Raw genomic sequence first — 115343 nt, forward strand, 5'->3', positions numbered from 1 at the left:
AAGCGGATTGTTTGAGGTACTCAATCGCGTATTTGGTATGACGGTTTTAGAGAAAAAAGGCGTAGATACTTGGCATGAATCAGTTCGGTTTTTTGATATCTTTGATGGAAATAATACGCTACGCGGTAGTTTCTACCTTGATCTCTATGCTCGTGAAAATAAACGAGGTGGGGCATGGATGGACGAATGTCGTGTTAGGCGTACGACCACAAGTGGCGAACTACAAACACCAGTGGCTTATTTGACATGTAATTTTAATAAGCCAGTAGGAGATAAGCCTGCTCTCTTCACCCATGACGAAGTTGTTACATTGTTCCATGAGTTTGGGCATGGTATTCACCATATGCTGACTCAGATTGATGTCTCTGCTGTATCCGGGATAAATGGTGTGCCTTGGGATGCTGTTGAGTTGCCAAGTCAATTTTTGGAAAATTGGTGTTGGGAAGAAGAAGCATTGGAATTTATTTCAGGTCATTATGAGACAGGCGCTTCATTACCGACGGAGATGCTAGAGAAAATGTTAGCCGCGAAAAATTTCCAGTCGGCAATATTTATTCTTCGTCAGCTAGAATTTGGTTTGTTTGATTTTACGTTGCATACTGAATTCGACCCCGAAATAGGCCCGCGAGTTCTCGAAACGTTGGCCCAAGTGAAGAGCAAAGTAGCGGTATTACCAAGCCTAGAATGGAATCGCTTTTCACATGCATTTAGTCATATTTTTGCTGGTGGTTATAGCGCAGGATATTACAGCTATCTTTGGGCTGAGGTGCTTAGTTCTGATGCTTTCTCTCGTTTTGAAGAAGAAGGGATCTTTAATCAAGAAACGGGCAAAAGCTTCCTTAACAATATTCTGGAAATGGGTGGCAGTGAAGAGCCAATGGAATTGTTTAAGCGCTTTAGAGGTCGAGAGCCTAAAATAGATGCATTGTTAAGGCATTCAGGTATCAGCGGGTAAAATAGCCTCGGAAGATTAGGTACTCGCTCTCAATCTCTTCAATATGAGAAATGAGTACCTTTACTTAGGATCGTAATTATCGTTATGGAATCACATTCCGATTGATTGGGTTCTGAAGTGATATTAATGTTTCAGTCGATTGCACTTCGTCTATAGCCTGAAGCTTATCAATCAAAACATATTGTAGTTCTTCAATGGAGTGACACATTAGCTTTACGAAGATATTGTATGCCCCTGTTGTATAATAAGCCTCTACGACTTCATCTAATGCATTCAATTTTTTTAGGGCTGAGTGATAGTCTCGAGCGGCATTTAGATTAATACCAATGAAACAGCACACGTCGTAACCCAGTTTTTTGGGGTTAATAATAACCTCCGTCCCTTCAATAATTTCTGCGGCCTTCATCTTTTCTATTCGTACATGAATCGTTGCAGGGCTTACATCAAATTTCTTTGCCATTTCAGCATATGGTCGCCGTGCATCTTCTAATAATATTTTTAAGATAGCTCGGTCTAAGTCATCGAGGCGAGTGTTAGTGTGCATTGAAGTAGGCAACCAATCTAAGAATGTGGGTAACAAGAGTATATTTTATTCAATTGAGTGTTACTATTGTTTTGATTTTTATTTAAATTATCGCGTGTGTGAAGGACAAAAGTTGCAGTGAGAATTCTTATACTACTGATCTTGATTTTCAGCGTTTCAGCTAACGCTAAAGAGAAAGATGTCCTAGTTATACACTCTTATCATCAAGGGTTTTTATGGTCTGACGATTTTCAAGATGGCCTAGAATACATACTTACCAAAAACAAAATCCCCAATCGGGTTGTTTATCTAGACACAAAACGGCACCAATCAAAAAAATATTTAGATCAACTTGTTCAACTGTATACCGTCAAGCTTCAAAATGAGGAGTTTAAAGCGATTATCGTTGTTGATAATTATGCATTGAATCTGATAAATAGCCTTGGTCATATGTTAGGTGATACCCCAATAATTTTTAGTGGTATTAATGGTTATAAGGCGAAATTACATTCCAATTTAAATGCGACTGGTGTGGTCTCTCGGGTAGAAATACAAGGCAATGTTGAATTAATAAAAAGGTTGCAACCTAACGTAAACAAAATTTATGTCATCACCGGCCTCTCGGTTACAGGGGAGGGGGTTCGAGATACGGTCAATCAATATCTAGACGAATCCCCCAGCCATAGAAAATTGGTCGAACATTATGTTCCAGCAGACTACGAGTCCTTGAAAGCTTTCTTAGCCAAAGCCCCTGAAAATAGCGTGATTCTTTATTGGGGCTTTTTTAAAGGTGAGTTGAACATTCATAACGATCAGGAAATTCGTGAAAAGATTGATGAGTTTTCAGTTGTTCCGGTTTATGTATTTCATGATTCGATATTCGGTTATGGGACCGTTGGCGGTGTTCTTCATAACGGTAACTCTCAGGGGAGATCCGCGGGGCTATTACTCGTCGACATGTTAGATAACATGCCAGGTAATATCCCATCGGTCAGACTGGCGACACCGACTATTGAACTCGATTACGACGCAATCCAAAAGTGGGGGCTTAATATAAGCCAAGAGAACAGTGCTGCGAATTTGATTAACGAGCCTGAAGACGACTACCAATGGGTTCAGGTTGTTATCACCATCTTTTTGTTGATGGCTGCCGTCATAATGGCGCTTCTGTATTATCTTCGCCGTTTAAGTAATAGTGAATCCAAGGCTCGCGAGAGCCAGTATTTACTCGAGTCAGTTATAGAACAAAGCCATCAATATATTGCTATCCTCGATAAATACGGCCGAGTTCTGACCAGTAATAATAAATTTCATGAATTAGTTTTTGATCAAGGATTACCTATTGATAAACCGATATGGTTTTTCAATGGGTGGGAAGATAAAGGCGCTAAAAAGCTTGGCCAGTTCTTTGAACCTAACACGGAACTGAATTCAACTCGATTCGAGATTGAAGCGCTTTGTAAGGGTTCAGGATGTATTTTACTCGATGTCGTTCTTAATCAGTTACCAGAAGAATCTGGTGTCGAATTACAATACCTATTTGAAGCAAACGACATCACAATGGGGAAATTGGCACAGCAGAAATTGATTGAGCGTGAGTCCACCATGCGAACCTATTATGAACAACAACCGGTCATGATGTTGACACTAGATGAAAACTACCGAATTCAGGCACTGAATAAATTTGCACAAGAGTTATTAGGCTATAAAGAGCTAGAAATATTAGGCCATCGTTTGAAGGACTTTTATGCGGATGAAGGCACATTACCAGCGAAACAACTGCTGCTTAATCGAGAACATGAAATTAATGGCGTGTGGCGAAGAGAAGCTCGATATCGACATAAAGATGGCTCGGTATTATGGATTAGAGAAAATATTCGTCCACTCGATCACTTTGGTAAATTGTTGATGGTAGGCGAGGATATTACCGAGATTCATATTTTGACCGAGCAATTGGAGTATCAAGCTCGCTATGACTTGCTCACCGAAACATTCAACAGAAATCATTTCGAATTAGAACTAGAAAAGTCTTTAAAAGAAGTAAGTGACCACTTACGTACACACGCAATGCTCTATTTAGACCTTGATCAATTGAAGGTACTTAATGATACCGCTGGACATGAAGCAGGTGATGCTGCGATCAAGTTCTCTGCAATGGTGGTTGAGTCTGTTTTACCATATAACTCTATATTGTCTAGAATGGGTGGTGATGAATTTGCGGTGCTATTAAGAGACTGCACGCAAACCGATGCTCAGAATATTGCCAAAGCCATTATCAATGAACTCAGCATCAATACATTCCAGTGGGACGACATATCACTCAATATCACGTGCTCTATTGGAATTCGATTGATCGATCATACTGCCGATTCTCCTCAAATGGTTCACGCTCAAGCGGATACGGCGTGTCATGCTGCTAAAGATGAGGGTCGGAATAGATTTCATCTTTATCTTCAAGATGATGAAGAGTTGCGTCGACGCCAACTTGAAATGGAGTGCGTTAATTTGGTTCATGAGGCGTTGGCGAATAATCGATTGGAACTATTTGCACAGACAATTCTAAAGCTTGAAGAATCAAGTGACGCCATGAAGATGCATTTTGAAATATTAGTCCGAATAAAAAGTGCTAATGGGGAGTATATTTCGCCAGGAATCTTCATGCCAGCCTCAGAAAAATACAATGTGGCACACCTTATTGATAAGGCCGTAGTGACCCAAACCCTAGCGTGGTTGGAGTCCAACATAGACGACTATGAACAGTTAGGGCTCTGCTCAATTAATTTGTCGGGGCAGTCGATAGGGAACAGAGAATTTGTACATTTCTTGCTGGAAACGATTGAACATAGTTCGGTACCTAGCCACAAACTTTGTCTCGAAATAACAGAAACAGCCGCAATGGGCAACATGGATCGGGCCATTGATTTGTTTACTCAAATCAAACAACGAGGCTGCTTGATCGCATTGGATGATTTTGGTTCTGGTTTGTCATCTTTTGGGTACCTAAAAAAATTACCAGTGGATATCGTTAAGATAGATGGTTTATTTGTTCGTGATATGGATACGAATGAGACGGATTTTATTATGGTCCGCGCTATCAATGATTTAGCTAAACAAATGGGTAAGAAAACAGTTGCGGAATTTGTAGAAAATACCGCGATTATTGATAGGCTTCTTGAGTTAGGAGTGGACTATGCGCAAGGCTATATTGTTAGTAAACCTAAACCATTAGCCGAATTGGTAGCCGAACTGCAACAGATTCAGTAAAATACCGCCACGAAACCTATCCCTATATGGAGTGCTTTTTGCGCCTGCAACTGATCTGTGAAGAAAACATAGATACCAATCGGCTTGAACGTATTGCTCAAACATGGTCATTGCAACACGATGATCAGAGTAGTTTCGCGTTGGTTTTAAGCTCGGAAAGACTAGAGCTCAGAAAAATAGATGAACCAAAATTAGGTGCGATCTACGTCGATCTGGTGGGCGGTCCCGTTGGACACCGGAGAAAATTTGGTGGCGGTAAAGGTCAGTCTATTGCAAAGGCTGCAGGGTTAAATAAAGGTGTGATACCAAGTGTGTTGGACGCAACTGCAGGGCTAGGTAGAGATGCGTTTGTACTTGCATCTCTTGGCTGTAAAGTACAGATGATAGAGCGAAACCCAGTCGTCGCCGCTCTGCTGGATGATGGCCTAGAGAGAGCAAAACAAGATTCAGAAATAGGCGTATGGGTTTCAGAAAGAATGTCGCTATTGCATGCATCTAGTCATGATGCATTGGAAATACTATCTAATGATCGAAATTTCTTGCGACCAGATGTTGTCTACCTTGATCCTATGTATCCTCACCCTGAGGGAAAAAAGTCGGCATTAGTTAAAAAAGAGATGCGTGTGTTCCAATCGCTCGTCGGGGCCGATCTAGATGCAGATGGCTTATTTGAGCCTGCTATGCTGCTCGCTAAAAAACGCGTAATAGTGAAGAGGCCTGATTATGCCGACTGGCTCAATCAACAAAAACCAAGTATGGCAATTAAAACCAAGAAAAACCGTTTCGATGTATATGTAAAAGAATCAATGACATAATTCATTGGAGGAAATTTTTCATTGCATCAGCAAACAAATGAGGCTATATCTAAGTAATAATCATTCTCAAAAAAGAGTGAGCCGATAGTGTCAGTTGGAGTCATTAAATGACAAAGCGTTTATGCAAGTTGAATCGCAGAGAGATATCCGAAGGGTTAGGTGAGATTTATTCTCTTGTCAGTGATGCTAAATATCTATGCCGTTCGTGTGCTCGTTCTTCTCAAGACAGTTCTCAACTCTGTAAACCGACCGCTATTCCTCCTCAGGCCTGCTTGTCTAAAAGTACGGAAGAGAAGCAGCAATGTGTCGTATTAGCGGATACGTTGCCAATTCCAGTACTCCCTACCCCTATTGATATGCGCAGCGAAGTGACAAAAAAAGAGATCAAAAAGGCTAAAAAACAAACCAAAAAACAGAAGAAATACGTTAAGAAAATGGCGAGTATTTTGGGTAAACAGAATAAATTGTTAAGAAAGCAGAAAAAAATTGAAGAACAGTTTGCAAGATTTAATACTTTTCACAATGAAACGAATCTTAAGTCATCCCTTCACTAAACCTTCTTTTTACTGAATAGATAAGATGTGTCGACCTTGTTTCTTTAAGGCCGACATCGCTTGATGTCGCTTAGGTTAATTTACATCATCTTGAAGCGATTATTAATCATAAGAAAAAGCCACTTTTCGCTTAATGATGGTCTCGTTTATCAGTAGAGAGAACAAGATGATAGCACCACCCAGTAAGAGTCTAAGCATGTCTGCGTCACGATTCCAAATCAGTATGTTTACCACCAATCCTGCGGGCACCAAACCATTATTCATGACCGCAAGCGCACCCGCGTTGACCATGCATGCGCCTTTGTTCCATAAAAAATAACCTAATCCAGAAGCGATTAAACCTAGATAGGTCAGGATACCCCATTGCGTCATGGTCGTTGGCAGCCTGTCTGTGTTGCCAAATAGAGCAAAAGCGATAACGGCCACACAGACAGCCCCTAAATAAAAATAACCGAATACAGTGTGTTGGGAGAGCGTTACCTTTTCCTTTTCCATTATCACCTTATAGCCAACCTGACCAATAGCAAAGCATAGGTTTGCCCCTTGAACGACGAGGAAACCTTGTAAAAAATTCTCGTTAACTCCAGAGAATTTAATGACCACAGCGCCTGCAACCGCGATGATTGCCGTAATAAGATACCAAGGTGAGAAACGGCCTTTTAGCACATCATAAACCAGCGTGACATAAATGGGTGTAAAGACAGTAAAAAGCAATACTTCAGGGACAGAGAGTAGTAGGAAAGACTGATAGTAAAAACAGTACATTAGGCCTAGCTGTATGCCGCCGACTGTCATGAGTTTGAGGATGAGTGATTTTGGAATATTTCGAAATTTTAAAAAAGGAAGAAAAACCAGAGCAGCCAGAACAACGCGCATCAATACAGAGAACCAAGAGTCAACTTGGCCAGCAAGATAAACGCCAATCAAACTAAATGAAAAAGCCCATAATAGGGTCACTGCAGAAAGGTACAACATGTCTTATTTTACCGAATGAATGTTTGAACCTGCAGTGTACCCCAATTTAAGGGCTAAATTAATCGTCATGCAAAGGAACGACCAACATATCAACCGGAACGCTATTTAGTAGCTGCTTAGTTGAAGATAGTATGACACTCCAAAAATCTTGGTGATGTCCGCAAATGACTAAATCGACGTCCTTTTTATCAATCGTTTCCTTTAGTTCATACCCCAAATCGCCACTTCCGACTAAAGTATGTTTAATCGGCATTTTGGCTTGTTCTGCAAGTAATTTAAGCTGCGCTAACGATTCTTCCATGGCGTGATTTTGCGTTTCAGACAAATTTATATCAATGAGACCAGTGTAAATTTCGGCATAATTCACATCAATATGAATAAATGAGACTTCTGCGCCTAACGGTTGGGCTAACGCGACTGCTTTTTCAATCAGAATATGGCTTTCTTTGCTAAGGTCAATCGCGACCAAAATATGCTTATAGCTCATAGTGCTATCTCCATTTAAAGGACTTACCTTTTAAGCCTAGCATCTAATTTCAAAAAAATTTGTCGTTGTGATCTCATATCCTTATCTGTTTTATTCGCCTTATCCCGTAAGGTATTTTGCTTCATGGTATAGTTAAGGGTAACCTAAAGTGATTCTGAGAAAACTTTGTTGTAATACTAAAGTTTTAAAGCGATATAAATGAACCTAAAAGGGAGTCTTCATGCTATCTCAAACAATGATCGAACAATTAAATGAGCAAATTAACCTAGAATTTTTCTCATCCAATCTATACTTACAAATGAGTGCTTGGTGTGAAGATAAAGGTTTTGAAGGTGCAGCAGTATTTCTGAGGCGTCATGCAGTAGAAGAAATGGAACATATGCAGCGCTTATTTACCTATGTTAGCGAAACCGGAGCGATGCCGATTTTAGGGACGATTGAAGCGCCTAAGTATGATTTCAAAAGTCTTGGAGAAGTCTTTCGCGAAACCTATGAACATGAGCAGATGATTACAGAAAGAATCAATAAGTTGGCTCATGGTGCATTTATAGCACAAGATTACTCAACGTTTAATTTCTTACAGTGGTACGTTGCTGAACAGCATGAAGAAGAGAAACTGTTTAAAGGGATTTTGGATAAGCTAGAACTTGTCGGTGAAGATGGTAAGGCTTTGTTCTTCATTGATAAAGACCTAGCTGCAATGGCAAAAGAAGGTTCATCTTCCGTTATGGAAGCCGGTGCAGCGGAGTAATTTGTTGCAAAAGAGAAGATAGACTCAATCATCTTTTTCTTTCGGCTTCTTAGGAGGTGTAGGGAGGAAAAGATGATCAGTGGAGACACTATAATATTCACTCTTATGCTTATTGTGAGCATAAACTTAGCGCGCTATTTGACTGCATTGCGGTCGTTAATCTATGTCATGCGAGAGGCTCATCCGTTACTTTATCAACAAGTAGATGGCGGTGGTTTCTTTACAACTCATGGCAATGTAATGAAACAGGTTCGTCTTTTTCATTACCTAAAAGATAAGGAATTCGTGAACCATCACGACCCTGTTTTTATGAGTAAGTGCGCAAAAGTGAGAGAGTTGTTTATTCTATTTGTTGTTTTGATTGCGGTCACTTTGTTTGCATCGTTCTTGGTTTGATCGGTAAGAATAAGCGAGTAATCGAGGCGAAGGCTTCACTGGTTAAACGCTTATAGATTTGCAAGATCGCAGAGAATAGCTAAAATGTTTCTCAATTTGAGGATGTACGATGTCGTGCATCCTTTTTATTTTTAAAAGGTTAGGGCGTGGTAACTAAGGTAGATGTGGTCATCGTTGGAGCCGGCGCAGCCGGACTTATGTGCGCAATTGAAGCAGGAAAACGAGGACGAAAAGTACTGGTTCTTGATCATGCCAAAAAACCGGGTCGTAAAATCCTCATTTCTGGTGGCGGTAAGTGTAATTTTACTAACTATGATGTGTCATCAAATCACTTTGTGTGTAAAAACCCTCATTTTGTTAAGTCATCATTATCGCAATACACTAACTGGGATTTTATCTCCTTAGTCTCTAAACATGGCATCGAGTTTGAAGAGCGCGAACATGGGCAACTTTTTTGTGTGGATTCTGCCAAGCAGATAGTGACCATGTTGTTAGATGAGTGCAAAGAAGTTGCGGTTAATTATCGATATCAAGTGGATACCCACTCTATCGAAAAAATAGAGAATGGCTTCTCTCTGTATGCCAATACGGAACAGATCGAGTGTGAGTCATTGGTGGTTGCAACAGGAGGGCTTTCAATGCCTAAATTGGGGGCGACGCCATTTGGTTACAAGATTGCAGAGCAGTTTAACCTCTCCGTTGTTCAGACTACGGCTGGTTTAGTGCCATTTACGTTACACAAAGAAGACAAGGAAGACCTAGCTGATTTATCAGGTATTGCTATCCCCGCAGAAATAACAACGACGGACGAAACAGCGTTTAAAGAGGCGCTTTTGTTTACACATAGAGGTTTGTCGGGTCCTGCGGTGTTGCAGGTTTCATCTTATTGGAAAGCCGGACAAGAAATAACAATTAACCTCGTCCCTGAAACGGATGTTGAGGCACTTTTATCTATATCTAAAGAGAAACACCCAAACCAAAGCCTAAAAAACACCTTGGCGAAGGTTCTGCCAAAACGTCTCGTCGAAACCTTGATTGAGAGAAAAGAGTTAGTAGATAAACCGTTAAAACAGATAAACGACAAAGAATTACAAAACACCGTACTGGCGTTAGAGAATTGGCAGATAAAACCAAACGGTACCGAAGGTTATAGAACAGCCGAAGTAACTCTTGGTGGCGTAGATACTGACCATATTTCATCCAAAACGATGCAAACAAAAGAGACCCAAGGTCTTTACTTTATTGGCGAGGTGCTTGATGTGTCCGGTTGGTTAGGAGGTTATAATTTTCAATTCGCGTGGAGCAGTGGGTTTGTTGCAGGGCAGTGGGTGTAATGTACCGAAGGCGATCTTTCGACCAGTATTCTTTATGAATGTACAAGAATACTGGTAATCAACCGATAAAACTCATTTATCTCCGTTGTGAATTAAGGATTTCATCATTAACCCAATGAAGTAACTGCTTAATCGCTTTAGATAATATTTGATTTTGTCTCACGACATATCCAAGGCTAGTGGTGGGGAAATTTGGTAAGGACGTCACCTTAGACATCAGATTTGCCTTTGTCGATATAGCAAATTCCGGAATAATAGCCACACCAAATCCAGCTTCCGCCCAATCTATTTGTGCATCAACACTGCCTACTTCCATCACTCGATAACTAGGAAGGTTCAGTTTAGGTAACGCTTCGTCAATTAAGTCCCGAGTACGCGTATCATGACCAAGTAATATTAGGGTTAGTTCCTCCTGTTGATTTATATCTTGTTGTTTTGACTTTTCCTTATTTTTATCTCGCATCCAAAGCTCAAAACTATCGCCCAGAGCACACCATTTGATCTGTTGTAGCTCAGTAAAATGCAATGGTTGGCTTTCTTTCTGAGAAATTACGAAACCAATATCCGCAACCGCATTTTTCACTAATTCTGAGGCTTGCGACGACGTGGTATTAAATACAGTAAAGTCAATGCCTGGGAACTGAGCCTTAAACAGTTGAAATGGTTCAATTAGTAATAATCGAGAGATAATATCACTGGCAGCAATGGTCAATGTACCTCGGTTGAGCTCATTAAGGGCATTAAGATCGGCTTGACAGATCTGTAATTCTAGTAAGGTTCTTTCGCTGCTCTCTAACAATCGCATTCCAGCTTGAGTCAGGCGAAATGGACTTCTTTCAATGAGTTTCACACAGGTAGTTTGTTCAAGTTGCTTTAGGTGCAAACTGACATTGGGTTGTGTCATATGAAGTGCAATCGCGGCCTTACCAAAGTGTTTATACTCAGCTAATGTGACAAACGTTTTTAACCAATGGATATCCAGCATCTTCGTTTCCCTAACCTTCGTGATCTCAATGATAAGATATATGTAATTCTTATCAAGATGATAATTATAATTTATTTCTCTTATCGTATCGACAGGAATAGCATAGTCTCTTAATCAATTAGGAGAAATACTATGCCATCTGTTGTTGTTGTTGGTGCCAATTGGGGTGATGAAGGCAAGGGCCGAATCGTCGATTTTTTAGCCTCTGATGCTTCTGCAAGCATTCGTTTTCAAGGTGGGAATAATGCTGGTCACACGGTAGTAAATGACTTCGGTACGTTTAAACTACACCAATTACCAAGTGGTATATTTAATCCTGACTGTATTGCCGTTCTTGGTCCCGGAATGGTGATAAGCCCTAGTGCTCTTAGTGAAGAAATTGCAGAAGTAAAAGCAAAAGGTGTTGATGTAAAACTTTGTATCTCTGATCGTGCAACATTGTGTTTACCCTTGCATGCTCTCGAGGATACCTTAGAGGAACAACGTTTGGGCGATGCAGCTTATGGCTCAACTAGGCAAGGTATTGCGCCTGCTTACGGTGATCGCGTCATGAAAAAAGGTATTTTGGTTGGTTGGCTAAACCAACCTGAAGTATTAGAGCAGCGCATTCAATTTATGCTCGACTGGAAAATGCCCCAGCTCAGGGCGCTCTATCCGGATTGTGATTTTACTCAAACCGCAGCAGAAATGACGACGTGGTTGTTAGAAGTAACCAAAGTTTGGCGTCCATTTATTTGTAATGTCACTCTGCCTCTTAAAGCGCTTCAAAAGCAAGATGCGAACCTGCTGTTTGAAGCTCAATTGGGAGCCGGTCGTGATTTAGTTTATGGTGAATACCCTTGGACGACGTCATCTAATGTAACCGCAGCCTATGCAGGTATTGGCAGTGGTTTACCTGCCCTTCACCCTGAGCGCGTTATTGCTGTCGCTAAATCCTTTAGCTCATCCGTGGGAACGGGCACCTTAGTCACGGCGATGGATGAACAAGACAACTTCCGCGAAAGCGCTAATGAGTACGGAGCCGTGACGGGTCGTCCACGTGATATGGGTTATTTTGATGCTGTGGCAACCCGCAACGGTGTCGAACTACAAGCCGCAACAGAAGTGGCATTAACCAAAATTGATTGCCTTTCAGGTATGAAGGATCTCAAAATATGTGTTGCTTATGCTGGTGAACATACCGAGAACCCAATATGGCCACAAACTGCGGCTTTAACACCTGTATATGAGAATATGACAGGATGGAGTGAAGATATTACCGATTGTCGTACTTTTGAAAGTTTACCTCAAGCTGCGCAAGATTATGTTACGCGCATAGAGGAACTCATGGAAGTGCCTGTTAATATGGTATCAGTAGGACCAGAGCGTGAGCAAATGATTATTCGCGCTTAATCTAAGATTATATCGCGAACTAAAAAGTCAAAAAAGCCAAGCGTTCAGCTTGGCTTTTTATTATCTGATGTCTACTCCGCCTAATACCAATGCACTTGTATTGTTTTTAACCTCTTGGATGAACTTGTCCCTAATAGGATTTGGTCTTTCGATGTCCCACAATAGTCCTACATTCCATCTCACATTTAACCCTGATAAAGGAATAAATCGGATTTGTGCCTGACTAATACGTGCAGCACTTGCTGGAACAACAGCGTATCCAAGGCGGGCTGAAACCAGAGCAAGTAGGGTAAGAATATGGTCGGTTTCTTGCACTAGATGTGGCTTTTGTTGTACCTCAAGAAAGTACGTGTCAATTTGTCTGTTTATTGTCGGATTTTTGCTGCGGCTTAGGCCCAGATAATTCAATTGTTGGAGTGAAGACCATAAATTTTCTTCGTCAATAATGTCACTACAATTCACTGCTATAGCTAATTGATCAGAAAATAAAGGAAATGAAGCCAGTGGTGATTCGATAGGAAGTCTATCAAAGCCAAGTTGTATATTACCTAACAGTAACTCATCGATTTGGTTGTGTGAGGGCATATCGTTGAGCGTTACATGCACATCAGGGCATAGTTGTTTAAACATGGCGATATATCTTGGCGCTTCATGGTAAGTGGAAATACCAAAAGCGATGTCTAAATGCCCATAAGTTCCTTCCGCGACGAAATTAGATAGTGTTTGAAACGATTCGAAATTTCTAATCATTCGCCAAGCTTCAGGCAACAATATTTGCCCGACTTGTGTGAGTTCTGCACCGTGACGACCTCGTTCGAACAATACAACTTTTAATTGTTTTTCCAATCTCTTAATTTTTTTTGTAAGCGCAGATTGCGTAACACAAAGGTGTTCTGATGCGACACGATAGTTTCTATCATGAGCTAGCTGACAAAAAGCGTGAAGTTGATCTATATCCATTCTTCTAAGGACTTAAAAGGGGAATTTTTATCATTATACGTAATGAATGATCATTTTTATACTTATCTTGTGGACTATGGATCTCTGGACTTACCTCCTTGATCTCACTTTTACGAAACAACGAATGGATTTCGCTATATGTTGAATGAATACAGTATCCAAGCACTCGGCTTTTTAGCATTTGGTATCAACCTCTTCGCTGTATCAACGGTAAGCGACAATCGAATGCGAGCCTTAATATGCTTATCATGTATTACTTTTTCTGTGCATTACACTTTGATGGGGGCATTTGTTGCAGGATTAAATCTGTTTGTGAACTCTATTCGAGCGTTCGTGTCCTTGAAGTTTAAAGGAGTAAAAATATTTTTTATATTTCTTGTGATTCAGATATCTATGAGTATTTATTTCTACACAGAACCTAGGGACATACTCCCTGCCATCGCTTCCTCGCTCAGTTGTTATGCGTTATTTTGTGCAGAAGGAATGCGAATGAGGATTGCATTCTTGTTCTGCACTCTTTTGTGGATGATAAATGCATTTATTGTTGGTTCATATGGTGGGTTATTGAATGATATTTTTAATGCGATGGTATTGTGCATTACTATTATTAGGTTGTATCGTATTAGTAAATTGCAGGAGTCATCTTAGGGATATATTTAACAATGCCTTGCTAAAGAGTGATACTTTCCAAGTAAAGGTTTAGCTCAAACCTAATCTGGCTACGATACCATATTACTAAACTCTAAAGTGGATATGGCCAGATCAGGCTTGAGAGCGAACTTGTGGATACGCTACTAATTTGCTCTCTGTTGATATAGGGCTTGTAAAAAATGCCTAAATAATAAGAATACAATCAATTATGCGCTTTCTCTTATGACTAATTTATACGGCAACACTTGAGTCGTCTGCTCTAAAGGACGACCTTCTATTAGATCGATTAAAGACGTTACCGCTAATTTTGCCATTTCGACTCTAGGAACTCGGATTGTAGTTAGTCTAGGGCTGATAACTGAAGCGTATTCAAGGTCATTAAATCCAACAATATCGAGATCTCTCCCTACATGTATACTACAACGCTGACTCTCCATAATAGCACCGGCAGCCATATCATCGTTTACAAAAAATATAGCATCTGTATCTGGCCATCTTTGTAATATTTCTACTAATCCATTAGAACCATTTTGAAAAGAGCTATGTTCTTTGATATTAACGAACCTATGGCTTTCCAGTCCATGATTTTGCATGGTAGATTCCCATGCTTTTTTTCGCATTTGAGCTCGTCGGTCTAACCACGTGGAGCAAAAAGCTATGTTTTTTCGGTTCTTTTTTTCAATCAGATAATGGGTTATTTCTTTTGCTGCGCAGTACTGATCTACACCAATGTTGGCATCAAATGTGGGAGAGTCAATTATATCCATAATCTCTATGGTAGGTATATATGACTGTTTTATAAGGTTTTGAGCTTTAGATGAATGCAGAGTTTCTGTCAAAATGAATCCATCGACATTCTGTTGAAGGTATTTCTCAATAACGGCCTCCTCGCCAATAGGGGTATAGGAAGAGTCACCGATTAACAAGTTATAGCCTAATAGTTCACATTCTATTTTTGCCGTCCTTATGATCTCTGAAAAAACAGAGTTGGTAAAACTAGAAACCAACAATACGATAGACTTGCTAGATGCAGATGCGAGTGTTTTCGCGGCATTGTTTGGTATGTAATGTAACTCTCGGCACGTTTCTTTTACTCTGGCGTGAAGCTCGTCGGAAACCCGATCTGGATTATTAAGAGCCCGAGATACAGTAGACTTATTGATATTAAGAACTCTTGCAATATCAGCAATTGTTGTTCTTTTTTTCATTCTTAGACTGACCATCATTGAGGCGCCTAAATATTAGGCGCATGTATTAAAAGGTTTAACTGATTTTATCAGTATAACTCATGGAACCATTGCTCGGATGAGAGGATGTCAACCTAAGCAAGTCAAAGATGTCTTGTGAAGACCAGTCAGATGAGTCCGGTATTACAGGTTGTGAACCTGAAAGCGCAGAACAATGTAATGTGCCTTCAACGCCATTGACTTCAATTAAATCGCCATCTTTAATAAGACCGATTTGACCTGATCTTTTAGCTTCAGGGGTCACATGAACAACGGAAGGTATCTTACCTGACGCACCAGATAGGCGGCCATCTGTCACCAGTGCAACTTGATATCCTCTATCATAAATATTACTCAGAAGGGGTATAAGCTTATGCAGTTCTGGCATACCGTTTGACATGCGGCCCTGATTTTTAACAACCACAACGACATCAGTCCATAAGCTCCCGTTTACATAGGCATTATATACATCTTGTTGGCTAATGAATACTCTTGCTGGTGCCTTCACTATTAAACGACTCTGTTCTACAGAAGAAACCTTCATAATGCCTTCACCTAAATTACCGCTAAGTAATTTTATGCCTCCAGAGAGGTTAAAAGGCGCATTGTAAGCGGCAATTATTTCGTTGTCTGTGATTTCTCGATTTAGTCGATCAAGCTGTTCACTTAATGTTTGACCGTTGAAGCAAATAGCTTCTTCGTGAAGGAGTTTTAGTTTTATTAGTTGCTTCATTACAGATGATACACCACCTGCGGCATGAAATGCATTTACATCAGCCTGACCATTGGGATAGATTCGTGCTAATAAAGGTACTATTTCAGAGAGTGCGTCAATATCTTCCCAACGAAGATCAATACCCGCGGCTCTAGCAATAGCGACCATGTGGATAGTATGATTAGTCGACCCACCGGTAGCCAACCACACGACACATGCGTTAACTATAGATTGTTCGGTAACCACATCATAAAGGGCTGGAGCATCTTCTTTGAGAAGGCTTTTCACTACTGGAGATATTAGCTGTCGTTTGTCGCCACAAACCGGGCTCAGACCTGTATCGATAAGTTGTAATCCGATGGCTTCTAGCATGACTTGATTTGTGTTGGCGGTACCAAAAAAAGTACAGGTACCATGTCCGTGGTAGCATTTACATTCAACGTCTAAAAGACTGTCACTATCAATGGTCCCTTCATGAAATTTTTGCCTAGCTTTTGATTTTTCTGAATTACTTATGCCGGTACTCATAGGTCCTGAAGGTAGAAACGCGACAGGCAAATACCCTCTAGATAATGCACCAATGAGCATTCCGGGGACAATTTTGTCACACGTTCCTAGCAAAACGGCACAATCAGAGACATCACAAGCTAAAGGAACGGCAGTGGACATAGCAATGATGTCTCTACTTATTAGTGAGGCCTCCATACCTGAATACCCTTGAACAATGCCATCGCAGATAGCTGGGACTCCACCAATAAATGCTGCAGAATGACCTTCACGAATGCTCACGTCTTTAATTATATTTGGATATTCACCATATGGAACATGAGCTGAAACCATTTCGTTGTAGGAGCTGATAATACCTAAATTTCGGGATGCTTTTTTTTGAATAATGAGTTTTCGTTGAGGGTCTAAACCGGCAAAAAGATGAGCTGCGTTGCTTGATTCGAACTCAGATATGCTAGGTGAATCATTTTTAATGAGCTTTAGTCTCTCGAGATAGTTAGCTCGGGTATTAGCGCTTCGCTCAACAATTTGCTGAGTAATTGAATCCAATTTTGAGTTACACATCATAACAATATCCCAGTTTACTAATAGAAAGGTTAGTGACTTCTTCTATGGTGTTTTCGTCTATATCAACTTCAAAGAAATTTATATCTTCATGTGAGGTCGGCTCCACTAAAGCTTCAAACTGACTTATAAGCATCGAATTACCAGAGAAATAGTGGCCTTTTCGTTTTTCCATTCTTTCTTGAATGACTTTCAATGAACCTTTTAGGTAAATGAAAACAGTATCTTTAGATATGTTTTTCTGAAGAATCTCCCTATATTCCGGCTTTAAACAAGAACATGCAATCGTGATGGACTTCTCGTTTTCAATGCACTCGGTTGCCATTAAATTTAGAGAATTGAGCCATGGCAACCTGTCTTGATCATTGAGTGGGGTTCCACTGGCCATTTTATCCACGTTTTTTTTAGGGTGATGATCATCTGCGTCTATGTAATTACTTGATATTAAAGCTGAAATATTTTTTGCTACAGTGCTCTTACCTGACCCAGAAACCCCCATAACAAAAATAATTTTTTTCTCATTCATATTGTTCCACCTCACATTTTTATATTTTCCACGTTGAATATATATCAATAAACAATACTATGGCAAGCGGTTGCCAGAAATGATTTAGAATTAAAAGGTGCAAAAATGTTAGTAAAGTCAAAGGCTATTAAAGTTTCAGGGCCAAAAAAATTGAGCATTGACGAAGTGATGTTAGATGACTCAAACGACGGTGTTTTGGTCAAAGTAACACGCGGTGGAATCTGTGGTTCTGATATTCACTATTTCAATGAAGGTGGTATCGGTGATTTTAAATTATTGCACCCAATGACATTAGGGCATGAAGTCATCGGTGTTGAAGTTGAATCAGGTCGACGCGTCGCAATTAACCCAAGTAAGCCTTGTAATAAATGCAAATACTGTTTAGACGGAATATCAAATCAATGTGTTGATATGGAGTTTTTTGGAAGTGCGATGAGAAACCCTCATGTTAATGGTGGTTTTTCTGAGTACGTACAAGTTCGCGCCGATCAGTTGATTTCGTATGATGAGAATATTAGCGATGATGTAATGGCGTTCGCTGAACCTCTGGCAGTTGCAATACATGCAGTCAATCAATCTGGAGGTGTACTTGGAAAAAAAGTATTGGTTACAGGTTGTGGACCTATTGGTTGCCTAATTATAGCGGCGTGTTCTGCAGCTGGCGCGAGTGAAATTGTGGCGACAGATTTGTCTGAGCGCTGTAGAGAAATAGCAACCGTTATAGGCGCGAGTTCTGTTTATGATGCTGGCGATGAAGCACTTAACCAGTATTCTGAAAACAAAGGATATTTTGACGTTTCATTCGAAGCATCAGGTGCTATCCCTGCTATCCATCATTGTATCGATGTGACAAAGGCATACGGGAATTTTGTTCAAGTAGGAATGCGCCCAGGGATGGTAGAGATACCATTAACAAAGATCTTAGCGAAAGAAATTAAATTTTCAGGTTCGTTCCGCTTTACAAGCGAATTTGTTACCGCTGTTGAATGGCTAGAAAAGGGCTTAATTGACCCATTACCACTATTAACAAAAACATTTGATTATAAAGAGATTATTGGCGCAATTGAGTTAGCTAATGACAAAAATAAAGCAATGAAAGTACAGATATCATTTAAGGATTAAAATGAAAAATTTATTCGATTTAACTGGAAAAACGGCATTAATTACAGGTTCAGCTCAAGGTATTGGAAACTTACTAGCCCAGGGGTTAGCTGAGCATGGTGCAACCATCATCATTAATGATATTACGCAAGAAAGAGCTGATAACGCAGCAGAGGTACTAACGAACTTAGGTCATACTGCGCATGCAGTGGCGTTTGATGTAACAAAAAAACAAGAGATTGCTTCTGGGGTTGAAAAAATTGAGAGCCGATTTGGTGAAATAGATATTCTTATCAATAATGCAGGTATTCAACGTAGACACCCGTTTTTGGAGTTCCCAGAAAACGAGTGGGATGATGTCATTAATGTGAATCAAAAAGCCGTCTTCTTAATGATGCAAGAAGTGGGCAAAAATATGGTGGCAAGAAATAGAGGCAAAATCATCAATATTGGTTCAATGCAAAGTGAATTAGGAAGAGACACCATCACCCCTTATGCAGCATCAAAAGGAGCGGTGAAAATGTTGACTCGTGGTGGTTGCGTTGAGTTAGCGAAACACAACATTCAAGTTAATGGTATTGCTCCGGGTTACTTCAAAACTGAACTTACAAAACCGCTTGTAGAAAATGAAGAATTTTCAGCATGGCTTTGCAACAGAACGCCTGCAAATCGCTGGGGTAATCCTGAAGAGTTAATTGGTGCTGCAGTCTTTTTATCATCGCAAGCATCCGATTTCGTTAATGGACATTTATTGTTTGTTGATGGCGGCATGCTAGCGGCAGTCTGATCATTTATTAAAAAATAACGATTTAAATACAATAACTAAATAACTAAATAACAAAAGGTATCTTATGAATATGAATAAAATTGTCGTTGCTTTATCTACTGTTCTGTTCGCTAGCACGGCTTTAGCTGCGGATATTAATATGAAATTTCAAAGTTCAAACTTTACCGGTGAACAAGTTTATACGGTTCAAAAAGCGTGGACTGATAACATTGAAAAAACAACTAATGGCAGAATAAAGATCGATCTTCTACCGTTAAACTCTGTACTGAAATCATCAGATATGCTTACTGGTGTTCGCAACAATATCATTGATGGTGCTATCGCGACTTCTGCTATGTACTCTGGTGAAGATCCTGGTTTTGGACTAATTGGTGATACGATATCTGCGTGGAACAGTGATGAAGATATCCTTAAATTTTATTACTTTGGTGGTGGTTTTGAAGTAGTAGATGAGATTTTCCAGAAGTACGGATCTAAACTTATTGGTGTATCTTTGACTGGAGCAGAATCATTGCCATCAAAGATAAAACTTGAAAAAGTTGAAGACTTCGAAGGTGTGAAAATGAGAGCACCATCTGGGCCAATCCAGAAGTTGTTTGCTCGCATGGGCGCATCACCAGTAGGCCTACCTGGTTCAGAAATCTATACTGCGTTAGAGAAAGGTATTATCGACGCTGCTGATTTCTCAACTTTTGCCAATAACCAAAAGCAAGGTGTTCATGGTATTGCTAAATACCCTATTTACCCAGGTATCCACTCTTCTCCTAGCGTACATATCATTATGAACCTTAAGAAGTGGGATGCATTGTCTGAAAATGATCAAGCGTTTATGGTTTCTTATTTCAAAGGCATGGCTCTAGATTCATTACTACAAGCTCACTACGAAGATCGAATTGCGTATGGCGAAGCAGTTAAACAAGGCGTGACACCAGTAGCTTGGAGTGAAGAAGAAATCGCTAAAGTAAGGGTTCATGCAAAAGAAATATGGAAAGAAATAGCTGACGATTCACCAATAGGTAAAATGTATTACGATACGTTAATTAAATACTTAGATTCTCAAGGTATGATGTAAGTCATAACAAAATAAAATATATATAACAGAATGTTCGGTTCTGTTATATATCGTATCAATAGGTTTATTATGGAAAATAATTTTATCGATAAAGTAGACTCTCTCTATATTAAAATAGGTGAGATCGTGTCAATATTTTTTCTTGTCGTTGTCTTAATTGGTTTTTTTGAAGTTGTCATGAGGTATGTATTTGACTCGCCTACTCTTTGGGTTCATGAAACAACAACATTTATAATAAGTTTGTCATTACTATATGGAGGTGTAGCTTGTTTTGCAGAAAACAAGCATATAGCGATGACATTTATACGTGAAAGGTTTAATGAAAAGATTCAATGGTATATGGCTCTTTTGGTTGAATTTTTGGTGTTTATATTTATGTCGATGTTGACGTACGGTTCTTATTGTGCGACTAGGGATGCATTTATTTCACCTTTTGGAACGTTTAAAATGCAAACATCGGGTTCGGTTTTAGACACCCCTTTCCCTGCGTTAAATAAAGGATTCTTCTTTATAACATGTATTATGATTCTATTTCTATCGGTCTTGCATATATACCGTCATATAAAAACACATAATAATTTATTTGATAATGCCTTAGTTGAGGATAGTAATAATGCTTAGTGTAATCGGAATCGGTGGCGGTACCGGACTCATATTCTTGTTTATGATTTTTCTCCTCTTTGTTGGGATGCCATTAGGGTTCTTGACAGGGATGGTTGCTTTAACTTTTTCATATCTGTGGTTTGATACAACTGCGTTAATGCAGATGGTTGCATCTCGTGTAACTGATTTTACTTCTTCTTATACGTTTGTTGCTGTCCCAATGTTTGTTTTGATGGCAACAATGTTAGATAAAACCGGCATTGCTAGGGATTTATACAATGCAATGCGAGTTATCGCCGGAAGGATAAAAGGTGGTATCGCGGTACAAAGCATGGTTGTTGCGGTTCTTTTAGCGTCTATGTCAGGCATCATTGGAGGAGAAACGGTTTTACTGGGAATGCTTGCACTCCCTCAAATGTTGCGCTTAGGCTACAATAAAAACTTAGCTATCGGAACGGTAGTTTCGGGAGGAGCTTTAGGTACAATGGTTCCGCCGAGTATTGTGCTTATCATCTATGGTATGACAGCGAATGTATCAATCGGTGACCTCTTTCTTGCATCTGTGCCTGCTGCATTGTTGCTTTCTACTTTATATATGGTTTATATAATAGCGCTTTGTCACATCTATCCTCATTATGGTCCAGCGATGGATATAGAGGAGATTTTAAGTCTTACCAAGGAAGATAAAAAACGGATTCTGATCGATATTGCTATCCCTGTTGCTATTGCGGGTTGGATATTAGGGAGCATTTATGGTGGTATTGCGTCTGTTACTGAATCTGCTTGTGTCGGTGTTATGGGTGTTGCCATCGCTGCTTGGCATCGTAAAGAGCTTACAAAAGAAGTTGTTTTTAGTGCTTTAAAACATACGATTAAAACCGTTGGTATGATCATATGGGTTGGTATTGGTGCAACCATGATTATAGGTGTTTATAATTTGATGGGTGGCGATCAATATATTGCAAGCTTATTTGCAAGCTTAGACGCTCCACCAATTTATACCATCCTAATTATGATGGGTATTCTACTTGTTCTTGGTATGTTCCTCGATTGGATTGGTGTTGCTATGCTAACTATGCCAATTTTTGTACCAATAATAACGGCGCTAGGGTATGACCCTATCTGGTTTGGTGTTTTATTCTGTGTGAACATGCAAGTTTCGTTCTTAAGCCCACCATTTGGACCAGCAGCATTCTATCTTAAAAGTGTCGCTCCAGAGGGTATTGAACTAACAGATATATTTAAATCGGTTTGGCCGTTTATTGGAATGCAATTAATAGTATTGGCTGCACTATTGATTTTCCCTGAATTTATAACAGTTTTGCTCTGAGGTTGAAATGACACAATTGATAAATGAATTAAGTGCATTAAAATTAGTGCCAGTAATAGTTATAGATTCTGCAGAAGATATATTACCAATAGGTAAGTTGCTTGTTGATAATGGTTTACCGATTGCTGAAATCACTTATCGGTCATCAGCAGCAGGTGAAGCGATAAGATTATTGAAGGATAATTTTCCAGGTATACTTATTGGTGCTGGTACTGTACTTAATAAAGAACAGGTGATGTCTGCAAAAGAGTCAGGGGCTGATTTTATAGTTTCTCCTGGCGTTAATGTAGAAACTATAGCGACTTGTCGTGAAGAAAATATAACAATAGTACCAGGGGTTAATAGCCCTTCGGATATAGAATTAGCACTAAACAATAATATATCGTTGGTCAAATATTTTCCGGCGGAAGCTTCTGGAGGCGTGACTATGTTGAAAGCTCTCCTTGGGCCTTACAATATGCTTAAAGTGATGCCAACAGGTGGCATCACGGCTGATAACATTCAAAGCTACTTAGATATAGATGCAGTTGTTGCATGCGGCGGCTCATGGATTGTAGATCGAAAGCTAATCCAAGATAAAGACTGGGGCAAATTAGATCAGTTAATTAAGGATGCTTGTGGCCAACTTAATGAGTGTGAATAACGAACTAGGTTGGATGAAGGCATAGTGTAGTTACATCTAAGGCTAGATATAATAATATTTAGCCTTAGATATTCGCAAACTTCTTGTTCTTAATTGTAGTGGTTAGTGGGACTTGACCATTACAATCTTTGCACGCGCCCTCATTTAAGGTTAAGAGTGACTGCTTGTGCTGTTATACAGAGAAGAATCTATTTTGATCACGACTTTATTTATAGGTTGTCCCCCTGACTTAGACACCATTGGGCGGTGCCATTCTCCTGGATAAAAAACGACAAATTCCCCCTCATTAAGTGTTACGGACTGTTCGTTATTTACGCTTTCGACAAATTCCACGTCATTGTCAAATTTTTTCCCATCCATAAAAGCACTCGTAGCTGGCTTTATTGCATAGGTAAGCGTTTCTTGTCCTGCGAGAACCAAATGTACATCAATATATGATCGATGTATTTCGATCTGTGAGTCGTCTAATGCCCTATCGTTATCGTGTACTTTAACAACAAAAAAATGGTCCTCATCGATTTTGGTCACACCGAGTTCTAGGCTTGACAATTCGAGCTTTAATGCACGAGAAATAAACTGATGAATGAGGTTATTGTTGTCTAATGAATGTATGTCAGAACAGTGCATATTAAACCTTTTATATGAGATAAATATTAATTATGTAGCCGGGCAAAACTCTATGATTTTACCATCATTAACTAAATAACAGTCCATGCCTGCTGCAATTGCAGCTTGTTTGCCTATCTTTGTATCTTCAAAGACAACACACTGATTTGCAGGTGTGTTGAGTTGTTGAGCGACGGAGAGAAAAGTGTCTGGAGAGGGCTTGTGGTTAACCACCTCATCAGAGGTAACTAATATCTCTACCATGGTTAGAATATCCGTCGTGTCCAAGATTTCTTTGGCATGCTTGCGTTGTGCGCCGGTGCCTATTCCAATTTTTTTCGTGAGGTAATTATCTTTTAGTATTTGATAAACCCCGGGAATAGTATCGCCTTTAAACGCAATAGATTCGAAGTTGGAAATTTTATCCTGAGTGATCAAATCTGCGTTTAGATCCAAATTGTAACGATTAATGATTTCAATCGTTACTTTTCTAGTTGGCATCCCCCCGAGTTGATTTAACCACTCTTTCTCATAAGGGATATCAAACGTTGTGCAGGTTTTTTCCCAAGCAGCAGCGTGCGCTATCATTGAGTTAATTAAGGTTCCATCTAAGTCAAAGATAATGCATTTATATTTGTCTAAATTCATATAAATAATTTTAGTACGTGTGCGATGGCGGGAAGTGTACATTTTTTATGCGCCATTTTTCCACATAATATTTCTGAAAAGAGACAATTTCTCTCTTCTATCTACCTTTCGACTCACGTTAATTATTCATTCTCATTTAAGAATGTATAGCTAAGCGGTTATCGTGAACATACTGACCAGAAAATTATTTTACAGTTTGTTAACAAATGAATTATTCAGTGATCCTCGTCTAAAAATCATCAAATCAACTTAACCTTACATTTAAATATCCAACTTAGATCTCGTTTTTCGGTTTTTTTTGCTGTTTGTTTAAAAATCAGTAACTTAGGTTTTACAGTGTGTCATTCGTCATAAAACTCCAACGACAATAGTGACAAAATTCGGAATTTGAACCATTATATATTCCGCATTACGGAATTCATCGGAGTAAAAATTATGCCATTGGTAACAACTGAAAAGCTTCAAGAAGAATATGAAAGAATTTTATTAGCTCGCGATATGAAGCCTGAAATGGCAACGAAGCTTGCTGCAGGTTTTGTCGAGATGGCAAACGAAGGTACTTACTCTCACGGTATTAACCGTTTTCCTGTATTCATAGATCAGGTAGATAAAGGCCAAATTAAATTAAATGAAGTACCTGAGTGTGTGAACAGCATGGGTGCTTTAGAGCAGTGGGACTGTAATTTTGGACCGGGTGTTTTAAACGGCCTTATTTGTTCAGAAAGAGCGATGGAACTTGCACGTGAGTTCGGTATTGGTATGGTCGGAATGCGTAATTCTAACCATTGGATGCGTGGTGGTGCCTATGTTCTAAAAATGGCTCGCGAAGGCTTTGCAGGTATAGCTTCAACCAACTCAATAGCAGTAATGCCAGCATGGGGTGGTAAAGACCACCGCGTAGGTTCAAACCCATTAATTATGGCTATCGCTGGTGACCCACCTGTTCTTGTGGATTGCTCTATGAGTCAGTATTCGTATGGTCAGTTACAAAATTATGTATTAGCAGACAAGCAGTTACCTGTAGTTGGTGGTTTTGACGACAATGGTGAATTGACAACCGATCCTCATATTTTGTGGGAAAATAAGCGTTTGCTACCAATGGGGTTCTGGAAAGGGTCGTCTATGGCAATCGTACTGGATATGATGTTGACGGCTATTACTGGCGGTAACTCGGTTCCTGCTTTAACGGAAGATATGGGCGGAGAATTTGGTGTTTCTCAATTTTTGATCGCTATCGACCTGAGTAGAACCATGGACAAAGGACGATATGCTCAAGAGATGAAACGTATTAGAGATTATGTCTTAGCTTCTGAGCCTGCAGAAACGGGTTCAGTAATGATTGCTGGTTCTGAGATTCAAAGTTTCATTGATAAGCATGAACAAGCGGGTGGCATAGAAATACATGATGAGATTTGGAATCAAATTACGTCATTGTAATTTAAGAGAAGTAGGAGAACTTTATGCAAAATAATATGCTAAAGGTATTTATGTGGATCTGGAAAAGCATCGATATTTTGATGGCTGTCATTTTGGCATTCATGGTCGTACTTGTATTTGTTAATGTGGTATTGCGCTATGGATTTTCTTCTGGTCTACGTCCTTCTGTCGAACTCTCTCGATTAGGTTTGGTTTGGGTGGTAATGCTTGGTGCTGCAGTCGTGCTGCGCCGAGGAGATCACTTAGCTGTTGCTGAGTTTTCTGAAAAATTACTTCCTAGAGCCGTCCCATTTTTAAGACGTATATGTTGGGTAATTATTACCGTATCGGTCGGCATGCTCTACATCGGTTCTTATCGACAAATGATGTCGAACTGGTCTGATATTTCACCATTAACGGGTCTTCCTTCATCATTGTTTTATATGGCTGGTGTCGTGTCGGGGCTATTGATGGGAGTGATTGCGGTGGTTCGTATTATTAACCCAAATTGGCTACTAGATAACGTAGACATGGAGAAACAGTAATGACTCTCGCGATATTCTTATCGGTATTAATTATCTCAATCCTATTGGGGCTACCTGTGGCATTTGCGCTGCTGTTGTCTTCAATGGCTTTGATGCTGCATATGGATTTCTTTAGTGCTGATATTCTTGCGCAATCTTTAATAAATGGTGTGGACAGCTTTACGCTCTTGGCCATTCCATTTTTCTTGATTGCTGGTGAGGTGATGTCATCTGGCGGACTGTCTACCCGTATCGTTCGCTTAGCTACAACCTATGTTGGGCATCGTCAAGGTGGCCTTGGATATGTCGCAATTTTGACATCGGTACTTTTGGCGGGATTATCTGGGTCTGCCGTTGCAGATGCTGCCGCGTTAGTTAGTATTCTTTATCCAATGATGAAGGCGGCTAAATACCCAGAAGCATCGTCAATGGGTCTGCTGGCATCCGGCGGTATTATCGCTCCGGTTATTCCACCTTCAATTCCATTGATTTTGGTTGGTGTGGCGGGTGGTATCTCTATCAAAAACTTGTTCCTTGGCGGGATTGTTCCTGGCTTGCTAATGGGCATGACGTTGATGTTCGTATGGAGAATGACCGTTCGTAAAGAGAATTTGGAAGTCTCAGAACGTGCAACGAAGGCTGAGAAACGTGCTGCGCTTAAAGATGGCATTTGGGCATTGTTTTTACCCGTTATCATCATTTTTGGTATTCGTCTTGGTATCTTTACGCCGACGGAAGCTGCGGTTGTTGCGGCGGTATACGCTATCGTTATATCTACGTTTATTTATCGTGAACTTACATTAAAAAGTTTCTACAAAATCTTATTGAATGCTGGCCGCTCTACCGCGATGGTTATGTTCCTTGTTGGTTGTGCAATGGTGGCTGCATGGTTGATTACGGTTGCTCAACTTCCTCAGCAATTAGCCGAGATGTTAGGGCCATTGGTTGACAGTCCACGCTTGTTAATGGCCGTTATCATGTTATTGGTGTTATGCGTTGGTATGGTTATGGATTTGAGTCCAACAATCTTAATCCTAGTACCGCTGTTAATGCCGATTGTCAAAATGGCAGGTATCGACCCAACGTATTTCGGTTTGATGTTTGTTATCAACTGTTCGATTGGTCTAATTACGCCTCCAGTAGGCACTGTTCTTAACGTGGTATGCGGCGTCGCTCGTGTGCCTATGTCTACAGCAGTAAAAGGTGTTTTACCGTTTATTGCTGCATATATGATGCTTTTAACACTATTTGTAATATTCCCAAGCATTATTACTGTGCCAATGTCTTTTGTCATTGGTTAACCCTCTAAGGAGAGAAAAATGAAGTCATTATTTAAAGTCGTAGGAATTGCATCGGCGGTCGCATTTAGCTCAACAGCTATGGCACAAACAACATTAAAGTTAGTGCACGCGGCTCCTGAATCAGATCTTCAACAAGACATGTCTTTGTTCTTTAAGAAAGAAGTTGAAGCTCGTTCAAATGGCGAAATTAAGATCAACATCTACCCACAGGGTCAGCTTGGCAATGACAAGCAGATGATTGACGGTTCACGTTCTGGCATCCTAGATATCGCGATGGTTGGCCTTAATAACTATTCTGGCCTACTACCAGAATCATCCGCTTTCACATTACCTTTTATGTTCCCTAATCGTGAAACGGCTTACAAAGTACTTGATGGTGCTCCAGGACAAGAAATCCTACAGAAAATGGAAAAATTTGGCCTGAAAGGACTTGGTTACCCAGAAAACGGTTACCGCAACATGACGAACAACGACAAGCCAATCCGCGTTCCTGCAGATGTTGAAGGCCTGCAAATGCGAGTCAATGGTTCAAAAGCACTGAATGATATGTTTAAAGAGTTAGGTGCTAACCCATTACAACTTCCTATTGCTGAACTATATACGGCATTGGAAACAGGTGTTGTTGATTCTCAAGACCATCCAATCGGTGTGACTTTGTCATTTAAGTTCTACGAAGTACAAAAGTATTTGAGCTTAACTCAGCACGCATACTCACCTCTTGTTCTTACTATGAATCTTAAGAAATTCAATAAGTTAAGTTCTGATGAGCAAAGTATTATTACTGACGTAGCGGCAGAAGCTGTTGCCATGCAACGTGAGCTTAGCATCGAGAAAGAAGACAAGATGATTGCTGAACTTGAAGCTGGCGGTATGGAAGTTAACCGTGACGTAGATGGTGCTGCATTCCAAAAGGCTATCGCGCCTGTATGGAAAGCATTCATTGAAGTAAACGGTGATGCAATGGTTAAGAAAATTGAAGCAGCAGCAAAATAAGCTGTCGCTAAATTGACATGTTGTCTGGCTGAAAAGCGAGGCAATATGTCAATTTCTAACCTTTATTAGCACCTTCATTTCACTCACAAATTCGGTAAAAATATTATGTACCAACAATTAAAAGAGCGTGTATTGGCGGCAAACCTTCAACTGCCCAAATATGGCCTTGTTACTTTCACTTGGGGTAATGTATCTGAAATTGATAGAGACAAGGGTGTTATTGCCATTAAGCCATCTGGTGTTGAATATGATGTCATGACGGTTGACGACATTGTAATTGTTGATTTAGATGGTCATCGTGTTGAAGGGAAACTTAATCCATCGAGTGATACGGCGACTCATATTGAGCTGTATAAAGCATTTACGTCCATTGGTGGAATTGTACACACCCATTCGCGCAATGCGACAGTTTGGGCGCAAGCAGGTTTGGATATACCCGCATTAGGTACGACTCACGCAGACTACTTTTACGGAGACGTTCCCTGTACTCGTCAACTTACAAGTGAAGAAATCCATACTGATTATGAAAAAAACACTGGTTTGGTGATAGTAGAAGAATTTCAGAAACGCAACATCGATTCAAAAGCGATGCCGGGTGCGATAATCGCAGGCCATGCTCCATTTACATGGGGGAAAGATGGCTTTGATGCGGTGCATAATGCTGTGGTAATGGAAGAAGTGGCAGCAATGGCAACAGCTACTCGCGCACTGAATGTGGATATAAAAATTAATCCTGAATTGTTGGATAAGCACTATAACCGTAAACACGGGAAAAATTCGTATTATGGTCAGAAATAGGGTGTAGAAATATGCACAAATTATTGGCATTAGATCTCGACGGGACAGTACTCAACTCGCAACACAGAATCAGTCCTGTATTAGTCGATACAATCAAAAATATCTCTCAGAAAGTCCCTGTTATTATTGTGACTGGACGACATCATGTTGCCGCTCAGCCTTATTATAAAGAGCTGGGTCTGCGTACGCCGATAATTTGTTGTAATGGTACCTATATGTTTGATTACGCGACTGACAGCGTAATCAGTGAAAACGCAATAGACAAAAATATCGCAGCTGATTTCATCTCAATATCAGATAAGCATGATTTGAAAATGGTGATGTATGTACGAGATGCGATGCTGTATTCGAATAAAAGACCCATTGCTTATATGGAAACGTTATCGCAATGGGCGAAGTCTTTCCCTGAAGGTTCTCAACCAAATATTCGGCGAGTAGATAATTTTTTCGATGAGTTAGACGCAACAGATTTCGTCTGGAAATTTGTTGTCGAGGGGGGCGATATTGATGGTTTCTCGAATATCGAATTTGTGAAAACGAATTTTAATGGAGAGCGTTCTTGGGTTGACCGAGTTGATTTCTCCGCGGCTGGTAACAGCAAAGGTAACGCTTTGTCTGGTTATGTGAAACAGCTTGGCGTGTCTTTAAATGAGTGCGTAGCGGTAGGAGACAATCATAACGATATCTCAATGCTAAAGTTAGTGGGGCTTGGTATCGCGATGCAGAATGCCGACCAAAAAGTAAAAGCTTCTGCGACGTTAGTGACTGAAAAGTCCCATGATGATGAGTTGGGATTATCGACACTTTTAAAAAGTCTATTTTTGTAGAGAATAATTATGTTAGTTGGAAATACACAAAAAAACTTACTTACCAAAACTTACCCTTTGGCGGTGCAAGATATTCTTCAATATTTAAATAGTCTTGACCAATCTTTATTAGAATTAGGGCGTCATGAATTGCCAAACTATGACCCTAAACAAGCGTGGTTTGTGGTTCTTGAGTATGAAAAAGAACCCATCTCCTGTTTTAAGCCAGAGGTCCACAAGCATCACTCTGACCTTCAGATTGTATTGCAAGGTTCTGAGACGATGGCATGGTCAATAGATACTGGTCATCATGTCAATGCAGAAGAATATAATAAAGACCGCGATCTCCAATTTTATCAATTTGAAAATATAAAACTCAATTATATCGAAGCATTACCGGGCTGCTTCTATCTGTTTACTCCCAATATCGTTCATATCACCAACATCCATGATGGGAACTCGCAACCTGTTCGAAAACTCGTCGTTAAAATCCATAATGATCTATTGGGAGCTTGTGAATGAATTTTTATATAGGAATAGACTCTGGTGGCACCTTTATGAAGGCGGCATTATTTGACGCTAAAGGTGTACAACATGGATTAGCAAGAGTGTCAGCCAAGGTGATTAATGACCGACAAGGCTGGGTTGAGAGAGATCTTGATGCACTATGGGAAAACGCCGTATCAGTTATAAAGCAACTTCTTGCAAGCACTCACGTTGACGTAAGTTTGATCAAGGGTATTAGTATTTCGGCGCAAGGGAAAGGTGCGTATTTACTTGATAAGTCTGGAGACAATCTAGGTTATGGCATTATGTCATCGGATTCTCGTTCTCTGCCTATTGTTAAACAATGGTTGGAGCAAGGTTTAGCTCAAGAAACCTACCCCATTACATTGCAGACATTATGGACAGGACACCCGGTCTCTATTATTCGTTGGATTAAAGAAAATGACGCTGAGCGTTATGCGAATATTGGTTCAATTATGATGGCGCATGATTACCTACGTTACCGGCTTACGGGCGAAATTGGTGCTGAGATCACCAATATGTCAGAAAGTAATTTTTTCAATTCTATCAGAGGTTGTTACGACCGAGAACTGCTCAAGAAATTCGGTATTGAGGAAGTTTGGGAAGCGCTTCCTCCCATTGTTAATCCTCAACAACAAGCCGGTATGGTGACCAAGAAAGTAGCGGATGAAACAGGTTTAGCAGCAGGTACGGCAGTATTTGGCGGGCTATTTGACGTGGTTTCAACGGCAATTTGTTCCGGTATTAACTCTTCAGTTGATACGCTTAACTATGTCATGGGTACGTGGTCAGTAACCTCTGGAATTACCAAAGAAGTCACCAAAGAAGAACACAATTTTGTTTATGGTCATTATGCAGTAGATGGGGAATACATCATTCATGAAGCAAGTCCAACTTCTGCTGGTAACTATGAGTGGTTTGCCGATTATCTAGGCGAAGATGGTCAATTAAATCATGTTGAGAATCAATCTCTGGTAGAAGGGTTAAAGCCGGCTGATAGCAGTATTTACTTTGTGCCATTTTTATATGGATCAAATCAAGGGTTAGGACTTAAATCTGGCTTCTATGGTTTGCAGTCCCACCATACCAAAGGCCACTTGATACAAGCTATTTGGGAAGGAATATTATTTTGCCATAACATTCATTTAGAGCGAATGCGAATACGCTTTCCAAAAGCGGAAATATTGAAAGTAACCGGTGGGCCAGCATCAAGTCCTGTTTGGATGCAAATGTTAGCGGACCTAACCGGAATGACGGTAGAGATCTCAAATGTAGATGAAACGGGTTCACTCGGCGCGGCAATGGTTGCCATGGTAGGTGCTGGTGAGTTTGATTCTGTGGATGAGTGTGGGCAAACGTTAGCGGTCGCTTCTTCTCGTGTTTATCCTAATAAAGATAACTACGAGAGCTATCAAAATAAATACAAAAATTATCAGCGCTTGGTTCAACTATTTAAGCAATTTGAGGAAGAGATGAATGTCTAAACCATTATTGCAGATGGCACTCGATGCCACTGACATTGAAACAGCACTTGCCTCTGTAGAATTGGTGGCTGATAAGCTGGATGTGATCGAAATTGGAACCATTCTAGCCTTTGCTCATGGTGTGGATAGCGTTCGAATTATAAGAGAGAAATACCCTAATCATATTATCGTCTGTGATATGAAGATAACCGATGCAAGCGCGATATTGTCTCGGCTAGCAATGGAAGCTGGTGCTAATTGGGTTACGGTCAGTGCCGCAGCGCATATTGAAACTATCCGCGCGGCCAAAAAAGTAACCGATGAGTTTGATGGTGAAGTTCAGATTGAACTCTATGGTCACTGGACCATGGAAGATGCCAAAAGTTGGGTTGCTATGGGGATAACGCAGGCCATCTATCATCGCTCACGAGATGCTGAACTCGCAGGAGTGAATTGGACCAATGAAGATCTGAATAAGATGCAAGAATTGTCTGATATAGGCATTGAACTCTCTATCACTGGTGGTATTGTGCCAGAAGACCTGCATTTATTTAAAGATTTGTCCGCCAAGTCATTTATAGCTGGTAGAGCTCTAGCGGGTGAAAACGGGAAAAAAATAGCAGAGTATTTTCATAATGAAATTGAAAAACACTGGTAAAAAATATGAGTGAACAAATTAAATCCTTATCCAAAGCACTAACGGTTTTAGAATTTTTGGGTGGTTTCCCAAATGGTATTTCATTACAAAAAATCTCAGAAGGAACAGGTTTTAATAAATCGTCTACCCATCGAATTTTGGCGACATTTGAAGCTTCTGGGTATGTAGCTCAGTTGAACTCGGGGAAAGAATATCGATTGACGATGAAGCTTGTCCATTTAGGACATACAGCAATAAATTCGGATGTGACTGGCGCAGTAAAACCTTACTTAGGTGAATTGTTGGATGATGTTAATGAAACGGTTAATTTCTTATCGTTTGATTCTGACAATATTATCTTCAAGGATAAATTTGAGCCTGCTGATGCTTCATTTCGAACCCGTACTTATGTTGGATTACATTCACCAATGTATTGTTCAGCAGCGGGTAAGTGCTATTTAGCATTCTGCTCTGATCTTGCTAGAGAAGCGTACTGGCAGAGAAACGTCAGCACAATGAAGCCACTGACAGAAAATACAATTTTAGATAAAAAGCAATTCTTAGACGTTTTAGATGAAATCAGAGAACGTGGATATGCATTAGATGATGAAGAAAATGAAGCAGGAATTTCATGTGTAGCGGTTCCTGTTTTTGATAAAAATAAGGCTCCGGTATACGCGGTTAGTGTCTCTTCTTTAACGCCAAAAATGAAGCAAGTTGGATATGAATTGTTGGCAGAGAAAATTCAGAGCATCACCAAGCGTATCGAGCAGCAACTCTTTTAAGGATAGAGAATGTTTGATTCCAAAAACAAATTTAGATTAGGTATCTATGAAAAAGCGATGCCAACGTCATTGACTTGGGAAGAAAGATTGCAGCATGCGAAAAACGCGGGCTTCGATTTTGTCGAAATTTCTGTAGATGAAACGGATGAACGTCAAGCTCGATTGGATTGGTCAGACGATGAAATCTATGACCTGCGCCGTTTGTGTGAGAAGCATAGTATGCCGTTGCAATCTATGTGTTTGAGTGCTCATCGAAAATTCCCATTCGGCTCAATGGACGAAGAAGTTAGAGAAAAGTCTTTAGTTATCATGCAAAAGGCAATCTCTCTTTCTTATAAACTCGGCATCCGTTGTATTCAAATGGCCGGTTATGATGTCTATTACGAACCTCAGTCTGAAAAAACACACGCTCGATTTGTTGATGGTATGAAGCAGGCTGCGAAGATGGCCGAACGTGCAGGCATTATGTTGGGCGTAGAGATTATGGATACACCGTATCTAAATTCCTTGAGCAAGTTTGAAGTATTGAAGCGTGAAATACCATCACCTTATTTCATGGCATATCCCGATGTGGGTAACATTACTGGTTGGAATTATGATGTGTGTACTGAGCTGAAGTTGAGCCGAGATCATATCGTACAAATCCATTTGAAAGACACGTTGCGTGTATCAGAGACATGTAAGGGTCAGTTCAGAGATCTTGTCATAGGTGAAGGACAGGTTGATTTTCATTCGATATTTAAAACCTTGGTGGATATTGACTACAGTGCACCGCTGGTGATAGAGATGTGGGCTCAAAACGACAACTGGTTAGATGAGATTAAAGAAGCGAAGAATAAAATCCAGACTATTGCGAATAGTGTTGGCTTCGAGCTCTAAATGACAACAAGACATACCCTAAGTCATTGGCGTTGTCGTGAGGCGGCAAACGGGCGAGACTCGTGAGCCTAGGCAATGGATATCGCTGGATCGCTATTGCCGCCAATAACGATATTGCGTTAGGCACGACGGGTATGAAGCACTATAAAGCAGAAAAACGCAGTCTGTAATCAATTTGAAACGCAACCTTAAGAGAGTCATAACATGACCATTGTAAGAACGGCATTTTTTGAAGCGGAATTAACTGAAGCACAAAAACAAGATTTCTATCAGTACATGGAAAAAGAAGTGGTACCAATTATTCGGACATTTCCTAATAACCAAGGTGTCGTGGTTAATAGGCCTGAAATGATAGAAGCAGAAAGTCAGAAAAACTTATTGTTGATGATGCAACACAGCTATGAAAATCAATCGGTGATGGAATCTGCATTGGATTCTGATGCAAGGTTAGCTAGCATGCATGCGACCAAAGTTATTATTGAAAAATACGATATCAAAGTGCATCACATTAACTTTATTCGTGATTAAGCAAAGATTTAACACCAAAAAGCAGAAGCATGTGAAGTGCCTTCTGCTTTTTTTTGACCTGAATGTGAGGTTCTAGATTGATTAGGTTCAAAAATCGAGATTCAGCCCTAACGCTATTATCATCTGTTTTTTTTATATGGGGTTTTATTACTGTAGCCAGTAATTCTTTAATTCCTCATTATAAACAATTGTTTAATCTGGATTATCAGACGGTAATGCTTTTTCTCATGTCATTTTTTATTACACGGATAGTGACTTCATTACCCATTTCATTTTTGATGGAAAAAATAGGCTATAAAAGAACGCTAAAGTATTGCCTATATTGGTGCTTTCTCGGCTGCTTAGCGATGGCCTATTTTGTCCAGACAGAAACGTTGACCTTGACGTTGCTCGGCATTTTACTTATGGCATCTGGGATATCTTCTATCCAAGTAGTGAGTTCTCCCTATGTATCGTTGCTTTCGACACCAGATCAAAGCATGCGTAGGCAAAGTATTGCAACAGCGTCCAATTCCATTGGAACCGTTTTAGGTCCGGTTGTGTTGAGCTCAATTATCCTCATTGCAAGTACCTTAGGGCTTGTGAATACAGGGCAACAAATTTCCATATTGTTTTTAGTTATCGCCGTCTATTTTTTAGGATTGATAATCTGTTTTAGAGCGATTGAGTTACCTGATATTAGACCGAGTGCTAGGATTGGGTTTTTTAGTGGGTTCTTCATTTTATTAAAGCGACCACGTTTTTTGAAAATAGCGGCCGTACTTCTGTTATATGTTGGGATGGAAGTGTGTTTTGGTACTTTTACGATTACTTATTTAGCAGATGAACAATTTGGTGGGTTAGGGTTAGTACGAGCGACGCAGTTTATTGCGCTTTATTGGGCATGGATGTTTTTTGGGCGGTTTGCTTTTGCAAAATACGGACATCGAGCTCATAGCTTTCGTCTATTCACTATTATGTGTCTACTGGCGATTGTGGTTTGTTTGATTGCGACACAGGTAACAAGTGTATTTGTGGGGTATTTGATGATAATGGTGGGTCTGTTTAATTCCGTTCTTTATCCCATTATATATGCACAAGCACTTCGTGCGTCAGGAAGCTATAACTCTCAAGGTGCGGCGATACTTATTATGTGCACAATGGGGGGGGCTATCTTGCCTTTGATACAGGCCATTGGCATAGATAAGTATGGTTTGAGTACCAGTTATTGGATACCCGCAATAAGCTATGTCATTATGATTGGGCTGTTTAGAGGAAACCTAAAGAATCAGACATAATGATGTGGTAGGGGATGATTATTTACAATAATCCATTTTCGATTGCTTTAAACCGTAAATGATTAGACCCAAGCTGACGCTAATAATAAGGTAATTACCGCCAACACAACGGACATTTTAGTAAAGAACAATACTTCATTTGCTGCCGATGATAATAGGCGGTTAAGTGAGCTTGTTGCTGTCATCGTATGGTTTGTTAAGATTGTCGTATTCATGTATATATTCCAATTAAATGTGATTTGAGTCACATTATGATCGAAAGCGTGATTGCGGTCAAGCTAATGGCGTCATTACAGATGCAAAGGTAATCAAGTAACAAATCAAATTTATTCGTATAAGTGAAAATTTTGTAAGGTTATGTATTTTCTTTGTATACAGCTCTCTATACGGTATTGAAACTCTAGCTCCTAAATTCGATCTATCTTATATTTAGTGTAGGAATTGAACATAGGATATAAATTCATGGGAATAGAAGAGCGATTATCAAAGGTCGAAGCGTTACCTAGAATTAAGCAAGTTTTGCAAGATGCGCTTAATATCGTCAATCAGGACGAATTCGATTTTGATGAACTTGCAATAAAATTGTCTATGGACCAACTTCTCAGTACAAGCATGTTGAGGATGGCCAATTCTGCACAATTTGGCGGGCGAAGAGAGATCTCATCGCTTAATGAAGCCATCGTGAGGCTAGGTGAAGACAACGTTCGCACCCTTGTTCGTTCTTCCGTTTTATCAATGGCTTTCCCTGTGATTAAAACCATCAGTTTGAAAGATTATTGGTCGAAAAATTTTGAGATATCCATGATAGCCAGCAAGATTGGCGTTATTGCGGGATTGGATAAAAACGAGGTTTTTACGACAGGTACTCTGCATAATATCGGTGAGTTGATGATTCATGCGAATCTGCCTGATGAAGCCCAAATAATGGTCGATCGGATAGCGAAGGGAGAAGACCCATATCGAGTTCAAGAAGAGTTGTTGAATACAACCGTGCCTTACTTAGGGGCTAGACTTGCTCACGCTTGGAACTTTCCGCCTCAAATGGTCGAGGCTATTTTCTTTTTGCCTAATCCAGAAAAAGCAAAGCTTTCACCAACACTCGCTTATACGATTCGTTTAGCCAGTGATCTTCACAATGTTTGGGACTCACTGATTAAAGAAGATGATAAGCTGACCTTTATCTCATCTCACCCGAGTGCTATTGCATTGAAGTTGGGCAAGGACGTTATTGCGACGATTGATGGTGTTCGTGGTAAAGGCTTTGAGCTAGCTTATAAGATGTTTGCATAGAAGAATGAAAAGTCATTTCAAATGAAGAGGGGTGAGTCGGTTATATACTCTCCTCTCTACACCCCCGTTCTAATCACTATTCTTTGTTATTGACAACAGGATGTTGTACATGATGGCTAAATGTCAGAGTGTAAATTAATGCTTACTCTTTAATTGCTGTACAAGTAACCCGATGACGATCATAACTAGCCCCACCAAGGTTGAGAGATGTATTTCTTCACCGATGATATAGGCAAGTAAAAGCAATGAAACAAACGGAGAGATAAAAATTAGATTACTTATTCTCGCGGTATTCTCGGTGGATTTTAGTGCAGATATCCAAAGAACAAAGGTAATTCCCATTTCAAATAGTCCGACATAGGTAACGGCTAGCCATCCTTTTATACTCATATCCCATGAGGACTGTTCATAAAAACAAAGAGCGACAGCAAAAGGCAAGGCAACAACAAAGCCTAAAAAGACGCCAATGACTGGATCAGCTTTATTTTTCGCATTGAGAATCCAGTAGCCGGACCAAAGTAGCGTGGATAATAATGCCAAGCCAACGCCGAGTGGGCTATCAAAATCAAGTGCCAGTAAATCTCCCTTTGTGGCAATAATCACAACACCGAAATAACCAAGCGCGCACGCAAACCAATCTTGTTTTTTTATTTTTTGACCGAGAAAAACTGCGGCCATCAACGTTAATGTAATCGCCCAGCTGTAGTTTAATGGCTGCGCTTGTGAGGCCGGTAGTAACTCATAGGCCTTAAAGAGTATTAAGTAATACGCCAATGGATTGATGAGCCCAAGGATGACGAAATAGAGTGGATTGGAGAAGAAGGTAGTGAATATCTGATTCACTTTCCCTTGGAAATGACAGAGTGAGAATAAGGTTACCGCAGAAACAAAACTCGCCACAGTCAACATTTGAATAGGTGTAAATTCTTGCAAGGTTATTTTAAAAGCGGTGGCAACTGTTGACCAAAGCATGACAGCAGCAATACCAAATCCTAAAGCGCGACGTTCATTTATCATGTAAATTTTTGTTTTGTTCAAATGGACTGGAATAGTAGCATTTCTTGAATTTTGAATCTTTGCGTTATTAATTGCAAAACTACGAAAATCAACGTCGACAAATATTCCCTAGATTCAATAAATAAAATGCCTGAGTTTCCAATGGCCTTTACGTTCAAGAAGCAATACATTCAACCGATACCGAATGACTGGACATTTATCCAGTACACACTTACCATTTGTCCAGCATTCAAAGGATTAAGACTGACATTATGCAGTGGATTATAGAAAATCAAGAACTCGTTATTACTATTCTCGTTAGTGGTATTTTTTCGGCATTTATTGTCGGTTGGTGGATAAAACAAAAGTATCAGTTTCAGATTCAGTTGCTAAAACAACAAGCGGAAGCCGACCAAAACTTGCTTAGTTCTAAAAACGAGCAACTTGAGCAGAGCATTCAGCGAACTCAAACAGAATTAGAACAGTTGGATATCGATAGAGATAAAGCGGCGCATGAATTAACACAAACTCATGGTCAGCTAATGGCTGCCATGGAAAATTTACGCCACTTTGATTCTGTAAAAAAAGAACGTTTGAGGTTTTCTCAACTACTTGAGCTTGCCAGAGAAGAGATATCACAAAGAAAAGCGGAATTAAGAGAGCAACAAGCAAGGCATCAAGAAGAAAGTAAGGCCGTTCATGAAAAGGTCGAATTATTGGAGAAGGCAGAGCTGCGTCTAAAGCAAGAGTTTGAACAGCTCGCTAATAACCTTTTTGATGCCAAGACGGCGAAAGTTGATCAGCAAAATAAGCAAAGTCTTGAAGGGCTGCTCACACCGTTAAAAGAACAGTTAGAAGGTTTTAAAAAGCAGGTAACAGATAGCTATGGTATGGAAGCCAAAGAGCGGCACACACTGGTTCATGAAATTAAAAGTTTACAGAAACTTAATGAGCAAATGACGAAAGAAGCCGTCAATTTAACCCAGGCCTTGAAAGGTGACAACAAACAGCAAGGTAATTGGGGTGAGGTGGTTTTGGCTCGAGTGTTAGCCGAGTCTGGCTTGCGAGAGGGGCATGAATATCAAACACAAGTTAGCCTTCAAGATGACGCGGGTAAGCGCTATCAACCGGATGTCATTGTGTACCTTCCTCATGAAAAGCAGGTAATTGTTGACTCAAAAATGGCGTTGGTTGCCTATGAAAGGTATTTTAACGCTGAATCAGATGCAGATAAACAGCAGGCGATAAGCGATCACTTATCCGCATTACGCGGCCATATCAAAGGCTTAAGCCTTAAAGACTACCAACATCTAAAAGGCATACAGAGCCTCGATTATGTATTAATGTTTATTCCCGTGGAACCTGCTTTTCAGGTTGCGATTGAGGCCGACCCAAGCTTAGTAAAAGATGCGATGGAAAATAATATCATTTTAGTCAGTCCCACAACGTTGTTGGTGGCGTTAAGAACGATTGATAACCTTTGGCGTAATGAAAGACAGAATCAAAATGCAAAAGTGATCGCGGATAGAGCAAGTAAACTTTATGATAAGTTAAGACTTTTCGTCACCGATATGGAATCGGTAGGGCAGTCATTAGACAAAGCGAATCAGAATTACCAAGGTGCAATGAGTAAACTGGCTACGGGTCGAGGAAATGTAATCCGGCAGGCAGAAAGCTTCAAAGAGTTAGGTGTCGAAGTTAAGCGCTCAATACCGACAAGTATTATTGAGTTAGAACAAAATTGCCTAACGGAAGCGTCGGCAAAAGAAAGACATCAGGCAGAGGATAAAGTAAACTGACGGTCCGCAATTCTTACTGGTTTGTGAAAAACACACACCATCTTCATATTGCCTACTTGCGGAGTTAGAATTGACTTAATGTACGTATGTATTTCTAATTAAGACTGAATGTATTGAATATTTTAAAGCAACAAAGCTGTTGTTAAGGTATTGCACAAGAGGAACACAATGACCGATATAAGCCTAAATGAAAACTCAGCGATACCATCAGATGAGACGACACACTTTGGTTTTAAAACGATAGCCAAAGATGAGAAAGTCGCCAAAGTAGCGGAAGTATTCCACTCTGTAGCAACGAAATACGATATTATGAACGATCTAATGTCAGGCGGTGTTCACCGTATCTGGAAGCGCTTTACTATTGATTGTAGTGGAGCAAGACCAGGTCAAAAAATTCTGGACCTTGGTGGTGGCACCGGTGATCTGACGGCAAAGTTTTCTCGCATTGTTGGTGAACAAGGCCATGTCATTCTTGCAGACATAAATAACTCAATGCTGAATGTAGGCCGTGACAAACTGCGTAATGTTGGTGTCGTCGGTAACGTGCATTATGTACAAGCAAACGCTGAAGATCTTCCCTTTCCTGATGACTATTTTGATTGCATTACAATTAGCTTTTGCTTGAGAAACGTAACAGACAAAGATAAAGCATTACGTTCGATGTTTCGTGTACTTAAGCCGGGCGGACGATTACTCGTGCTTGAGTTTTCTAAGCCAGTATTAAAACCATTATCTAAGATCTATGATACTTACTCATTCCACTTGTTACCTAAAATGGGACAGCTGATAGCGAATGATTCAGAAAGCTATCGATATCTGGCTGAGTCTATTCGTATGCATCCAGATCAAGAAACACTCAAAGGTATGATGGATGATGCTGGTTTCGAGCAAACCCGCTATTACAATCTAACGGGCGGTATTGTTGCTTTGCATCGCGGCTACAAATTCTGAAGTTGAGGTAACTAATGCTTGAGCTAGGTTTGACGGATCAAATTGCTACAGCAGCAATAGAGACCACGATTAATACTCTGATTAAAGACAATCCTGAACATGGGCGACGCTTAAACCGTCTTAAAGGAAAGGTGTTGCAAGTTCATCTTATTGAATTAAAAAAAACACTTACTTTCGTTTTTAGTCAGCAAGTTGATGTGTTAACGCATTATGAAGGTTCGCCAGATTGCTATCTTTCTCTTCATTTAACCGTACTTACACAGCTTAAAGACCAAAACAATATCACTCGCTTGATCAAGCAAGAAAAAATTGAGCTTGAAGGTGATTTGAAATTAGCTCAACAATTCTCTCAATTAATGAATGATTGTAAACCCGACATCGAGGAATGGATGTCCAGAGTGACGGGTGATATCGTCGCTCATACCGTTGTACAAGGTGTCAAAGACACGAATGCTTGGGTTAAGAAACAAGCGAATAAGCATCATAATCATGTGGCACAAATACTGACAGAAGAATGGAAAGTCGCACCGAGCCCACTGGAAATTGCCAACTTTTGTAATCAGGTTTCAGACGTTGAGCTCCGTGCTGCCAAACTAGTTAAAAGCTTTACTCAATTGTTGGAGAAAGCATGAGACCAGCAGAGTTACGACGCCTGTATCACATCACTAAAGTTCAGTTAGAGTATGGTTTGGATGAATTAATTCCTGAACATGAACTGACTAAAACCCCCTTGCTTGCTCGTAAAGCGCTTTTTTGGATCAAGAATAAGCATCAAGACAAAGCGCTTGGCGTTAGGCTACGGTTAGCGCTCCAAGAATTAGGGCCAGTTTGGATTAAGTTTGGTCAGATGATGTCGACTCGTCGAGATCTGTTTCCTCCTCATTTAGCCGATCAACTTGCTCTTTTGCAGGATCGCGTAGCGCCATTTGATGGTCAGGAAGCAAAGGATCAAATGGAAAAAGCGCTAGGGGGAAAATTAGAAAATTGGTTTACGGACTTTGATATTGAGCCGTTAGCTTCCGCATCAATTGCTCAAGTCCATACTGCAAAGTTAAAAGATAGCGGTAGAGAAATCGTACTCAAGATCATACGCCCAGATATTCGCCTTGCGATTGATGCGGATATTAAGTTGATGTATCGAATGGCGAAGATCGTTGCTAAAGCAACAGCCGAAGCTAGGCGCTTAAAGCCGGTAGAAGTGGTACGAGAGTATGAAAAAACGCTAATTGATGAATTAGATCTTCGTCGAGAAGCCGCTAACGCAATACAACTTAGACGGAATTTTGAAGGGAGCGAAGAGCTCTATGTTCCTGAGGTTATGACGGATTTCAGCAGTGAAGCTTTAATGGTATCGGAACGTATTTACGGTATTCAAGTTTCTGATATTGAAGGGTTAGAAGCGAACGGCACTAATATGAAGTTGCTCGCGGAACGCGGTGTTAGCGTTTTCTTTACCCAAGTTTTTCGTGACAGTTTTTTTCATGCAGATATGCACCCCGGTAATGTGTTTGTGAATCCAGAGCATGCTGACAATCCACAATGGATTGGCCTTGATTGCGGGATCGTAGGTACGTTAAACACAGAAGATAAACGTTATCTTGCAGAGAATTTTCTTGCTTTCTTTAATCGTGATTACCGTAAAGTCGCGGAACTGCATGTCGATTCCGGTTGGGTACCACCAGATACCAATCTACAAGAATTTGAATTTGCTATTCGCATTGTATGTGAACCTATTTTTGCTAAACCGCTGTGTGAAATCTCTTTCGGTCATGTGTTATTGAATCTATTCAATACAGCCCGCCGTTTTAATATGGAAGTACAACCGCAGTTGATCCTGTTACAAAAAACATTACTCTATGTTGAAGGTTTGGGTCGGCAGCTCTACCCACAGTTAGATTTGTGGGATACGGCTAAACCATTTTTAGAAAAGTGGATGGCTAATCAGGTTGGGCCCCAAGCGGTCGTTAATGCGATCAAAGAAAAAGCGCCATTTTGGGCGGAGCGATTACCTGAACTTCCTGAATTGCTTTACGACAGCCTTAAGCAGGGTAAGGCCATGAATCACAAAATGGAGCAGCTTTATACTGGCTACCGAGCGACGAAGCAACAACATGCTAAAGGGATATTAACCTTTGGTGTTGGCGCGACATTGGTTGTTTGCTCAGCGATTCTATTGCTAAGTCCTTATCAGGATATTGCTATTGCTTCCGCTGTCACTGGTGTTTTGTGTTGGTTAGTAAGTTGGCGCATACACAGCAAGTAGGATAAAAATCGACGCTTAAAAGGAGGTGTATATTGTTAATAAACGTTTACATTCCTTTTTAATCGTTAACATTAAGGAATATATCAATTCTTAATCTACCCATGTGTAGGTAGTGGTGTTGTTGAGGTCACATTTTGCTTGCTTAATTTACGTGTACGCGGTAAATAACAAGTAAACTAGCACACTTATTTAAAGTCTTATTGTATAACCCGAGGTATTGGAAAATGGGCGGTATTAGTATTTGGCAGTTGCTTATCATAGCAGTTATCGTTGTTTTACTATTTGGAACTAAAAAGCTACGCAACATGGGTGGTGATTTGGGTTCTGCAGTAAAAGGATTTAAAAATGCCATGAGTGACGAAGACGCGGCGAAAAAAGAAGCCAAAGACGCAGACTTCGAACAGCAAAATTTAGAGCAGAAGTCAGAACAGGCTTCTACTGAAGAAGTTAAAAAAGACAAAGAGAAGGTCTAATTAGTGTTTGATATCGGTTTTTGGGAACTGGTATTAATATCTGTCGTAGGTTTAGTAGTCCTTGGTCCAGAGCGTTTACCAGTTGCGATACGCAGTGTTTCAAAATTTATCAACAGCGCAAAGGCAATGGCAAATGGGGTAAAAGATGAACTTACCCACGAGCTGAAAATTCAAGAATTACAAGATAACCTTAAAAAAGCCGAGAAAATGGGGATGGAAGATCTCGCCCCTGATCTAAAAGCATCAGTTGAAGAACTGAAAAAAGCGGCTGCAGATGTTCAAAGACCTTATGCTACAGAGTCTAAATCAACGGATCCCGCTCAACCTGAAAAGGTGAATGCCGTGAAAGTTGATGTACCTGAAGAAAAAAAGCCAGATTAATTTGGCTTCATTTTGATAGAGCTGCCGCAAGTGCAGCTCTTTCTGTTTTTCCATTTAGAGGTTAAATATGGCATCAGCCGAGCAAACCCAACCTTTGATTAGCCATCTACTAGAGCTGAGAAATCGCCTTTTAAGAGCACTATTGGCTGTACTCTTCATATTTGTTGGTTTAATTTATTTTGCCAGTGACATTTATGTGTTTGTTTCGTCTCCATTAGTTGATCGCCTGCCTGAAGGGGCTACGATGATAGCAACAGACGTCGCTTCTCCCTTTTTTACGCCACTTAAATTAACGCTGATAGCGTCTATATTTGTTGCTGTACCTTATATTTTGCATCAGGTATGGGGATTTGTTGCTCCGGGCTTGTACAAACATGAACGTAAGTTAGTTATGCCGCTTATGTTTTCAAGTTCGCTGCTTTTTTATTGTGGCGTTGCATTCGCCTATTATGTTGTTTTTCCACTTGTTTTCAGTTTTTTTACTGCTATTTCGTTAGGCAGTGTAGAGTTCGCTACTGATATTTCGAGTTATTTAGACTTTGTTCTTGCTCTGTTTTTTGCATTTGGTATCGCATTTGAAGTACCTGTTGCAATTATATTGCTATGTTGGACTGGGGCGACAAATCCAAAGAGCCTTGCGGAGAAACGTCCGTATATTGTTGTTGCCGCTTTTGTATTCGGGATGATGTTAACGCCACCCGATATGATTTCACAGACACTGCTCGCGATTCCAATGTGTATATTGTTTGAAGTGGGGTTGTTTTTCGCTCGTTTCTATATAAAAAAAGACGACGATGAAAGTAGTGAGGAGGAAACAGAGGCTTAATATACTGAAAGCGAGTGATGTACTACTCGCTTTTTTACTATTGTCTTTTCAAGATTCAAGATTCAAGATTCAAGATTCAAGATTTAGCTTAAATAGTCGTTTAGCATTCTCCGTGGTTAAACGGTCTACTTCCGCAATATCCAACGCCCTTAGTTCAGCAACTCGTTTCGCGACTAATGCGGTATATGATGGTTCGTTACGTTTACCTCGATGTGGCACTGGTGCAAGATACGGACAGTCGGTTTCTAAAATGACATAGTCTAGGTCTAAGCTTGGGATTACTTTGTCCATACCACCATTCTTGAATGTTGATACCCCGCCTAATCCAAGATGAAATCCGAGTTCGTTAATCGCTTTTGCTTCGTCAATGCTGCCACCAAAGCAATGAAATACACCGGTTAAAGAGCCATCCTGTTCGCTTCGCAATAAATGAAGCGTTTCTTCAATTGAATCTCTAGTATGGATGACAATAGGTAACGACATCTCTTTCGCCCAGTTTAGTTGGGTAATAAAGGCGTATTCCTGTTCGGCTTTGTAGGTTTTATCCCAATAGAGGTCAATTCCTATCTCACCAACCGCAATAAAATTGTGCTTTTCAAACCAAGAGTGAATCGTTGCTAGAGTCTGTTTGACCTCTCCATTTACATAACATGGATGTAACCCCATCATTGAGCGACAAACATCAACATATTGCGCCTCAGTAGCCAGCATGGGCTTGATTGAGTCTAGGTTAATGTTAGGCAATAAAATAGTATCTATTCCCTGACTTAACGCCCTATGAATGACTTCTTTACGATCGTTGTCAAATTCGGAAGCGTATATGTGGGCATGGGTATCTATCATGATCGTATCTCTATTATTCCGAGTTTAGGTGATTGAGTAAATTCCTCTCAGTATATATTGAATTTGTGCTCTAGAGAGAATTTCTATCGCATTAAGCTCCTATCCAATATCGACAATGATATAATACAAACTGTACATTGATTGATAAAAACGAATTATTGTCTAGGAGAGCCAAGTGTCTGTTTCTATTAAAGGTGAATTTCCAGTACGACGTATGCGTCGTATGCGTAAGCATGATTTTAGTCGCCGTTTAATGGCCGAAAATCAGATAAGTGCGAGTGACCTTATCTACCCTATGTTTATACTAATGGGTAAAAATCGACGCGAAGCCGTTGATTCGATGCCAGGCGTAGAGCGTTTATCAATTGACTTGATGTTAGAGGAAGCTCAGTTACTTGCTAAATTGGGCGTGCCTGCTATCGCATTATTTCCCGTGGTTAATCAAGACGTCAAAAGTTTATGCGCGCAAGAGGCGTATAACTCGGAAGGATTAGCACAACGAGCAGTGAGAGCGCTAAAAGAGCACGTGCCGGAAATAGGTGTGATTACTGATGTAGCTCTGGATCCATTCACGACACACGGACAAGATGGCATCATCGATGAAACCGGTTATGTCATGAATGAAGAAACAACAGAAGTTTTAATCAAGCAGGCGCTTTCTCATGCAGAAGCCGGTGCTGACGTTATTGCTCCTTCAGATATGATGGATGGGCGAATTGGTCGTATCCGAGAAGCTTTGGAAGAGGCTGGATACATCCACACCCAAATAATGGCTTATTCTGCTAAGTACGCGTCGAACTATTATGGTCCGTTTAGAGATGCCGTCGGGTCAGCGTCAAACCTGAAAGGTGGTAATAAGAAAAATTATCAGATGGATCCTGCGAACAGTGATGAAGCATTGCATGAAGTTGCAATGGATATCAATGAAGGTGCGGATATGGTGATGGTTAAACCTGGTATGCCCTATTTAGATATTGTTCGTCGAGTAAAATCTGAACTGCAAGTTCCTACGTTCGCTTATCAAGTATCTGGCGAATATGCAATGCATAAAGCCGCTATTCAAAATGGTTGGTTAAAAGAGAAAGAGACCGTAATGGAATCATTGCTGTGCTTTAAGCGCGCAGGAGCGGATGGTATTTTGACCTATTTTGCCAAAGATGTAGCACTTTGGCTTGCAGAAGATAATGCCAAAGCGAAAGAAAGCATCAGCGAGTAACCTCTACTTAATGGCTTAGAAACTAAAAACGGTGTCAAATGACGCCGTTTTTTTGTTTTTATACCTGATTAACTGGATTTAGCGCTTATCTATACAAAGTTTTTTTAAATAACTCTTGCAATGCGAATGAGAATGGTTATTATTACCATGTCTTCAGGAAATGATTCACTGTTTACCAAAGTAGTTGAATTTTATTTCTTATTGACACGACATTGCTCACATTGCTTCCAGTGTATTAAGCTATTAGGAAAAGCAGGATCCCATTCTGCTTGTACTAGTTATGCTAAGCGACATCTCTTGATGTCGCTTTCTTTTTTTAAGTCATACCTAATCCCATCCTTGTACAATACCGCTAGTTGAAAATAATTATCTTTTGTCCTATCGAGAACTTTTCCACAATTAAGGATCATTTTGTGATCTTTATTTTCTCAAGTGTTTATCATTTAACATTTTGATTTTTAAAGATTTTATATAAATAAAATAGTCAATCCTTGTGGGTGTTTTTTAGGCGATCAGAAAGTACAAACAGACTTATCCACAGAAAACTTGATATGTTTTTGCAAATAACAGCCATATAGGTCTCGTTATCTGAATGGATAATAATGGCCTTTCATGGCATTCTAAGTGAATAACTTTTCCCTGTTCTGGATTACAATCTCATGGCAAGCATTCCTGAAAACCCATTGATACTTATCGATGGTTCTTCTTATCTTTACCGTGCATTTCACGCATACCCCGATTCTATGAGTAATGGAGATATTCCAACTAATGCCGTTTATGGTGTAGTTAACATGTTGCGAAGTATGATGCGTCAATTTTCGACTGAAAAAATAGTTGTCATATTTGATGCCAAAGGAAAAACTTTTCGAGATGATCTGTATCCAGAATACAAAGCTAATCGACCTTCTATGCCGGACGAATTACGCTGTCAGATAGAGCCTCTTTATAACGTAATAAGAGCAATGGGATTACCGTTAATATCTATACCCGGAGTGGAAGCTGATGACGTAATAGGTACGTTGTCTTCTCAGGCATCTGCAGCGGGTATGCCAGTACTTATTAGTACTGGCGATAAAGATATGGCACAGCTTGTTGACGAGAATGTAACCCTGATTAACACCATGACTAATGTTGTGATGGATAGGGAAGGAGTCATTGAGAAATTTGGTATCCCTCCTGAATTAATTATCGATTATCTTGCGTTAATGGGGGATAAGGTCGATAACATTCCAGGAGTTCCAGGTGTAGGTGATAAAACGGCGACGGCACTTTTACAAGGAATCGGTAGTGTCGATGAGATATACAACAATTTAGATGGTATTGCGGCATTAGGCTTCCGTGGATCTAAAAACATGGCTAAGAAGCTTATCGATAACAAAGAAAATGCATATATGTCTTATGAACTCGCCACTATTAAGTTAGATGTTGAGTTAGAAGAGACACATGATTCCTTACTAAAACAAGAACCAAATCGCGACGAGTTGATAGAGCTTTATGGCAAACTTGTATTCAAGGCATGGTTGAATGAGTTATTAGATGGTGGAACTGGCGTTGTTGAAGCTGATGATAAGTCTGGTCGTGCTGCAGGGGTATCGACAGGTAGTAATACCACTTCTACTCTAGATAACAGTGCGGTAAAGATAGACAGAAGTCAGTATGAAACGATTTTAAGCGCAGAGAGTTTTAACCAATGGCTAGAGAAACTGAAAGAGTGTGATCTCTTTGCATTCGATACTGAAACAGACAGTTTAGACTATATGGTTGCTAATCTTGTTGGGCTTTCATTTGCCGTTGAAGAAGGCATCGCTGCGTATGTACCTCTTACTCATGACTACATGGATGCACCAGAGCAGTTAGATAGGGGATGGGTGTTATCACAACTCAAACCAATCTTAGAAGACGATAGCCGTAAAAAGGTAGGTCAAAACCTAAAATATGATGCCAGTGTTTTGGCTCGATATAATATTGAAATGAAAGGTATTAAACATGACACAATGCTAGCTTCTTACGTTTATAACAGCGTAGGTGGTCGGCATGATATGGACAGTTTGGCACTTCGATTTCTGCAGCACAGTTGTATCTCATTTGAGGCGATAGCCGGTAAAGGAAAAAAACAACTTACGTTCAACCAAATAGATATAGATCAGGCCTCACCATATGCAGCAGAAGACGCAGACGTGACATTGCGTCTGCATAATCGTATATACGCTGAAATTGAGAAAGATGAAAAGATTAAATCGGTATATGAAGAGATAGAGATACCGCTTGTGCCTGTGCTCTCTCGCATAGAAAGAACCGGAGTTTTTATTGATGACATGTTGTTATCCGCACAGTCTCAGGAAATTGCTGTTCGTTTAGATGAATTAGAAAAAGAGACGTATGAAATCGCAGGTCAGGAGTTTAACTTAAGCTCACCTAAGCAGTTGCAAGCGATCTTGTTTGAGAAGATGGGGCTTCCAGTCGTAAAGAAAACACCGTCGGGTGCGCCTTCAACAAATGAAGAGGTTCTTCAAGAGCTCGCTCTTGATTACCCATTACCAAAACGAATCTTAGAGTATCGTGGACTCGCTAAGCTGAAATCAACTTATACTGATAAGCTGCCTAAAATGATTAATGCTGAAACAGGCCGGGTGCATACCTCTTATCATCAGGCCGTGACAGCAACTGGGCGTCTTTCATCAACCGATCCAAACTTGCAAAATATCCCAATTCGAAATGAAGAAGGTCGTCGTATACGACAGGCATTTGTTGCGCCACATGGGTGGAAAATATTGGCAGTCGATTACTCCCAAATAGAACTTCGTATTATGGCTCATCTTTCTGGTGATAAAGCCTTATTAGATGCCTTCAAAAATGGGAAAGATATCCATGCAGCAACGGCAGCGGAAGTGATGGGAGTTAGCATTGAAGACGTGAGTAGTGAACAACGCCGACGTGCTAAAGCAATTAATTTTGGATTAATATATGGTATGAGCGCTTTTGGTCTGGCTAAGCAACTTGGTATACCTAGACACGAAGCTCAAGACTATATGAATACTTATTTCGAACGTTACCCAGGTGTTTTGCAATATATGGAAGACACACGTTCACAGGCATCGGTTCAAGGTTATGTTGAGACAATATTCGGTCGAAAACTGTACCTCCCAGAAATTAAATCTCGTAATGGTATACGTAGAAAAGCAGCGGAACGAGCTGCTATCAATGCCCCGATGCAAGGTACTGCCGCGGATATTATTAAAAAAGCGATGTTGTTGGTCGATAACTGGGTTCAGTCAGAGGGTGATGGGAAAGTGCGTTTGCTTATGCAGGTACACGATGAACTGGTATTTGAAGTGAAAGAGAGCGTATTAGCCGAAATTGAAATAAAAATACAGAATTTGATGGAATCGGCGGCAGAAATAAATGTCCCCTTAGTGGCTGATGCGGGTCATGGTGATAACTGGGATCAGGCTCACTAGACACTTTTTAACTAAATAAGACCAAAATACATGAGCCAGCGCACATTAGTTGGCTTTTTTTTATTCAAAATAAAGTAGTGTGATCTCAATCACTTATGTATTTTTGATGAAAAATGGTGAAAATAAATTACAAAAACTATTTTCAAATATGATCGTTTGTTGTACAGTAACTCTCGTAGGGTACAGAGGTAAGATGTTCTATCTTTCAGACCTTTTGTTTCACGTTATTGGATTAAGCTAATTCAGCCGCCCCAGTCAGTATTTGACTGGGGCGTTTTTTATTGCGGCAGAGAAAATATTGTCGTCACAATAAAACTCCTGTTAATTCATTGCTTTAATAGGTTTTAAATGCCCATCATTAGTTTGAATATATGACTGCACCTTTACTTTCATTTCGTTGTAAATTTTTATTGAACACAAGAAAATCAGTGTCTGTTGATATGATGAAATCTGAGTTCATATGCCAAGAAATGATTCAAACCTCCAGGAACTCTTTGAAGGTAAATCTTCAACGTGATGTGTTTGGATGAAATTAAGTTACAGAAATGTTAATAAGTAACTGGGTGTGACGTTTGGCGTTTGTTAAAAATTCGGTTTTGTGACGCTAGGTAAGTAGAAAACAGATAGGCAGTTATAATGAAGGAAATGAGATACGAATTCTCTACCGTTATCCCCACCCATTTCCGGTGGGGTTTTTTATGGCCTTCTATTCTGTGTCGCCTTCCGAACTTGCAGTCTCTTCCTTAGAAGCCTCTTCTGAAACGGAAGTTTCTGCTGCCAGCTCCTCCAGCGCTAAAATCGCTGGGGCAAACCATGTATCGAGTTTAGCGCGTAACTGGTCAACACCAATTCCCTTCAATGATGAAAATAGATCAACGGCGACATTACCATCAAATTCTAATGCGTCTTTTTTGATCTTATTTAGTTGTGCTTTACGTGCACCACTTTTCAATTTATCCGCTTTAGTTAGCAAAACTTGTACAGGGATATTGCACTCTACAGCCCAATATATAAGCTGTTGATCGAGATCTTTCATCGGATGACGAATATCCATTAATACGACAAGACCTTTTAAGCATTCTCGTTTTTGTAGATATTCACCTAAAGATTTTTGCCATTTCTTTTTTAGTTCGATAGGAACTTGTGCAAATCCGTATCCAGGTAGATCAACGATATGACAGTGTTCTTGAACCTTAAATAGGTTAATTAACTGCGTACGACCCGGTGTTTTACTGGTCTTTGCTAAACTACGCTGGTTCGTCAAGCGGTTAAGTGCGCTAGATTTACCTGCATTTGATCGTCCAGCAAACGCAATTTCGATACCTTCGTCTTCTGGTAAGTGGCGAATATCGGGTGCACTAGTGATAAAATGCGTGTTTTGATAGTGAATTTTTGCGCTCAATGTTAACTCCATCTGACTTTATGTAGTCAGTTGATTGCTTTTTTGTTAAATTGTGTAAAATAACCGCTAAAGGGTAATAAAGTCGAATATTGTACCACGTCGTACCCAAAAAAACGTGGTACTGGAAGCCTAGGTCTGTCTTTTTATTCAGTTGTGTAAGTATGAAAAAAAAGCAGAGCCTCATAATAATAATGGAATGTCATGAATAAATTAGCACTAATCTTGGGGCTGTTCGCCAGCTTCACTGTTTGGGCCCAAGGTAATGTCGAAGCTGGTAAAGCTAAATCTGCAACCTGTGTTGCTTGTCACTCTGCTGATGGAAATAGTCTAATCACGCAATACCCCAAAATAGCGGGTCAGCATGCAGGCTATATAGAGAAGCAGCTTGCTGAGCTCAAACTCGGTATAGAAACTTCTGGAGAGAAAGGTAGGTATGACCCAGTAATGAGTCCAATGGCTATGTCATTATCTGATCAAGATAGACAAGATTTAGCCGCATATTACTCATCTCTGCCTATCTCTGATAACTCAACGCCCGAAGATGTCGTTGAGCAAGGCAAGGCGCTTTATCTTGCTGGTAATGCTGAGCGTGGTTTAACCGCTTGTGTCGCGTGTCATGGTCCAAGAGGTAATGGTACCGCGTTATCTGGATTCCCGAAAATTTCAGGTCAACATGCCGATTACATCAAGATTCAGTTAACTAAGTTTAGAGCAGGTGAGCGTAAAAATGATCTCAATGAGATGATGCGCGATATTGCAATGAAGCTGACAGATAAAGAGATAGACACGCTTTCAAAATATGTTGGTGGTTTGCATTAAATTTACATTTAGCCACTAGCAAGTAAACCTATTAAATCTGGTCCCTTAGCAAATTTTGTTTTGTTGAGGGATTTTTATATGTGTGTGATCACTTCGTTCAATAACATAGGCTAAAGAATTACGCTTTAAATCTTGTGAGATATTATCCATAGCTGAAAGTGTGGGAATGTCTAAGCTATTGAATATCCCTGCTTATCAAAACTCCATCCTAATTTGTTTGAATTATTTGATCTTCAACGCTTGTTTGGTATTACGTTTAAAGTAGATTATGACCCAAGCAAGATGCTCAAACGGAAATGATGGCCATCGATGGCTAGTAAGGAAACCGCTTTTTAGCAAGGATTCTCAGGAAGAGTAAATGGAATTGTTATAGATAAGAAGTCTATGTGATAGGGATGATCTCTCGTCATCAGGAATATGACGAACTAAAATTGAAATGGAAAGCGCTAAAAACAGATGGAATATTGTGTTCAATCGCACTAGCTAGACACATTTTCGCCACATAATGGTCACCATTTTTAAGCGACAGTTGATTCTGTCGCTTTTTTTATATTTATTTGGCGCGCAAGTTATATCAATCCCACCAAATAACGGTCAGATTATATGGGTTCTATGAGGCAAACATAAATGTGAATGGTATTAGCCCCATTTTTCTGGTGAAATAAGCTCCACTATTCCTTCCAATTCTGGTATGTTTCGCATCCCAATATGAGGATGTACCTATGCAGCCGTGTCCTTTGTGTGAAGATGAACACTCTCAACACTATTACAAAGACAAGAAAAGGGATTACTTTCAATGTGTCCGATGTCATCTTGTGTTTGTTCCGACGGTGCAACGACTAGATACCGAATCCGAAAAAGCGATGTATGATCTGCATAACAATAACCCTTCTGATGAAGGTTATAGACGTTTTTTGTCGCGATTGTCAGATCCTCTAATGGAAAAAATTAGTCCGAACTCTACAGGGCTAGATTTTGGTTGTGGTCCGGGACCTGCTTTGTCTATGATGCTGCAAGAATCGGGACACAATATGACGTTATACGATATCTACTACTATCCTGATAATAAGGTATTAGATAAAACGTATGACTTCATCACAGCCACAGAGGTAATAGAGCACCTCTATTATCCTAAAGATGTGTGGCATAAATGGTTGAATTTAGTTAAACCAAGTGGCTGGATTGGTGTTATGACCAAGCTAGTAATAGACGTAGAAGCATTTTCGAAATGGCATTATAAAAATGATCTTACTCACGTTTGTTTTTATAGCCGAAAAACTTTTCAGTACTTGGCCGAGCGGGATAAGCTCCAACTTGAATTTGTTGGTAATGATGTAATTTTACTGAGGAAACTCCAGTAATGAGTAGAAATAAAAGATCAAGACAACCTGGTTCTTCAGGCGAAGTAGAAGTAATCGTAACGCGAAATCGTAGCGAAGCGGATGTGGAAGGGCGTTTGCGTAAGCGTGTTAAAAAACGTAAAGGACTAAAAACTGGAACTCGTAATACCGACTCTGCAGAAAAAAAACAGAGAACGGCCGCGCAGCAGCGAGATCCTCGTTTAGGCAGTAAGAAGAAAATCCCATTGATTGTGGATTCAAAGAAAAAACCGAACAAACAAGAACGTCGTTTATCTGCGGCGAAAGAACTTGAAACGCTAGAAAATGATGCCCAACTTAATGTTCTGTTAGACAGAATTGAGAATGGAGAGAAGCTCGGCACTGGTTTGCAAAGTTATGTGGATGAAAAGTTAGATCGGATTGAGATATTAATGAATCAACTTGGTCTTATGGAACCTGAAGAGGAACTGGAAGACGAAGATGAAGCGGAAGACATTGTTATTGAGCCGGTTTTAACAAAGAAGAAAAAGAGTGCAAGTTCGGACGAAGAACTTCTATCTCAGTTTGAAGGCCTAAACTTAAATGACTTTAAAGGATAAGAGATGATGAGCGTAACCATAGTACTTATTATTGGTGGGCTAATTATTCTCGGTTTAACATCCTATGCTATTTACCTGTGGCTACAGGTTAAGAAGCAAAAACAGCTAGAAAAAGAAGTAATGAATATCGCCATCGCTAAGCGAAATGCAAATATTTTTGATAGTGTAAATACCCTTTGTATGACTGGTATTCAAGGTCAATGTGATCTGTCTGAAGTTAGTATTCGTGTGGTTTGTATTCTTGATTACATTCAAGGTGAAGCCCGTATTGATATTGAAAAAGAATACCCAGCACTTTTTGAGTTATATGAGATTGTCAAAGATATGGCTAGGGGTGATAAGAGACAAGAGTTAGTCAAACAAGATCGGATGAAACAGACGCTAGAACGACAAAAAGCGGAAGTTCGATTAGCGGATGATATAATAAAAGATCTTCAAAAACTGCAGATTCAAATACAACCTCTAAATGCCTCTCCAGCAGACACTGTGACCGCGAATAGATAGATTTTTGCTCACTCTTTCTTCTCTAACTAGAAAGAGTGAGTGATCCTGTTATCAGTTCTGAACATTTCTTCGGCAAATTACTCCCGTTTATCTCTGTCTGTTGTAGTGATATGGCAGAATACGTGGTCAAAGTATGAAAACAAAATTTAATGGAACGCAATATTATGTCTAGTGAACAAATAGTTTGGGATCAAGCGATATTAGATAAGTATAACTATTCGGGACCAAGATATACCTCCTATCCAACAGCCTTAGAATTTCATGAAGCTTTTACCATTGCGGAATTTGATATGGCATGCCGTCAGTACCCTGAACGGCCCTTATCACTTTATATTCATATACCGTTCTGTCACAAGCTTTGCTACTACTGTGGTTGTAATAAAGTGATTACTCGGCATTCTCACAAGGCAGACGAGTATCTAGACGCGATAGAACATGAAATTCGTCAAAGGGCGTTCCTGTTAAACGAACGTAGAGTGACTCAACTGCACTTTGGTGGTGGAACACCGACGTTCTTAAGTAAAGAGCAGATGAGTCGTTTGATGGCTATTGTTCGAGGTGAATTTAATTTTGACCCTGATGCTGAGATTAGCATAGAGGTTGATCCTCGCGAAATTGAACTTGATATGCTTGATCACCTGCGCGGCGAAGGCTTTAACCGATTAAGTATCGGTGTACAAGATTTCAATAAAGAAGTTCAAAAAGTGGTGAATCGTGAGCAAGATGAAGCGTTCATTTTCGCCATGGTCGCACGGGCTAAAAAGCTTGGCTTTCGTTCAACCAATTTGGATCTAATTTACGGGTTACCATTGCAAACAAAAGAGTCGTTTGCTGTCACTTTAAAACAAGTGCTAGAGATGAAACCTGGTCGGTTGTCGGTATTTAACTATGCGCATATGCCAAATTTATTTGCCGCTCAGCGTAAGATAAATGAAGATCTGTTGCCATTAGCAGAAGTTAAGATGGATATCCTTCAGGATACTATCTCTACGCTGACTGGTGCGGGTTATCAGTTTATCGGTATGGATCACTTTGCATTGCCTGATGATGAGCTAGCCGTCGCTCAGCGTGAAGAAATACTGCACCGTAACTTCCAAGGTTATACTACGCAAGGCGAGTGCGATTTACTTGGCTTTGGTGTTTCCGCTATTTCAATGATTGGCGATACCTACGCGCAAAACCAGAAAGAACTTAAGAAGTACTACGCTCAAGTTGATGAGATGCGCCACGCACTATGGAAAGGCGTTTCTTTAGATGCTGATGACTTGATTCGTCGTGAGGTAATTAAAGCGCTTATTTGTAATTTCAAATTAGATAAGACACAAATCGAATCAATGTTTGATCTAACATTCAACGATTATTTTTCTGAAGATCTAAAGCTTCTACAGACGTTTGTTGATGATGAGTTGGTTGAAGTGACTGAAACGGATATTCGTGTCACCGCGCGAGGTCGTTTGCTCATTCGTAATATTTGTATGTGTTTTGATAAGTACCTGCGAGATAGAGCAAGACAACAGCAATTCTCACGAGTTATATAGCAATGACTACCAGTGAAATTCCGGTTTTCGCTGGGATGCTATTCGGTTAGTACTCAACTCACTCGTCATTCCCGTGAAAACGTTAATCTGGATTATTAGATCCCCACTTTCGTGGGGATGACGCTGCTTTTTGTGAGAATAGGTCGATTTTCGTAAAGGCTTTTTAATACCAGTTAAGTTTCCTGTCCATGTTATCTTTTAGTTGATATCGAGCTCTTTCAGTTTACGAGTGAGCGTATTACGCCCCCAACCGAGTACTTTTGCGGCTTCTTGCTTATGTCCATTGGTATGGCTCAGTGCCGTTTTTAACAAGATACGTTCAAACTCAGGGAGTGCGTAGGCAAGTAATTCTGTTTCACCAGAGTTTAAAGCGGTTTGAGCCCAGTGTTCTAGCTGGGTTTGCCAACTTCCTGTTCCCCCAGTATTTGTCACGGTTTTTTCTTCAAGTAACTCTGTCGGTAAATCTGAAGGTAATACTTCACTACCACTTGCCATAACGGTTAACCAGCGACAGATGTTCTCTAATTGACGAACATTTCCCGGCCAAGCTAGGCGCTTAAGAGCATCGACGGTGCCTGAATGTAGAGACTTCATTTCTACGCCAAGTTCGTCTGCAGCACTTGCTAAGAAATGCAGAGTCAGTTTTTCTATGTCTTGTTTTCTATCTCTTAATGCTGGGATATGTACTCGAATAACATTGAGTCGGTGAAATAGATCCTCCCTAAAACCACCTTCATGAACTAACTGTTCAAGATTTTGGTGTGTTGCAGCAACAATTCTAACATCTACCTTAATAGCTTGATGACCACCAACTCTATAGAACTGCCCATCGGCCAAAACACGCAGCAAACGTGTTTGAATATCAAGCGGCATATCACCTATTTCATCTAGAAATAATGTGCCACCATTTGCTTGCTCAAACCTGCCTTGACGGACATTATTCGCGCCGGTGAAAGCCCCTTTTTCATGACCAAAAAGTTCTGACTCAATTAGGTCTTTAGGTATGGCAGCCATGTTGAGCGCAATAAAAGGTTTTGTTGCTCTTGGGCTGTGTCGATGGAGAGCGTGGGCAACAAGCTCTTTACCTGTGCCAGACTCACCATTGATGAGTACTGAAATAGAAGAACGGGACAATCGACCAATTGCTCTGAATACTTCTTGCATCGCGGGGGCTTCACCAATGATTTCTGGTGTTTCGCTAGCAAACGTATCCCCGGTCGCGGTCTCTTTTTTCTGTTCGTGGCTATGGATAATCGCTCTTTCAACTAAGGTGAGAGCTTCATCAATGTCAAATGGCTTAGGTAGATATTCAAATGCCCCTTTTTGATAGGCATTTACTGCCGCATCCAAGTCTGAATGTGCCGTCATTATTATGACTGGGAGTTCAGGGTAGCGAGTATGAACCTGCTTAAGCAAGTCCAAGCCATCGATACCCGGCATACGTATGTCGGATACCAGCACATCTGGGGTTTCACGTTCCAGTGACATCAAGACACTTTCTGCATCTGCAAATGTCTCACACTTGATATTGGCAGACGACAGTGTTTTTTCCATTACCCAACGGATGGAACTATCGTCATCAACAACCCAAACATATCCTTTACTCATACATATCCTTTACTCATATAGAGGCTTTCTTGCCTTTTCCTATCTCACATCCGTTAGATAGGGAGATAAATTGTAAATGTTGTTCGACCAGGCCAGCTTTCTACATCTATTTTGCCATTGTGTTGGTCGATTAAGTTTTGTGAAATTGATAACCCTAATCCGGTACCGCCATCTCTACCACTCACCATTGGATAAAAGAGTGTGTCCTGCAGATTTGTTGGAATGCCAGGTCCATTATCTATGACCTCAATTCGAGCGGCCAATTTATGACGTTGGCCATGGATATTGGCCTGATGCATGGTTCTGGTTTTAATAATTATTCTTGCATCATCTTGATTAATCATCATTTGTGCCGCATTACTTACTATGTTCAACATCGCCTGTTCTACCTGATCAGTGTCCATCAGAATGTCAGGTAGGCTGGGATCATAATCCCTATCAATAGTGAGATTCGACCCCGACTCCAGTTCGACCAGTTGTCGTACTTTTTCTAATACAACATGCAGGTTTTCGTGTTCTTTTTTTCCTGGTTTTTGAGGGCCAAGCAGGCGATCCACAAGTGCTCTTAAACGATCCGCTTGCTCGATAATAATCTGTGTATATTCCGTTAAAGAAGGATCAGGGAGCATTTTCCCTAATAACTGAGCAGCACCTCTTAAACCACCTAAAGGGTTTTTAATTTCATGAGCCAATCCTCTAACGAGCAGCTTGGCAGCTTGTTGTTGCGCATGTTGATTTAGCTCTTGGCTTAAGCGACGTTGCTGACCGATTTTACGCATCTCTATAAGCAGCATTAATTGCTTATTCCAAGAGAGTGGGCTTGCAGTGACTTCTAACATTAATGGCTTGCCATCAATGATAAAAGTGACATCGCTATCCGTCATGCTTTGACCGCTTTGCAAAGGCTGAGTTAATAAAGCGATGTCCATCGAGGCGTGTTGAATGAGTTGTGACAAAGACTTATCTATAATGCGTTTGGTGCTTTGCGAAAATAACTGCTCTGTAGCCGGATTGGCGTAACGAATTACTAGATTTTCATCAAGCATTAAGGTGGCGGTTACAATGTTATCCAATATGGCTGTTGAAAGCTCTGTTGTCACAATTTCCGTCCTCGCTCTGCTCTATGATTGTACCTAGCACCAAATTGGTGCAACGTTAAGTTCAGTATGAACCTTGAAAAGTAAGATACAACGGCTAACAGGTGATAAAACGTAGAAAATTGAAGGTTTATCCACGAGCTCGCTCTATTTTATATACTCACAACGTTAATGCACCGTTATGGATTAGATAATGCAATAACCTTGCCGCTTCCTAGGGCGCAGGTAAATAAGAGCGAAGTAATATTCCGATTCCCGTTCTCATAGGAATGAAGGAATTCGGTTAGTGTTTAACGTTCTTCGCACGTAGTACCAAAGTATGGATTCCAACGGACTAGAGGGTGATTTTAGAGGTAAAAAAAAAGCTCGCTTATGCGAGCCTTTTAGATAGTTAAAAATTAACGCTTATACAGAGTAGTAAAGTTCAAACTCAAGTGGATGAGTGGCCATGTTTACTTTCACTACATCTTCAGTCTTAAGTGCGATATAGGAATCGATAAAGTCATCAGAGAATACACCGCCAGATGTTAAGAACTCACGGTCTTCGTCTAGGCACTGAAGTGCTTGTTGTAGCGATTCTGCAACGGTTGGGATCTCGGCTGCTTCTTCAGCTGGAAGATCGTAAAGATCTTTATCCATTGCTTCGCCAGGATGAGTTTTGTTCTTAATACCGTCAAGACCAGCCATTAGCATTGCAGCGAATGCTAAATATGGGTTAGCTGTTGGGTCACCAAAACGTAGTTCGATACGACGTGCTTTCGGGCTCGGTACCACAGGGATACGGATAGAAGCAGAACGGTTACGAGCTGAGTAGGCGAGCATAACTGGAGCTTCAAAGCCTGGGACAAGGCGCTTGTATGAGTTCGTTGATGCGTTGGCAAATGCGTTGATTGCACGAGCATGCTTAATGATACCGCCAATATAATAAAGCGCCATTTCAGACAGGCCGCCGTACTTGTCACCAGCAAATAAGTTTACGCCATCTTTATTAAGAGACATATGTACGTGCATACCAGAACCGTTATCACCCACAATTGGCTTAGGCATAAATGTCGCTGTTTTACCATATGCGTGAGCAACGTTATGAACAACGTACTTATAGATTTGGATTTCATCTGCTTTAGTCGTTAAGGTGTTAAAGCGAGTTGCGATTTCATTTTGACCGGCAGTAGCTACTTCATGGTGATGTGCTTCAACAACGAGGCCCATTTCTTCCATAACTAGACACATGGCAGAACGGATATCTTGAGACGAATCAACAGGCGCTACAGGGAAGTAACCGCCTTTAACGCCAGGACGGTGACCTTTGTTGCCTTCTTCGAAATCAGAACCAGAGTTCCAGCTTGCTTCTACATCATCAATTTTGTAGAAAGAGCCCGACATGTCAGAATGGAATTTAACATCATCAAATAGGAAGAACTCAGGTTCAGGACCGATAAGTACTGTATCTGCAACACCAGAAGCACGCATGAAGTCTTCTGCGCGTTTTGCGATTGAACGTGGGTCACGATCGTAACCTTGCATCGTTGCAGGCTCTAGGATGTCACAACGAATATTCAGCGTCGCATCATCTGTGAATGGGTCTAGAACAGCACTAGATGGATCTGGCATCATTACCATATCTGACTCGTTGATACCTTTCCAACCAGCAACAGAAGAACCATCAAACATTTTGCCATCTTCAAAGAAGTCAGCATCTATTTGGTGAGATGGAATAGAAATATGTTGTTCTTTACCTTTAGTGTCGGTAAAGCGCAGGTCAATAAACTTAACTTCATTTTCTTGGATCAGTGATAGAACATTTTCTACTGACATCTTGGATAACCTCCAGTGTTATTAATTTGGTACAACTTCGAATCTAAAAAATTGTCATTGAGTAATGTCTAAACATTAAGTGAATTACCCGATGCTAACCTTTCTAAGCGAAAACTGTGCCACTTATTTTAATCCTTTAATTTCAAGGTCTTGGGCTGTTCTTGTATTCTTTTGGTGCAGAATGTGCACCAAAATGATCCTCGCATGCACCAATGGTGTGCGTTCAAAGTTGAACTATACTTAAGAATCGAACAATCTCTATTCAGCACCCATGGTCAAAAAATGTCAATCTGATTTTGGAAACGGTAATACTTTAACGTTTGTTCGTCATCAATGGCTTTGTTAATGAAGGTTGAAAAGAGCAAGTTTAAGGTATGTCGGTTGTGTTTAATTCTGGCTATTTAACAATATATAGATAAAGATCACATTCTTTAGGTATTTGAGCAAAAATCTGATACATTAGCGCCGATTTTTAAAACTGTTTATTTTTAAAACGGTTTTACACAACTTTAAACCATTGTTGCGATGTTTCGCAGCTTCATTATGACTGAGTGAATCAAAATTCATGACTACTCCACAGATTGAAAAATTAAGAAATATCGCGATCATCGCGCACGTTGACCACGGTAAAACGACTCTTGTAGATAAACTGCTTCAGCAGTCAGGCACGCTAGAATCTCGTGGAGAAGTTGAAGAACGTGTAATGGACTCGAATGATATCGAGAAAGAACGCGGTATCACTATTCTTGCAAAAAACACAGCGATTAACTGGCACGACTACCGAATCAATATCGTTGATACCCCAGGACACGCCGATTTTGGTGGTGAAGTGGAACGTATAATGTCTATGGTTGACTCTGTTCTGCTTATTGTTGATGCGGTTGACGGACCGATGCCTCAAACTCGCTTTGTAACACAAAAAGCATTCGGACATGGTCTTAAACCTATTGTTGTTATCAACAAGGTTGACCGTCCTGGTGCTCGCCCTGATTGGGTAATGGATCAAGTCTTTGACCTTTTTGACAACCTAGGCGCAACAGATGAGCAACTGGATTTCCAAGTTGTTTATGCTTCCGCGTTAAACGGTTGGTCTACGCTAGAAGAAGATGTTGTCGGCGAAGACATGGAACCATTGTTCCAAGCCATCGTAGACAACGTAGATGCTCCTGCCGTTGATATTGACGGTTCTTTGCAGATGCAAGTCTCTCAGCTTGATTACAGCTCATATGTTGGTGTTATCGGTGTCGCGCGCGTTACTCGTGGTAAAGTTGCACCAAACCAGCAAGTGACGATTGTTAGTGCTGATGGTACAAGACGAAATGGTAAAGTTGGTACCGTTCTTGGTTACCTTGGCCTTGACCGCCATGAAATACAACAAGCCAATGCGGGTGACATTATTGCCTTTACAGGTTTAGGCGAGTTGAAGATTTCTGACACTATTTGTGATCAAAATAATGTTGAAGTCATGGTACCTCTTTCTGTAGATGAACCAACGGTAACAATGACGTTTCAGGTAAACACCTCTCCGTTTGCAGGTAAAGAAGGTAAATTTGTTACCTCTCGTAATATCTTAGAACGTCTTGAGAAAGAGTCAGTTCATAACGTTGCATTACGTGTAGAACAAACAAATGATCCTGATAAATTCCGAGTGTCCGGTCGTGGAGAGCTTCATCTTTCTATTCTTATCGAGAATATGCGTCGTGAAGGCTTCGAGCTTGCAGTATCTCGCCCAGAAGTAATTCTAAAAGAAGAAGATGGTAAGCTTTTAGAACCATACGAGACAGTGACTATCGATGTGGTTGAAGCAAACCAAGGTAGTATCATGGAGAACATCGGCATCCGTAAGGGTGAGCTAACTGATATGTCTCCAGATGGTAAAGGCCGTGTACGTATGGACTTTATGATGCCTTCTCGTGGTCTTATCGGTTTCCAAACTGAATTTATGACGATGACGTCTGGTTCAGGTCTGCTTTATCATACGTTTGATCATTATGGCCCACATAAAGGGGGTGTTATTGGTCGACGTGCTAATGGTGTTCTTGTCTCAAATGCGACAGGTAAAGCACTGACATATGCTCTATTTAATCTTCAAGAGCGTGGTCGTTTATTTGCTGAACACGCAGATGAAGTGTATGAAGGTCAAATTGTCGGCATTCATAACCGTTCGAATGATCTGACAGTAAACTGTCTTAAAGGTAAGCAGCTAACAAACGTTCGTTCATCTGGTACAGATGAAGCGCAAACATTGTCGCCAGCTATCAAGTACACACTAGAGCAAGCGCTAGAGTTTATCGATGAAGATGAACTTGTAGAAGTAACGCCTGAAAGCATTCGTATTCGTAAGAAACTTCTTACTGAAAACGAACGTAAACGTGCAGGTCGCCCAGCGAAAGCATAACGTTACTCGTTACTTTAATAAATGACACAAATCCCCCTTCATGAGTGATCATGAAGGGGGATTGTTTTTTTGATAGACTGTACAGTGTGGGTTGTACCAAGCTAAGTCAGTTAGCGAGCAATATGAGTGTAATTACGCAGGCCGTTCAAGACGTTCCTGTTTGCTTAACCGTTTTTCCTTAAAAAGAACCATAACTGTTGATGCCTACTCCAATATAATCACATTGTTGATCCGCTCATTTTTTAGATTGGTATATTAAGCAAAGGAAGTCTATGAAACCAATTGTCATAACGGGTGGTCCCGGCGCGGGAAAAACAAGTATTGTTGGTGTGCTTGCCACGCGTGGGTACCTCACTTTTGAAGAGAGTCCTCGCTATTTAATTGAGCAGCAATCCCTGTTGACTAATGGCATACTGCCTTGGACACATCTGGCTGAATTCGCAGAAATGTGTCTAGATATGATGGAAAAGCAGAAACGGACATCAGAAAAGCAAAAAAATATGTCATTCTTGGATAGAGCGATACCGGATATATGCGCTTATCTTCAACTCGGTAAACTGGACGTTGAAAAAAGATATATTGATGCCAGTAATGGTTATTTTGAAAAGGTTTTTTTCTGCACTCCCAAACAATTAATATACACTCAAGATGCGGTTCGTCCTCACTCTTTTTCTGAGGCATTAGAGATTCATCAGTTACTTTTAACGTGCTACCGAAATTTAGGTTATCAACCAATTAAAGTGCCATGGGGTAGTGTAGAAGAACGTGTAGATTTTATATTGGAGCAGATTGGCTAAAGGCGGTTTATGGAAAAACTAAAGTGCTTCATGCACACAACTATTTATTACTTATTCTATTTGAAGCAGAGAGTTATACACGACAGGTTAACTGTGAACGCAGGCTATATGACGTATATTACTCTGTTATCATTGGTTCCTCTAACAACGGTTATATTCTCTGCTCTTGCTCGATTTCCCGCGTTTGACGGTGTCGGTGATACAATACAACAATTTATTATTAATAATTTTGTTCCTGCCGCTGGTGAAGCAATAGAAGATGCATTAGAAGCGTTTGTACAAAATACGGCTCAAATGACAACAGTAGGTGCCGCATTTTTATTTGTTACTGCGATTTTGCTTATTTCTAGTATCGATAAAAATTTGAATTACATCTGGAGAATAAAGAAAAAGCGACGCATGGTCTTCTCCTTCTCTATGTATTGGATGGTGCTTACATTAGGTCCTCTTTTAATGGGCGCGAGTATTGCCGTTAGCTCCCATATTATGTCTCTTAAATTTTTTAGTGACGATACCGTTAACTTTTTATACGGTAGGTTACCTCTACTTTTTTCTTATATTGGGTTTTTAGGACTATATTTATTTGTGCCCAATATCCAAGTCAAAATTCGGCATGCGATGTTTGGTGCCTTTGTTAGTACTTTTTTGTTTGAAATTAGTAAAAGCATATTTGCCTACTATATATCGGCATTCCCTAGTTATCAGTTGATTTATGGCACGCTTGCGGCTGTACCTATACTCTTTGTCTGGATCTATTTGTGTTGGTTTATAGTATTAATTGGTGCAGAGCTAACAGCAAGCCTAGGTGAAAGAGATCAGTGGAACCATGATTCGGATTTAGTAATACCGAAGTTTGTAGAGCGTATGATTGGGGATAGGAGAGAAGGCATTGATAGCGCTAATACAAAGAGTGAGTGAAGCCTCTGTTAAAGTAGATGAGCAGATTGTTGGGCAAATTGATGAAGGGCTTCTTATACTATTAGGTGTTGAAAAAGATGATAACGAAGTAAAAGCCCAACGTTTGGTAGAAAAAGTCGCTAATTATCGTGTATTTGGTGATGCAGAAGGCAAGATGAACCTGAACGTTAAACAAGTGGGTGGCCGTGTTCTGGTTGTCTCGCAATTTACCTTGCCCGCCGATACAAAAAAGGGAACAAGAGCTGGTTTTTCACGTGGTGCTCACCCAATAGATGCTGAACGATTGTATAATTACTTTTCTGAACGTTGTAATGACATTCTGCCGACAGAGCGAGGACGCTTTGCGGCTGACATGAAAGTGTCTTTGGTTAATGATGGACCAGTCACATTTTGGCTACAGGTTTGAAATCGCGAGTTTTTCCGTTCTCTTATGATTTTAAATATAAAGTTTTAAAGTAGAAAGATTTTAAAAGGATTTAAATGTTTAAACTAATCACGCCTAAAACAGCAAATCAAATTGCTAAGTACTATTATTTTCGGTGGCAGATGCTTCGAGAGCCTCTACGAATGCCTGTGGGCTCCGAACGGGATGAGTTTGACGAGATGAGTCATCATCGCATGATTGTTGATGGCAGAGGTCGTCCAGTGGCTGTGGGGCGCTTGTACGTGACCTCCGATCATGAGGGACAGATTCGATTTATGGCGGTTAAGCCCAACCGCAGAGATAAAGGCGTTGGCTCACTGATCCTTGTGGCACTAGAATCGTTTGCTCGCCAAGAAGGTGTAAAGCGGTTGGTTTGTAATGCTCGCCAAGAAGCCATGAGTTTCTATATAAAAAACGGTTTTGAGAGTCAAGGTGAGATAAGTGGGCAATATGGAGCGAATCGTCACCAGCAGTTGGTAAAACAGCTCGATCCTATGGATAATATTTTACGCAGACCAGATTGGTGTGCTGAGCTGCAAGAACGCTGGGAACAGCAAATCCCCATTAGCGACAAAATGGGTATCAAAATAACACAATATACGGGCTATCAATTCGAGTGTAGTGCGCAATTAAACCCGAATTTAAACCCTAGAAATTCAATGTTTGCTGGTTCCGCTTTTACGTTAGCAACGTTGACCGGTTGGGGAATGACATGGCTACTGATGAAAGAGCGTGGCCTTAAAGCCGACATTGTATTGGCAGATAGTAAAGTACGTTACCGTCATCCGGTTGAAGAGACCCCCATTGCCACGACATCTTTAGATGGAATCAGTGGTGACCTAGATCGGTTTGAGAATGGGCGAAAGGCTCGAGTCGTCATTAGCGTGACTATTTATAGCGGTAATGCTGCAGCTGTTGAATTTGTTGGGACCTATATGCTGCTGCCTGAAATACAGGCGTCTTAATATAAAGCGATTAGGAGGCTTTATCGCCAAATAGTGTCACAGCGTTGCGTGAGACTATTTTTTTGGACAAGTATTCTTTTCTTGTCGTGTACCCTTTATCAATTCAAAACTCTGTTTTATACAGCCATTCGTTAGCTCAAGTGAAATTGAGTTATCGTCAGTTTGAACCAAATCAACACTACCTCGTAAGCGTCCCGTAATTCTATCACCGCTAATTATGATGGGAGCAATATCAATGCGACCTCTATCAGCAGAAATAGAAAATTCAGAGCTCTCAAATGGTATGATTTCTGGTTGGTCGGATTCGATATCCTGCAATAAAAAGGTGTCTCTCAGCGAACCGACTAACTGCCCGGTCAAGCTATGCTTTAACATTAACGCGTCCCCACCTAAGCCATTTAAACCAATTTGAAATTCCGCAATAGCTTCGATGTCGACTGGTAGCGATAACCAATCAGAAAACAGGTCAATGGGTAGGCCGTCCGCGAACGCTTCAAGCCGCCAAGGCTGGCTTGGTTGAGAAAGCGAGTAGCTCGCCGTCGCTTCAATAAGCCCATTCTCTAGGGGGATAAAAGCCTCGTTCAGTTGCCAAATACCTTCTTTGCTCTGCATTGTTATGATTGGTTGGCTTGTGAGCAAACTCTTAAAACTGGCGTTGTTAGCCGTGACACTTACTTGCCCATCCCAAAGACCAACTCGGTTTTTCTTGATGAGTGCGAGATGTTTTCCATCCAATGAGAGACCAGAGAACTGCCAGTTTGGTTGATGAGCGATTTGAACAAACTGTGATCGCCTAATTTTCACATCATCAATAAGTAACTGATCTAGCGAGTTAAAATAGTTCTTTATAACAAGAGTCTCTTCTGGTAACTCGTAAAACCATTTAATGCCATCGATATCCAGGTTTTTAAGATAAACAGAATGTGGTGTTAATTCGCCGACCATTTTGACAAGCCCTTTCTCGAACTCAAAGCTAAGCGCCTCAATGGAGATCAGGTTGTTATCAAAGTAACTTTCGAATGCAGGTTCTAGCCACAAGTGGTCTAGGTAATTGATACTTTCTGCGCTGAAAGAAACATAGCCGTCTTTCTGTTGCCAAACCCCGTTCAAAAGGGACAGATTCTCGACAGAAAAGTCACCGTTAGTGATTTGGAAGTTAGAGGTTTCAATTGAGCTACCCAAAATATCAAGGCTATTGAAATGGTATATCTTATCAACAAGAAACGACCAGTCGGAGGGTTCAATTTCGTCTTGCTGCTTCATGTTTAATCTAAGTCGGTCTATCGTCGTATTAACGAGCGACCATCCTTCTGAGTATTGTTCTGCTTGGGTCGAAAAATCGCCTCCCCGCCACTCAAATGAAGCCCCGTAAACCGTGCTATTTTCAGCTTTATAGTTAGCATCAACTAAAACGTTATTAAATGCTTCTCTGTGCCAATAAATCTGTTCCGCTGAGAACTGTATTGAACCATAAGGAATTTTCTGACTGTTGTTTAAATAGAGCGGGTTTTCTATCTGAATATCGGTATCGCGTGAGATGAAATCACCATCAGAATAATCGAGGTTGGTAATAGCCAACTGATGCAACTTAAGGTTTTCAAATGTTGGAATAGCAGGTAATCCATTTTGGAGCAGTAAACCGTTTATCAGAAGGCTATCTATCACAGGTATAGATTCAACGATTGAGTCGGAGTTTATCCAGACATCGACCTGTTCAATATTAATCGTATCTTCTTGGAGTTCTTGTATTTCCACGCCCAGAAAGGAGAAATGATTAGGGAACTCAAATCTAGCGTCATAAACAGAAATGGGTAGCGAAGAGTACTGTTTGAGTAAGTGATTAGTGAGTTTGGTTGTATAGGGACCCTGCATCGCTAAGTAGAGACCAAGCACAGCACAAGATATGATCAGCAGTAGCGCAATAGAGAATATGACTAGTGCTTTTTTCATCCGTTAATACCTAACCCATTATTTAATTTGGACAGATTGACTTAATTAGGAAAGAGATTCAACAAAAAAGCCCCTCAAATGAGGGGCTTAATCACTATTTACTGATTAACAAGGCTTAGTCTAGTTGCGGACCAGCGGCGACTAGTGCTGCACCTTCAGCATTGTCAGTGTACTTGGAGAAGTTCTTAACAAAACGTTGTGCCAGATCTTCCGCTTTGCTTTCCCACTGAAGTGGATCAACATAAGTATCGCGAGGATCTAAAATCGCAGGGTCTACACCTGGAAGTGCTGTTGGGACTTCTAGATTAAACACCGGGATTTGCTTAGTTTCTGCTTGCTCAATCGAACCATTTAAGATGGCATCGATAATACCGCGAGTATCTTGGATAGAGATACGTTTACCGGTACCGTTCCAACCCGTGTTAACTAGGTAGGCTTCTGCCCCTGCTGCTTCCATACGCTTCACTAGTACTTCAGCGTATTTAGTTGGGTGTAGCGTTAAGAATGCCGCACCGAAACAAGAAGAGAAGGTTGGTGTTGGTTCAGTAATACCACGTTCTGTACCAGCCAATTTCGCAGTGAAACCAGATAAGAAGTGATATTTAGTCTGTTCTGCTGTTAATTTGGCAACAGGCGGAAGAACACCAAATGCATCTGCTGTTAAGAAAATAACTTTGTTTGCATGGCCAGCTTTAGAGACAGGTTTAACGATATTATCGATGTGATAAATAGGGTATGAAACACGAGTATTCTCGGTTTTAGAACCATCATCAAAATCGATGGAGCCATCATTACGAACCGTTACATTCTCTAGTAACGCATCTTTACGGATAGCGTTATAGATATCAGGCTCAGCTTCTTTAGAAAGCTTGATAGTTTTGGCATAGCAACCTCCTTCGAAGTTGAATACACCATCGTCATCCCAGCCATGTTCGTCATCACCAATCAATGCGCGTTTAGGGTCTGTAGATAGCGTTGTTTTACCAGTACCAGACAAGCCGAAGAAGATAGCCGTATCGCCTTCTTCACCAACGTTTGCAGAGCAGTGCATAGATGCAACGCCTTTCAACGGTAGGAAGTAGTTCATCATTGCGAACATACCTTTCTTCATCTCACCGCCGTACCAAGTACCGCCAATAAGTTGCATTTTCTCTGTTAGGTTAAATACAGTGTAGTTTTCTGAATTAAGGCCTTGTTTTTCCCAATCTTGGTTGGTTGTTTTTGCCGCGTTCATAACAACGAAGTCTGGTTCAAATGTGGCCAACTCTTCTTCTGTTGGACGGATGAACATGTTTTTAACAAAGTGACATTGCCATGCCACCTCAGTAATGAAACGAATGGACAGACGAGTATCCTCGTTAGCACCACAGTAGCAATCTAGAACAAACAGGCGCTTGCCTGAAAGCTGAGTCGTTGTCAGAACTTTTAGTTCGTTCCAAACTTCTTGGGAGATTGCTTTGTTGTCATTTTTGACTTGTTCTGAGGTCCACCACATATTTTCTTTTGTGGTGTCATCCAAAACGATGAATTTATCTTTAGGTGAACGACCAGTGAAGATGCCAGTGTCAACAGAAACGGCTCCTAACTCTGTAACAACGCCTCTTTCATAGCCTTCTAAATCAGTGCGAGTTTCCTCCTCGAACAACATGTCATAACTTGGATTGCGAAGAATCTCTTTTACGCCAGATAGTCCGTATTCAGTTAGGTCTAGTTCTGCAGCCTTGGTATGTTCCATAACGGTCATAGGTGCTCCTTAATTAAGATTTTTGTAGGGATTTTATATAATTTGTTTTTTATTCTGTTCACCATGCTAGCAACGTGAAAGCGAGAAAACAGGGAGATAAGTCATAAATTGCCGATGATTTATTCAGGGTTTTAAATCACCCGTCACATTTTCGAGTGGTTGTTTTATCACCATTTGTTAGCCTTGCGCTAGATCAATTTTATCTTTGTTTTCAGAAATGAGAGTTGGAGTGAAAAGTGCTTAATTGTGTGATTTATATAAGTATCACCCAAAAAAAAGCCGGTTTACACCGGCTTAATATATAATTTGAATGAATTCTCATATATATGCATGTTAATGAAGGGTAGTGTTGCCTTGATCTGCTTGAGAATAAAGGTCTGCCACTTGATTTTCGTCGAACGAATAATCCGTGCCGCAGTAATCACAATGTAAAGAAATTGAGCCTTCAGTCGCTAAGATGTCATAAACTTCATCTTTGGCAACCGTTAGGATTGCAGAGCCACTTTTTTCCCTAGAACAGCCGCAATGAAAGACAACGGGTTGTGGCTCGAAAAGGTTTACCGTCTCCTGATTGTACAATCGATAAAGCAGTTCGTTTGCCTCTAAAGTAAAGAGTTCTTCATTCTTAACTGTGTTTGTAAGTTGTTCTAAATGTTCAAAATCGTTTTCTGTGCCGGTTCCATCAGGCATAACTTGAAGCAGCATACCAGCAGCATGAGGTGCTCCATCTTGAGTACCAAGACGAATCCATAGGCGTGTTTTTAGCTGTTCAGAGCGAAGGAAGTAGTTTTCTAAAACCGTCGAAAGATCGTCCCCTTCAAGGCCTACAACGCCTTGATAACGTTCCCCTTTATCGGGTGAAATGGTAATCACAAGATGCCCTTTTCCTACCAGTTGGTGAAGTGTTGCATCAGAAGCAATGTCGCCTTCCCATCGTGCAACGCCGCGTACTTTTTGGTTTTGATCACCATTGATGACAGCTAAAGAGACAGGACCATCGCCTTGCAGTTGAAGTGTGATAGAACCCTCAAATTTTAGCGTTGCAGTTAAAAGGGTGGTGGCGACTAATAGTTCGCCTAATAAGTTTTGTACCGGCGCTGGGTACTCTTTACTAGATATGATCTCTTGATATGCCTTATCTAACTGTACAAGTTCCCCACGTACAGAAAGATTCTCGAATAAATAACGATTTAAAACGTCTTGTGCCATGTCAGAACACTCCGGCTTACTGGTTTTTAAATTTAATAATGTCTCTACGTTGCTTCTTGTCTGGCCTACGTTCGGGGCTAGGACTGAATAACGTATTGAGTTTACGCTTTTGTGCGTTTTCTTCGCGTTTTGAGATGCTTTCTGGTGTCTCCGTATAGAGCAGTTGTGCTTCTGGTGCTCCACGTCTTTGCTCTGAAATTTTATCTATGACAACGATCTTCTCTTCATGTCTTTGTCTTAGTGTTATTGTTGCACCAAGTTCTATTATTTTACTTGGTTTTGAGCGCTGTCCATTATAATGAACTTTGCCTCCGTCTATCATATTTCGAGCTACCGACCGAGTTTTGTAAAATCTAGCAGCCCAAAGCCATTTGTCGAGCCTTACTGTCTCTGTATTTGTGCTCATTTTTATACGACTCCATGCTGTAAACTATTTTCTGTAAAAATGGTGACACATGTCTCTCTTTTCAAGTGGTAAATGTAAATATTAGGAATTCCCTTACCTCAATCTTGAAAGGGGTATGATATTCTTCTGCATAATGTTTACTGTGATTATAGACACTAAAGAGGTTGTAAATGTCTTCTGTTTTGAGCCGAACTCATCCGTTTTCCGGCTTAACGGAAAAGGTTTTCCGTTTATTTGCTGCTTCTCAATCTAAGCTCTGCACTTTATTAACTATATTGTTGGTCTGCTTATCAGCATGGATTGCGGGTCAAACTATGTGGTATTTGTCAGATGAACAGACAACGGTATCTAAATGGTCCGCTCAATCTGTTAATACTCGATCTTCTTCTGAGTCGAAGGGGATTATTATATCTGGTTTACTACAAGCTGCACTATTTGGTCGGCACGACGAGAAGGTAGATAAGGTCGTGTCAGCGCCTGTAATACAGGATGCACCAAAAACGCGTTTGAACTTAATTTTGGTTGGTGCTGTCTCTAGTTCTGTTGCGGAAAGCAGCTTGGCTGTTATCGCTAACAATGGATCCCAAGAAACGTATGGCATTGGTGAGAAAATTGAAGGGACACAAGCGAAACTAAAGAACGTTTTTATTGACCGCATTATTATTGACAATGCGGGTCGAGATGAAACGTTGATGCTTGAAGGAATTGAGTACAAAAAAGTGTTACCGACGGTGAGTAATAAAAAAACGAGTAACGCAATGGTTAGCGAAATTGGAAATAATCCTGCTCCCTTAGGTAATGAGATTGAATCGATTCGAGCAGAGGTTTTAGCTGATCCTCAAAAAATTCTCCAATACATACGTTTATCTCAAGTAAAGAAAGACGGGAAGCTTGTCGGTTATCGAATCAGGCCTGGTAAGCAGCGTGCACTATTTGATTCTGCAGGACTTAAAAATGGTGATATTGCCACGTCTTTGAATGGTGAGGACTTAACGGATCCTGCTTCAATGGGTAAAGTTTGGCAGTCGATGTCGGAAATGACAGAATTCAACTTGACCGTAGAGCGTGACGGTCAAGCACATGAAATATATTTAGAATTTTAATACTGGCTCAAGTGTCGGTGATTTGGAGGTTTTTTAGTGAAGAACTGGTTAAGCAGAAGTGCGATGTTACTGATAGGAAGTCTAATGTGCTTATCTGTTTCTGCCGATGAATATAGTGCGAGTTTCAAAGGCACGGATATTCAAGAGTTCATTAATATTGTTGGGCGAAATTTAGAAAAGACCATCATTGTCGACCCTTCTGTTCGTGGGAAGATAGATGTTCGGAGCTATGACGTATTAAATGAAAAACAATACTATCAATTTTTCCTTAATGTTTTAGAAGTCTATGGTTTTGCCGTTGTCGAGATGGAGAGTGGTGTTCTTAAAATTATAAAGGCTAAAGATGCGAAAACATCCGCGATTCCTGTTGTCGGAGCTGATGAAAAAATATTAGGTGATGCCGTTGTTACTCGTGTCGTCGCAGTAAAAAATGTTTCTGTTCGAGAGTTGTCTCCATTATTGCGTCAATTAAATGATAACGCTGGTGCGGGTAACGTGGTCCATTATGACCCTGCCAATATCATCTTGATTACAGGTCGTGCTGCCGTTGTTAACCGTCTTGCCGAAATTATTGAACGTGTTGATCAGGCTGGGGACAAATCAATAGAAGTGGTTGTTCTTAAAAATGCGTCTGCCTCAGAAATGGTGCGAATAGTTGATGCGCTAAATAAAACGACCGACACAAAAAATACGCCAGCATTTTTACAACCTAAACTTGTGGCCGATGACCGCACTAACTCCGTTCTTATCTCCGGTGACCCAACCGTACGTAAGCGCCTTCGTAAGTTGATAAAACAGCTCGATATTGAAATGGCGAGTCGGGGTAACAATCAAGTTGTCTATCTGAAATATGCGCAAGCTGAAGATATTGTTGACGTTTTAAAAGGTGTATCTGAAAATATTCAGTCAGAGAAGCAGAGCTCATCTAAAGCTCAAGGCGCGGCAAGTAAATCTCAGGTGATGATTGCCGCTCATAAAGATACCAATGCATTAGTTTTGACGGCTCCACCAGATATTATGAACGCCCTTATGGATGTCATTGCTCAGTTGGATATTCGCCGTGCTCAGGTTCTTATAGAGGCGCTTATTGTTGAAATGTCTGAAGGTGATGGCATTAATTTGGGCGTGCAATGGGGTAACTTGGATACTGGAGCTGTAATTCAATATGGCAATACAGGTGCATCAATTGGTGGCGTGATGGTGGGCCTTGAAGAGGCAAAAGATACTACAACCACAACCGCCGTATATGATGACGATGGTAGTTTCTTGAGAAATGAAACCACCACTGAATCCGGTGACTATTCCTCACTAGCTTCCGCGTTAAGCGGAGTGAACGGAGCGGCAATGAGTTTAGTTCTGGGCGACTGGACCGCTCTTATCAGCGCGGTCTCTACCGATTCCAATTCTAATATTCTCTCTTCTCCTAGTATTACGGTGATGGATAACGGAGAAGCATCCTTTATCGTTGGCGAAGAAGTTCCAGTGTTAACAGGTTCCACTGCAGGGGCAAACAACAGCAATCCATTTCAAACCGTAGAGCGTAAAGAAGTCGGGATTAAGCTTAAAGTTGTGCCTCAAATAAATGAAGGTGACTCTGTTCAATTAACGATAGAACAGGAAGTTTCAAATGTACTTGGCGCCAGTGGCGCTGTCGATGTACGTTTTGCCAAACGACAACTTAATACTCAGGTTATGATCCAAGATGGTCAGATGTTGGTTCTAGGCGGATTAATCGATGAACGCGTCATGGAGAGTGAATCTAAAGTCCCATTTTTAGGTGATATTCCAATAATTGGTCATCTTTTTAAATCAACAAGCAGTTCTGTTGAAAAGAAAAACCTGATGGTGTTCATCAAGCCGACCATTATTCGTGATGGTGTGACCGCAGATGGCATTACCCAACGTAAATATAACTACATTCGTGCAGAGCAGTTATTTAAAGCGGAAGAAGGTTTGAAACTGTTATCGGATGACCTCATTCCGGTCCTTGCAGAATTTAAAGGCGATTCGCCACGTTATCCGGCAGAAGTACAAGCCTTTATTGACCAATTGGAGCTAGATTGATGACACAGTTGGCCAGCTTTGTTGGGCGTCTACCATTTGGTTTTGCTAGGCGCCACCATGTGGTTTTAGAAAATAGTCCGCAACGAACAGAAACAGAACTGCCTCAGTTGTATTATGTCGAACCTATTGCAATCTCAATTTTAGCGGAAGTACAACGAGTCATTAAGGTGCCGTTTGCATTGGTTTCGACAGATAAGGATAGCTTTGAGAAGAAACTGACAGAGATCTATCAGCGAGATTCGTCAGAAGCTCGGCAGTTAATGGAAGATATTGGTGCAGATAATGACGACTTTTTCTCATTGGCTGAAGAGTTACCTCAAAATGAAGATCTATTAGAGACAGAAGATGACGCCCCTATCATTAAGTTAATCAATGCGATGCTAGGCGAAGCAATTAAAGAAGGTGCTTCGGATATTCATATTGAAACCTTTGAACAGAGTTTGTCTATTCGATTCCGTGTTGATGGTGTATTACGTGAGGTATTAGAACCAAGTCGCAAGTTAGCACCACTTCTTGTCTCACGAGTTAAGGTTATGGCAAAACTCGATATCGCTGAAAAACGCGTCCCTCAAGATGGAAGAATCTCATTGAGAATTGGTGGTCGTGCGGTTGATGTCCGTGTCTCTACAATGCCATCTTCGCATGGTGAACGCGTTGTAATGCGTTTACTGGATAAAAACGCCACCCGCCTTGATTTACATAGCCTAGGGATGACGGAAGAAAATCACGAAGTAATAAGAAAATTGATCGCTAGGCCGCATGGCATCATTTTGGTTACCGGACCAACAGGCTCAGGTAAATCAACAACCTTATATGCCGCGTTACAAGAACTGAATAGTACGGAACGGAATATTTTAACGGTAGAAGATCCTATCGAATTTGATATTGACGGTATAGGCCAAACACAGGTTAACCCTAAAGTTGATATGACCTTCGCCCGTGGTTTACGCGCCATTTTGCGCCAAGACCCAGATGTCGTTATGGTCGGTGAAATACGTGATCTCGAAACGGCACAAATAGGTGTGCAAGCCTCGTTAACCGGTCACTTAGTCATGTCTACCTTGCATACCAATACGGCGATAGGGGCAATTACTCGACTAAGAGATATGGGCATTGAACCTTTCCTTATTTCATCTTCTTTGTTAGGGGTGTTATCTCAGCGCCTGATAAGGACCTTGTGCTCTGATTGCAAGCAAAGCTTTGAAGCCGACAGAGAACAGAAGAAAGTGTTTAAGTTAACAGAGCAAGAGCCCTTAACACTTTATCGTGCGAATGGATGTGAGGCGTGTAATTTCAAGGGGTACAGAGGACGAACTGGAATACATGAGCTACTTCTTGTTGACGATAATGTTCAAGAACTCATTCATTCAGAGGCGGGAGAAATGAGCATAGAAAAAGAAGTCCGTGCTTATACGCCAAGTATCCGAGCGGATGGATTGAAAAAAGTTCGTCAAGGGATCACTACCCTTGAAGAAGTTATGCGAGTAACCAAGGAAGTCTAATGGCTGCATTTGAATACAAAGCACTGAATGACAAAGGTAGGCAGAAAAAAGGTGTCATTGAGGGAGATAATGCACGCCAAGTTCGACAACGATTGAAAGAACAGGGCTTGATTCCTGTTGAGGTCATTGAAACCAAAGTAAAAAACAGTACCGAAAAATCGTCTACGTCATTTAATCGAAGTATTAGCACCAATGATCTCGCGTTATTAACGCGTCAGCTTTCAACATTAGTTCAAGCAAGCATGCCTTTAGAGGAGTGCTTAAGAGCGGTTGCAGAACAATCAGAAAAGCCACGTATCACCAATATGTTAATGGGTGTCCGTTCTCGAGTGGTTGAAGGGTATACGCTTGCCGATAGCCTTGCCGACTACCCGAATGTATTTGATGATCTTTTCCGCTCTATGGTGGCCGCTGGTGAACGTTCCGGTCATCTGGATAGCGTATTGAATCGACTCGCTGATTACGCTGAAAATCGCCAGTTAATGCGTTCTAAACTACAACAGGCGATGATTTATCCTGTGGTGTTAACCGTATTCGCATTTGCTGTTGTTAGTTTTTTATTAGCCAGTGTTGTACCAAAAATTGTTGATCAGTTTGTTCAAATGGGGCAGGAGCTACCCGGGTCAACTCAATTTCTTTTGGATGCCAGTGGTTTTGTACAAAACTGGGGAATCTATCTGTTAGTCGGTATTATCTGTTCTTACTATGGTTTAAAAATGGCTTTAAAGAATGCGAATACAAGGATGTCTTGGGATAAGAAGCTGCTGAGTATTCCTTTGATAGGAAAAATAACAAAAGGGATCAACACGTCTCGCTTTGCTCGAACGTTATCTATCTGTACCTCGAGTGCTATACCATTATTGGAAGGTATGAAAGTTGCGACAGACGTAATAAGCAATCGATATATGGAGCAACACGTTTTGGATGCCTGCGAAAAAGTAAGAGAAGGGGGCAGTTTAAGGCGCGCTTTAGAACAGACCAAATTATTCCCGCCCATGATGTTACATATGATTGCGAGTGGTGAGCAAAGTGGTGAGTTAGAGCAGATGCTTACTAGAGCAGCAGATAATCAAGATAGGGATTTCGAATCCACGGTTAATATTGCCTTAGGGCTATTTACACCTGCACTTGTTGCTGTGATGGCTGGTGTGGTTTTGTTTATTGTAATGGCAACGTTGATGCCTATTTTAGAGATGAATAATTTGATTTCTGCTTAATGGTTTGGCGTTCCGTCGTCTTGAGCAGAAGGATTGAGTTTGTTAGGAGATGAAAATGAAACAAAGAAAACAAAATGGTTTTACCTTACTTGAGATTATGGTTGTTGTTGTGATTTTAGGTATTTTGGCCAGCGTTGTTGTGCCTAATTTGTTAGGAAACAAAGAAAAAGCGGATCAACAAAAAGCCGTGTCTGACATCTCTGCATTAGAACAAGCGTTCGATATGTATAAGCTAGACAACAGTGTATACCCATCGACAGATCAAGGTTTAGAAGCACTCGTTACAAACCCAAGTGGCAGCCCTGAGCCAAGAAACTACCGAGACGGTGGTTATATAAGGCGCTTACCACAAGACCCTTGGGGATACGATTATCAATATCTAAGCCCTGGTGACAAAGGAACGATCGATATCTTTAGCTTGGGCTCAGATGGGCAAGAGGGTGGTGAAGGCAGTGCTGCGGATATTGGCAATTGGAATATTCAAGATTTCTAATCATCAATACTAGGGTTAACAGACCTTAGTCATGTCCATAAAGTAGGCGCGACTTGTGGCAGTAATGAATAAGAAAAATACAGGTTTTACCTTAATTGAGATCATGCTGGTGTTAGTCTTGATGTCGCTTAGTGCCGTGGCCGTGATCATTAATCTGCCTGATTCAAAGCAAGACATTGCGAAAGAACAGGCACAGCGTTTTTATTATCGAATACAACTTCTTAATGAACATGCCATTTTAAATGGTAAAGATTTGGGTATAAGAGTAGATGAGAAAAAAGGCACCTACAGTTACCTACAGCTAGAGAGTAATGGGTGGCAAGTTTTTGAAAATAAAACGTACGTCGAAACACAATTGCAAGATGGTGTATTACTTTCATTGGAGTTAGGTAGTGATGCATGGTCACAGAACGAAAGCCTATTCAAGCAAGAAAGCTTATTTGATGAAGATATGTTTGTTGAGTTTGATAAAGAAAAAAAAATCAAGCCGCCCCAGTTGTTTGTGTTGTCCAGTGGAGAGATGACCCCTTTTCGTCTCTCCATATTTTCAGCAGAAAACAAATATAATGGTTGGGTTGTCGATGTAAAAGAATCCGGTTCTATCGACCTTATTCATGCGAAAGACACACAAGATGAGACGGGTATTCGATGAATCAGCGCACTCGTGGTATGACATTGCTCGAAGTATTGGTTGCGCTAGCTATATTTGCTACTGCTGCGATCAGTGTTATGCGCTCCGTTACTCAACATCTAAATACGCTGTCTTATCTGGAAGAAAAAACGTTCGCATCATTTGTTATAGATAATCAAATTAGTCGGGTGATGCTATCAGGTGCACCTAAAAGTACCAAATCGGGAAAAACAGAAATGGTGGGTAAACAGTGGTATTGGAAAGTAACGCCTGTTGAAACCGCCGTTGGCTTTATTGTTGCATTTGATGTTAGCGTGTCATTGAATGAAAATGCTAAAAGTCCGATATTGACGGTGAGAAGTTATGCCGAGAAATAAGGCGTCTTATCGCAAAATACAACGGGGTTTTACCTTAATAGAAGTGCTTGTTGCGATTGCTATTTTTGCGTCTCTAAGTGTGTCAGCTTACATGGTGTTAAATCAGGTACAGCGAAGCAATCAAGTATCGCTTGAAAAGACAGAAAGGTTGAAAGAGATTCAACGAGCGATGGTGATTATAGACAATGATTTTAGACAGATAGCATTAAGAAGATTTAGAACCAATGGAGAAGAAGCGGCAGAAAATATTCTATTTTGGGGCGATGGGTTACTCGACTCAGATAACAAGGCCGTGCTGTTTACTCGGTTAGGATGGCAGAACCCACAGCAGGTGTTTCCTCGTGGGGAGATTACCAAGGTTGGTTATCGAATTGTCGGAAATCGGCTTGAACGAATTTGGTGGCGATACCCCGACACACCGGTGGGACAGGAAGGCGTGATCACCAATCTTCTCAACGATGTTGATATGATTGACATGCAATTTTATAAAGAGGGTGAATGGAGTGAAAGCTGGGATGAGGCATTAGCCTTACCTGAGGCACTTTCAATTACATTTACGCTACAAGATTATGGCAATATAGAACGAGTTTATTTGACGGCTGGAGAGCGTTTGCAAGTCGCCACTGAAGGTGTCAGCAATGATTAACAGGCCATCCAATAGATCCGTTAAAAAGAATGCGGGTGCGGCTTTAATTGTTGTATTACTGATTCTTGCAGTGATGGTTTCAATTGCCGCCACAATGACTGAGAGGCTGTTTGTTAACTATACACGCGTCGAGAACCGGATCAGTCACCAACAGGCGTATTGGTATAGCATTGGTATTGAAGCATTAGCCAAATATGGTATTCAACAGAGCTATGAAGATGGTGATACGATCAACACGAGTCAACCTTGGGCGTTGAAAGAACAAGTTTTTCCGCTCGATTACGGCACGGCCTCTGGTAAAATAATAGACAAGCAAGCTTGTTTTAATATCAACGTATTAGGTAAAGAAAAGCAGCAGGCCAATAGTACATCAAAGCCCTATTTGGTGGCGGTTTTTCAGCGTATGCTCGAAGAGCTTGAGATAGAAAATTATCAAGCTGAGGTTATTGCCGATTCCACATGGGAATTTTTGGATACAAACACTACATCATCGACCAATTATGGCGTCGAAGATAGCTTTTATGAAGCGCTGCACCCCGCCTATATCACCCCAAACGGGATGATCTCTGATAACACGGAGCTAAGAGCGGTTCATCAAATGGATAGTGGAGTGATGGAGAAGATTGGCCCGGTAGTTTGTGCGTTGCCTTGGGACGATTGGCGTTTAAATGTGAATACGATTAATGAGGCGGGTTCGGTTATGTTGGTGGCAATGTTTTCACCACTACTGAGTGCAAGTGACGCTTCCTCATTGATAGAAAACAGACCTTATGATGGCTGGGCATCGGTGGATGACTTCTTAGCCGAAAGACAGATCGCGACAATAGATGCGACGATAAAAGATAAAGCCAATGGTTATTTAACGACAGATAGCCATTACTTTGAGCTTGATGCTCAGGTTATGGTAAATGAATCAAGAGTTAGGATAAGAAGCCTACTCTTTAGCAAAGACAAGAAGGACGTCTCAGTTATACGACGGCGTTTTGGAGGAGTCATTGAGCGAGTTTCTGACAGTTCGACTAAGTAGAGACAAGCAGGCCCCTATACGGTGGTTGGTTTGGTCTACTAGTCAGAATGAAATTATAGCGAGCGGAGAACTTAGCAGCAAAGATCAGCTAAGTGAACTTTCTATTTACGCGGACCAACGTACAACTTTGTTGTTATTGGATAGCCGTGACATATTGCTAATGGAAGCAGAAATTCCGGCTGGTGCAGCTCGGCAAGTTGATACGATGCTGCCATATTTGCTTGAAGATGATATTGCGCAGGATGTTGACGAGTTGCATTTTACGATTCTGAAAAAAAACGCAAACAAAGTCGACGTTGCCGCCATTGATAAAGCGTATTTACTTGAGTGGATTCAGGCTTTCACGGCGGTTGGGATCGCGATAAGCAAAATTGCACCTGACGCACAGACATTACCATTAATGGATAACACAGTGTCAGCGGTTCAAATGGATTCGCAATGGCTGTTTAGAAAGTCTCAAAATCAATCCACATCAATAGATGAGCAGTGGTTACCCCTCTTTATTGAATCTGATTGGTGCGCTAGTCAAAGTGAAGAATACAAAATATTAAGTTATAGCACGATACCTGATTCTGTAACCAGTAGTACAGATTGGAAGCAGGCGGAACCTGAATTGGTCATGGTACTCCTTACTAAAGGCGCGATCCATTCACCAACCAATCTATTAACAGGAATGTTTAAACCTCAGTCTTCAATATTTAAGCACCTGAAAATTTGGAAGAATGTTGCATTCGCAGCGTGTCTTTTCCTATTAATATTGTCCACTCAGCGCGTTCTTCAAGTCAATCAATATGAGGCTCAATCTTTCGCTTATCGTACTGAAAGTGAACGAATTTTTCGCACCATATTTCCAAATAAAAACAAGATCCCTACAGTCAGCTACTTAAAGCGCCAAATGTCAGACGAAGAGAGCGCACTCTCACGTGGTCATGACGAGACTTCCGTATTGGGTTGGTTAGCTCTGCTACCTGAAGCGCTAAAAGGGCACACTTCTGTTGAAATAAGCAATATTCGGTATGACTCAAATCGAGGTGAGGTCCGTCTTGATGCCTCAATGAAAGACTTTCAAACCTTTGAGGAGGTAAGAACTAAATTGGCTGAAAAGTTTAGCGTGACTCAAGGACCTCTTGATCGAAAAGAGAATCGAGTGTCAGGCAGTTTCGTTTTGAGGAGAAAGTAATGAGTACTTTAAATGAGTCCATTTTCTCTTGGTGGAGAAGTATTTCTTTAAGAGAGCAGCGTATGGTTATCGCCTGCTCAATACTAATGATAGCAGGTGGGTTTTATTGGGGGTTGATTCAACCTCTATCCGAAAGAGCGAATACGGCGAAAGTAAGAATAAATAGTGAGAAAGCGTTACTTCAATGGGTATCTGATAGTGCCGATCGAATCATCGAACTTAGAGGGAACGGTAGGGTTTCTGTCTCGAATGTGCCGTTTAATCAGGTCATTTCCACATCAGCCAAAAGCTACAAAATTGAATTAATTAGAATTCAGCCACGCGATGAGATGCTACAAGTCTGGGTTAAACCCGTTGCCTTTGACCAATTTGTACACTGGCTTGCTTATTTACAACAAAAACAAGCGGTTCAGGTTGAATTTATGGAAATTTCGAGCAGTGACTCTAAAGGAATCATTGAAGTGAAACGCTTGCAGTTAAAGCGAGGAGGATAATTTGAAACGTATCATTCTTCTCGTCATTTGTTTTATATCGGTGCTGTGTATTAGTGCCTTTGTTCACATGCCAATCTCCTTTGCTTTGAAAGCGATGCCAGAGTTCCCGAACTTAAAAATTGAGTCGCCAAGTGGCACTATTTGGGCAGGTGAAGCCCAAAATGTTCGTTGGCAAAATGATAACCTTGGTCAGGTGAATTGGCAGTTTAAACCGCTAAAACTGCTTCAAGGAAAAGCCAATTACTCGCTGCGTTTTGGTCGAGGGAGCGATGTAAAACTAATGGGCAAAGGAAATGTAGGTGTTGGTTTATCAGGGTTATTTGCGGATAACGTGATTATCTCCATGCCCGCTGTAAACGTATTGCAGCGACTATCTATACCTGTTCCGATTACTGTAAAAGGAAACCTAGAGTTATCCATCAATGACTATCAATATGCACAACCATGGTGCGAATCGGCAACCGGTACACTAGTGTGGGCTGGAAGTAAAATTGGGTCACCATTAGGTGGGTTAGATTTAGGTAGCGTTATAACAGATTTGCAGTGCCAAGAAAGTAAGCTAAGCGCAACGGGTGAGCACAATAACAATCAGTTAGCGGGGTCACTGCAAGCCGAATTACAACCGAATCTACGTTATAACGTGGAGGCTCGGTTCAAACCTAATGCGGAATTTCCTACGGCTATGACATCTCAGCTTAAATGGCTTGGAAGTCCTAACAACAAGGGTGAATACTCATTTACTTATGCAGGTAAACTAAACTAACCTGTAGAATAAATATTTGATGCTCATTGTTACTGCTAAAATGAATATTACCGTTAAAATTAAGTTATCGAACAGACAAGGAGCAAGGGATGGCGAAAATTCAAAAGCCGAAAATATTAGCAGTTGAGACAGCCGCTAAATCGAAGTTATTCACTATTGAATCTCTTGACCTTGAATTTTCTAATGGGGTAAAGCGCACCTATGAGCGAATGCGCCGCAGTGGTCGTGAAGCGGTCATGATGGTACCCATTACGGAAAATGGTGATCTATTGCTCGTTAGAGAGTATGCCGCAGGCACCGAAGAATATGAACTTGGTTTTCCAAAAGGGCTTGTTGATTTAGGTGAAACACCGCAAGAGGCAGCGAATCGAGAACTAAAAGAAGAAATAGGTTTGGGTGGCACTGTTTTTACACCACTTAAAAAAGTGGTCTTAGCACCTTCTTATTTTTCAAGTGAAATGACTCTTTTTCTAGTCGAAGGTTTATATCCTGAAATGTTAGAAGGGGATGAGCCAGAACCCTTAGAATTGGTACGTTGGCCTTTGAATCAAGCAGATGAATTGCTATCCCATTTGGATTTTAGTGAAGCCAGAAGTATTGCAGCGCTCATGCTGGCTCAGCGTTACTTGGCGCAAGAAACATCACCGAATAAGACGAACTAGGAACTGACATGGCAACCTTTAACAAAGATCTATCTCACCTACTACCGTCGGTCATTGACGTTGCTAGAGCAGCAGGACAACTCATTTTAGATATTTATGAGAAAAAAGAGTACGAAGAATTCACCAAATCGGACTCGACGCCTGTAACCACTGCCGACTTAGCCGCGCACAAATTTATTGAAGAGAAATTATCTGAGCTAACACCTGATATCCCAGTATTATCCGAAGAAGCCGCAGATATAACACTAGAACAACGTGCTCACTGGAGTCGCTATTGGCTTGTGGACCCACTGGATGGAACCCAAGAATTTATCGCTCGAAGTGGTGACTTTGCGACAGTCATTGCATTGATAGAAAATAATAGACCAGTGATGGGGGTGGTTTACGGACCGGTTTCTGGCGTGACTTATTATGCCTACGAAGGTAAGGGTGCTTGGAAGATCCCGGATATGCATGAAAGTGTTCGTATAAAAACACTTACGCACGACGTTGGACAACAAACAATTGCAATTGCAATCAGTCGCCGTCAGGATATCAATAGAATCACTAACAAAATGTCGCCAGCATGGAATTATGATCTCATTCCTCTTGGATCGGCGGCGTTAAAAGCGTGCTTGGTTGCAGAAGGCGCAGTTGATTGTTACCTAAGACTTGGGCCAACAGGAGAATGGGATACCGCTGCGACTCAGTGTATTGTTCAGGAAGCAGGGGGCAGAATATTGAGTACTAAGCTGGAACCTCTTTCTTACAATGAAAGAGAAACCTTTGAGAACCCTAATTTTATCGTGTTAGGAGATGAGAATCTGCCTTGGGATGAAATCTTACAAATGAAAGATTAACAGACATTAAAAAGGACAGCGAATCGCTGTCCTTTTTGCATTCTAGAATAGAGATGATTTCGTAATTTACCGAAGCGGTGCTACGCGTAAATGAGAAATAAACTGCAACCAGTTAGTAATATGAGTGCTCGCCGCGTGCGTGTTCTGTTGCATCGCGAACGGCAGTCAATTCACCTTCAAATTGCTGTACTAGCTCTTTCTCTATGCCTTCTTTCAGCGTTACATCAACCATCGAACAGCCATTACAGCCGCCACCAAATTGAACTAGGGCAATTCCGTCTTCTGTGATTTCTACCAAGCTTACGTGACCACCGTGGCCTGCGAGTTGAGGATTCACCTGTGTTTGAATTGCATATTCAAGACGTTCCATCAAAGATGCATCGTCAGAAACCTTACGCATTTTCGCGTTAGGTGCTTTCAAGGTAAGCTGCGAACCCATCTTGTCCGTTATGTAGTCGATTTCAGCATCTTCGAGAAAAGGTAAGCTTAACTCATCAACAAAGGCTGAAAAGGGCTCTAATTTCATCTCGGTATCACTTGCTTCTACCGCTTCTGGTGGACAATAAGAGACACCACACTCTGCGTTCGGTGTTCCTGGGTTAACGACAAATACACGTATATTGGTATTTTCCGGTTGCTGTTCTAGCAGTTTAGCAAAGTGTGCTTGAGCACTTTCAGTAATAATAATTGACACGACTAATACCTGACTGTTTTTGTAGGTTATTTGATTCTATTCTACTCTTGCGATTACAGGATGCCAAATGAAAATTGATACTTTGTTGTTTGTTTCAATAACGTCGAGTTATTAGGCATTATGTTCCTGTTCTGCAGATGCAATAAATATCAATTTTTTTTACTCCAACATCAAGGAGTAATTTGCATAATTGTCGGACCGAACTTCCTGTGGTAACTACGTCGTCAATAATTGCGATATGTGTTTGATTCGGTGACCAATTGAGGGTGAATGCATGGGTCAGGTTTTTCATCCTTTGTTGCTTATCTAACCCCTGTTGGCTAGGGGTAGATTTACCCCTTTTAAAGAGCGTTTGACCGAAGGTACTCCTACCTTGTAAATGAGCCGTAAGGTAGTGCGCGAGAACATCACTCTGGTTGTAACCTCGATGCAAGAAACGTCGCCAATGAAGTGGCATACTTACGATGAGTGGAGCAGGGTCATCTATCATTTTTGATAACAAATAGGTCAAATCGTAGGCGTATTGCAGTTGACCTGAATACTTTAAGTTGTGGATATAGTTAGATAATGGCGCTTTATAATCACCGACACAAAAAAGCCGGTCCCAGAGTGGTGGTTCGGATAAACAAACACCACACTTGGCAACGGGTATTAAGGTTTCTAATCCGCATTGGCAACAACGGGGTTTGGCTAGAAAAAGCAATAGACAACTCTGACACCAAATGAGATCGCCAGATTTACTGTCCTTGCTAAGACCACATAAATGGCAAATTGGGTTAGAATATTGGGTAATAATACGACGGATTTCTTTTTTCCACATTGGAATCTCGGTAGTTGGTATTTAGAGTCATCACTGGATTTGAATTCAGGTTAAATAATAAAGAATACGCTAAGAGATAATTCATGATTGAAGTAGCACAGAAGATGACAACTCCCCCACCGTTGTTTTGGCATAGAGAAGGAAATGGTAAAGACTTGGTCTTAATCCATGGATGGGGAATGAATGGCGCAGTTTGGCAACAAACGGTTGAGCGACTTTCGGCACACTTTACAGTTCATGTGGTCGATTTGCCGGGCTATGGCCACAGTTCAGAACGACATGCAGATGATATCGATAGCGCAGCTAAGATGGTTCTGGAGCATGCACCGGAGCAAGCTATTTGGGTGGGTTGGTCGTTAGGAGGGTTAATCGCTACCCATATCGCGTTAAACACCCCAAATCGAGTATCGAAACTCGTCACTGTTGCCAGCTCACCAAAATTTGCCGCGGAGAAGCGTTGGAGAGGTATTAAACCCGCCGTATTGTCTACCTTTACTGAACAGTTAGTGGAAGATTTTCATCCAACTATTGAACGGTTTATGGCGTTGCAAGCGATGGGAAGCCCAACTGCAAGACAGGATGTGAAATTATTAAAAAAGGCCGTGTTGTCACGACCTCTTCCGACTCCAGAGTCCTTGTTAGTTGGCTTAAATATGTTAGGAAATGTAGATTTACGTGGCCAGTTGGATCAGATCAGTATGCCATTTTTACGTTTTTATGGCCGACTTGATGGTTTAGTACCGATAAAAGTCGCGAATGACTTACAAGAATTACTATCAAATTCAGAGCATTACATCTTTAACCAATCCTCTCATGCTCCATTTATGACTGAACTCGATGAGTTTTGCACACAATTAATACAATTTAGTGGTAAATAATTGAACAGTTTGGCCGATAAGATATCTAACCAATTACAAATAGCATCTTATCTACCTAGGAGAAAGAGTTACCTAGGAAGATAGGTAACTACGATTCGCTATGAAGCAATAGGTTGTATTAGAAGGAGGTTTGTTATGATTGTGTCGCCGACGAATGTGAACGTGCCACTAATCGCTCCTTCGGTCAATGTTCAAACTGAACAAGCGGCGAGAGATAACAAAGTTCGTGAACCTGTTACGCCGCCAGTAGAACTGGCAAAATCCAATGCAGAAAGGCGCATTAAAGCAGAAGATAAGCGCCGGAAACGACCTGCTTGGGATGCGTCGGACCATCCTGATTATGAACTGGACAGTGAGACAAACGCTAAGTCAGCGAAGAGTGAAGAACCCAAAGATACCCTAAGCCGGTTGTTTGAACTGCTTGCACTTCAAACCTATTCGGAGAAACAGGGGTTGGGTTACACGATTCGCTTTCGTTTGCCTAAAAAAATCATTGATGCAGCGATTACTTCGGGAAAAATGGAGCGGAGACGTACTGTGATTAAATATCACTACGGTCATGCTGTAGCACCAAACTGCCCTTCTGAGGTTATTGCGGTGCTTTGACAACTCTGAGTAGAGTTATAGATTCTAGAATGTTCTAGGATCTATAACTTATTTTTCTTCCCGTTAACCTGTCATCATCGCCCTGCTTTCTTGAACGCATCAGCAAACGCACTGTTTCCCATCGGCTGGTTTTGAGATCCTTGGCTTTTGGGTTTGTTCTTACGTTCTGGGGACACATTTCGATTCGTCTGCGGTTTATTATTTGTCTGGCCAGATTCGTCGGTTAGACGCATAGTCAGGGCAATTCGCTTGCGCTGAACCTCAACCTCAAGCACTTTGACTTTGACAATATCACCAGCTTTAACGATTTCGCGAGGGTCAGAGACATAACGGTCAGTCAAAGCAGAGATATGGACTAAGCCATCCTGATGAACGCCGATATCGACAAATGCACCAAAGTTTGCCACGTTAGAGACAACCCCTTCAAGAATCATTCCCGGTTCAAGATCTGAGATTGCGTTAATTCCGTCAGCGAAAGTTGCAGTTTTAAATTCGGGTCTAGGGTCGCGACCCGGCTTATCAAGCTCCTTGATAATATCGGTCACCGTAGGAATCCCAAAGGTACTGTCGGTATAATCTATCGCATTGAGAGAGCGCAAAAATAGAGTGTCACCAATAAGGGCCTTTATTGGTTTGTTATTTTTCTCTGCGACTGCTTTAACCAAAGGATAGGCTTCAGGGTGAACAGAAGACGCATCTAATGGGTTTTTACCATCCATGATACGAAGGAAGCCAGCACACTGTTCAAAGGCTTTAGGCCCCAAACGAGCAACCTTTTTTAAGGTTGTTCGAGTTTCAAAGCGACCGTTTTCATCTCGATATTTGACAATATTTTCTGCAATAGTGTTAGAAAGTCCGGCAACACGAGTAAGAAGTGCTGTTGAGGCAGTATTGACGTCAACGCCAACAGCGTTGACACAATCTTCTACTACGGCATTTAATCGTTTTGCCAATGCATTCTGACCAACGTCATGTTGGTATTGGCCAACGCCGATAGATTTAGGGTCAATCTTAACCAACTCAGCCAGAGGATCCTGCAAGCGTCTGGCTATAGAAACGGCACCACGTAAAGAGACATCCATGTTAGGGAACTCATTAGCGGCGAGCTCAGATGCAGAATAAACTGATGCGCCTGCCTCACTGACAATAATATTTTGTGTACTTAGATTGGCTTTTTTTAATGTATTTACTACAAAGTCGTCAGTTTCGCGGGAAGCGGTACCATTTCCAATAGCAATCAGGTCAACGTTATGCTTTCTGATCAGTTTTTCAATTACATGGGCTGACTTATCGATCTGTTTGTGAGGCTGGTTTGGGTAAATAGTGTCGGTATCAAGCACTTTACCTGTGGCATCAACGACAGCAATCTTAGAACCAGTTCGAAGTCCAGGGTCTAAACCAAGTGTTGCTTTAGGGCCCGCAGGGGCTGCCATCAATAGGTCTTTTAAGTTAGAAGCAAATACGTCTATTGCATCCACCTCGCTGCGCTCCTTCATCGCTCCCATCAATTCGGTTTCCATATGGGTCGAAATTTTTATTCGCCATGCCCAGCTTATTACCTGATTGCGCCATTTATTTGCTGGCGTTTCACTGAGATGAAGTCCGTAATGGTTAGTGATGATATCTTCGCAATATGAGTGGCGAATGCTTTCGTCTTGGTTTGGGTCAGCGTTCATCGATAGTTGCAAAAAACCTTCATTCCGGCCTCGAAGCATCGCTAATGCACGGTGAGATGGTGCTTTACTTAGCTTTTCATTATGTTCGAAATAATCCTTGAACTTCTGTCCTTCTTGTTCCTTTCCTTTGATAACTCGGGATACGATTTCAGCTTGAGTTGTGAGGTATTGTCTAAGTTTACTAATTAAATCGGCATTTTCAGCAATCTGCTCCATGATAATAAAACGAGCGCCATCCAGTGCCGCTTTAGTGTCATTAATTCCTTTTTCAGCGTTTATATAATGTCGAGCTTCTGATTCTGGATCGCCTTGTGCTTCTTTCCATAGCTTCAATGCCAATGGTTCTAACCCTGCCTCGATAGCAATCTGTCCCTTGGTTCTTCTTTTGGGTTTATAGGGAAGATAAAGATCTTCAAGTCGAGTTTTACTCTCCGCTTGATTAATATCGTTCTCTAACTTAGGCGTTAGTTTTTCTTGATCACTGATGGATTTAAGAATCGTCACTCGACGTTCATTCAGCTCTCGAAGATAGCTTAAGCGCGAATCTAGGGTTCTTAGTTGGGTATCGTCCAAGCCACCCGTTACTTCTTTACGATATCGCGCAATGAAAGGGATGGTACTTCCTTCATCGATAAGACGAATCGTTGCGGCAACCTGCTCGGTTCGAACGTTAAGCTCTTTTGCAATCTGCTGGCTTAAGTGTTGTGAGTCTCTTTGTTGCTGAGAAGGGGGTTGGCTCATCTGTAGATCTCTTTAATCAATTTTTTGCATTGTTTCATAAATGGGGGCAAAACGGAGAATTACTAGGTTGTCGTTGGTTATCGCAATCTTTAATTTTCTTTTGCGTAACTTTGACATGAATTGCTGTTGTTATTGGTTACATTGACTAGAATAAATAAAAGGAATATCTGCATGTTACGGATTATAAGAATGAAAAAAATGCCCATCTCGTTATTAACAATAATATTACTTAGCGCTGGTTCTATCGCCAGCGAAAGCAGTTACACAACACAGAACCCAGCTTATGAGTTAGATGGTTTATCAGTATTTGGTCGTATAGAAAATGTGTATCTGACGAGCACAGACAAATACAAACATATCCCATTCGATGGGAAGATCGATACTGGAGCCGATACTACGTCAATCCATGCCGATAATATTCATATATTGAGTAGTAACCCTAAATATAAAAACCTTTCGGATACTGAATTGCTTAAGTATATCGTGGACGAATATGGTGGTTCCCAAAGTAATTGGTGGCTAGATGAATTCGATACCCCAGAAAGAGAGCTAAAGCTTAACGTGAAGTTCAATGTGACGAACCCCTACACTGGTGACGTTTTAGAGTTTGAAAGGCGTTTAGCGAGAGTCAGTGTGGTTCGAAGCCGTACCAGTAAAGAGCCTCTTTATCGTCCTGTTATAGAGCTTAAGATGAAGATAGGTGACGTTGAAATCGAAACGGAAGCAAGTCTGACAGATAGAGGTAATTTTAGTACCCCAATTTTGATTGGTAAGACATTCCTAAAACAGAATGCTTGGGTATTTGCAGGTTATGACTATTTACAAGAGCAGCCGAAAGCAACCCTTATTGGTCGTGAAGAGACAATGATGGTGAATGGTCTTGCGATGAATGTCAGTATTTCAATGGAAAGTAAATCGTCCGTTTTACATGCCACGAATATCAAAGTAGACAAAAAGGCAAAGAAAGTCAGCTTTGATACGAATGACAAAGAGGGAAATAGTAAGTCATTCACTCTCCCTCTGATAGGCATGATTAAATTTGGTGATATTGAGCGTCCAGAGATCTATATCCCAGTAAAAGGTGAAAAACACTTTGATACTAATCTGCATGTTTATTTAAAAGATCGTTCCAACAGTTCTAGTCAATTGAGACTAGGTAAAGAAGCGCTGAGTAAAAACTTTGTCATTAGTGCCAGTGAAAAGAATCTTTTGGATAAGCCTAAAGAGAAATTTACTCAACGAGTTAAAGATAAGAACCCACTTGTGGTCTCGCCAGAAGAGTTAATTTTAGTCGATGGTATAGAGGTAAACGCAAAGCCTGATCTGAGAGTGAAAACCCCCGTGCTCAAGGTCACCAGTTTTGAGATATCGAGCGCTGACAAGGGCGAACATGTCACCTATTTCTTAGAAGATGATGAAGGTGATAAGACGAAATTTGTTAAATCTATTCTTCGAAAAATCAAGGTGGGTGACTCAACAAGACCCGTGATTGAGGTCAGACTTGAGGCTGACGGCAAATATACTGAATATGAAATCGCGCTAGAAACCTTAGATAAAAACGAGGAACAGATCTTTCTGATTGGGCAAAAAACGAAAAAAGGTGGCGTGATAATTAATACGCGGACCGACCTATTGCTAGAGTCTCATGATCTAGTCAAGGCGGGTTACATTGAAAACGCCACGGTCGAAGGGTTAAGTTTTCCTGTGAAGTTAGATACCGGCGCGGATGTCAGTTCAATGAATGCCCAAGCGATCAAATTATATCAAAAAGAGGGTAAAGACATGGTCGACTTTGTGTATGAGAACGAACAAGGTGACAAAAAATCCTTTACCCGACAAGTCGTGAGAATGATGACGGTTAAGGCTAAGGAAGGGGAAAAAGCCAATCACAGACCAGTAGTGAAGATGGATGTACAGATTGGTGACATACGCAAAAAGATCAAAGTTAACCTACAAGACCGATCTCGATTTGGCTACAGTATGATCCTTGGTGAAAACTTCCTGCGTCATGGTGTGGTCGTAACCAGCGATAACAAGTTTCTGCTGGGTGGATCTGAAAAAGATATAAAACAGTAATGTTAGAGAATCGATCCAAAATTCTAGGTAATACGTTTCCTTGTGCGATGCGTGCTTGGCATCAACATGAACAGCCGCTGCTTCAGTGGCTGTGTAAACAAACCAACGATAGACAACTTGCTCAGGATATCCTGCAAGATGTTTTTATTAAAATCATGCATCAGCAAGCGACGTTTTGTGAGGTAACAAATACGAAAGCGTGGCTGTTTCGAGTGGCTAAAAACTTGTTTATTGATCATACAAGAAAGCGCACGTTTCAGCAGATAAGTGTCGATGTTGAACAGGAAGAAGAAAACTTAGCGCCCGTTGATCTTCTTGCCTTGAGTTGTCTTCCTCGAGTGTTCTCTGAACTTGATAAAGCGGACCAAGCCATTATTGTGGCGTGTGATTTAGAAGGTGTCAGTCAAAAAAAGTTTGCCGTTGAGCATGGGTTGACCCTAGCGGCGACGAAATCTCGAATTCGTCGTGCAAGAGATAAATTGAAACAACAAATAGAACTTTCTTGTCGAGTAAAGCTAGACGAAAATCAACAGGTTTGTTGTTTTACTCGTCGAGACTAAAATAAATGTCATTTTTTATGAATCCTTTTTAAAACCGTTTCGTCTTTAAGACAAAGCGGTTTTATTTTATAGGGTTCATATGTTTCAAATGTTCACTGATTTAGCATCATGGTTGGTGTTTGATCTGCTTTATCTATCCCCCGATTCTAAGCTTGGTGATGCGTTGCATTTTTTTGTAGAAGATACCACTAAGATCTTCGCGCTTCTTATCACTATGATCTACCTAATTGCTATCATCCGAGCTTCATTGGATATCGAACGTGTCCGGGATTATTTAGCGGGAAAGCATCGTTTTACTGGTTACCTATTAGGTTCAGTTTTTGGTGCAATCACGCCATTTTGCTCATGTTCAAGCATTCCCGTATTCCTCGGATTTACCTCGGCGGGTATACCGCTTGGTATTACGATGGCATTTCTTATTACTTCACCGCTTATCAATGAAGTAGCAGTATTGCTACTGGTTAGTTTGTTAGGTTGGAAGTTTACGGTTTTGTATGTATTGATTGGTATCAGCGTTGGTATGTTAGGAGGCCTGTTTTTAGATGTGATTAAAGCGGAACGTTGGTTGGTTTCTTTTGCTGCTGATGCTTTAAAGCAAGGTTCAATCAATCAAAAAGAGAGCCCTACACGCACTCAAGAGGTTAAAAAATTATCTCTACACGAGCGCCATCAGTTTGCCAAAGATGAAACCAGAGAGATCTTTGGACGGGTATGGAAGTGGGTTTTTATTGGTGTTGGTCTAGGTGCGGCTTTACACGGTTTTGTTCCAGAAGGGTGGATTGAAGCTTATTTAGGCGATAGGCAGTGGTGGTCTGTGCCGGCGGCTGTCCTTCTAGGGATACCTCTCTATTCTAATGCGACGGGTGTCATCCCGGTTATGGAGAGCTTGATAATGAACGGGCTGCCAATCGGTACAACGTTGGCTTTTTGCATGAGCACTGTTGCCGCGAGTTTTCCTGAATTCATTCTTTTAAAACAGGTGATGAAGTGGCCGTTACTTATGGTGCTATTCGCAGTCTTATTAGTCGCGTTTACGTTCGTTGGTTGGTTTTTTAATGCCATACCGCTGCTCTAAAATTTATTTCGTCTGAGCAGTTATTTAGTTGAATGGATATTATTTAAGGAGAAAGTAATGAAAGTAGTCAAAATATTAGGTTCTGGCTGTAAAAATTGTCAGGTAACGGCATCGGTCATCGAAGAGGTGGCTAGATCAAATAATATAGAGATAGAGCTGATAAAAGTACAAGATCTAAAAGACATTATGGCTTATGGCGTAATGAAAACACCTGCGGTGGTTATAGATGGAACGGTGGTGCACAAAGGCAGTGTACCCAAGGCAGAACAAGTGGTGGCTTGGTTTACTAATTAAAACGTAAATGGAAGGCAACGTAATCTTGTTGTTTTCCATGTTCCATCGCCCTGACGAGCATGTGGTTTACACAGGCAAGATTCCCGACTAGCCGGACACATAGGTAACCGATAAGACGGGGTAAATAGGTGTTAACGTCTCTGCATCTCTGCCCACCAAGCCGCATCGGCGACAATCTGGCCCTCTTCGTCTAGGGGAGGGTATTCAAGTTTCTTACGTTTAGCGACTTTAGCAAGAACAGGATGACCACGTTCAAATAGCGTTCTGTGTATGACCTCTTCTGCCAATGCTGAGGTTTCTCTGTCATACAACCCAGCAAGTTGGCGTTGTCTTTGTGCTTCGAAAAGAATGAGCGCACTGGCAACCGAAACGTTGAGAGACTGAACCATACCAACCATCGGAATGATAATGTCTTGATCAGCAAACTCTAATGCCTTACTAGAGATACCGTACTTTTCGCCGCCAAGAATGATTGCTGTTGGTTTGGTGTAATCGATCTCTCTGAAATCGACGGCTTTGTCAGAAAGGTTGGTCGCTAAGATCTGCATATTCTGGGCTTTTAGTTCGCCAACGGCACTTTCGATAGATTCATGAGTCTCGACTTCGACCCAGTTACGCGCACCAGCAGAGGTGTGGCTCAAGGTTCGCATATTCTTGTTGGGCCAAACAGCATGTACTTTATGGACACCAGCCGCATCGGCGGTACGAATAATTGCAGAGACGTTGTTCGGTTTGTGAACTTCTTCAAGGCAAAGGGTTAAGTCAGTTTGGCGAGCTTTAAGGACAGTTTGGATGCGATTATAGCGGTCTAGGTTCATGATATTTCAACGATGACTGGTTGGGTTGTAGAATCTTGAGCCTTGAGTGCCTATTCTTCATTTTTAGGTTCAAGACTCAGGATAGTATGGCTACGTTCTTTTGCGTCTAACTTTCAATGCATGTGGTATAACGCGGATTTTCTTCATTATTTCCGCTAAATGAACGCGGTTTTTTGTAGTGATAGCTAAAGTGACTGTATATAAACGACCATCTTTTTCTTCCGTTGTAATGCCGTGAATATTAGAGCCAGTACGCGAAACAACGTTGGTGAGCTCTGCAAGCGCACCTTGTTTGTTATGCATATCAATCTGCAACTCAGAAATGAACTCGTGTTCGTGTTCATCAGACCATTCAACAGACATGTACTTATCCGGTTCTTTTTGATAACCACGTATATTTGGACAAGATTCAAGGTGTACGACTAAGCCGCGTCCTGGTGAAACGTGAGCAATGATATGGTCACCGGGTATTGGATGACAGCACTTAGCATAGGTAAGCAGAATGCCATCAGCGCCTTTGATAGATAGTTTCTTACTTGATGTTGACGTTACTGAACTGGTTTCGGTCAGTGCATCGGCATCGCCTAGTAAGCGGCGAGCAATAACAATACTCATGAGCTCACCCAAACCGATAGCCGCAAGTAAATCGTCCATGGACTTGACTTTAAGGTCAGATAAAACATGCTCGATGTTTGTTGGGTAAACGCTTTCTATAGTGTGCCGGCCTAAAGCATGGTTTAGCAGTCTGCGACCCAATGCCACCGATTCATCACGACGCATGGTTTTTAGCACTTGGCGTATCTTGGTTCTTGCTCTAGAGGTAACCACATAGTTAAGCCATGCGGCATTAGGGCGAGCGCCAGGAGCACTTATAATTTCAATTGCTTGACCGTTCTTAAGTGATTTACTGAGAGGATAGGGTTGACGGTCAACTCGAGCACCTACGCAGGTATTACCTACATCAGTGTGGACGGCATAGGCGAAATCGACGGCAGTCGCGCCAGCAGGCAATTCAACAATACGACCTTTAGGCGTGAAAACGAAAATTTCGTCAGGAAAAAGATCGGACTTAACGTTTTCAATAAACTCAAAGGAGTTCCCTGCGCTTTGTTGAAGCTCAAGCAAGCTTTGCATCCAACGTTGCGCTTTAACCTGTGCGGTGGTGCCTTTGCGTTCGCCGCCTGCTTTATATGACCAATGTGCAGCAACACCTTTGTCCGCCATTTGATCCATGTCATCGGTACGAATCTGTACCTCCACAGGTACGCCGTGAGGGCCGACCATTGAAGTGTGCAGCGACTGATAGCCATTGGCTTTTGGGACGGCAATATAATCTTTCATTCGAGCAGGACGAGGTTTATAAAGATTATGCACCTGACCTAATACTCGATAACACGTATCGGGGCTATCTACGATGACTCGGAAAGCATAGATATCCATAATGGTATGGAATTTCTGCTCTTTGGTTTTCATTTTGTTGTAGATCGAAAAGAGATTTTTCTCTCGTCCTAACACACTGGCTTTTAAGCCTACTTCTTCTAGACGACCTTCGATTTCTGAGTGAATACGTTGAATCATTTCTTTTCGGTTACCACGCGCGGTCTTCACTACTTCCTTAAGGACTTTGTAGCGATTTGGATAGAGCGCTTCAAAACCAAGTTCTTCTAACTCAGTTTTAATATTATGGATGCCTAATCGATGGGCAAGGGGAGAGTATATTTCGAGTGTTTCTTTCGCTATCCGACGGCGCTTGTCTGGACGAAGTGCACCAAGCGTACGCATGTTATGCGTGCGGTCAGCAAGCTTGATAAGGATCACGCGAATGTCTTGCACCATAGCAAGAACCATCTTACGAAAGTTCTCTGCTTGCGCTTCTTTTCGATCTCTAAATTTAAGTTTATCTAACTTAGATACCCCATCAACGAGTTCAGCAACAGTATCACCAAACTGACTAGCAAGTTCTTCCTTAGAGACTTCAGTATCTTCTATCACATCATGTAAAAGTGCAGCCATTAAGGTTTCATGATCCAAACGCATTTCTGCGAGGATACGAGCTACAGCAACAGGGTGAATGATATAAGGTTCCCCGCTTGACCGGGTCTGCCCTTCATGGGCATCTTTTGCTACCACATAAGATTGACGCAGAGCCTCTAGGTGAGGCTCTGTTAGGTATTCTTGGGCAACATCTTTTAGGCTATCGAATAGATACAAATTAAAGGCCCGAAAGGTTACTTAAAATTATTCACTAGAATTAACGAGTGTGAGTAATGCTACTTACAGCCGCGAGTTCAGCCGCTTCTTGTTCTTGTTGCTCTTGACGTTCACGTGCATCAAGAACGTCCTTAGTGATCAAGCCTTCTTCGATTTCACGAAGTGCGATAACAGTAGGCTTATCATTCTCTTCAGGCACTAGTGAATCTTTGCCGCCAGTTTGCATCTGACGAGCGCGGCGAGCCGAGATTAGTACTAGGTCGAAGCGGTTGCCAACTTTTTCAACTGCATCTTGAACGGTTACGCGTGCCATGTGGACTCCAATAGGTTAACTAAATATTCTGAATGACGAGAAAGTATACAGTCTAAAGGCTTACTCTGCCAATAGTGCTGTGAGCATACCATTATATTTCGCCGCTTGTTTGTCTTGTTTTAAGCGTTCCGCACGAATAATCGCCTTAAAGTCCATCAATGACGCATCAAAATCATCATTAACAATAAGATAATCATATTCGTCAAAATGTGACATTTCGGATTTAGCTTCGCTCATGCGTTTTGCTATGATTGCTTCATTATCTTGTCCTCTTGCATTGAGGCGACGTTCTAATTCACCATTAGATGGTGGAATAATAAAAACGCTCTTAGCAAGTGGCATCTGTTTACGGATCTGTCGAGCTCCTTGCCAATCAATATCGAGGAAAACGTCGATACCTTTATTCAGGTTATCTTCAATCCATACACGAGAAGTTCCATAGTAATTACCGAAAACTTCAGCATGTTCGAGAAATTCGTTTTTCTCGATTAGCGCTTCAAAGCTCTCTTTTGGAATAAAATGGTAGTGCAAACCATCCTCTTCACCAGGGCGCATGTTACGCGTTGTGTGAGATACAGAGACTTTCATTGCGTAAGTCGGGTTTGTTTCCAGCAGCGCTGAAATTAAGCTAGATTTACCTGCACCGCTAGGAGCGGATACTATATAAAGAGTCCCTTGAGCCATCTCTTTTACCCCACACTAATTTGATGTTTTTCGCCGATTCACGAACCAAAACAAGATAATAACGACTTCTAGTTGGTTAAACCAGAGGTCGGAAAAATGGAGGCGAAGAGTAGCACAGGTTATCGCCTATTCTCAACGTGGTTGTTAGTTGTTTTCTATCTTTAGGGATGAAGGTGTCGGTTCCTTCCGTTCATTAGACCGTAAATTAAAACTATCTTTACCCATCGTAGATGCGGAAAACTTTTATCAGTTCAACGGTAAATTTGATCCATCTCGATTTTCACTAAGCGCGGTAAAAGATTAAGTGGTGAGAAGGAGCTTAAAAGGAGTATTACGTGGTCTAAATTCCTATTTTGATGAAAGTAGTGAGATACTAGCTCCATGGTCGAGGGCTCGATACAAGTATCAAAGTAGTACTGTCGTTAGAGTGGTTCATCCATTTTAAGATTGGTCACATTGGTGGTACTGATGTTTTAGTTTCCTTTCTAACTCCAAATTTGAACTATAGATGCGGGAGATAGTGTAGAGGTTAAATACTATGAATATTGTTTCCATTGTTACACCACCAATTGATGATATTAATATGTTATGAGCTAGCCAACACAAACTGTTTATACCGACCAAAAGTCTCATCTTAATACCAACTGTCTTAAAGTAAGCGTAAGTGGTTATTGAGGATCCTATTATTGGTAGTAATTCATATCCATAATCGATGCTTGGAAGCCCTACTAGCCAAAATACAAACATGAAAATAAACATTATTCGATAATCATTGTTCTTTAACGATACTAATGTACGCAACCCACTTATAAACGAAATTATACAACCAGTAATCGCACCCATTAAATAAAAATGAACTGATAATACAACACAGAAAATAGTTAATTGAATTTTAAATTTGTAGTCATTTGTATTTAAAAAATTACAGCCACCAATAACAAGGGCTACAAGACCAATGGCTTGTGCAGCATCAATGTTTGGCACGTTTTTATCCTAGAATGTCAGAAAATACATTTTTCTTAATGTAAAATCCAGTTGCATTGCTTAGCATGTCTTCCCAGTTTTTAAAAGATGTGTGGTTAGTTATGAAGTGCTCCCAATCTTTATCGGTTATTTCATCAAATGATTTTTCCGTCACTTCACTTTTACCCAATATAGAAAATATTTCCTGTATGTTTTTTAGGTCGGTTTTCTCTAACAAAAAATCGTCGTTTAAGAGCTCCTTTATGGACAATTCTGATTTGGAATTTATTTTTTCAGAATTTCGCATTATTTGATCGATGTTACTATAAATTAACTCTCGGGTTATTTTCATTGTTCTTCCTATTATGCCCCTAAGGTTTTACCTAGGGGCATTCAATTTAGCGAATATAAAGACCACCGTTAACGTCGATACTCTCACCGTTAACAAAATCATTTTCTAAACAAAATTTAATGGCGTCCGCAACATTTTTTGACACACCATTTCTCTTCAAAGGATTGCCTTCGGCCCACGTTTTCATTTGTTCTTCGGTCGACACTTTATGGTGAAATGGTGTGTCGATAACGCCAGGAGAAACAGAGTTAACTCGGATCGTTGGTGCTAGCTCTCTACATGCTCCCCTTGTAAATGTATCGACGGCTCCTTTTGACGCGGCGTATAAAGTTGCTGTTGGCCCTCCGTGTCTTACCACAATTGACGTTGTATTAACTATGCTAGGGTTTGTTCCTTTTTTTAGAAAAGGAACGGCTAGAGAAGTCACTTTCAAGAGTGAAAATGTATTTAAATTGAATATGTCTAACATTAAATCCCATTTAAACTCTTCAATACTTTGGCGCTGTACCAGCCCTCCCGCGTTGTTAATTAAACCATCTAGACTAGTTGTGACTAAGCTAATGTCGTCAAATAACTTAATGCAGGCTTCTTCAGACGTTAAATCAGCTTGAAATAAATGAACTTTTGCCCCCATCGCTTCGACATCGATTTTAAGTTTTTCAGCGTTTTCTTTCGATCGGTTATAAACTAAAAATAATTCGTTGTCTTTAGCTAGGATGCGAGATGCCTCTGCACCAATGCCTGTACTTGCGCCCGTAATTAAATATTTGGCCATGTTACTAACTCCTAATTTTGTATTGAGATTCTATGTCATTAATTCTTTGTTCGTATTTCGCTTTTTTAACTTTGTTCATATGGTGGTAAATAAACAAAAGAGAGCAGGCTATCATATATAAACCTGACAATGGCATAGAAAGATAGTATATTTTTTTAGAGATTTTAAATATTGGAGACCATGCACTTGCATTATTAATCAACGTGTAGCTGTAATAAACAAAAAATGATAAAAAGGTAATATTAATAAGTTCAATTAAGGTGAATAATCTATATCTAATAACATCATTTTTTATTTTATTTGCAATGAGGTCAATGTATGGATGCTCCTTAAGTTTCCACAGAACGGCGGCCTCACAAAATATCATCCACGAAAACAACAACTCTATTATTTCGTCAAACCAACCAATCGATATTATTGGAAAGAATCGTAAGATGACATTCATTGCCATAAGTAAAAAAAGACAGACTAAAAAAGTGATAGCAATGGTACTAAATGTTTTAAATATCAACTTGTCTAATTTTATTAAAATTATATTCATAATAAAGGTCATCCCAAAAGATACGGAGCAAACAGCGAGATTTTTGGAATAAAAGCTACAAAGAACAGAACAAGTAGTATCCCTAACATATAAGGAAGTACTTCCTTACTCAGTGCACCAATTTTGACATTACTTATACTGGCTACAGCGTATAGACACATTCCGACGGGTGGGCTCAATAGTCCAATCATTGATGCTAAAATCATAATAACACCAAATTGAATAGGGTCCATTCCGATGTGTTGTACTAAAGGCATAAATATCGGTACACAGATTAGAATAACCGCCACACCCTCTAGAAACATGCCAAGACCCAGCAACACAAATATCATTATTAACAGTAATATGACTGAAGAATCGGTCATGGAGATCAACGTGTCTATGACGGCTTGTGGCACTTGTAGGTAAATCATAACCCAACTAAAGAACCCTGCTGTTGAAATAATAAACATGACTCTTACTGTATGGAGCAACGTATCTTTCAATATGTCAATTAGTGAGCGAAAACTAAGTTCCTTGTAAACAAGGCCACTCAATGCCATCGCATACATACATGCTACTACTGCCGCTTCTGTAGGAGTAAAGACGCCGCCTAATATTCCGCCTACAATAATGACGGGTGTCATTAGAGGTAAAATAGCCTCTTTCAAACTAATCCAGAACTCGCTTCTAGCCGCTCTAGGCTGTCGTTTGTAATTCCTTCTTTTTGATATGATATAAACGGCTATGACCATCGTTATCGCCATCAGCGCACCTGGAATCATACCGGCAAGAAATAATTTCCCTACGGACACACCAGTAAGGGAACCATAAATAACAAATGGAATACTCGGTGGAATGACGGGACCAATAGTGGAAGATGCTGCAGTGATGGCAGCTGCGAATTTTGAATCATAACCATTGTCTACCATGGCTTTTATTTCAATTTTTCCGAGCCCTGCCGCATCAGCAACAGCAGCGCCTGACATACCAGAGAAAATAACACTTGATAGTATATTGACTTGCCCCAATCCACCCCAATAATGGCCCACTCCAGCTTTAGCAAATCTGAATATCCTATCGGTGATACCACCTGTATTCATTAAGTTCCCGGCTAATATAAAGAAAGGGATTGCCAATAATGTAAAGCCTGTTGTGGATGCGTACATTCTTTGGGCGAGCATGGTAAGACTAGAGAAGTCTTCATGCATTGCTATTATGGAGACCCCTCCCATAGATACAGCAATCGGTACGCCTAACAAAATCAGCGAGATAAGCCCTACAAATACAACTAGTGCTGACATAAAAAGAAACCTCCTAAATGACGGCTCACCAAGTAGGGTGAGCCAATTGCTTTAATTCAACATATCGAGGAACGTTTGAAGGTTTTCTTCGCCTGCATACTGACCAATTTTGGTATAAGCAGGTCCCATCGCAGCTTTAAATTCTGCTTTGTTCGGACGTGTCACCTTCATACCCTTTTCTTCAAGCATTTTAACTAGCTCGACTTGTTCTTTTTGCATGGTCTCACGCATCATATTCCCAGCTTTGATACTTTCCTCTTTTAGAATAACTTGTTGTTCTGGCGTTAATTTATCCCATTTTTTCTTAGATATAACGTTAACCATTGAGTTATAGACATGCTCTGTCATCGCCAGATTGTTTTGAACTTCATATAACTTATTATAATAAATGACGGAAAGTGGGTTCTCCTGACCATCAACGACACCTTGCTTGAGCGCCATATACAATTCATTAAATGAAAGCTGTGCTACATTCGCACCAAGAGCAGACATTGCCGACTGAAGTTGAACTTCTGGTGGTGTTCTTAATTTAAGTCCTTCGACATCACTCGCATGATTGATGGCTTTCTTATTGTTGGTTATGTTTCTAAATCCCCAATCCCAATTAGATAAATAAATCAGATTATGTTGCTCTAAATCAGGCGCTGCCCATTCGATAAAAGGCCCATCTAGAACGTCATATGCATGTTTTGCGTCCCTAAATGCGAACGGCGTCATTACGGTTGCAAATTTCAATGAATACTTACTTAGGTGACCTTGAGTTGGTAGGCTCATGTCGATAACACCAAGTACATTTTGCTCTAAAACGTCATTTGGGCTACCCAATTGGTTTGCGGGATATACGTTTATTTTTACTTCACCACCTGTTCTTTCTTTAACATTCTTTGCCATTTGATTTGCAGCAACATCTGCAGGGTGTCCTGGTTCTGCATAATGAGCTAACTTCAATGTCACTGCACTAAACGCAGGGTTGCTGGCTAATAATCCCAAGGCAATGGCAGACAATGTGATTTTTTTCAATGTAGGGTAGATGTTCATTTTAATGTCCTTTTATAAGTATTCGTTCCAATTAAATGTTAATCATCAATGTTGTTTTTCTTAGGATAAGTACCATCAGGATTAGGAAATGTTCCATATTGCTTCATTTTTTCTAAATGCCCACGACGTGGTGGAGCAAAAATATCGATGGCTTTCATGCCAGTGACACTTTTACCACCGTGTGGTGTATTTGAAGGATGTACCGCAACATCACCAGCCTTCATTGATATGACTTGATCACCAATGACATGTTCTTCGGACCCTTCTAGCATAATCATTATTTGCTCACAGTCATGTGAGTGAATCGGAAAATCTGCACCTGGAGGGTTTTCAATGAAGCTAACCATGATGCTATCCCCAAGAAGAAATCGCGTACTGATTCCTTGTTCCTCTACAATGGGAGTCATTGGAAGATCTTTAATTGTGTAGACATATTGTTTTCTTTCGACAGACATTTTCTTTTCCTTTTTTATGGATCGCTATTCCGCGATGTCTAGATATTTGCATATGAATAAAAGTATTCATAGGTAAAGATCGTATATTTGTTACCCAAATCACATGTTATTTTAAATTCGTCTATTGACTGATTTTTCAATTTAAAACACAAAAAAAAAGCCACTCTGCACAGGGCAGAGTAGCTTGTATTTTATTAATTAAATCTGATGGTTAAGCTTAATTGATAATAAGCCAGCTAGCCTCATGGGCTCTAATTTACAGTTCGGTAAGAATCATTAATTCTCCTCTTATCTGAGAATACTGAATAGACCAATATGCAGCCTTTGATACCACGTAATTTACTGTTCGACTCGTCTGCTAAGCTTAGTCATACACTTATAATGCGTTATCTTGCTAACCAACCGCCGTCGACGGCAACGGTATATCCATTCACATAATCACTAGCCGGAGAAGCTAAAAAAACAACAGGACCAGCAAGATCTTCTGGGGTGCCCCAGCGACTGGCTGGGATTCGACGTAATATTTCTGCACTTCGATCTTCGTCTTTACGTAACGCCTCAGTATTGTCTGTTGCCATATAACCGGGCGCGATGGCATTGACATTAATTCCATGAGATGCCCATTCGCAAGCTAACAGTTTTGTTAACCCCATAATTCCAGATTTACTTGATGTATATGAAGGAACGCGTATGCCACCTTGGAAGGAAAGCATGGATGCTATGTTGACTATTTTTCCGCCATTGCCTTGTTTTATGAACTGTTTCGCAACTGATTGAGACAAGAACATTGGAACTTTGATATTGATGTTCATAACGTCATCCCAATCTTTTTCAGAGAAATTGATCGAATCTTCTCTGCGAATGATACCGGCATTATTAACCAAAATATCAACTCTTCCGAAAGCTTCCACGGCTTCATCAATGATTCTTTGTACTGGCTCTATTGACAATAAGTTTGCTTCAACAAACTTAAATTTTTTCCCAAACTGGGTTATTTTTTTTGTGGTTTCAGTCGGTTGAATATGACCAACTCCGACAATGTCTGCTCCAGCCTTTGCTAAAGCAACAGCCATACCTTGACCTAAGCCCGTATTACAACCTGTAACAATGGCTACTTTCCCTGATAAATCAAACATAATAATTCCTATTTAAGATCGCTATTTGCGATAAAGTCCATGTCGTCGAACGTCTGGTTTTCACCTGCCATTCCCCAAATGAAACTGTAATTTTTGGTACCACACCCAGAATGAATGGACCAACTAGGAGAGAAGACCAACTCTTTATTCTTTATAACTAAATGACGAGTTTCTGTTGGTTCACCCATAAAGTGAAAGACCACTTCGTTGGGTTCAATATTGAAATAAAAGTAAGCTTCCATCCGGCGTTCATGTGTATGACAAGGCATAGTGTTCCATGCGCTCCCCGTTTTAATATGAGTAATTCCCATAGAGAGTTGGCAGCTTTGCATGACATCTGGATGGATATATTGATTGAGAGTCCTAGCGTTGACCGTTTCCGGTTCACCCAGATCCAACTGCTTTGCCATGTTTTTTGTTATGAGTACGGTAGGATAGTTTTGGTGAGCAGGAGAGCTAAGGCAATAAAACTGTGCTGGCGCATTAGAATCATTGGATGCAAAAGAAATATCGATATTTCCTAACCCAATATAAAGTACGTCAAGGTGGTCAAGGTGGTAGCGCTCGCCATTTACGGTCACTTCCCCAGCTCCGCCTATATTGGCAATGCCCATTTCTCTTCTTTGTAAGAAAAACTCAACACCAAATGATTTAGGTTCAATAAAATCTTCAAGTTTCAGAGATTTCGTCAAGGGAGAGACACCAATCGCGACAACACGATCAATATGGCTATAAACGATATTAATAAAATCATCATTAAATAGTGATTCTATTAAAAATTCTTTGCGAAGGCGTGAGGTCTGGTAATGTTTCACATCTTCAGGAGAATTTGAATATTTTGTTATCATGATTCTTCCTCATTTGTTAGGATTAATTAAATCTTGCCTAAATATTCATATATAATCAATTGTATTCGTATATGAATTTTTATACGTGTGACAATAATCACTAATTGATGTTTGTGCAATTCGCCATAAAAAGGTTCTTAATGACTATGCAGAATAAAGTGGAATATCGTGCTCCGGCTCTTGAAAAAGCTCTTGATATCATTGAGTTACTGAGCCAATCGAAGCAACCACTTACAAAAAAAGAGATCTCAGTAAGTTTAGATAGAACAGTAAATGAAATTTTTCGAATGCTTGAGGTACTTAAGGTTCGTGAATATGTAACTCATAACGATGCTCAGGGCACATACGAGCTGAGCTTGAAGATGTATGAGTTATCTAATCTTCATCCTCCTATCAAACGTTTACTTCGAACGGCAAATCCTGAAATGCTCGAGTTAAGTGAGCATGTACAACAATCTTGTCATCTGAGCATGTATGATCGAGGTCACATGCTTATAGTTGCGAGACAAGAGAGCCCATACAAAATGGGGTTTGGTGTTAGGTTAGGAGCTCGAATAGATATATTTGGTTCTGGTTCAGGCATTGTAGCGTTAGCATTTAATGATTTAGAAACGAGAATGAAGATGTTGGAAAGCTCTGGAGCGACAGAGGAAGAAATAAAATTCGTCTTACAGGAAGTAGAAAAGACGATAAGAGACGGGTTATATGTTGGAGAAAGTCCACAAATAAGCGGTGTCACCAATATTTCTTTACCTATCCTATCCATTCATGGGAACGCTGCTGCAGTCTTAACGATACCGTATCTGACTTTGAATGCGACAACATTACATCACAATATTGTAGGTGTAGATAACGCTAAAATATTCGCACAACTATCTGCCAAAAAATTGACCGAATCTGTCGGTGGTAAGTGGCATTTGCCTGAGCTGTGATACTCCTCTTTGTCATTGCAATTGTTGTGCTGTGAACTTTGTACTCAGCACAACCTAGAATGCGTCACATCACGTTTTTTTATTGACATTCGTCACAAAGATGGTGAATAATCGAACTCATATATGAATTTTACCACTTTAGGCAAAAATATGAATTCAATAACTGCGCAACCAAAAACTGTCTCAAATCCAACTATCGAGACAAACGATGATTCTAATGACTTGGAAAATGTCTTATTCATTATAAGGCTAATTATAGGTATATCCATTCTAGCCGCTATTTTTGGTTTAGGTTGGGTTATTTGATCATTAGCGCCATGTCGTTCTCTATTCTTTCTGGAATATGTCACCCTTCTTTTTTCAGCAACGCATATCTGTGTTCTAGTTGTGATGAATAGAATATTTTGTACGATTGGGATTTTATTTAAACTTCATTTCCCTGAGACAGTCCCTGATTCAGGTGCAACTTCTCGCCCATCTTGTTTCTCAGTGAGCCTAATCTGAATGTGAACAAGGTGTCTAGGTGATCGATGTTAGTGTTGCAGTATGACTGTTTGTCTCTGGCCTAAACCGGAATTCCGGAATCATCCCTATAAAATAGTAATAAAAAAGCCCTGATAAATAAGGGCTTAGAAGATGAATGAAGAAGAGCTAGGAATTTACTCTATATTCTGGATCTGTTCTCTCATCTGCTCAATCAGTACTTTCAGCTCAACACCTGAAGCGGTGATGTCTGTACTGATTGATTTAGAGGCTAGAGTATTTGCCTCACGATTGAATTCTTGCATCATAAAGTCGAGCTTTCTGCCGCATGCCCCGCCTTTTTTCAGAATATTATTTGTTTCTTTAACGTGAGAATCTAAACGATCTATCTCTTCGGCTACATCTACTTTCTGAGCAAGCATAATGAGCTCCTGCTCTACGCGAGTCGCGTCAAGTTCGATTTTAGCTTCTTCAAATTTCTTGATTAATCTTTCACGTTGCCACTCAATAATCTCAGGCATACGATCACGAACTTTGAACGCCTCATCTGTAATCGCGTCAAGGCGAGTGGTAATCAAATCTTTCATGTTTGTGCCTTCACGGCCGCGAGCTTCAATGAACTCACTTACACCTTCATCAAACGCCGCTAATAAATCTTTTTTGATCGCATCCATGTCTTGTTCTGGTGTTTCCATCACACCAGGCCATTGCATGACTTGAAATGGATTGATTCGATTACTTTCACCAATTAGATTAGATACTTGGTTTGCCGCATTAATGACTTGTCTAGCAAGTGTTTCATTGATTGATAACTCACCCTTCGCATCAGGGTTGGCTTCAAAGCGTAAATGGCACTCTACTTTGCCTCTAGCAAGACGTTTACGAAAGCGCTCGCGCAAAATAGGCTCTAAACCACGAAACTGTTCTGGTAAGCGGAAGTAAGTTTCTAAATAGCGTTGGTTCACGCTACGAATTTCCCAAACTGCGCTGCCCCAATCGCCTTTCACTTCTTTGCGAGAGTATGCCGTCATGCTGTAGATCATGGATATTTCCTTGATAGTCGAAATACGTATTTTTTGAATGTAAGTAATAAGTAAAAGATGGTAGCACAAGTTGGGGCGAAGCCTCCATAGCGCACCTAGGAACCATTCATGTTTTCCGCTATAATTCCCGCCCAATTGAAATCCATTACATAATAGGTAAATACCCATGCGTCCAAACGACAGAAGCGCGGTACAAGTTCGTCCAATTAAAATGACTCGTAACTATACAGCGTATGCTGAAGGTTCTGTGTTAGTAGAGTTTGGAAACACCAAAGTGTTATGTAATGCAACGGTTGAAGAGAATGTGCCTCGTTGGCTAAAAGGGAAAGGAAAAGGTTGGGTAACGGCAGAATACGGCATGTTACCAAGAGCAACACACACTCGTAACCGCCGTGAAGCTGCAAGTGGAAAGCAGGGTGGGCGTACGATGGAAATTCAACGCCTTATCGCTCGTAGTTTGCGTGCAGTTGTCGATCTTGAAGCGATGGGTGAGTTCATGGTTACTGTTGACTGTGATGTGATTCAAGCTGACGGCGGAACAAGAACCGCCTCTATTTCTGGTGCAAGTGTCGCTATGGCGGATGCATTCCAACATTTGGTTGCAGAAGGTAAGCTTAAGCAAAATCCAATGAAGGGCCATGTTGCGGCTGTATCGGTTGGAATCGTTAATGGTGAAGCATTGTGTGATCTAGAATATGTTGAAGATTCTGCGGCAGATACCGATATGAATGTGGTTATGACGGAAGAAGGCAAGATGATCGAAATCCAAGGTACCGCAGAAGGCGAACCTTTCTCACATGACGAATTAATGGATTTACTGGCGCTCGCTAAACAGGGTATTTCCGATATTATTGAGGTGCAGAAAGCTGCGCTAGTCGATTAGTTTTAGGAGGAAGCAATGAAAGCATACCAACGTGAATTTATTGAATTTGCTTTAGAAAAAGAAGTCCTTAAATTTGGCGAGTTTACATTAAAATCTGGACGTATCAGCCCATATTTTTTTAATGCTGGCTTGTTTAATACCGGAAGAGATCTCGCGCGACTAGGTCGATTCTATGCTGCGGCACTAATCGATTCTGGTATTTCATATGATGTTCTCTTTGGTCCTGCATATAAAGGCATTCCTATAGCAACAACGACTGCGGTTGCTTTAGCTGATCACCATGACGTGGATGCACCTTATTGCTTCAATCGCAAAGAAGCGAAAGATCATGGAGAAGGTGGCAACCTTGTCGGTAGCGCGCTAGAAGGTCGTATCATGCTTGTGGACGACGTTATTACTGCTGGTACCGCTATCCGCGAGTCTATGGAGATAATCCAAGCCAATGGCGCAGACTTAGCCGGTGTTCTTGTTGCTATTGATAGACAAGAGAAAGGAAAAGGCGAGCTTTCTGCGATTCAAGAAGTAGAACGCGATTTCCAGTGTCAGATTGTCTCTATTGTTAGCCTTACGGATCTTATCTCTTATCTCGAAGAGAAAGGTGGTAGTGTTGATCAATTAGAGAAAGTGAAAGCCTATCGAGCTGAGTTTGGGGTTTAATAACAAATCTTGAATCCTGATCACTTCGCCTCTTAAAGCGAAGTGATCATATTATTTGTATCTTATTCCGCGCGGAATGGATTCGTCTTCCATTGTTTTGAAACGCTTATGTAGCCACATCCACTGTTCTGGTGCTTTCAAAATAATATTTTCGATATGTTTATTCATAAATGCAGCCGCTGCTTTTTCATCGCGTTGTGGGTAATCGAGATGGAATGATGGGTCAACTTGAATATCATATTTTAGGTTCTGATTTCTAAACCCAGATACTGTGACAATAGCGCAATGGCTTGTGTATACCAAAATACTGGTACCTGTTGTGGTGCAGGCATCATCTACGGCAAAAAATGGAACAAACACGGATTTTTTTCGACCGTAGTCATGATCAGGTAGATAAAAAATACGATCTCCGTTTCTGAGTGCGCGAATCATCCCTTTGACATCTTTTCTGTCTATGAGTCGGTTACCATTGTGGGCTCGGCCCCGATATTGAATGAAATTATAGACCGGATTATTATGTGGGCGGTAAACACCAAAACCGCCAATGCCTAATACAGCAAGTGCTCGGCCCGTTATCTCTAAATTAAGTGCGTGGGCGCAACAAAAGAGTATGCCTTTTTTTTCGCTCTCGAATTTTGTTATCTCAGAATAATCTCCGCCGTTTAACAACCTTTTAAAGCGCCAAGTTGGCCAAAACCAAGTAATCGCGGTTTCTATCAACGCAAGTCCGGTATTTTTAAAATTCTCTTCTACAAAGTCTTGGTTTTCTTGCGCGGTTCTTTCTGGAAAGGCGAGTTCTAGATTACGTCTGGCAACCTTTACTCTGCTCTTTCCTATTTTCATACTCACTTGACCAATCTTTCTACCTACAAAGTAGAGTAACTTATAAGGCAATATGTTGACGAAAAGTGCTAGAAATCCAAAGCCCAACCAAACCAACCAGTATTTGGGGTGGAGAAGAGATAAGGTAAACTTAGGTTTAATGCTTCTACTCATTATGGGCTCGCTTTGAGGCGTTATACGTACTATTGAATTTGAGCACTCAGTAGAGCCCAATATTCTTCGAAATTCTCAGTTGGTTGATATTTAAAATCAGAACGAACAAATCGATTGAGACTGCCTTCTACTTGGCCGAGAAGTTGTGCCGCCAAAATAGATTCATCAACAGGAAATGATTTGCCTTCACGTAACTGACGTTCGCGTAATATTTGTCTGAGTTGCATTTCGATTCTTTCAAAGAGCTGATTAATTCGACCGCGTAATCGCTCGTTTTCAAACATCAACGCGTGACCAGACATAATCCTTGTTAGCCCTGGGTTTTTCTCTGCAAAAGCGAGTATCAGTTGAAGAACCATTCGGATCCGCTGCAACGTGTCTTTTTCTTCATCAAGTATGCGGTTGATTCGGGACATAAGTGAGTCTTCGATAAACTCTATTAAGCCTTCAAACATACGAGCTTTGCTAGGAAAGTGGCGATAAAGTGCAGCTTCAGAGACACCAACTTGTTTGGCTAATTTGGCAGTAGTGATTCTAGATGCGCCATCGGTAGTCTCTAGCATATGAGCTAAGGCCTGAAGGATTTCTTCACGGCGATTAGATTTTCTGGTTCCGGTCATGGTTCCGATTCCTTTACGTATCTCTACTTGCGTATTGAGTATTTATTCTCTTTTACAACAAATAGAGCGACTACAAACTGACGGTTCTGTAATGCCATTTTTTAAAATGCTTTTACAGCAGTAGTCTTAAGTTGAATAGACTTGTTGAAGCACCACCATCAATGAAGTTGGTGCTTACTATAGGTTCTTTGCTGATTATTGCTTACTTGTGTGTCCAAATCTACCTCTGACTTGCATAGGTATATCAATTTCAGACACAAGACTAAGTTTTGTTTACTCTATTCCATAAGCGCATTTATTTTTTGCATTATTTGTAAGGCAAGAGCCTCTTTAGAGTCAAGTGGCAGTGATTGTTCACCTTGTTGCCCTTTATCCTGATGCCAGTAAAGCGTTAGCGCATTGTCATTTGAATTAAATCCTTGACCTTCAACGGATACATCGTTGGCGCAGATAAGATCTAGATTTTTCTTCGTTAGTTTACCTCTGGCGTATTTTTCAACGTCTTGAGTTTCAGCTGCAAAACCAACAGTAAAAGGTCTGTTTTTTTCGAGTTTCGCCACACTGGCAACGATATCTGGATTCTTAATCATAGAGAGAAACATTTCATCAGAATCCTCTTTCTTTTTAATTTTTTGATCGGATACGGCTCCGGGGCGATAGTCTGCGACAGCAGCACAGGCAATGAATATATGGTTATCGGCCACATTACCCATCACTTTTTCATGCATATCTTTTGCACTTTCCACATCAATTCTACGTACATTTTTAGGTGTGTTGAGTGCGACAGGCCCACTGATGAGGGTTACGTTAGCACCTAACTTCGAAGCGGCATCAGCGAGTGCGTATCCCATCTTTCCAGAGCTATGATTAGAAATAAATCTAACCGGGTCTATGGCTTCTCGGGTAGGACCCGCCGTGATCAGTACGGATTTTCCGTCCAGAATTTTATCCAGCTCAAGGGCTGACTGGAAAAAAGTTTCGCACCTTTTAACCAACTGCATCGGTTCTAACATTCTGCCATATCCAACATCACCGCAAGCTTGTTCACCCGCTGCAGGCCCCCAAATGTGAAAACCGCGTTTTGTTAGCGTGGCGATGTTTTCCTGAGTGGCAATGTTTAGATACATCTGTTGATTCATTGCAGGGGCGACGGCCACTGGGGCATTTGTTGCTAATATGACGGTTGAAAGCAGGTCATTTCCCATACCGGCAGTTATTCGAGCGATAAGGTCGGCCGTAGCCGGAGCCAACAATACAATGTCGGCCCACTTCCCCAATTCAATGTGCCCCATTGAGGCCTCTGCTGCAGGATCTAATAGGCTGTCTGAAACTGGATTGCCAGATACGGCTTGCATGGTTAAAGGCGTAATAAACTCTTTAGCAGCTTTGGTCATTACGACGTGTACCTGCGCGCCTCTTTCCGTTAAGCGTCTGGTTAGCTCAGCACATTTATATGCGGCAATACCACCACTGATACCTAAAAGGATTTTTTTCCCGGTTAAAGATTGCATGTTGATTCTCCATTTTATGAGCAAACCATATCACAAAATTATGAAAAATCACCTGTATAGAGATGAAACAGAAAGTTGGTGTAAATATAGGCGGCAACGTTCTTAATTTTTATTATCACGACTATTTTAAGTATTATGTTCACCCGTATAAGCCGCATAGCCATCGCTAAGCTTTTTAATTTTGCTCCTTATTTGGTACATATCCTTTTTTATGAAGGATATGTCATGACTATCAAAAAGCTACCACTTGAATCTCAACCACGAGAAAAACTTCTGTTGCGTGGGGTACAGGCTTTATCAGACGCTGAACTGTTGGCGATATTTTTAAGAACCGGCATAAAAGGGATGAATGTTGTTGCGCTTTCTGATTTTCTTATCTCTGATTTTGGTTCACTTAGAAAGCTATTTAGTTGTAGCAAAGAAGAATTTTGCCAGCATAAAGGGTTAGGTGAGGCTAAATATACCCAACTACAAGCGGTGCTGGAAATGGCTAAAAGATATCTTGCGGAAACAATAAGCAAAGGTGACATACTTTCTGCGCCGAGTAATACAAGGATGTACCTCTCTAGTCGCCTAAGACACAGGGATAGGGAAGCCTTTTTGATCCTTTATCTAGATAGCCAACACCACGTCATTATGGATGAAATTTTGTTTGAAGGCACGATCAATGCGGCGAGTGTTTACCCTAGGGAAGTGGTTAAAAGAGCGCTTTATCACAATGCTGCTTCTATTATTGTCGCTCATAATCATCCGTCGGGTATTGCTGAACCCAGTACTTCAGATAAAAGGATTACGGACCGTATTGTTGATGCGCTTGCCTTAGTTGACATCAGATTGTTGGATCATTTTATCGTTGGTGATGGAGACGTGATGTCTTTCGCAGAGAGAGGTTTATTGTAGCTGATACATCAACACGTATTGCCCTTGAGTTGGCCATGTTTGTTATATATTCAGGCCGATCTGTTATCTATGATATGCGCTGTTGTATTTGTCTTCCTTTATTCATTCTCGTCGCCATTCCCTCTTTCGAGGTAATGACGACGTGTCCGAGGGCGTGACAAGGACGACGGATTTTGTCGGGATAAAAAGTTTCGATAACGTTAACCGGACAGCATTGGTATCATATAACGTGTTATTAGATACCAGACTTAATTGCTTCAATGATTTCTGTCGTTGAACAACCAATTTCAAAATTGAGTACGCGAACCTCACCACCGGCGGCAATAACCTCTGTTCCTCCCGCTATCTCTTCTGGTTTGTAATCGCCACCTTTAACAAGCAATGACGGAAGTACCTTAGAGATCAATCGTTGTGGTGTTTCTTCACTAAACGGAACGACCCAATCAACAGCGCCTAAACCAGCCAGTACGGCCATGCGGCGGTTGGTTGGATTGACTGGTCGACCTGGCCCTTTTAGTCCTCTAACTGACTCGTCAGTATTGACCGCAACAATGAGTCGTTCACCCAATTTTGCTGCTTGGTTCAGGTAAGAAACGTGACCCGCGTGAAGAATATCAAAACAACCATTGGTCATGACCACCGTTTCGCCTTTTGATTTTGCTTTCTTCACGGCTTCAACGAGAGCCTCTTCACCAATGACGCCAAAATCTGAGTCTTGGCTACCATGAATGGCTTCTGCAAGTTCAATTTCAGATACTGTTGAAGTACCTAGCTTACCGACGACAATACCAGCTGCTGCATTGGCTAACGCACATGCTTGATCCAATGGTTTACCTGCCGCGACAGAAGCGGCCAATACGGAAATAACCGTGTCGCCAGCGCCTGTTACGTCATACACTTCCTGAGCCTGAGTGGGGAGATTAAATGCAGCCATGCCTTTTCGTAATAAAGTCATGCCGTGTTCGCCACGAGTCACGAGCAGAGCCTCTAAGTCAAACTCTTCAATTAATCCTAGCCCTTTTTCCACGAGCTCTTCTTCTGATTCGATTTTGCCGACTTTCAATTCAAACTCAGCCATATTAGGCGTTAAGAGGGTGGCGCCGCGATAGCGTTCAAAATCGACATCTTTAGGGTCAATAAACACTGGTA

The 115343-nt window shown here is 40.9% G+C and carries 113 protein-coding genes (2 of these 113 cut by a window edge); 72 read left to right on the top strand and 41 right to left on the bottom strand.

Features of this window, described 5'->3' with window-relative positions; all coding sequences use genetic code 11:
* On the top strand, positions 1-955 hold the 3' portion of the coding sequence (gene prlC, locus L3V77_RS00255; RefSeq protein ID WP_275135240.1) for an oligopeptidase A. Its footprint begins 1088 nt before the window's first position; the window shows 955 of its 2043 coding nt (coding positions 1089-2043); its start codon lies off the left edge, out of view; the stop codon is at positions 953-955.
* An 82-nt stretch (positions 956-1037) separates the two neighbouring features.
* Here the strand turns inward: prlC and asnC are convergent, their stop codons facing one another.
* Complete coding sequence (gene asnC, locus L3V77_RS00260; RefSeq protein WP_195704787.1) at positions 1038-1499, bottom strand: transcriptional regulator AsnC; 462 nt, start codon at positions 1497-1499, stop codon at positions 1038-1040.
* A gap of 141 nt (positions 1500-1640) precedes the next feature.
* Between asnC and L3V77_RS00265 the strand changes: the two genes are divergently transcribed.
* The 3 genes from L3V77_RS00265 (at position 1641) to L3V77_RS00275 (ending at position 6111) form a co-directional block, all read left to right on the top strand.
* A complete protein-coding gene (locus L3V77_RS00265) occupies positions 1641-4742 on the top strand; it encodes an EAL domain-containing protein (protein ID WP_275136655.1) in 3102 nt (1033 codons plus the stop codon).
* A 38-nt stretch (positions 4743-4780) separates the two neighbouring features.
* Positions 4781-5557: a class I SAM-dependent methyltransferase gene (locus tag L3V77_RS00270; protein WP_275135241.1), complete on the top strand. Its 777-nt coding sequence runs from the start codon at positions 4781-4783 to the stop codon at positions 5555-5557.
* A 107-nt stretch (positions 5558-5664) separates the two neighbouring features.
* A complete protein-coding gene (locus tag L3V77_RS00275; RefSeq protein WP_275135242.1) occupies positions 5665-6111 on the top strand; it encodes a hypothetical protein in 447 nt (148 codons plus the stop codon).
* Between the two features lie 102 nt (positions 6112-6213).
* Here L3V77_RS00275 and L3V77_RS00280 read toward each other — a convergent pair whose 3' ends face one another.
* Both L3V77_RS00280 and L3V77_RS00285 read right to left on the bottom strand, forming a co-directional pair.
* Positions 6214-7086 (bottom strand): carboxylate/amino acid/amine transporter, encoded by an 873-nt coding sequence (locus L3V77_RS00280; RefSeq protein ID WP_275135243.1) that lies wholly within the window; start codon positions 7084-7086, stop codon positions 6214-6216.
* Between the two features lie 58 nt (positions 7087-7144).
* Entirely contained in the window at positions 7145-7573 is a 429-nt protein-coding gene (locus L3V77_RS00285; RefSeq protein ID WP_195704792.1) for a universal stress protein, read from the bottom strand.
* A 220-nt stretch (positions 7574-7793) separates the two neighbouring features.
* Between L3V77_RS00285 and ftnA the strand changes: the two genes are divergently transcribed.
* The 3 genes from ftnA to L3V77_RS00300 all read left to right on the top strand — a co-directional run bounded on the left by ftnA (position 7794) and on the right by L3V77_RS00300 (position 10054).
* The gene (gene ftnA, locus L3V77_RS00290; RefSeq protein ID WP_195704793.1) at positions 7794-8324 is read left to right on the top strand and encodes a non-heme ferritin; all 531 of its coding nucleotides are present in this window, start codon (positions 7794-7796) and stop codon (positions 8322-8324) included.
* 72 nt (positions 8325-8396) lie between these two features.
* Entirely contained in the window at positions 8397-8720 is a 324-nt protein-coding gene (gene uspB, locus L3V77_RS00295) for a universal stress protein UspB (RefSeq protein WP_275135245.1), read from the top strand.
* Between the two features lie 146 nt (positions 8721-8866).
* Positions 8867-10054, top strand: coding sequence for an NAD(P)/FAD-dependent oxidoreductase (locus L3V77_RS00300; protein ID WP_275135246.1), 1188 nt, complete (start codon positions 8867-8869; stop codon positions 10052-10054).
* A gap of 76 nt (positions 10055-10130) precedes the next feature.
* Here L3V77_RS00300 and L3V77_RS00305 read toward each other — a convergent pair whose 3' ends face one another.
* The gene (locus L3V77_RS00305) at positions 10131-11039 is read right to left on the bottom strand and encodes a LysR family transcriptional regulator (RefSeq protein WP_275135247.1); all 909 of its coding nucleotides are present in this window, start codon (positions 11037-11039) and stop codon (positions 10131-10133) included.
* A gap of 132 nt (positions 11040-11171) precedes the next feature.
* Here L3V77_RS00305 and L3V77_RS00310 point away from each other — a divergent pair, with 132 nt between their 5' ends.
* Positions 11172-12431, top strand: a complete 1260-nt coding sequence (locus L3V77_RS00310; RefSeq protein ID WP_275135248.1) for an adenylosuccinate synthase — start codon at positions 11172-11174, stop codon at positions 12429-12431.
* Positions 12432-12491: 60 nt separating this feature from the next.
* On the opposite strand, the gene L3V77_RS00315 is transcribed toward L3V77_RS00310, so the two are convergent.
* Complete coding sequence (locus tag L3V77_RS00315) at positions 12492-13391, bottom strand: LysR family transcriptional regulator (RefSeq protein WP_275135249.1); 900 nt, start codon at positions 13389-13391, stop codon at positions 12492-12494.
* Positions 13392-13529: 138 nt separating this feature from the next.
* On the opposite strand from L3V77_RS00315, the gene L3V77_RS00320 reads away from it, so the two are divergent.
* Positions 13530-14039, top strand: coding sequence for a YgjV family protein (locus L3V77_RS00320; RefSeq protein WP_275135250.1), 510 nt, complete (start codon positions 13530-13532; stop codon positions 14037-14039).
* A 209-nt stretch (positions 14040-14248) separates the two neighbouring features.
* Here the strand turns inward: L3V77_RS00320 and L3V77_RS00325 are convergent, their stop codons facing one another.
* Genes L3V77_RS00325 through L3V77_RS00335 form a run of 3 tightly spaced genes read right to left on the bottom strand, consistent with a single transcriptional unit; the run spans position 14249 to position 17580 of the window.
* The gene (locus tag L3V77_RS00325) at positions 14249-15250 is read right to left on the bottom strand and encodes a LacI family DNA-binding transcriptional regulator (protein ID WP_275135251.1); all 1002 of its coding nucleotides are present in this window, start codon (positions 15248-15250) and stop codon (positions 14249-14251) included.
* Positions 15251-15305: 55 nt separating this feature from the next.
* Positions 15306-17057, bottom strand: a complete 1752-nt coding sequence (locus tag L3V77_RS00330; RefSeq protein ID WP_275135253.1) for a dihydroxy-acid dehydratase — start codon at positions 17055-17057, stop codon at positions 15306-15308.
* Positions 17047-17580, bottom strand: a complete 534-nt coding sequence (locus tag L3V77_RS00335) for a gluconokinase (protein ID WP_275135256.1) — start codon at positions 17578-17580, stop codon at positions 17047-17049. The genes L3V77_RS00330 and L3V77_RS00335 overlap by 11 nt, the downstream gene beginning before the upstream one ends.
* Before the next feature lie 105 nt (positions 17581-17685).
* Here L3V77_RS00335 and L3V77_RS00340 point away from each other — a divergent pair, with 105 nt between their 5' ends.
* The 6 genes from L3V77_RS00340 to L3V77_RS00365 all read left to right on the top strand — a co-directional run bounded on the left by L3V77_RS00340 (position 17686) and on the right by L3V77_RS00365 (position 23116).
* Entirely contained in the window at positions 17686-18702 is a 1017-nt protein-coding gene (locus L3V77_RS00340) for an alcohol dehydrogenase catalytic domain-containing protein (protein WP_275135257.1), read from the top strand.
* A 1-nt stretch (position 18703) separates the two neighbouring features.
* The gene (gene idnO / locus L3V77_RS00345; RefSeq protein WP_275135258.1) at positions 18704-19468 is read left to right on the top strand and encodes a gluconate 5-dehydrogenase; all 765 of its coding nucleotides are present in this window, start codon (positions 18704-18706) and stop codon (positions 19466-19468) included.
* 64 nt (positions 19469-19532) lie between these two features.
* The gene (locus L3V77_RS00350) at positions 19533-20540 is read left to right on the top strand and encodes a TRAP transporter substrate-binding protein (RefSeq protein WP_275135259.1); all 1008 of its coding nucleotides are present in this window, start codon (positions 19533-19535) and stop codon (positions 20538-20540) included.
* 69 nt (positions 20541-20609) lie between these two features.
* Positions 20610-21161, top strand: coding sequence for a TRAP transporter small permease (locus L3V77_RS00355; protein ID WP_275135260.1), 552 nt, complete (start codon positions 20610-20612; stop codon positions 21159-21161).
* On the top strand, positions 21154-22473 hold the full coding sequence (locus L3V77_RS00360) for a TRAP transporter large permease subunit (RefSeq protein WP_275135261.1): 1320 nt from the start codon (positions 21154-21156) through the stop codon (positions 22471-22473). Before L3V77_RS00355 ends, L3V77_RS00360 begins: the two co-directional genes overlap by 8 nt.
* A gap of 7 nt (positions 22474-22480) precedes the next feature.
* Positions 22481-23116, top strand: coding sequence for a bifunctional 4-hydroxy-2-oxoglutarate aldolase/2-dehydro-3-deoxy-phosphogluconate aldolase (locus L3V77_RS00365; protein ID WP_275135262.1), 636 nt, complete (start codon positions 22481-22483; stop codon positions 23114-23116).
* Positions 23117-23266: 150 nt separating this feature from the next.
* On the opposite strand, the gene L3V77_RS00370 is transcribed toward L3V77_RS00365, so the two are convergent.
* The gene (locus L3V77_RS00370) at positions 23267-23743 is read right to left on the bottom strand and encodes a YhcH/YjgK/YiaL family protein (protein WP_275135263.1); all 477 of its coding nucleotides are present in this window, start codon (positions 23741-23743) and stop codon (positions 23267-23269) included.
* Between the two features lie 30 nt (positions 23744-23773).
* Positions 23774-24370, bottom strand: a complete 597-nt coding sequence (locus L3V77_RS00375) for an HAD-IA family hydrolase (RefSeq protein ID WP_275135264.1) — start codon at positions 24368-24370, stop codon at positions 23774-23776.
* Between the two features lie 435 nt (positions 24371-24805).
* On the opposite strand from L3V77_RS00375, the gene yiaK reads away from it, so the two are divergent.
* From yiaK to L3V77_RS00440, 13 genes are all read left to right on the top strand, one after another.
* Complete coding sequence (yiaK, locus tag L3V77_RS00380; protein ID WP_275135265.1) at positions 24806-25807, top strand: 3-dehydro-L-gulonate 2-dehydrogenase; 1002 nt, start codon at positions 24806-24808, stop codon at positions 25805-25807.
* Positions 25808-25830: 23 nt separating this feature from the next.
* The gene (locus L3V77_RS00385) at positions 25831-26331 is read left to right on the top strand and encodes a TRAP transporter small permease (RefSeq protein WP_229638079.1); all 501 of its coding nucleotides are present in this window, start codon (positions 25831-25833) and stop codon (positions 26329-26331) included.
* Complete coding sequence (locus tag L3V77_RS00390; protein WP_195704810.1) at positions 26331-27611, top strand: TRAP transporter large permease subunit; 1281 nt, start codon at positions 26331-26333, stop codon at positions 27609-27611. Before L3V77_RS00385 ends, L3V77_RS00390 begins: the two co-directional genes overlap by 1 nt.
* Before the next feature lie 18 nt (positions 27612-27629).
* Entirely contained in the window at positions 27630-28604 is a 975-nt protein-coding gene (locus L3V77_RS00395) for a DctP family TRAP transporter solute-binding subunit (RefSeq protein ID WP_275135268.1), read from the top strand.
* A gap of 105 nt (positions 28605-28709) precedes the next feature.
* Positions 28710-29402, top strand: coding sequence for an L-ribulose-5-phosphate 4-epimerase (locus L3V77_RS00400; protein WP_275135269.1), 693 nt, complete (start codon positions 28710-28712; stop codon positions 29400-29402).
* Positions 29403-29413: 11 nt separating this feature from the next.
* A complete protein-coding gene (locus L3V77_RS00405; protein ID WP_275135270.1) occupies positions 29414-30229 on the top strand; it encodes a Cof-type HAD-IIB family hydrolase in 816 nt (271 codons plus the stop codon).
* Between the two features lie 9 nt (positions 30230-30238).
* Complete coding sequence (locus tag L3V77_RS00410; RefSeq protein ID WP_275135271.1) at positions 30239-30730, top strand: YhcH/YjgK/YiaL family protein; 492 nt, start codon at positions 30239-30241, stop codon at positions 30728-30730.
* Complete coding sequence (locus L3V77_RS00415) at positions 30727-32220, top strand: FGGY-family carbohydrate kinase (protein ID WP_275135272.1); 1494 nt, start codon at positions 30727-30729, stop codon at positions 32218-32220. Before L3V77_RS00410 ends, L3V77_RS00415 begins: the two co-directional genes overlap by 4 nt.
* Entirely contained in the window at positions 32213-32857 is a 645-nt protein-coding gene (locus tag L3V77_RS00420; RefSeq protein ID WP_275135273.1) for a 3-keto-L-gulonate-6-phosphate decarboxylase UlaD, read from the top strand. The genes L3V77_RS00415 and L3V77_RS00420 overlap by 8 nt, the downstream gene beginning before the upstream one ends.
* 5 nt (positions 32858-32862) lie before the next feature.
* Positions 32863-33621 carry an IclR family transcriptional regulator gene (locus tag L3V77_RS00425; protein WP_195704817.1) on the top strand — a complete coding sequence of 253 codons (759 nt, stop codon included), beginning with the start codon at positions 32863-32865 and terminating at the stop codon, positions 33619-33621.
* 9 nt (positions 33622-33630) lie between these two features.
* The gene (locus tag L3V77_RS00430; RefSeq protein ID WP_195704818.1) at positions 33631-34500 is read left to right on the top strand and encodes an L-ribulose-5-phosphate 3-epimerase; all 870 of its coding nucleotides are present in this window, start codon (positions 33631-33633) and stop codon (positions 34498-34500) included.
* 204 nt (positions 34501-34704) lie between these two features.
* Positions 34705-35028: a hypothetical protein gene (locus L3V77_RS00435; RefSeq protein ID WP_275135274.1), complete on the top strand. Its 324-nt coding sequence runs from the start codon at positions 34705-34707 to the stop codon at positions 35026-35028.
* 77 nt (positions 35029-35105) lie between these two features.
* Positions 35106-36305, top strand: a complete 1200-nt coding sequence (locus tag L3V77_RS00440) for an MFS transporter (RefSeq protein WP_275135275.1) — start codon at positions 35106-35108, stop codon at positions 36303-36305.
* Positions 36306-36367: 62 nt separating this feature from the next.
* Here L3V77_RS00440 and L3V77_RS00445 read toward each other — a convergent pair whose 3' ends face one another.
* Positions 36368-36520: a hypothetical protein gene (locus L3V77_RS00445; protein ID WP_275135276.1), complete on the bottom strand. Its 153-nt coding sequence runs from the start codon at positions 36518-36520 to the stop codon at positions 36368-36370.
* A 247-nt stretch (positions 36521-36767) separates the two neighbouring features.
* Here L3V77_RS00445 and L3V77_RS00450 point away from each other — a divergent pair, with 247 nt between their 5' ends.
* On the top strand, positions 36768-37595 hold the full coding sequence (locus L3V77_RS00450) for an HDOD domain-containing protein (RefSeq protein WP_275135277.1): 828 nt from the start codon (positions 36768-36770) through the stop codon (positions 37593-37595).
* 135 nt (positions 37596-37730) lie between these two features.
* Here the strand turns inward: L3V77_RS00450 and L3V77_RS00455 are convergent, their stop codons facing one another.
* On the bottom strand, positions 37731-38609 hold the full coding sequence (locus tag L3V77_RS00455; protein ID WP_275136656.1) for a DMT family transporter: 879 nt from the start codon (positions 38607-38609) through the stop codon (positions 37731-37733).
* A gap of 254 nt (positions 38610-38863) precedes the next feature.
* On the opposite strand from L3V77_RS00455, the gene rmuC reads away from it, so the two are divergent.
* The 7 genes from rmuC (at position 38864) to tatC (ending at position 45284) form a co-directional block, all read left to right on the top strand.
* Positions 38864-40390: a DNA recombination protein RmuC gene (gene rmuC / locus L3V77_RS00460; RefSeq protein WP_275135278.1), complete on the top strand. Its 1527-nt coding sequence runs from the start codon at positions 38864-38866 to the stop codon at positions 40388-40390.
* A 168-nt stretch (positions 40391-40558) separates the two neighbouring features.
* Positions 40559-41341 (top strand): bifunctional demethylmenaquinone methyltransferase/2-methoxy-6-polyprenyl-1,4-benzoquinol methylase UbiE, encoded by a 783-nt coding sequence (gene ubiE / locus L3V77_RS00465; RefSeq protein ID WP_275135279.1) that lies wholly within the window; start codon positions 40559-40561, stop codon positions 41339-41341.
* Positions 41342-41355: 14 nt separating this feature from the next.
* Positions 41356-41973, top strand: coding sequence for an SCP2 domain-containing protein (locus tag L3V77_RS00470; protein ID WP_275135280.1), 618 nt, complete (start codon positions 41356-41358; stop codon positions 41971-41973).
* Positions 41970-43604: a ubiquinone biosynthesis regulatory protein kinase UbiB gene (ubiB, locus tag L3V77_RS00475; RefSeq protein WP_275135281.1), complete on the top strand. Its 1635-nt coding sequence runs from the start codon at positions 41970-41972 to the stop codon at positions 43602-43604. Before L3V77_RS00470 ends, ubiB begins: the two co-directional genes overlap by 4 nt.
* 224 nt (positions 43605-43828) lie before the next feature.
* Positions 43829-44077: a Sec-independent protein translocase subunit TatA gene (gene tatA / locus L3V77_RS00480; protein WP_195704826.1), complete on the top strand. Its 249-nt coding sequence runs from the start codon at positions 43829-43831 to the stop codon at positions 44075-44077.
* 3 nt (positions 44078-44080) lie between these two features.
* Positions 44081-44458 (top strand): Sec-independent protein translocase protein TatB, encoded by a 378-nt coding sequence (gene tatB / locus L3V77_RS00485; RefSeq protein ID WP_275135282.1) that lies wholly within the window; start codon positions 44081-44083, stop codon positions 44456-44458.
* Positions 44459-44525: 67 nt separating this feature from the next.
* On the top strand, positions 44526-45284 hold the full coding sequence (gene tatC / locus L3V77_RS00490; RefSeq protein ID WP_195704828.1) for a twin-arginine translocase subunit TatC: 759 nt from the start codon (positions 44526-44528) through the stop codon (positions 45282-45284).
* Between the two features lie 69 nt (positions 45285-45353).
* Here the strand turns inward: tatC and L3V77_RS00495 are convergent, their stop codons facing one another.
* Complete coding sequence (locus tag L3V77_RS00495) at positions 45354-46127, bottom strand: TatD family hydrolase (protein WP_275135283.1); 774 nt, start codon at positions 46125-46127, stop codon at positions 45354-45356.
* A 175-nt stretch (positions 46128-46302) separates the two neighbouring features.
* Between L3V77_RS00495 and hemB the strand changes: the two genes are divergently transcribed.
* Positions 46303-47343 (top strand): porphobilinogen synthase, encoded by a 1041-nt coding sequence (gene hemB, locus L3V77_RS00500; RefSeq protein ID WP_275135284.1) that lies wholly within the window; start codon positions 46303-46305, stop codon positions 47341-47343.
* A 659-nt stretch (positions 47344-48002) separates the two neighbouring features.
* Positions 48003-50801 carry a DNA polymerase I gene (gene polA, locus L3V77_RS00505; protein WP_275135285.1) on the top strand — a complete coding sequence of 933 codons (2799 nt, stop codon included), beginning with the start codon at positions 48003-48005 and terminating at the stop codon, positions 50799-50801.
* Between the two features lie 706 nt (positions 50802-51507).
* Here polA and yihA read toward each other — a convergent pair.
* Entirely contained in the window at positions 51508-52215 is a 708-nt protein-coding gene (yihA, locus tag L3V77_RS00510; RefSeq protein ID WP_275135286.1) for a ribosome biogenesis GTP-binding protein YihA/YsxC, read from the bottom strand.
* 189 nt (positions 52216-52404) lie between these two features.
* On the opposite strand from yihA, the gene L3V77_RS00515 reads away from it, so the two are divergent.
* From L3V77_RS00515 to hemN, 5 genes are all read left to right on the top strand, one after another.
* Complete coding sequence (locus L3V77_RS00515; RefSeq protein ID WP_195704833.1) at positions 52405-53022, top strand: c-type cytochrome; 618 nt, start codon at positions 52405-52407, stop codon at positions 53020-53022.
* Positions 53023-53744: 722 nt separating this feature from the next.
* Positions 53745-54383 (top strand): class I SAM-dependent methyltransferase, encoded by a 639-nt coding sequence (locus L3V77_RS00520; protein ID WP_275135287.1) that lies wholly within the window; start codon positions 53745-53747, stop codon positions 54381-54383.
* Complete coding sequence (gene yihI / locus L3V77_RS00525) at positions 54383-54961, top strand: Der GTPase-activating protein YihI (RefSeq protein WP_275135288.1); 579 nt, start codon at positions 54383-54385, stop codon at positions 54959-54961. Before L3V77_RS00520 ends, yihI begins: the two co-directional genes overlap by 1 nt.
* A 6-nt stretch (positions 54962-54967) precedes the next feature.
* Complete coding sequence (locus tag L3V77_RS00530; RefSeq protein ID WP_275136657.1) at positions 54968-55465, top strand: DUF2489 domain-containing protein; 498 nt, start codon at positions 54968-54970, stop codon at positions 55463-55465.
* A gap of 149 nt (positions 55466-55614) precedes the next feature.
* Entirely contained in the window at positions 55615-57003 is a 1389-nt protein-coding gene (hemN, locus tag L3V77_RS00535) for an oxygen-independent coproporphyrinogen III oxidase (protein WP_275135289.1), read from the top strand.
* A gap of 198 nt (positions 57004-57201) precedes the next feature.
* On the opposite strand, the gene glnG is transcribed toward hemN, so the two are convergent.
* From glnG to glnA, 3 genes are all read right to left on the bottom strand, one after another.
* The gene (glnG, locus tag L3V77_RS00540; RefSeq protein WP_275135290.1) at positions 57202-58611 is read right to left on the bottom strand and encodes a nitrogen regulation protein NR(I); all 1410 of its coding nucleotides are present in this window, start codon (positions 58609-58611) and stop codon (positions 57202-57204) included.
* Positions 58612-58664: 53 nt separating this feature from the next.
* On the bottom strand, positions 58665-59711 hold the full coding sequence (glnL, locus tag L3V77_RS00545; RefSeq protein WP_195704838.1) for a nitrogen regulation protein NR(II): 1047 nt from the start codon (positions 59709-59711) through the stop codon (positions 58665-58667).
* A 402-nt stretch (positions 59712-60113) separates the two neighbouring features.
* Positions 60114-61523: a glutamate--ammonia ligase gene (gene glnA / locus L3V77_RS00550; protein ID WP_195704839.1), complete on the bottom strand. Its 1410-nt coding sequence runs from the start codon at positions 61521-61523 to the stop codon at positions 60114-60116.
* Between the two features lie 565 nt (positions 61524-62088).
* On the opposite strand from glnA, the gene typA reads away from it, so the two are divergent.
* From typA to L3V77_RS00575, 5 genes are all read left to right on the top strand, one after another.
* Positions 62089-63921 (top strand): translational GTPase TypA, encoded by a 1833-nt coding sequence (typA, locus tag L3V77_RS00555; RefSeq protein ID WP_275135291.1) that lies wholly within the window; start codon positions 62089-62091, stop codon positions 63919-63921.
* 272 nt (positions 63922-64193) lie between these two features.
* A complete protein-coding gene (locus tag L3V77_RS00560) occupies positions 64194-64718 on the top strand; it encodes an AAA family ATPase (protein ID WP_275135292.1) in 525 nt (174 codons plus the stop codon).
* Positions 64719-64727: 9 nt separating this feature from the next.
* Positions 64728-65636 (top strand): virulence factor BrkB family protein, encoded by a 909-nt coding sequence (locus L3V77_RS00565; RefSeq protein ID WP_275135293.1) that lies wholly within the window; start codon positions 64728-64730, stop codon positions 65634-65636.
* On the top strand, positions 65608-66042 hold the full coding sequence (gene dtd / locus L3V77_RS00570; protein WP_275135294.1) for a D-aminoacyl-tRNA deacylase: 435 nt from the start codon (positions 65608-65610) through the stop codon (positions 66040-66042). Before L3V77_RS00565 ends, dtd begins: the two co-directional genes overlap by 29 nt.
* A gap of 74 nt (positions 66043-66116) precedes the next feature.
* On the top strand, positions 66117-67025 hold the full coding sequence (locus L3V77_RS00575; RefSeq protein WP_275135295.1) for a bifunctional GNAT family N-acetyltransferase/hotdog fold thioesterase: 909 nt from the start codon (positions 66117-66119) through the stop codon (positions 67023-67025).
* Between the two features lie 54 nt (positions 67026-67079).
* On the opposite strand, the gene L3V77_RS00580 is transcribed toward L3V77_RS00575, so the two are convergent.
* From L3V77_RS00580 to hslR, 4 genes are all read right to left on the bottom strand, one after another.
* The gene (locus L3V77_RS00580) at positions 67080-68975 is read right to left on the bottom strand and encodes an AsmA family protein (protein ID WP_275135296.1); all 1896 of its coding nucleotides are present in this window, start codon (positions 68973-68975) and stop codon (positions 67080-67082) included.
* Between the two features lie 115 nt (positions 68976-69090).
* Positions 69091-70719: a phosphoenolpyruvate carboxykinase (ATP) gene (pckA, locus tag L3V77_RS00585; RefSeq protein ID WP_275135297.1), complete on the bottom strand. Its 1629-nt coding sequence runs from the start codon at positions 70717-70719 to the stop codon at positions 69091-69093.
* Between the two features lie 333 nt (positions 70720-71052).
* Positions 71053-71928, bottom strand: coding sequence for an Hsp33 family molecular chaperone HslO (hslO, locus tag L3V77_RS00590; RefSeq protein ID WP_275135298.1), 876 nt, complete (start codon positions 71926-71928; stop codon positions 71053-71055).
* 16 nt (positions 71929-71944) lie between these two features.
* Positions 71945-72334, bottom strand: a complete 390-nt coding sequence (hslR, locus tag L3V77_RS00595; RefSeq protein WP_275135299.1) for a ribosome-associated heat shock protein Hsp15 — start codon at positions 72332-72334, stop codon at positions 71945-71947.
* Between the two features lie 170 nt (positions 72335-72504).
* Here hslR and gspC point away from each other — a divergent pair, with 170 nt between their 5' ends.
* The 14 genes from gspC to cysQ all read left to right on the top strand — a co-directional run bounded on the left by gspC (position 72505) and on the right by cysQ (position 85332).
* Positions 72505-73437: a type II secretion system protein GspC gene (gene gspC / locus L3V77_RS00600; protein ID WP_275135300.1), complete on the top strand. Its 933-nt coding sequence runs from the start codon at positions 72505-72507 to the stop codon at positions 73435-73437.
* A gap of 36 nt (positions 73438-73473) precedes the next feature.
* Positions 73474-75501, top strand: coding sequence for a type II secretion system secretin GspD (gene gspD / locus L3V77_RS00605; protein ID WP_275135301.1), 2028 nt, complete (start codon positions 73474-73476; stop codon positions 75499-75501).
* On the top strand, positions 75501-77003 hold the full coding sequence (gene gspE / locus L3V77_RS00610; RefSeq protein WP_275135302.1) for a type II secretion system ATPase GspE: 1503 nt from the start codon (positions 75501-75503) through the stop codon (positions 77001-77003). Before gspD ends, gspE begins: the two co-directional genes overlap by 1 nt.
* Positions 77003-78220 carry a type II secretion system inner membrane protein GspF gene (gspF, locus tag L3V77_RS00615; RefSeq protein WP_275135303.1) on the top strand — a complete coding sequence of 406 codons (1218 nt, stop codon included), beginning with the start codon at positions 77003-77005 and terminating at the stop codon, positions 78218-78220. Before gspE ends, gspF begins: the two co-directional genes overlap by 1 nt.
* A 49-nt stretch (positions 78221-78269) precedes the next feature.
* Positions 78270-78713, top strand: a complete 444-nt coding sequence (gene gspG, locus L3V77_RS00620; protein ID WP_195704853.1) for a type II secretion system major pseudopilin GspG — start codon at positions 78270-78272, stop codon at positions 78711-78713.
* A gap of 64 nt (positions 78714-78777) precedes the next feature.
* Positions 78778-79365: a type II secretion system minor pseudopilin GspH gene (gene gspH, locus L3V77_RS00625; protein WP_275135304.1), complete on the top strand. Its 588-nt coding sequence runs from the start codon at positions 78778-78780 to the stop codon at positions 79363-79365.
* Positions 79362-79721 carry a type II secretion system minor pseudopilin GspI gene (gene gspI / locus L3V77_RS00630; RefSeq protein ID WP_275135305.1) on the top strand — a complete coding sequence of 120 codons (360 nt, stop codon included), beginning with the start codon at positions 79362-79364 and terminating at the stop codon, positions 79719-79721. Before gspH ends, gspI begins: the two co-directional genes overlap by 4 nt.
* Positions 79708-80367: a type II secretion system minor pseudopilin GspJ gene (gene gspJ / locus L3V77_RS00635; RefSeq protein ID WP_275135306.1), complete on the top strand. Its 660-nt coding sequence runs from the start codon at positions 79708-79710 to the stop codon at positions 80365-80367. Before gspI ends, gspJ begins: the two co-directional genes overlap by 14 nt.
* Positions 80360-81394 (top strand): type II secretion system minor pseudopilin GspK, encoded by a 1035-nt coding sequence (gene gspK / locus L3V77_RS00640; protein WP_275135307.1) that lies wholly within the window; start codon positions 80360-80362, stop codon positions 81392-81394. Before gspJ ends, gspK begins: the two co-directional genes overlap by 8 nt.
* Positions 81363-82574: a type II secretion system protein GspL gene (gene gspL / locus L3V77_RS00645; RefSeq protein ID WP_275135308.1), complete on the top strand. Its 1212-nt coding sequence runs from the start codon at positions 81363-81365 to the stop codon at positions 82572-82574. Before gspK ends, gspL begins: the two co-directional genes overlap by 32 nt.
* Positions 82574-83068, top strand: a complete 495-nt coding sequence (locus tag L3V77_RS00650; protein WP_275135309.1) for a type II secretion system protein M — start codon at positions 82574-82576, stop codon at positions 83066-83068. The genes gspL and L3V77_RS00650 overlap by 1 nt, the downstream gene beginning before the upstream one ends.
* A 1-nt stretch (position 83069) precedes the next feature.
* Positions 83070-83831 (top strand): type II secretion system protein N, encoded by a 762-nt coding sequence (locus L3V77_RS00655; protein WP_275135310.1) that lies wholly within the window; start codon positions 83070-83072, stop codon positions 83829-83831.
* Between the two features lie 89 nt (positions 83832-83920).
* Positions 83921-84493 carry an ADP compounds hydrolase NudE gene (nudE, locus tag L3V77_RS00660; protein ID WP_275135311.1) on the top strand — a complete coding sequence of 191 codons (573 nt, stop codon included), beginning with the start codon at positions 83921-83923 and terminating at the stop codon, positions 84491-84493.
* 8 nt (positions 84494-84501) lie between these two features.
* Positions 84502-85332 carry a 3'(2'),5'-bisphosphate nucleotidase CysQ gene (gene cysQ, locus L3V77_RS00665; protein WP_275135312.1) on the top strand — a complete coding sequence of 277 codons (831 nt, stop codon included), beginning with the start codon at positions 84502-84504 and terminating at the stop codon, positions 85330-85332.
* Positions 85333-85444: 112 nt separating this feature from the next.
* On the opposite strand, the gene nfuA is transcribed toward cysQ, so the two are convergent.
* Positions 85445-86056: a Fe-S biogenesis protein NfuA gene (gene nfuA / locus L3V77_RS00670; protein ID WP_275136658.1), complete on the bottom strand. Its 612-nt coding sequence runs from the start codon at positions 86054-86056 to the stop codon at positions 85445-85447.
* Between the two features lie 88 nt (positions 86057-86144).
* Positions 86145-86846 carry a ComF family protein gene (locus L3V77_RS00675; protein WP_275135313.1) on the bottom strand — a complete coding sequence of 234 codons (702 nt, stop codon included), beginning with the start codon at positions 86844-86846 and terminating at the stop codon, positions 86145-86147.
* 104 nt (positions 86847-86950) lie between these two features.
* On the opposite strand from L3V77_RS00675, the gene bioH reads away from it, so the two are divergent.
* Positions 86951-87724: a pimeloyl-ACP methyl ester esterase BioH gene (bioH, locus tag L3V77_RS00680; RefSeq protein WP_275136659.1), complete on the top strand. Its 774-nt coding sequence runs from the start codon at positions 86951-86953 to the stop codon at positions 87722-87724.
* 135 nt (positions 87725-87859) lie between these two features.
* Positions 87860-88330: an ATP-dependent Lon protease gene (locus L3V77_RS00685; protein ID WP_275135314.1), complete on the top strand. Its 471-nt coding sequence runs from the start codon at positions 87860-87862 to the stop codon at positions 88328-88330.
* 74 nt (positions 88331-88404) lie between these two features.
* Here L3V77_RS00685 and L3V77_RS00690 read toward each other — a convergent pair whose 3' ends face one another.
* Positions 88405-90747: a Tex family protein gene (locus L3V77_RS00690; protein WP_275135315.1), complete on the bottom strand. Its 2343-nt coding sequence runs from the start codon at positions 90745-90747 to the stop codon at positions 88405-88407.
* A gap of 189 nt (positions 90748-90936) precedes the next feature.
* Between L3V77_RS00690 and L3V77_RS00695 the strand changes: the two genes are divergently transcribed.
* The 4 genes from L3V77_RS00695 to L3V77_RS00710 all read left to right on the top strand — a co-directional run bounded on the left by L3V77_RS00695 (position 90937) and on the right by L3V77_RS00710 (position 94752).
* The gene (locus tag L3V77_RS00695) at positions 90937-92823 is read left to right on the top strand and encodes a RimK/LysX family protein (RefSeq protein WP_275135316.1); all 1887 of its coding nucleotides are present in this window, start codon (positions 90937-90939) and stop codon (positions 92821-92823) included.
* On the top strand, positions 92823-93383 hold the full coding sequence (locus L3V77_RS00700; protein WP_275135317.1) for a sigma-70 family RNA polymerase sigma factor: 561 nt from the start codon (positions 92823-92825) through the stop codon (positions 93381-93383). Before L3V77_RS00695 ends, L3V77_RS00700 begins: the two co-directional genes overlap by 1 nt.
* 79 nt (positions 93384-93462) lie before the next feature.
* The gene (locus tag L3V77_RS00705) at positions 93463-94458 is read left to right on the top strand and encodes a permease (RefSeq protein WP_275135318.1); all 996 of its coding nucleotides are present in this window, start codon (positions 93463-93465) and stop codon (positions 94456-94458) included.
* 57 nt (positions 94459-94515) lie between these two features.
* On the top strand, positions 94516-94752 hold the full coding sequence (locus tag L3V77_RS00710; protein WP_275135319.1) for a thioredoxin family protein: 237 nt from the start codon (positions 94516-94518) through the stop codon (positions 94750-94752).
* Positions 94753-94883: 131 nt separating this feature from the next.
* On the opposite strand, the gene trmH is transcribed toward L3V77_RS00710, so the two are convergent.
* The 12 genes from trmH to kduI form a co-directional block, all read right to left on the bottom strand.
* Positions 94884-95570 carry a tRNA (guanosine(18)-2'-O)-methyltransferase TrmH gene (gene trmH, locus L3V77_RS00715; protein WP_275135320.1) on the bottom strand — a complete coding sequence of 229 codons (687 nt, stop codon included), beginning with the start codon at positions 95568-95570 and terminating at the stop codon, positions 94884-94886.
* Positions 95571-95660: 90 nt separating this feature from the next.
* On the bottom strand, positions 95661-97781 hold the full coding sequence (spoT, locus tag L3V77_RS00720; protein ID WP_275135321.1) for a bifunctional GTP diphosphokinase/guanosine-3',5'-bis pyrophosphate 3'-pyrophosphohydrolase: 2121 nt from the start codon (positions 97779-97781) through the stop codon (positions 95661-95663).
* A 40-nt stretch (positions 97782-97821) separates the two neighbouring features.
* Positions 97822-98094, bottom strand: a complete 273-nt coding sequence (gene rpoZ, locus L3V77_RS00725; protein WP_102563458.1) for a DNA-directed RNA polymerase subunit omega — start codon at positions 98092-98094, stop codon at positions 97822-97824.
* A 60-nt stretch (positions 98095-98154) separates the two neighbouring features.
* Positions 98155-98778, bottom strand: a complete 624-nt coding sequence (gene gmk, locus L3V77_RS00730; RefSeq protein ID WP_275135322.1) for a guanylate kinase — start codon at positions 98776-98778, stop codon at positions 98155-98157.
* Positions 98779-99219: 441 nt separating this feature from the next.
* On the bottom strand, positions 99220-99762 hold the full coding sequence (locus tag L3V77_RS00735) for a YgjV family protein (RefSeq protein WP_275135323.1): 543 nt from the start codon (positions 99760-99762) through the stop codon (positions 99220-99222).
* A gap of 4 nt (positions 99763-99766) precedes the next feature.
* On the bottom strand, positions 99767-100093 hold the full coding sequence (locus L3V77_RS00740) for a hypothetical protein (protein WP_275135324.1): 327 nt from the start codon (positions 100091-100093) through the stop codon (positions 99767-99769).
* 46 nt (positions 100094-100139) lie between these two features.
* The gene (locus L3V77_RS00745) at positions 100140-100868 is read right to left on the bottom strand and encodes an SDR family oxidoreductase (RefSeq protein ID WP_275135325.1); all 729 of its coding nucleotides are present in this window, start codon (positions 100866-100868) and stop codon (positions 100140-100142) included.
* Positions 100869-101417: 549 nt separating this feature from the next.
* On the bottom strand, positions 101418-102692 hold the full coding sequence (locus L3V77_RS00750; protein ID WP_275135326.1) for a TRAP transporter large permease: 1275 nt from the start codon (positions 102690-102692) through the stop codon (positions 101418-101420).
* A 51-nt stretch (positions 102693-102743) separates the two neighbouring features.
* A complete protein-coding gene (locus tag L3V77_RS00755; protein ID WP_275135327.1) occupies positions 102744-103730 on the bottom strand; it encodes a TRAP transporter substrate-binding protein in 987 nt (328 codons plus the stop codon).
* 38 nt (positions 103731-103768) lie between these two features.
* The gene (locus L3V77_RS00760; RefSeq protein ID WP_195704879.1) at positions 103769-104185 is read right to left on the bottom strand and encodes a cupin domain-containing protein; all 417 of its coding nucleotides are present in this window, start codon (positions 104183-104185) and stop codon (positions 103769-103771) included.
* Positions 104186-104571: 386 nt separating this feature from the next.
* Positions 104572-105333: a 2-dehydro-3-deoxy-D-gluconate 5-dehydrogenase KduD gene (kduD, locus tag L3V77_RS00765; protein WP_275136660.1), complete on the bottom strand. Its 762-nt coding sequence runs from the start codon at positions 105331-105333 to the stop codon at positions 104572-104574.
* A complete protein-coding gene (gene kduI, locus L3V77_RS00770; protein WP_275135328.1) occupies positions 105330-106169 on the bottom strand; it encodes a 5-dehydro-4-deoxy-D-glucuronate isomerase in 840 nt (279 codons plus the stop codon). The genes kduD and kduI overlap by 4 nt, the downstream gene beginning before the upstream one ends.
* Positions 106170-106309: 140 nt before the next feature.
* Between kduI and L3V77_RS00775 the strand changes: the two genes are divergently transcribed.
* Complete coding sequence (locus L3V77_RS00775; RefSeq protein WP_275135329.1) at positions 106310-107101, top strand: IclR family transcriptional regulator; 792 nt, start codon at positions 106310-106312, stop codon at positions 107099-107101.
* A 659-nt stretch (positions 107102-107760) separates the two neighbouring features.
* On the opposite strand, the gene L3V77_RS00780 is transcribed toward L3V77_RS00775, so the two are convergent.
* Positions 107761-108627 (bottom strand): YicC/YloC family endoribonuclease, encoded by an 867-nt coding sequence (locus L3V77_RS00780; RefSeq protein WP_275135330.1) that lies wholly within the window; start codon positions 108625-108627, stop codon positions 107761-107763.
* A gap of 166 nt (positions 108628-108793) precedes the next feature.
* On the opposite strand from L3V77_RS00780, the gene rph reads away from it, so the two are divergent.
* Positions 108794-109510 (top strand): ribonuclease PH, encoded by a 717-nt coding sequence (gene rph, locus L3V77_RS00785; RefSeq protein ID WP_275135331.1) that lies wholly within the window; start codon positions 108794-108796, stop codon positions 109508-109510.
* Positions 109511-109525: 15 nt separating this feature from the next.
* Positions 109526-110167, top strand: coding sequence for an orotate phosphoribosyltransferase (gene pyrE, locus L3V77_RS00790; protein WP_275135332.1), 642 nt, complete (start codon positions 109526-109528; stop codon positions 110165-110167).
* Between the two features lie 51 nt (positions 110168-110218).
* Here the strand turns inward: pyrE and lpxL are convergent, their stop codons facing one another.
* The 3 genes from lpxL to coaBC form a co-directional block, all read right to left on the bottom strand.
* Complete coding sequence (gene lpxL / locus L3V77_RS00795; RefSeq protein WP_275135333.1) at positions 110219-111163, bottom strand: LpxL/LpxP family Kdo(2)-lipid IV(A) lauroyl/palmitoleoyl acyltransferase; 945 nt, start codon at positions 111161-111163, stop codon at positions 110219-110221.
* A gap of 29 nt (positions 111164-111192) precedes the next feature.
* A complete protein-coding gene (gene slmA / locus L3V77_RS00800; protein WP_275135334.1) occupies positions 111193-111783 on the bottom strand; it encodes a nucleoid occlusion factor SlmA in 591 nt (196 codons plus the stop codon).
* A gap of 278 nt (positions 111784-112061) precedes the next feature.
* Positions 112062-113294: a bifunctional phosphopantothenoylcysteine decarboxylase/phosphopantothenate--cysteine ligase CoaBC gene (gene coaBC, locus L3V77_RS00805; RefSeq protein ID WP_275135335.1), complete on the bottom strand. Its 1233-nt coding sequence runs from the start codon at positions 113292-113294 to the stop codon at positions 112062-112064.
* Between the two features lie 225 nt (positions 113295-113519).
* On the opposite strand from coaBC, the gene radC reads away from it, so the two are divergent.
* The gene (gene radC, locus L3V77_RS00810) at positions 113520-114194 is read left to right on the top strand and encodes a DNA repair protein RadC (protein ID WP_275135336.1); all 675 of its coding nucleotides are present in this window, start codon (positions 113520-113522) and stop codon (positions 114192-114194) included.
* 235 nt (positions 114195-114429) lie between these two features.
* Here radC and hldE read toward each other — a convergent pair whose 3' ends face one another.
* A protein-coding gene (gene hldE / locus L3V77_RS00815; RefSeq protein WP_275135337.1) for a bifunctional D-glycero-beta-D-manno-heptose-7-phosphate kinase/D-glycero-beta-D-manno-heptose 1-phosphate adenylyltransferase HldE crosses the window boundary here: on the bottom strand, positions 114430-115343 show its 3' portion. 514 nt of this gene lie beyond the right edge of the window; the window shows 914 of its 1428 coding nt (coding positions 515-1428); its start codon lies beyond the right edge, outside the window; its stop codon occupies positions 114430-114432.

It is taken from the genome of Vibrio sp. DW001, assembly GCF_029016285.1.
Classification (GTDB): domain Bacteria; phylum Pseudomonadota; class Gammaproteobacteria; order Enterobacterales; family Vibrionaceae; genus Vibrio.

Coding starts and splice junctions, on each gene's coding strand:
- asnC (WP_195704787.1), bottom strand. CDS start 1,499: ATGCACACTAACACTCGCCTCGATGACTTAGACCGAGCTATCTTAAAA.
- L3V77_RS00275 (WP_275135242.1), top strand. CDS start 5,665: ATGACAAAGCGTTTATGCAAGTTGAATCGCAGAGAGATATCCGAAGGG.
- L3V77_RS00280 (WP_275135243.1), bottom strand. CDS start 7,086: ATGTTGTACCTTTCTGCAGTGACCCTATTATGGGCTTTTTCATTTAGT.
- L3V77_RS00285 (WP_195704792.1), bottom strand. CDS start 7,573: ATGAGCTATAAGCATATTTTGGTCGCGATTGACCTTAGCAAAGAAAGC.
- ftnA (WP_195704793.1), top strand. CDS start 7,794: ATGCTATCTCAAACAATGATCGAACAATTAAATGAGCAAATTAACCTA.
- uspB (WP_275135245.1), top strand. CDS start 8,397: ATGATCAGTGGAGACACTATAATATTCACTCTTATGCTTATTGTGAGC.
- L3V77_RS00305 (WP_275135247.1), bottom strand. CDS start 11,039: ATGCTGGATATCCATTGGTTAAAAACGTTTGTCACATTAGCTGAGTAT.
- L3V77_RS00310 (WP_275135248.1), top strand. CDS start 11,172: ATGCCATCTGTTGTTGTTGTTGGTGCCAATTGGGGTGATGAAGGCAAG.
- L3V77_RS00315 (WP_275135249.1), bottom strand. CDS start 13,391: ATGGATATAGATCAACTTCACGCTTTTTGTCAGCTAGCTCATGATAGA.
- L3V77_RS00320 (WP_275135250.1), top strand. CDS start 13,530: ATGTTGAATGAATACAGTATCCAAGCACTCGGCTTTTTAGCATTTGGT.
- L3V77_RS00325 (WP_275135251.1), bottom strand. CDS start 15,250: ATGAAAAAAAGAACAACAATTGCTGATATTGCAAGAGTTCTTAATATC.
- L3V77_RS00330 (WP_275135253.1), bottom strand. CDS start 17,057: ATGATGTGTAACTCAAAATTGGATTCAATTACTCAGCAAATTGTTGAG.
- L3V77_RS00335 (WP_275135256.1), bottom strand. CDS start 17,580: ATGAATGAGAAAAAAATTATTTTTGTTATGGGGGTTTCTGGGTCAGGT.
- L3V77_RS00340 (WP_275135257.1), top strand. CDS start 17,686: ATGTTAGTAAAGTCAAAGGCTATTAAAGTTTCAGGGCCAAAAAAATTG.
- idnO (WP_275135258.1), top strand. CDS start 18,704: ATGAAAAATTTATTCGATTTAACTGGAAAAACGGCATTAATTACAGGT.
- L3V77_RS00350 (WP_275135259.1), top strand. CDS start 19,533: ATGAATATGAATAAAATTGTCGTTGCTTTATCTACTGTTCTGTTCGCT.
- L3V77_RS00355 (WP_275135260.1), top strand. CDS start 20,610: ATGGAAAATAATTTTATCGATAAAGTAGACTCTCTCTATATTAAAATA.
- L3V77_RS00360 (WP_275135261.1), top strand. CDS start 21,154: ATGCTTAGTGTAATCGGAATCGGTGGCGGTACCGGACTCATATTCTTG.
- L3V77_RS00365 (WP_275135262.1), top strand. CDS start 22,481: ATGACACAATTGATAAATGAATTAAGTGCATTAAAATTAGTGCCAGTA.
- L3V77_RS00370 (WP_275135263.1), bottom strand. CDS start 23,743: ATGCACTGTTCTGACATACATTCATTAGACAACAATAACCTCATTCAT.
- L3V77_RS00375 (WP_275135264.1), bottom strand. CDS start 24,370: ATGAATTTAGACAAATATAAATGCATTATCTTTGACTTAGATGGAACC.
- yiaK (WP_275135265.1), top strand. CDS start 24,806: ATGCCATTGGTAACAACTGAAAAGCTTCAAGAAGAATATGAAAGAATT.
- L3V77_RS00385 (WP_229638079.1), top strand. CDS start 25,831: ATGCAAAATAATATGCTAAAGGTATTTATGTGGATCTGGAAAAGCATC.
- L3V77_RS00390 (WP_195704810.1), top strand. CDS start 26,331: ATGACTCTCGCGATATTCTTATCGGTATTAATTATCTCAATCCTATTG.
- L3V77_RS00395 (WP_275135268.1), top strand. CDS start 27,630: ATGAAGTCATTATTTAAAGTCGTAGGAATTGCATCGGCGGTCGCATTT.
- L3V77_RS00400 (WP_275135269.1), top strand. CDS start 28,710: ATGTACCAACAATTAAAAGAGCGTGTATTGGCGGCAAACCTTCAACTG.
- L3V77_RS00405 (WP_275135270.1), top strand. CDS start 29,414: ATGCACAAATTATTGGCATTAGATCTCGACGGGACAGTACTCAACTCG.
- L3V77_RS00410 (WP_275135271.1), top strand. CDS start 30,239: ATGTTAGTTGGAAATACACAAAAAAACTTACTTACCAAAACTTACCCT.
- L3V77_RS00415 (WP_275135272.1), top strand. CDS start 30,727: ATGAATTTTTATATAGGAATAGACTCTGGTGGCACCTTTATGAAGGCG.
- L3V77_RS00420 (WP_275135273.1), top strand. CDS start 32,213: ATGTCTAAACCATTATTGCAGATGGCACTCGATGCCACTGACATTGAA.
- L3V77_RS00425 (WP_195704817.1), top strand. CDS start 32,863: ATGAGTGAACAAATTAAATCCTTATCCAAAGCACTAACGGTTTTAGAA.
- L3V77_RS00430 (WP_195704818.1), top strand. CDS start 33,631: ATGTTTGATTCCAAAAACAAATTTAGATTAGGTATCTATGAAAAAGCG.
- L3V77_RS00435 (WP_275135274.1), top strand. CDS start 34,705: ATGACCATTGTAAGAACGGCATTTTTTGAAGCGGAATTAACTGAAGCA.
- L3V77_RS00445 (WP_275135276.1), bottom strand. CDS start 36,520: ATGAATACGACAATCTTAACAAACCATACGATGACAGCAACAAGCTCA.
- L3V77_RS00450 (WP_275135277.1), top strand. CDS start 36,768: ATGGGAATAGAAGAGCGATTATCAAAGGTCGAAGCGTTACCTAGAATT.
- rmuC (WP_275135278.1), top strand. CDS start 38,864: ATGCAGTGGATTATAGAAAATCAAGAACTCGTTATTACTATTCTCGTT.
- ubiE (WP_275135279.1), top strand. CDS start 40,559: ATGACCGATATAAGCCTAAATGAAAACTCAGCGATACCATCAGATGAG.
- L3V77_RS00470 (WP_275135280.1), top strand. CDS start 41,356: ATGCTTGAGCTAGGTTTGACGGATCAAATTGCTACAGCAGCAATAGAG.
- ubiB (WP_275135281.1), top strand. CDS start 41,970: ATGAGACCAGCAGAGTTACGACGCCTGTATCACATCACTAAAGTTCAG.
- tatA (WP_195704826.1), top strand. CDS start 43,829: ATGGGCGGTATTAGTATTTGGCAGTTGCTTATCATAGCAGTTATCGTT.
- tatC (WP_195704828.1), top strand. CDS start 44,526: ATGGCATCAGCCGAGCAAACCCAACCTTTGATTAGCCATCTACTAGAG.
- L3V77_RS00495 (WP_275135283.1), bottom strand. CDS start 46,127: ATGATAGATACCCATGCCCACATATACGCTTCCGAATTTGACAACGAT.
- polA (WP_275135285.1), top strand. CDS start 48,003: ATGGCAAGCATTCCTGAAAACCCATTGATACTTATCGATGGTTCTTCT.
- yihA (WP_275135286.1), bottom strand. CDS start 52,215: ATGGAGTTAACATTGAGCGCAAAAATTCACTATCAAAACACGCATTTT.
- L3V77_RS00515 (WP_195704833.1), top strand. CDS start 52,405: ATGAATAAATTAGCACTAATCTTGGGGCTGTTCGCCAGCTTCACTGTT.
- L3V77_RS00520 (WP_275135287.1), top strand. CDS start 53,745: ATGCAGCCGTGTCCTTTGTGTGAAGATGAACACTCTCAACACTATTAC.
- yihI (WP_275135288.1), top strand. CDS start 54,383: ATGAGTAGAAATAAAAGATCAAGACAACCTGGTTCTTCAGGCGAAGTA.
- L3V77_RS00530 (WP_275136657.1), top strand. CDS start 54,968: ATGAGCGTAACCATAGTACTTATTATTGGTGGGCTAATTATTCTCGGT.
- hemN (WP_275135289.1), top strand. CDS start 55,615: ATGGAACGCAATATTATGTCTAGTGAACAAATAGTTTGGGATCAAGCG.
- glnG (WP_275135290.1), bottom strand. CDS start 58,611: ATGAGTAAAGGATATGTTTGGGTTGTTGATGACGATAGTTCCATCCGT.
- glnA (WP_195704839.1), bottom strand. CDS start 61,523: ATGTCAGTAGAAAATGTTCTATCACTGATCCAAGAAAATGAAGTTAAG.
- typA (WP_275135291.1), top strand. CDS start 62,089: ATGACTACTCCACAGATTGAAAAATTAAGAAATATCGCGATCATCGCG.
- L3V77_RS00560 (WP_275135292.1), top strand. CDS start 64,194: ATGAAACCAATTGTCATAACGGGTGGTCCCGGCGCGGGAAAAACAAGT.
- L3V77_RS00565 (WP_275135293.1), top strand. CDS start 64,728: ATGGAAAAACTAAAGTGCTTCATGCACACAACTATTTATTACTTATTC.
- L3V77_RS00575 (WP_275135295.1), top strand. CDS start 66,117: ATGTTTAAACTAATCACGCCTAAAACAGCAAATCAAATTGCTAAGTAC.
- L3V77_RS00580 (WP_275135296.1), bottom strand. CDS start 68,975: ATGAAAAAAGCACTAGTCATATTCTCTATTGCGCTACTGCTGATCATA.
- pckA (WP_275135297.1), bottom strand. CDS start 70,719: ATGACCGTTATGGAACATACCAAGGCTGCAGAACTAGACCTAACTGAA.
- hslO (WP_275135298.1), bottom strand. CDS start 71,928: ATGGCACAAGACGTTTTAAATCGTTATTTATTCGAGAATCTTTCTGTA.
- hslR (WP_275135299.1), bottom strand. CDS start 72,334: ATGAGCACAAATACAGAGACAGTAAGGCTCGACAAATGGCTTTGGGCT.
- gspC (WP_275135300.1), top strand. CDS start 72,505: ATGTCTTCTGTTTTGAGCCGAACTCATCCGTTTTCCGGCTTAACGGAA.
- gspE (WP_275135302.1), top strand. CDS start 75,501: ATGACACAGTTGGCCAGCTTTGTTGGGCGTCTACCATTTGGTTTTGCT.
- gspF (WP_275135303.1), top strand. CDS start 77,003: ATGGCTGCATTTGAATACAAAGCACTGAATGACAAAGGTAGGCAGAAA.
- gspG (WP_195704853.1), top strand. CDS start 78,270: ATGAAAATGAAACAAAGAAAACAAAATGGTTTTACCTTACTTGAGATT.
- gspH (WP_275135304.1), top strand. CDS start 78,778: ATGAATAAGAAAAATACAGGTTTTACCTTAATTGAGATCATGCTGGTG.
- gspI (WP_275135305.1), top strand. CDS start 79,362: ATGAATCAGCGCACTCGTGGTATGACATTGCTCGAAGTATTGGTTGCG.
- gspJ (WP_275135306.1), top strand. CDS start 79,708: ATGCCGAGAAATAAGGCGTCTTATCGCAAAATACAACGGGGTTTTACC.
- gspK (WP_275135307.1), top strand. CDS start 80,360: ATGATTAACAGGCCATCCAATAGATCCGTTAAAAAGAATGCGGGTGCG.
- L3V77_RS00650 (WP_275135309.1), top strand. CDS start 82,574: ATGAGTACTTTAAATGAGTCCATTTTCTCTTGGTGGAGAAGTATTTCT.
- nudE (WP_275135311.1), top strand. CDS start 83,921: ATGGCGAAAATTCAAAAGCCGAAAATATTAGCAGTTGAGACAGCCGCT.
- cysQ (WP_275135312.1), top strand. CDS start 84,502: ATGGCAACCTTTAACAAAGATCTATCTCACCTACTACCGTCGGTCATT.
- L3V77_RS00675 (WP_275135313.1), bottom strand. CDS start 86,846: ATGTGGAAAAAAGAAATCCGTCGTATTATTACCCAATATTCTAACCCA.
- bioH (WP_275136659.1), top strand. CDS start 86,951: ATGACAACTCCCCCACCGTTGTTTTGGCATAGAGAAGGAAATGGTAAA.
- L3V77_RS00685 (WP_275135314.1), top strand. CDS start 87,860: ATGATTGTGTCGCCGACGAATGTGAACGTGCCACTAATCGCTCCTTCG.
- L3V77_RS00690 (WP_275135315.1), bottom strand. CDS start 90,747: ATGAGCCAACCCCCTTCTCAGCAACAAAGAGACTCACAACACTTAAGC.
- L3V77_RS00695 (WP_275135316.1), top strand. CDS start 90,937: ATGAAAAAAATGCCCATCTCGTTATTAACAATAATATTACTTAGCGCT.
- L3V77_RS00700 (WP_275135317.1), top strand. CDS start 92,823: ATGTTAGAGAATCGATCCAAAATTCTAGGTAATACGTTTCCTTGTGCG.
- L3V77_RS00705 (WP_275135318.1), top strand. CDS start 93,463: ATGTTTCAAATGTTCACTGATTTAGCATCATGGTTGGTGTTTGATCTG.
- L3V77_RS00710 (WP_275135319.1), top strand. CDS start 94,516: ATGAAAGTAGTCAAAATATTAGGTTCTGGCTGTAAAAATTGTCAGGTA.
- trmH (WP_275135320.1), bottom strand. CDS start 95,570: ATGAACCTAGACCGCTATAATCGCATCCAAACTGTCCTTAAAGCTCGC.
- rpoZ (WP_102563458.1), bottom strand. CDS start 98,094: ATGGCACGCGTAACCGTTCAAGATGCAGTTGAAAAAGTTGGCAACCGC.
- gmk (WP_275135322.1), bottom strand. CDS start 98,778: ATGGCTCAAGGGACTCTTTATATAGTATCCGCTCCTAGCGGTGCAGGT.
- L3V77_RS00740 (WP_275135324.1), bottom strand. CDS start 100,093: ATGAAAATAACCCGAGAGTTAATTTATAGTAACATCGATCAAATAATG.
- L3V77_RS00745 (WP_275135325.1), bottom strand. CDS start 100,868: ATGGCCAAATATTTAATTACGGGCGCAAGTACAGGCATTGGTGCAGAG.
- L3V77_RS00750 (WP_275135326.1), bottom strand. CDS start 102,692: ATGTCAGCACTAGTTGTATTTGTAGGGCTTATCTCGCTGATTTTGTTA.
- L3V77_RS00755 (WP_275135327.1), bottom strand. CDS start 103,730: ATGAACATCTACCCTACATTGAAAAAAATCACATTGTCTGCCATTGCC.
- L3V77_RS00760 (WP_195704879.1), bottom strand. CDS start 104,185: ATGTCTGTCGAAAGAAAACAATATGTCTACACAATTAAAGATCTTCCA.
- kduI (WP_275135328.1), bottom strand. CDS start 106,169: ATGATAACAAAATATTCAAATTCTCCTGAAGATGTGAAACATTACCAG.
- L3V77_RS00775 (WP_275135329.1), top strand. CDS start 106,310: ATGACTATGCAGAATAAAGTGGAATATCGTGCTCCGGCTCTTGAAAAA.
- L3V77_RS00780 (WP_275135330.1), bottom strand. CDS start 108,627: ATGATCTACAGCATGACGGCATACTCTCGCAAAGAAGTGAAAGGCGAT.
- rph (WP_275135331.1), top strand. CDS start 108,794: ATGCGTCCAAACGACAGAAGCGCGGTACAAGTTCGTCCAATTAAAATG.
- pyrE (WP_275135332.1), top strand. CDS start 109,526: ATGAAAGCATACCAACGTGAATTTATTGAATTTGCTTTAGAAAAAGAA.
- lpxL (WP_275135333.1), bottom strand. CDS start 111,163: ATGAGTAGAAGCATTAAACCTAAGTTTACCTTATCTCTTCTCCACCCC.
- slmA (WP_275135334.1), bottom strand. CDS start 111,783: ATGACCGGAACCAGAAAATCTAATCGCCGTGAAGAAATCCTTCAGGCC.
- coaBC (WP_275135335.1), bottom strand. CDS start 113,294: ATGCAATCTTTAACCGGGAAAAAAATCCTTTTAGGTATCAGTGGTGGT.
- radC (WP_275135336.1), top strand. CDS start 113,520: ATGACTATCAAAAAGCTACCACTTGAATCTCAACCACGAGAAAAACTT.